At 73.2% G+C, this 110,462-nt stretch carries 103 protein-coding genes (1 of these 103 running past the window's edge); 44 read left to right on the forward strand and 59 right to left on the reverse strand.

The window, feature by feature from the left end:
- On the reverse strand, nucleotides 1–840 hold the 5' portion of the coding sequence (locus tag ACFY0I_RS16365; protein ID WP_388895512.1) for a menaquinone biosynthetic enzyme MqnA/MqnD family protein. The gene continues 24 nt to the left of window position 1, outside the view; 840 of the gene's 864 nt are visible here — the first part of the coding sequence; it begins with the start codon at nucleotides 838–840; its stop codon lies off the left edge, out of view.
- Between the two features lie 237 nt (nucleotides 841–1,077).
- On the opposite strand from ACFY0I_RS16365, the gene ACFY0I_RS16370 reads away from it, so the two are divergent.
- Nucleotides 1,078–1,281 (forward strand): cold-shock protein, encoded by a 204-nt coding sequence (locus tag ACFY0I_RS16370; RefSeq protein WP_015610594.1) that lies wholly within the window; start codon nucleotides 1,078–1,080, stop codon nucleotides 1,279–1,281.
- A 187-nt stretch (nucleotides 1,282–1,468) separates the two neighbouring features.
- Here ACFY0I_RS16370 and ACFY0I_RS16375 read toward each other — a convergent pair whose 3' ends face one another.
- Nucleotides 1,469–3,238 carry a lytic transglycosylase domain-containing protein gene (locus ACFY0I_RS16375; protein WP_388895515.1) on the reverse strand — a complete coding sequence of 590 codons (1,770 nt, stop codon included), beginning with the start codon at nucleotides 3,236–3,238 and terminating at the stop codon, nucleotides 1,469–1,471.
- A gap of 398 nt (nucleotides 3,239–3,636) precedes the next feature.
- On the opposite strand from ACFY0I_RS16375, the gene ACFY0I_RS16380 reads away from it, so the two are divergent.
- Nucleotides 3,637–4,419, forward strand: coding sequence for an SDR family oxidoreductase (locus ACFY0I_RS16380; protein ID WP_388895518.1), 783 nt, complete (start codon nucleotides 3,637–3,639; stop codon nucleotides 4,417–4,419).
- Between the two features lie 40 nt (nucleotides 4,420–4,459).
- Nucleotides 4,460–7,051 carry a bifunctional FO biosynthesis protein CofGH gene (locus tag ACFY0I_RS16385; protein ID WP_388895521.1) on the forward strand — a complete coding sequence of 864 codons (2,592 nt, stop codon included), beginning with the start codon at nucleotides 4,460–4,462 and terminating at the stop codon, nucleotides 7,049–7,051.
- Nucleotides 7,052–7,170: 119 nt separating this feature from the next.
- On the opposite strand, the gene ACFY0I_RS16390 is transcribed toward ACFY0I_RS16385, so the two are convergent.
- Entirely contained in the window at nucleotides 7,171–8,256 is a 1,086-nt protein-coding gene (locus ACFY0I_RS16390) for a tyrosine-protein phosphatase (RefSeq protein WP_388895524.1), read from the reverse strand.
- A 457-nt stretch (nucleotides 8,257–8,713) separates the two neighbouring features.
- On the opposite strand from ACFY0I_RS16390, the gene ACFY0I_RS16395 reads away from it, so the two are divergent.
- Nucleotides 8,714–9,826 carry an ADP-ribosylglycohydrolase family protein gene (locus ACFY0I_RS16395; protein WP_388895526.1) on the forward strand — a complete coding sequence of 371 codons (1,113 nt, stop codon included), beginning with the start codon at nucleotides 8,714–8,716 and terminating at the stop codon, nucleotides 9,824–9,826.
- Nucleotides 9,827–9,923: 97 nt separating this feature from the next.
- Here the strand turns inward: ACFY0I_RS16395 and ACFY0I_RS16400 are convergent, their stop codons facing one another.
- A complete protein-coding gene (locus tag ACFY0I_RS16400; RefSeq protein WP_388895529.1) occupies nucleotides 9,924–10,664 on the reverse strand; it encodes a hypothetical protein in 741 nt (246 codons plus the stop codon).
- 93 nt (nucleotides 10,665–10,757) lie between these two features.
- Here ACFY0I_RS16400 and ACFY0I_RS16405 point away from each other — a divergent pair, with 93 nt between their 5' ends.
- The 3 genes from ACFY0I_RS16405 to ACFY0I_RS16415 all read left to right on the forward strand — a co-directional run bounded on the left by ACFY0I_RS16405 (nucleotide 10,758) and on the right by ACFY0I_RS16415 (nucleotide 12,581).
- A complete protein-coding gene (locus ACFY0I_RS16405) occupies nucleotides 10,758–11,618 on the forward strand; it encodes a TIGR03619 family F420-dependent LLM class oxidoreductase (protein WP_388895532.1) in 861 nt (286 codons plus the stop codon).
- A 104-nt stretch (nucleotides 11,619–11,722) separates the two neighbouring features.
- On the forward strand, nucleotides 11,723–12,187 hold the full coding sequence (locus ACFY0I_RS16410; protein WP_388895535.1) for a hypothetical protein: 465 nt from the start codon (nucleotides 11,723–11,725) through the stop codon (nucleotides 12,185–12,187).
- A 148-nt stretch (nucleotides 12,188–12,335) separates the two neighbouring features.
- Nucleotides 12,336–12,581, forward strand: a complete 246-nt coding sequence (locus ACFY0I_RS16415; RefSeq protein WP_388895538.1) for a hypothetical protein — start codon at nucleotides 12,336–12,338, stop codon at nucleotides 12,579–12,581.
- A 94-nt stretch (nucleotides 12,582–12,675) separates the two neighbouring features.
- Here ACFY0I_RS16415 and ACFY0I_RS16420 read toward each other — a convergent pair whose 3' ends face one another.
- Both ACFY0I_RS16420 and ACFY0I_RS16425 read right to left on the reverse strand, forming a co-directional pair.
- Nucleotides 12,676–12,840: a hypothetical protein gene (locus ACFY0I_RS16420; RefSeq protein WP_388895541.1), complete on the reverse strand. Its 165-nt coding sequence runs from the start codon at nucleotides 12,838–12,840 to the stop codon at nucleotides 12,676–12,678.
- Nucleotides 12,841–13,003: 163 nt separating this feature from the next.
- Entirely contained in the window at nucleotides 13,004–13,342 is a 339-nt protein-coding gene (locus ACFY0I_RS16425; protein ID WP_388895544.1) for a hypothetical protein, read from the reverse strand.
- 1,261 nt (nucleotides 13,343–14,603) lie between these two features.
- On the opposite strand from ACFY0I_RS16425, the gene ACFY0I_RS16430 reads away from it, so the two are divergent.
- Together ACFY0I_RS16430 and ACFY0I_RS16435 are read left to right on the forward strand one after the other, a co-directional pair.
- Nucleotides 14,604–14,975, forward strand: a complete 372-nt coding sequence (locus tag ACFY0I_RS16430; RefSeq protein WP_388895547.1) for a VOC family protein — start codon at nucleotides 14,604–14,606, stop codon at nucleotides 14,973–14,975.
- A 107-nt stretch (nucleotides 14,976–15,082) separates the two neighbouring features.
- Nucleotides 15,083–15,481 carry a VOC family protein gene (locus ACFY0I_RS16435; RefSeq protein ID WP_388895550.1) on the forward strand — a complete coding sequence of 133 codons (399 nt, stop codon included), beginning with the start codon at nucleotides 15,083–15,085 and terminating at the stop codon, nucleotides 15,479–15,481.
- Nucleotides 15,482–15,551: 70 nt separating this feature from the next.
- Here the strand turns inward: ACFY0I_RS16435 and ACFY0I_RS16440 are convergent, their stop codons facing one another.
- Entirely contained in the window at nucleotides 15,552–15,833 is a 282-nt protein-coding gene (locus tag ACFY0I_RS16440) for a hypothetical protein (RefSeq protein WP_388895552.1), read from the reverse strand.
- Between the two features lie 206 nt (nucleotides 15,834–16,039).
- Nucleotides 16,040–17,599 (reverse strand): APC family permease, encoded by a 1,560-nt coding sequence (locus ACFY0I_RS16445; protein ID WP_388895555.1) that lies wholly within the window; start codon nucleotides 17,597–17,599, stop codon nucleotides 16,040–16,042.
- 271 nt (nucleotides 17,600–17,870) lie between these two features.
- Here ACFY0I_RS16445 and ACFY0I_RS16450 point away from each other — a divergent pair, with 271 nt between their 5' ends.
- Nucleotides 17,871–18,968: a DNA alkylation repair protein gene (locus ACFY0I_RS16450; protein WP_388895557.1), complete on the forward strand. Its 1,098-nt coding sequence runs from the start codon at nucleotides 17,871–17,873 to the stop codon at nucleotides 18,966–18,968.
- Here ACFY0I_RS16450 and ACFY0I_RS16455 read toward each other — a convergent pair.
- From ACFY0I_RS16455 to ACFY0I_RS16505, 11 genes are all read right to left on the reverse strand, one after another.
- Nucleotides 18,910–20,142, reverse strand: coding sequence for an HTTM domain-containing protein (locus ACFY0I_RS16455; RefSeq protein WP_388895560.1), 1,233 nt, complete (start codon nucleotides 20,140–20,142; stop codon nucleotides 18,910–18,912). The genes ACFY0I_RS16450 and ACFY0I_RS16455 overlap by 59 nt on opposite strands.
- Nucleotides 20,139–20,726 carry a DUF5819 family protein gene (locus tag ACFY0I_RS16460; protein ID WP_388895563.1) on the reverse strand — a complete coding sequence of 196 codons (588 nt, stop codon included), beginning with the start codon at nucleotides 20,724–20,726 and terminating at the stop codon, nucleotides 20,139–20,141. Before ACFY0I_RS16460 ends, ACFY0I_RS16455 begins: the two co-directional genes overlap by 4 nt.
- Nucleotides 20,727–20,876: 150 nt before the next feature.
- Complete coding sequence (locus ACFY0I_RS16465) at nucleotides 20,877–21,695, reverse strand: hypothetical protein (protein ID WP_388895566.1); 819 nt, start codon at nucleotides 21,693–21,695, stop codon at nucleotides 20,877–20,879.
- 263 nt (nucleotides 21,696–21,958) lie between these two features.
- Complete coding sequence (locus tag ACFY0I_RS16470; RefSeq protein ID WP_388895569.1) at nucleotides 21,959–23,464, reverse strand: aldehyde dehydrogenase family protein; 1,506 nt, start codon at nucleotides 23,462–23,464, stop codon at nucleotides 21,959–21,961.
- Nucleotides 23,461–25,200, reverse strand: coding sequence for an amidohydrolase family protein (locus ACFY0I_RS16475; RefSeq protein WP_388895572.1), 1,740 nt, complete (start codon nucleotides 25,198–25,200; stop codon nucleotides 23,461–23,463). The genes ACFY0I_RS16470 and ACFY0I_RS16475 overlap by 4 nt, the downstream gene beginning before the upstream one ends.
- Before the next feature lie 211 nt (nucleotides 25,201–25,411).
- On the reverse strand, nucleotides 25,412–26,539 hold the full coding sequence (locus ACFY0I_RS16480) for an LLM class flavin-dependent oxidoreductase (RefSeq protein ID WP_388895575.1): 1,128 nt from the start codon (nucleotides 26,537–26,539) through the stop codon (nucleotides 25,412–25,414).
- Between the two features lie 115 nt (nucleotides 26,540–26,654).
- On the reverse strand, nucleotides 26,655–27,440 hold the full coding sequence (locus ACFY0I_RS16485) for an SDR family NAD(P)-dependent oxidoreductase (RefSeq protein ID WP_388895578.1): 786 nt from the start codon (nucleotides 27,438–27,440) through the stop codon (nucleotides 26,655–26,657).
- Nucleotides 27,441–27,450: 10 nt separating this feature from the next.
- Complete coding sequence (locus ACFY0I_RS16490; RefSeq protein WP_388895581.1) at nucleotides 27,451–28,398, reverse strand: LLM class F420-dependent oxidoreductase; 948 nt, start codon at nucleotides 28,396–28,398, stop codon at nucleotides 27,451–27,453.
- Between the two features lie 337 nt (nucleotides 28,399–28,735).
- Entirely contained in the window at nucleotides 28,736–29,551 is an 816-nt protein-coding gene (locus tag ACFY0I_RS16495; RefSeq protein ID WP_388895584.1) for a hypothetical protein, read from the reverse strand.
- Nucleotides 29,552–29,577: 26 nt separating this feature from the next.
- Nucleotides 29,578–30,846, reverse strand: coding sequence for a sensor histidine kinase (locus ACFY0I_RS16500; RefSeq protein ID WP_388895587.1), 1,269 nt, complete (start codon nucleotides 30,844–30,846; stop codon nucleotides 29,578–29,580).
- Nucleotides 30,843–31,508, reverse strand: a complete 666-nt coding sequence (locus ACFY0I_RS16505) for a response regulator transcription factor (protein WP_388895590.1) — start codon at nucleotides 31,506–31,508, stop codon at nucleotides 30,843–30,845. Before ACFY0I_RS16505 ends, ACFY0I_RS16500 begins: the two co-directional genes overlap by 4 nt.
- A 90-nt stretch (nucleotides 31,509–31,598) precedes the next feature.
- On the opposite strand from ACFY0I_RS16505, the gene ACFY0I_RS16510 reads away from it, so the two are divergent.
- The 5 genes from ACFY0I_RS16510 to ACFY0I_RS16530 all read left to right on the forward strand — a co-directional run bounded on the left by ACFY0I_RS16510 (nucleotide 31,599) and on the right by ACFY0I_RS16530 (nucleotide 35,740).
- Nucleotides 31,599–32,114 carry a hypothetical protein gene (locus ACFY0I_RS16510; protein ID WP_388895592.1) on the forward strand — a complete coding sequence of 172 codons (516 nt, stop codon included), beginning with the start codon at nucleotides 31,599–31,601 and terminating at the stop codon, nucleotides 32,112–32,114.
- Nucleotides 32,099–33,241 (forward strand): peptidoglycan-binding protein, encoded by a 1,143-nt coding sequence (locus ACFY0I_RS16515; protein WP_388895595.1) that lies wholly within the window; start codon nucleotides 32,099–32,101, stop codon nucleotides 33,239–33,241. The genes ACFY0I_RS16510 and ACFY0I_RS16515 overlap by 16 nt, the downstream gene beginning before the upstream one ends.
- A gap of 20 nt (nucleotides 33,242–33,261) precedes the next feature.
- Entirely contained in the window at nucleotides 33,262–33,996 is a 735-nt protein-coding gene (locus ACFY0I_RS16520; RefSeq protein WP_388896220.1) for an ABC transporter ATP-binding protein, read from the forward strand.
- A complete protein-coding gene (locus ACFY0I_RS16525) occupies nucleotides 33,996–35,222 on the forward strand; it encodes an ABC transporter permease (protein ID WP_388895598.1) in 1,227 nt (408 codons plus the stop codon). Before ACFY0I_RS16520 ends, ACFY0I_RS16525 begins: the two co-directional genes overlap by 1 nt.
- Nucleotides 35,223–35,299: 77 nt before the next feature.
- Nucleotides 35,300–35,740 (forward strand): NUDIX domain-containing protein, encoded by a 441-nt coding sequence (locus tag ACFY0I_RS16530; RefSeq protein WP_388895600.1) that lies wholly within the window; start codon nucleotides 35,300–35,302, stop codon nucleotides 35,738–35,740.
- A gap of 112 nt (nucleotides 35,741–35,852) precedes the next feature.
- Here ACFY0I_RS16530 and ACFY0I_RS16535 read toward each other — a convergent pair whose 3' ends face one another.
- From ACFY0I_RS16535 to ACFY0I_RS16550, 4 genes are all read right to left on the reverse strand, one after another.
- On the reverse strand, nucleotides 35,853–36,701 hold the full coding sequence (locus ACFY0I_RS16535) for a trypsin-like serine peptidase (RefSeq protein ID WP_388895603.1): 849 nt from the start codon (nucleotides 36,699–36,701) through the stop codon (nucleotides 35,853–35,855).
- Between the two features lie 161 nt (nucleotides 36,702–36,862).
- The gene (locus tag ACFY0I_RS16540) at nucleotides 36,863–37,279 is read right to left on the reverse strand and encodes a PIN domain nuclease (protein WP_388895606.1); all 417 of its coding nucleotides are present in this window, start codon (nucleotides 37,277–37,279) and stop codon (nucleotides 36,863–36,865) included.
- Nucleotides 37,276–37,518 (reverse strand): type II toxin-antitoxin system VapB family antitoxin, encoded by a 243-nt coding sequence (locus tag ACFY0I_RS16545; protein ID WP_388895609.1) that lies wholly within the window; start codon nucleotides 37,516–37,518, stop codon nucleotides 37,276–37,278. The genes ACFY0I_RS16540 and ACFY0I_RS16545 overlap by 4 nt, the downstream gene beginning before the upstream one ends.
- A gap of 115 nt (nucleotides 37,519–37,633) precedes the next feature.
- Nucleotides 37,634–38,860: an amidohydrolase family protein gene (locus ACFY0I_RS16550; protein ID WP_388895612.1), complete on the reverse strand. Its 1,227-nt coding sequence runs from the start codon at nucleotides 38,858–38,860 to the stop codon at nucleotides 37,634–37,636.
- Nucleotides 38,861–38,991: 131 nt separating this feature from the next.
- Between ACFY0I_RS16550 and ACFY0I_RS16555 the strand changes: the two genes are divergently transcribed.
- The 3 genes from ACFY0I_RS16555 (at nucleotide 38,992) to ACFY0I_RS16565 (ending at nucleotide 43,544) form a co-directional block, all read left to right on the forward strand.
- On the forward strand, nucleotides 38,992–42,168 hold the full coding sequence (locus ACFY0I_RS16555; protein WP_388895614.1) for a BTAD domain-containing putative transcriptional regulator: 3,177 nt from the start codon (nucleotides 38,992–38,994) through the stop codon (nucleotides 42,166–42,168).
- Nucleotides 42,169–42,352: 184 nt separating this feature from the next.
- Nucleotides 42,353–42,547, forward strand: a complete 195-nt coding sequence (locus ACFY0I_RS16560; protein WP_388895617.1) for a hypothetical protein — start codon at nucleotides 42,353–42,355, stop codon at nucleotides 42,545–42,547.
- 259 nt (nucleotides 42,548–42,806) lie between these two features.
- Nucleotides 42,807–43,544: a class I SAM-dependent DNA methyltransferase gene (locus ACFY0I_RS16565; RefSeq protein WP_388895620.1), complete on the forward strand. Its 738-nt coding sequence runs from the start codon at nucleotides 42,807–42,809 to the stop codon at nucleotides 43,542–43,544.
- On the opposite strand, the gene ACFY0I_RS16570 is transcribed toward ACFY0I_RS16565, so the two are convergent.
- Both ACFY0I_RS16570 and ACFY0I_RS16575 read right to left on the reverse strand, forming a co-directional pair.
- Nucleotides 43,545–45,488, reverse strand: coding sequence for an exo-alpha-sialidase (locus tag ACFY0I_RS16570; RefSeq protein ID WP_388895623.1), 1,944 nt, complete (start codon nucleotides 45,486–45,488; stop codon nucleotides 43,545–43,547).
- A gap of 35 nt (nucleotides 45,489–45,523) precedes the next feature.
- Entirely contained in the window at nucleotides 45,524–47,293 is a 1,770-nt protein-coding gene (locus tag ACFY0I_RS16575) for a FadD3 family acyl-CoA ligase (protein WP_388895625.1), read from the reverse strand.
- Between the two features lie 95 nt (nucleotides 47,294–47,388).
- On the opposite strand from ACFY0I_RS16575, the gene ACFY0I_RS16580 reads away from it, so the two are divergent.
- The 3 genes from ACFY0I_RS16580 to ACFY0I_RS16590 are packed head-to-tail and all read left to right on the forward strand — an operon-like array spanning nucleotide 47,389 to nucleotide 49,771.
- On the forward strand, nucleotides 47,389–48,540 hold the full coding sequence (locus ACFY0I_RS16580; RefSeq protein WP_388895628.1) for a lipid-transfer protein: 1,152 nt from the start codon (nucleotides 47,389–47,391) through the stop codon (nucleotides 48,538–48,540).
- Between the two features lie 11 nt (nucleotides 48,541–48,551).
- Nucleotides 48,552–48,998, forward strand: a complete 447-nt coding sequence (locus ACFY0I_RS16585; protein WP_388895631.1) for a Zn-ribbon domain-containing OB-fold protein — start codon at nucleotides 48,552–48,554, stop codon at nucleotides 48,996–48,998.
- Complete coding sequence (locus ACFY0I_RS16590) at nucleotides 48,995–49,771, forward strand: enoyl-CoA hydratase/isomerase family protein (protein WP_388895634.1); 777 nt, start codon at nucleotides 48,995–48,997, stop codon at nucleotides 49,769–49,771. The genes ACFY0I_RS16585 and ACFY0I_RS16590 overlap by 4 nt, the downstream gene beginning before the upstream one ends.
- Here the strand turns inward: ACFY0I_RS16590 and ACFY0I_RS16595 are convergent, their stop codons facing one another.
- Nucleotides 49,772–50,389 carry a hypothetical protein gene (locus ACFY0I_RS16595; RefSeq protein WP_388895637.1) on the reverse strand — a complete coding sequence of 206 codons (618 nt, stop codon included), beginning with the start codon at nucleotides 50,387–50,389 and terminating at the stop codon, nucleotides 49,772–49,774. It lies immediately after the preceding gene.
- 280 nt (nucleotides 50,390–50,669) lie between these two features.
- Here ACFY0I_RS16595 and ACFY0I_RS16600 point away from each other — a divergent pair, with 280 nt between their 5' ends.
- Nucleotides 50,670–51,113 carry an SRPBCC family protein gene (locus ACFY0I_RS16600; protein WP_388895639.1) on the forward strand — a complete coding sequence of 148 codons (444 nt, stop codon included), beginning with the start codon at nucleotides 50,670–50,672 and terminating at the stop codon, nucleotides 51,111–51,113.
- 105 nt (nucleotides 51,114–51,218) lie between these two features.
- Nucleotides 51,219–51,920 carry a hypothetical protein gene (locus ACFY0I_RS16605; RefSeq protein WP_388895641.1) on the forward strand — a complete coding sequence of 234 codons (702 nt, stop codon included), beginning with the start codon at nucleotides 51,219–51,221 and terminating at the stop codon, nucleotides 51,918–51,920.
- Between the two features lie 92 nt (nucleotides 51,921–52,012).
- On the opposite strand, the gene ACFY0I_RS16610 is transcribed toward ACFY0I_RS16605, so the two are convergent.
- The 3 genes from ACFY0I_RS16610 to ACFY0I_RS16620 form a co-directional block, all read right to left on the reverse strand.
- Nucleotides 52,013–52,510 (reverse strand): peptidylprolyl isomerase, encoded by a 498-nt coding sequence (locus ACFY0I_RS16610; RefSeq protein WP_281208754.1) that lies wholly within the window; start codon nucleotides 52,508–52,510, stop codon nucleotides 52,013–52,015.
- A 69-nt stretch (nucleotides 52,511–52,579) separates the two neighbouring features.
- Nucleotides 52,580–55,003, reverse strand: a complete 2,424-nt coding sequence (locus ACFY0I_RS16615; RefSeq protein ID WP_388895643.1) for a PQQ-binding-like beta-propeller repeat protein — start codon at nucleotides 55,001–55,003, stop codon at nucleotides 52,580–52,582.
- Between the two features lie 229 nt (nucleotides 55,004–55,232).
- Nucleotides 55,233–56,060, reverse strand: a complete 828-nt coding sequence (locus ACFY0I_RS16620) for a VOC family protein (RefSeq protein WP_388895646.1) — start codon at nucleotides 56,058–56,060, stop codon at nucleotides 55,233–55,235.
- 350 nt (nucleotides 56,061–56,410) lie between these two features.
- Here ACFY0I_RS16620 and ACFY0I_RS16625 point away from each other — a divergent pair, with 350 nt between their 5' ends.
- A complete protein-coding gene (locus tag ACFY0I_RS16625; protein ID WP_281208757.1) occupies nucleotides 56,411–57,058 on the forward strand; it encodes a TetR family transcriptional regulator in 648 nt (215 codons plus the stop codon).
- Nucleotides 57,059–57,302: 244 nt separating this feature from the next.
- Here ACFY0I_RS16625 and ACFY0I_RS16630 read toward each other — a convergent pair whose 3' ends face one another.
- From ACFY0I_RS16630 to ACFY0I_RS16640, 3 genes are all read right to left on the reverse strand, one after another.
- Nucleotides 57,303–57,788 carry a nitroreductase family deazaflavin-dependent oxidoreductase gene (locus ACFY0I_RS16630; RefSeq protein WP_388895649.1) on the reverse strand — a complete coding sequence of 162 codons (486 nt, stop codon included), beginning with the start codon at nucleotides 57,786–57,788 and terminating at the stop codon, nucleotides 57,303–57,305.
- Nucleotides 57,788–59,032 carry an acyl-CoA dehydrogenase family protein gene (locus ACFY0I_RS16635; RefSeq protein WP_388895652.1) on the reverse strand — a complete coding sequence of 415 codons (1,245 nt, stop codon included), beginning with the start codon at nucleotides 59,030–59,032 and terminating at the stop codon, nucleotides 57,788–57,790. The genes ACFY0I_RS16630 and ACFY0I_RS16635 overlap by 1 nt, the downstream gene beginning before the upstream one ends.
- A gap of 186 nt (nucleotides 59,033–59,218) precedes the next feature.
- The gene (locus ACFY0I_RS16640) at nucleotides 59,219–59,476 is read right to left on the reverse strand and encodes a hypothetical protein (protein WP_388895655.1); all 258 of its coding nucleotides are present in this window, start codon (nucleotides 59,474–59,476) and stop codon (nucleotides 59,219–59,221) included.
- 140 nt (nucleotides 59,477–59,616) lie between these two features.
- Between ACFY0I_RS16640 and ACFY0I_RS16645 the strand changes: the two genes are divergently transcribed.
- From ACFY0I_RS16645 to ACFY0I_RS16655, 3 genes are all read left to right on the forward strand, one after another.
- Nucleotides 59,617–60,822, forward strand: coding sequence for an acetyl-CoA acetyltransferase (locus tag ACFY0I_RS16645; RefSeq protein WP_388895657.1), 1,206 nt, complete (start codon nucleotides 59,617–59,619; stop codon nucleotides 60,820–60,822).
- A 1,066-nt stretch (nucleotides 60,823–61,888) separates the two neighbouring features.
- On the forward strand, nucleotides 61,889–62,551 hold the full coding sequence (locus tag ACFY0I_RS16650; protein ID WP_388895660.1) for a pyridoxal 5'-phosphate synthase: 663 nt from the start codon (nucleotides 61,889–61,891) through the stop codon (nucleotides 62,549–62,551).
- 62 nt (nucleotides 62,552–62,613) lie between these two features.
- Nucleotides 62,614–64,002, forward strand: a complete 1,389-nt coding sequence (locus tag ACFY0I_RS16655) for a hypothetical protein (protein WP_388895663.1) — start codon at nucleotides 62,614–62,616, stop codon at nucleotides 64,000–64,002.
- Here ACFY0I_RS16655 and ACFY0I_RS16660 read toward each other — a convergent pair.
- The 3 genes from ACFY0I_RS16660 to ACFY0I_RS16670 all read right to left on the reverse strand — a co-directional run bounded on the left by ACFY0I_RS16660 (nucleotide 63,978) and on the right by ACFY0I_RS16670 (nucleotide 65,842).
- Nucleotides 63,978–64,445: a Zn-ribbon domain-containing OB-fold protein gene (locus ACFY0I_RS16660; protein ID WP_388896223.1), complete on the reverse strand. Its 468-nt coding sequence runs from the start codon at nucleotides 64,443–64,445 to the stop codon at nucleotides 63,978–63,980. The genes ACFY0I_RS16655 and ACFY0I_RS16660 overlap by 25 nt on opposite strands.
- An 80-nt stretch (nucleotides 64,446–64,525) precedes the next feature.
- Nucleotides 64,526–64,978 (reverse strand): DoxX family protein, encoded by a 453-nt coding sequence (locus ACFY0I_RS16665; protein ID WP_388895665.1) that lies wholly within the window; start codon nucleotides 64,976–64,978, stop codon nucleotides 64,526–64,528.
- 87 nt (nucleotides 64,979–65,065) lie between these two features.
- Entirely contained in the window at nucleotides 65,066–65,842 is a 777-nt protein-coding gene (locus ACFY0I_RS16670) for a maleate cis-trans isomerase (protein ID WP_388895668.1), read from the reverse strand.
- Nucleotides 65,843–66,418: 576 nt separating this feature from the next.
- Here ACFY0I_RS16670 and ACFY0I_RS16675 point away from each other — a divergent pair.
- The 3 genes from ACFY0I_RS16675 (at nucleotide 66,419) to ACFY0I_RS16685 (ending at nucleotide 71,345) form a co-directional block, all read left to right on the forward strand.
- Complete coding sequence (locus ACFY0I_RS16675) at nucleotides 66,419–67,582, forward strand: flavin-containing monooxygenase (RefSeq protein WP_388895671.1); 1,164 nt, start codon at nucleotides 66,419–66,421, stop codon at nucleotides 67,580–67,582.
- A 181-nt stretch (nucleotides 67,583–67,763) separates the two neighbouring features.
- Nucleotides 67,764–69,998: an acetate--CoA ligase family protein gene (locus ACFY0I_RS16680; protein WP_388895673.1), complete on the forward strand. Its 2,235-nt coding sequence runs from the start codon at nucleotides 67,764–67,766 to the stop codon at nucleotides 69,996–69,998.
- 540 nt (nucleotides 69,999–70,538) lie between these two features.
- Complete coding sequence (locus ACFY0I_RS16685) at nucleotides 70,539–71,345, forward strand: enoyl-CoA hydratase/isomerase family protein (RefSeq protein ID WP_388895676.1); 807 nt, start codon at nucleotides 70,539–70,541, stop codon at nucleotides 71,343–71,345.
- Nucleotides 71,346–71,478: 133 nt separating this feature from the next.
- Here ACFY0I_RS16685 and ACFY0I_RS16690 read toward each other — a convergent pair whose 3' ends face one another.
- Both ACFY0I_RS16690 and ACFY0I_RS16695 read right to left on the reverse strand, forming a co-directional pair.
- A complete protein-coding gene (locus tag ACFY0I_RS16690) occupies nucleotides 71,479–72,261 on the reverse strand; it encodes a VOC family protein (RefSeq protein ID WP_388895680.1) in 783 nt (260 codons plus the stop codon).
- A 103-nt stretch (nucleotides 72,262–72,364) separates the two neighbouring features.
- Nucleotides 72,365–73,345, reverse strand: a complete 981-nt coding sequence (locus ACFY0I_RS16695; RefSeq protein WP_388895683.1) for a hypothetical protein — start codon at nucleotides 73,343–73,345, stop codon at nucleotides 72,365–72,367.
- A 171-nt stretch (nucleotides 73,346–73,516) separates the two neighbouring features.
- On the opposite strand from ACFY0I_RS16695, the gene ACFY0I_RS16700 reads away from it, so the two are divergent.
- Complete coding sequence (locus ACFY0I_RS16700; protein WP_388895686.1) at nucleotides 73,517–74,137, forward strand: flavin reductase family protein; 621 nt, start codon at nucleotides 73,517–73,519, stop codon at nucleotides 74,135–74,137.
- A 106-nt stretch (nucleotides 74,138–74,243) separates the two neighbouring features.
- Here ACFY0I_RS16700 and ACFY0I_RS16705 read toward each other — a convergent pair whose 3' ends face one another.
- The 3 genes from ACFY0I_RS16705 to ACFY0I_RS16715 form a co-directional block, all read right to left on the reverse strand.
- Nucleotides 74,244–75,311, reverse strand: coding sequence for a Zn-dependent alcohol dehydrogenase (locus ACFY0I_RS16705; RefSeq protein ID WP_388895689.1), 1,068 nt, complete (start codon nucleotides 75,309–75,311; stop codon nucleotides 74,244–74,246).
- Nucleotides 75,308–76,507 carry an acyl-CoA dehydrogenase family protein gene (locus tag ACFY0I_RS16710; protein WP_388895692.1) on the reverse strand — a complete coding sequence of 400 codons (1,200 nt, stop codon included), beginning with the start codon at nucleotides 76,505–76,507 and terminating at the stop codon, nucleotides 75,308–75,310. Before ACFY0I_RS16710 ends, ACFY0I_RS16705 begins: the two co-directional genes overlap by 4 nt.
- 146 nt (nucleotides 76,508–76,653) lie before the next feature.
- Entirely contained in the window at nucleotides 76,654–77,565 is a 912-nt protein-coding gene (locus ACFY0I_RS16715; protein ID WP_388895695.1) for an SDR family NAD(P)-dependent oxidoreductase, read from the reverse strand.
- 108 nt (nucleotides 77,566–77,673) lie between these two features.
- Here ACFY0I_RS16715 and ACFY0I_RS16720 point away from each other — a divergent pair, with 108 nt between their 5' ends.
- The 3 genes from ACFY0I_RS16720 to ACFY0I_RS16730 all read left to right on the forward strand — a co-directional run bounded on the left by ACFY0I_RS16720 (nucleotide 77,674) and on the right by ACFY0I_RS16730 (nucleotide 81,025).
- Nucleotides 77,674–78,600: a cyclase family protein gene (locus ACFY0I_RS16720; protein ID WP_388895698.1), complete on the forward strand. Its 927-nt coding sequence runs from the start codon at nucleotides 77,674–77,676 to the stop codon at nucleotides 78,598–78,600.
- A 312-nt stretch (nucleotides 78,601–78,912) separates the two neighbouring features.
- Nucleotides 78,913–79,470 carry a hypothetical protein gene (locus ACFY0I_RS16725; protein WP_388895701.1) on the forward strand — a complete coding sequence of 186 codons (558 nt, stop codon included), beginning with the start codon at nucleotides 78,913–78,915 and terminating at the stop codon, nucleotides 79,468–79,470.
- A gap of 133 nt (nucleotides 79,471–79,603) precedes the next feature.
- A complete protein-coding gene (locus ACFY0I_RS16730) occupies nucleotides 79,604–81,025 on the forward strand; it encodes a pentapeptide repeat-containing protein (protein ID WP_388895704.1) in 1,422 nt (473 codons plus the stop codon).
- Nucleotides 81,026–81,285: 260 nt separating this feature from the next.
- Here the strand turns inward: ACFY0I_RS16730 and ACFY0I_RS16735 are convergent, their stop codons facing one another.
- From ACFY0I_RS16735 to ACFY0I_RS16750, 4 genes are all read right to left on the reverse strand, one after another.
- On the reverse strand, nucleotides 81,286–81,735 hold the full coding sequence (locus ACFY0I_RS16735) for an ATP-binding protein (protein WP_388895707.1): 450 nt from the start codon (nucleotides 81,733–81,735) through the stop codon (nucleotides 81,286–81,288).
- Nucleotides 81,736–82,080: 345 nt separating this feature from the next.
- Nucleotides 82,081–83,007: an acyl-CoA dehydrogenase family protein gene (locus ACFY0I_RS16740; RefSeq protein WP_388895710.1), complete on the reverse strand. Its 927-nt coding sequence runs from the start codon at nucleotides 83,005–83,007 to the stop codon at nucleotides 82,081–82,083.
- 6 nt (nucleotides 83,008–83,013) lie between these two features.
- Nucleotides 83,014–84,168, reverse strand: a complete 1,155-nt coding sequence (locus tag ACFY0I_RS16745) for an acyl-CoA dehydrogenase (RefSeq protein WP_388895712.1) — start codon at nucleotides 84,166–84,168, stop codon at nucleotides 83,014–83,016.
- On the reverse strand, nucleotides 84,168–85,385 hold the full coding sequence (locus ACFY0I_RS16750) for an amidohydrolase family protein (protein WP_388895715.1): 1,218 nt from the start codon (nucleotides 85,383–85,385) through the stop codon (nucleotides 84,168–84,170). Before ACFY0I_RS16750 ends, ACFY0I_RS16745 begins: the two co-directional genes overlap by 1 nt.
- Nucleotides 85,386–85,524: 139 nt before the next feature.
- Here ACFY0I_RS16750 and ACFY0I_RS16755 point away from each other — a divergent pair, with 139 nt between their 5' ends.
- Nucleotides 85,525–87,072 carry an AMP-binding protein gene (locus ACFY0I_RS16755; protein WP_388895718.1) on the forward strand — a complete coding sequence of 516 codons (1,548 nt, stop codon included), beginning with the start codon at nucleotides 85,525–85,527 and terminating at the stop codon, nucleotides 87,070–87,072.
- A gap of 90 nt (nucleotides 87,073–87,162) precedes the next feature.
- On the opposite strand, the gene ACFY0I_RS16760 is transcribed toward ACFY0I_RS16755, so the two are convergent.
- Nucleotides 87,163–87,678, reverse strand: coding sequence for an EF-hand domain-containing protein (locus tag ACFY0I_RS16760; RefSeq protein ID WP_388895721.1), 516 nt, complete (start codon nucleotides 87,676–87,678; stop codon nucleotides 87,163–87,165).
- A gap of 295 nt (nucleotides 87,679–87,973) precedes the next feature.
- On the opposite strand from ACFY0I_RS16760, the gene ACFY0I_RS16765 reads away from it, so the two are divergent.
- Both ACFY0I_RS16765 and ACFY0I_RS16770 read left to right on the forward strand, forming a co-directional pair.
- Nucleotides 87,974–88,552, forward strand: coding sequence for a sigma-70 family RNA polymerase sigma factor (locus ACFY0I_RS16765; RefSeq protein ID WP_388895724.1), 579 nt, complete (start codon nucleotides 87,974–87,976; stop codon nucleotides 88,550–88,552).
- Nucleotides 88,549–89,808, forward strand: a complete 1,260-nt coding sequence (locus ACFY0I_RS16770) for a maleylpyruvate isomerase N-terminal domain-containing protein (RefSeq protein ID WP_388895726.1) — start codon at nucleotides 88,549–88,551, stop codon at nucleotides 89,806–89,808. Before ACFY0I_RS16765 ends, ACFY0I_RS16770 begins: the two co-directional genes overlap by 4 nt.
- A gap of 126 nt (nucleotides 89,809–89,934) precedes the next feature.
- On the opposite strand, the gene purU is transcribed toward ACFY0I_RS16770, so the two are convergent.
- Both purU and ACFY0I_RS16780 read right to left on the reverse strand, forming a co-directional pair.
- A complete protein-coding gene (gene purU, locus ACFY0I_RS16775) occupies nucleotides 89,935–90,807 on the reverse strand; it encodes a formyltetrahydrofolate deformylase (protein ID WP_388895729.1) in 873 nt (290 codons plus the stop codon).
- Between the two features lie 14 nt (nucleotides 90,808–90,821).
- Nucleotides 90,822–91,268 carry a hypothetical protein gene (locus ACFY0I_RS16780; protein WP_388896226.1) on the reverse strand — a complete coding sequence of 149 codons (447 nt, stop codon included), beginning with the start codon at nucleotides 91,266–91,268 and terminating at the stop codon, nucleotides 90,822–90,824.
- Between the two features lie 185 nt (nucleotides 91,269–91,453).
- Between ACFY0I_RS16780 and ACFY0I_RS16785 the strand changes: the two genes are divergently transcribed.
- Complete coding sequence (locus ACFY0I_RS16785; RefSeq protein WP_388895732.1) at nucleotides 91,454–92,812, forward strand: ABC transporter substrate-binding protein; 1,359 nt, start codon at nucleotides 91,454–91,456, stop codon at nucleotides 92,810–92,812.
- Between the two features lie 20 nt (nucleotides 92,813–92,832).
- Here ACFY0I_RS16785 and ACFY0I_RS16790 read toward each other — a convergent pair whose 3' ends face one another.
- The 3 genes from ACFY0I_RS16790 to ACFY0I_RS16800 form a co-directional block, all read right to left on the reverse strand.
- On the reverse strand, nucleotides 92,833–93,183 hold the full coding sequence (locus ACFY0I_RS16790; protein ID WP_388895734.1) for a hypothetical protein: 351 nt from the start codon (nucleotides 93,181–93,183) through the stop codon (nucleotides 92,833–92,835).
- Nucleotides 93,184–93,269: 86 nt separating this feature from the next.
- Nucleotides 93,270–95,000 (reverse strand): hypothetical protein, encoded by a 1,731-nt coding sequence (locus ACFY0I_RS16795; RefSeq protein WP_388895737.1) that lies wholly within the window; start codon nucleotides 94,998–95,000, stop codon nucleotides 93,270–93,272.
- Between the two features lie 82 nt (nucleotides 95,001–95,082).
- Complete coding sequence (locus ACFY0I_RS16800; protein ID WP_388895739.1) at nucleotides 95,083–96,465, reverse strand: transcriptional regulator; 1,383 nt, start codon at nucleotides 96,463–96,465, stop codon at nucleotides 95,083–95,085.
- Nucleotides 96,466–96,679: 214 nt separating this feature from the next.
- On the opposite strand from ACFY0I_RS16800, the gene ACFY0I_RS16805 reads away from it, so the two are divergent.
- The 3 genes from ACFY0I_RS16805 (at nucleotide 96,680) to ACFY0I_RS16815 (ending at nucleotide 99,949) form a co-directional block, all read left to right on the forward strand.
- Nucleotides 96,680–97,366, forward strand: coding sequence for a bifunctional DNA primase/polymerase (locus ACFY0I_RS16805; protein WP_388895742.1), 687 nt, complete (start codon nucleotides 96,680–96,682; stop codon nucleotides 97,364–97,366).
- 121 nt (nucleotides 97,367–97,487) lie between these two features.
- Complete coding sequence (locus tag ACFY0I_RS16810) at nucleotides 97,488–98,315, forward strand: ABC transporter ATP-binding protein (protein ID WP_388895745.1); 828 nt, start codon at nucleotides 97,488–97,490, stop codon at nucleotides 98,313–98,315.
- Nucleotides 98,312–99,949, forward strand: a complete 1,638-nt coding sequence (locus ACFY0I_RS16815; protein ID WP_388895747.1) for a transporter — start codon at nucleotides 98,312–98,314, stop codon at nucleotides 99,947–99,949. Before ACFY0I_RS16810 ends, ACFY0I_RS16815 begins: the two co-directional genes overlap by 4 nt.
- 265 nt (nucleotides 99,950–100,214) lie before the next feature.
- Here ACFY0I_RS16815 and ACFY0I_RS16820 read toward each other — a convergent pair whose 3' ends face one another.
- The 3 genes from ACFY0I_RS16820 to ACFY0I_RS16830 all read right to left on the reverse strand — a co-directional run bounded on the left by ACFY0I_RS16820 (nucleotide 100,215) and on the right by ACFY0I_RS16830 (nucleotide 101,316).
- On the reverse strand, nucleotides 100,215–100,466 hold the full coding sequence (locus ACFY0I_RS16820; RefSeq protein WP_388895750.1) for a hypothetical protein: 252 nt from the start codon (nucleotides 100,464–100,466) through the stop codon (nucleotides 100,215–100,217).
- Between the two features lie 217 nt (nucleotides 100,467–100,683).
- Nucleotides 100,684–100,812 (reverse strand): hypothetical protein, encoded by a 129-nt coding sequence (locus ACFY0I_RS16825; RefSeq protein ID WP_383993804.1) that lies wholly within the window; start codon nucleotides 100,810–100,812, stop codon nucleotides 100,684–100,686.
- Nucleotides 100,813–100,956: 144 nt separating this feature from the next.
- The gene (locus ACFY0I_RS16830) at nucleotides 100,957–101,316 is read right to left on the reverse strand and encodes a hypothetical protein (protein WP_388895753.1); all 360 of its coding nucleotides are present in this window, start codon (nucleotides 101,314–101,316) and stop codon (nucleotides 100,957–100,959) included.
- 154 nt (nucleotides 101,317–101,470) lie between these two features.
- Here ACFY0I_RS16830 and ACFY0I_RS16835 point away from each other — a divergent pair, with 154 nt between their 5' ends.
- Nucleotides 101,471–102,469, forward strand: a complete 999-nt coding sequence (locus tag ACFY0I_RS16835) for a LuxR C-terminal-related transcriptional regulator (protein ID WP_388895755.1) — start codon at nucleotides 101,471–101,473, stop codon at nucleotides 102,467–102,469.
- Nucleotides 102,470–102,533: 64 nt separating this feature from the next.
- Here the strand turns inward: ACFY0I_RS16835 and ACFY0I_RS16840 are convergent, their stop codons facing one another.
- From ACFY0I_RS16840 to ACFY0I_RS16850, 3 genes are all read right to left on the reverse strand, one after another.
- The gene (locus ACFY0I_RS16840; protein WP_388895758.1) at nucleotides 102,534–102,887 is read right to left on the reverse strand and encodes an antibiotic biosynthesis monooxygenase family protein; all 354 of its coding nucleotides are present in this window, start codon (nucleotides 102,885–102,887) and stop codon (nucleotides 102,534–102,536) included.
- Between the two features lie 187 nt (nucleotides 102,888–103,074).
- Complete coding sequence (locus ACFY0I_RS16845) at nucleotides 103,075–103,947, reverse strand: alpha/beta fold hydrolase (protein WP_388895761.1); 873 nt, start codon at nucleotides 103,945–103,947, stop codon at nucleotides 103,075–103,077.
- Between the two features lie 276 nt (nucleotides 103,948–104,223).
- On the reverse strand, nucleotides 104,224–104,916 hold the full coding sequence (locus tag ACFY0I_RS16850) for a metal-dependent transcriptional regulator (protein ID WP_388895764.1): 693 nt from the start codon (nucleotides 104,914–104,916) through the stop codon (nucleotides 104,224–104,226).
- 231 nt (nucleotides 104,917–105,147) lie between these two features.
- On the opposite strand from ACFY0I_RS16850, the gene ACFY0I_RS16855 reads away from it, so the two are divergent.
- A complete protein-coding gene (locus ACFY0I_RS16855; protein WP_388895767.1) occupies nucleotides 105,148–105,903 on the forward strand; it encodes an SIS domain-containing protein in 756 nt (251 codons plus the stop codon).
- A 117-nt stretch (nucleotides 105,904–106,020) separates the two neighbouring features.
- A complete protein-coding gene (locus tag ACFY0I_RS16860) occupies nucleotides 106,021–107,265 on the forward strand; it encodes a serine hydrolase domain-containing protein (protein ID WP_388895769.1) in 1,245 nt (414 codons plus the stop codon).
- 46 nt (nucleotides 107,266–107,311) lie between these two features.
- Here ACFY0I_RS16860 and ACFY0I_RS16865 read toward each other — a convergent pair whose 3' ends face one another.
- The 3 genes from ACFY0I_RS16865 to pdxH form a co-directional block, all read right to left on the reverse strand.
- Complete coding sequence (locus ACFY0I_RS16865; protein WP_388896228.1) at nucleotides 107,312–108,592, reverse strand: PAS domain-containing protein; 1,281 nt, start codon at nucleotides 108,590–108,592, stop codon at nucleotides 107,312–107,314.
- A 221-nt stretch (nucleotides 108,593–108,813) separates the two neighbouring features.
- Nucleotides 108,814–109,419 carry a PH domain-containing protein gene (locus tag ACFY0I_RS16870; RefSeq protein WP_388895772.1) on the reverse strand — a complete coding sequence of 202 codons (606 nt, stop codon included), beginning with the start codon at nucleotides 109,417–109,419 and terminating at the stop codon, nucleotides 108,814–108,816.
- A gap of 413 nt (nucleotides 109,420–109,832) precedes the next feature.
- A complete protein-coding gene (gene pdxH / locus ACFY0I_RS16875; protein WP_388896231.1) occupies nucleotides 109,833–110,456 on the reverse strand; it encodes a pyridoxamine 5'-phosphate oxidase in 624 nt (207 codons plus the stop codon).
- Nucleotides 110,457–110,462: the final 6 nt, after the last annotated feature.

A 110,462-nucleotide genomic window follows, 5' to 3' on the forward strand; every position in this document is an offset into this window, starting at 1 on the left:
CAGGAGCTCCACGGCGACATCCGAGGAGTACCCGGTCGTGGGGCCCGTACGGCGCGCGAATTCACGTACGCCGGCCAGTTGTTCCGGGCCGAAACGGAAGTCGAGCGTGGTGAAGTAGCGCTCCAGCAGCTCGGCGTCGAAGGCCTCCCAGCGGGCGGCCTGCTTGGCGACCTTGGCCACCTCCGCCAGGGAGACGTCCCGGGAGGCGAGGAAGGCCTCGTGGACCTTGGCGACGACCTCCGGCTCGCGGGCCAGGTAGTCCTTGCGGGCGGCCCAGACGGCGAAGACGAACGGCAGTCCGGTCCAGTCCTTCCACATCTGCCCGAGGTCGTGGACGGCCAGCCCCAGCCGGGGCGCGTCGTGCAGCGAGGCGCGCAGCGCGGCGTCCCCGATCAGCACGGCCGCGTCGGCCTCCTGCATCATCACGCCCAGGTCAGGGGGGCAGGAGTAGTAGTCGGGCCGGACGCCGTACTGCTCGGCGAGGAGCAGTTGGGCGAGTCGTACGGAGGTCCTGGAGGTCGATCCGAGGGCGACCCGGGCGCCGTCGAGCCGCTCCAACGGGACCTGCGAAACGATCACGCAGGACATGACGGGGCCGTCGCAGCCGACCGCCAGGTCGGGGAAGGCGACGAGCTCGTCCGCGTTGCGGAGGTACTCGACGAGGGTGATGGGCGCGATGTCGAGCTCACCCCGCACGAGGCGCTCGCTGAGTTTCTCGGGGGTGTCCTTGGTCAGCTCCAGGTCCAGCAGCGTGCCGGTTCGGGCCAGTCCCCAGTAGAGGGGCAGGCAGTTCAGGAACTGGATGTGGCCGACGCGGGGCCGGCTGCGGTAGACGTCCACATCGCGAGACTAGCCCCCGGCTTCCCGTCAGCGATCGCGCGGGTCTCAAACGTCCGGGTGACGTGATCTTTCCCTCTGGTCTCCGCCGCAGGGTGCGTGCTAGGCTCGACGCAAGTTGCAGTTTGGTTTCCCTTGCAGTACGAGGCCTGCGGAGAATGTGACCCGCAGGCTTTTGTAGTTTTCAGACTTCTTAGCAGGTTCTGGAGCAGGGCGACCCTTTGGCCCATAGGAGGGCTCATGGCTACCGGAACCGTGAAGTGGTTCAACGCTGAAAAGGGCTTCGGCTTCATCGCCCAGGACGGCGGCGGCCCGGATGTCTTCGTCCACTACTCCGCGATCAACGCCTCTGGCTTCCGCTCCCTGGAGGAGAACCAGCAGGTGACCTTCGACGTCACGCAGGGTCCGAAGGGCCCGCAGGCGGAGAACGTTATCCCGGCCTAGTCGCCTGGCCGACCGGATCGCGGTTGGATTAAGCAGTACCCAAGGAGCCCTGCCTCCTCCGTGCGAGCGGAGGTGGCGGGGCTCCTGCCTTTGCCCCGGCCGACGGGGCGGGGCGAAAGGCCGCCGGCCGGTCACCGTTCCCACGGTGACCGGCCGGCGGCCTTCTGTGCGTTCGGGCGCGCCCGGATCAGGCCTTGGGGGCCGTGCCGGAGGTCACCGGGGCGGGGTTGGTGCCCGTCGCCGGCGGGGTCTGCGGCGGGGTCTGCGGTGTGGTCTCCGCCTTGGCGACGATCTTGATCTCCAGGATCAGGAAGGTCTTCTCGGGGGTGATCAGGCGCAGGTGGTAGGTGCCCGGGGCCACGTCCGTGGTGACGAGGTCCGGCAGGACGGTCTTGCCGTCGGCGCCGGTCCTGGGCAGCTCCAGGGTGAACAGCTTCTTGCCGGCCTCGCCCGCGAAGTACGGGCCCGTCGCCTTCTCCGGGTCGACCGGGACCCAGACGCCCGCTTCCTTCGTGACCAGGCCCGCGGTGAGCTGCGTACCGGCGACGGGCTTGTCCCCGACGGTGGTGAGGAACTGCACGCCCTTCACGGCGGTGCCGGTCACGACCTGGACCGGGGCCGTGCCGCCGACGCGGGACAGCACGAGGGGCTTGGCGGTGACCTTGCCGTCCAGGGCCAGGGTCAGCTGGGTCTTGGCGTCGTAGGCCGTCACGCGGAGGGTGAAGGTGCCCGCCTTCGGACCCGCCGTCAGCTTCGGGGCGGTGGCGATGCCCTGGTCGTCCGTGCGGACGACCACGCTGGACTCGTTCAGCGGGGAGAAGCGGGTGCCGCCGGTGGTGTCCGCCTCGACGGCGATGACGACGGCCTGGCCCACGGCCGGCTTGCCGTCACCGAGCAGCGCCTTGAACCGGGTGCCCTCGCCGAAGACGCTCCCGGTCTCGGCCTCCAGCTTCGCCTCGCCCGCCTTCTCCAGCTTGGCGAGCGTGGCCGGCGCCGGGGTCGGCTTCGTCGGTTCGGTCGGCTTCGTCGGCTCGGTCGGCTTCGTCGGCTCGGTGGGCTTCGTCGGAGTCGTGGGCGTCGTGGGCGTGGTCGGCGTCGTGGGCCCGGTGGGGGTCGTCGGCGTCGTCGGGAACGTGGGCCGCGGGGTGGGCAGCGTGCCCGTCACCGGCAGGGTCGGGTAGTTCCCGGCGGGCGGGTTCGGTACCCCGGCGGCGCCGTTCTGGTACTGCCGCATGTAGCCGAGGACGTTGTTCACGTACTCGCGGGAGTTGTTGTAGCTGAGGATCGCCTTGTCGAGCTTGGCCGGGTCCGAGAGGTCCCGGTCGCCCGCGCACAGGTAGAGGCCCGCGCCCAGCGCCGCGTCGTAGATGTTGTTCGCGTCGCGCTTGCCGTCGGCGTTGCCGTCGGCCTTCCAGTCCTTCCAGGTGGACGGGATGAACTGCATCGGGCCGAAGGCGCGGTCGTACTCGGTGTCCGCGTCCCACTCGCCCTGATCGGTGTCCCTGATCGACGCGAAGCCGTTGCCGTCGAGGCGCGGGCCGCGGATCGGCTTCTCCGTGGACCCGTCGGACTTGAGCCCGTAGCCGGAGGCGTGCACGGACTCGATGCGGCCGATGCCCGCGAGCAGTTCCCACGGCAGCTTGCAGTTGGGCAGGGCGGCGCCGACCGACACCGCGGCGCGCTGGTAGGCGTCGAGGGCGGTCGCGGGTATGCCGCCGGCCCCCTCGGGAGCGTTCGCCCCGGGCGGCGGCGTCGGATCGGCGAGGGCGGGCGGCAGGTCGAGCCGCGCGTCACCACGATCGGTGGCCTGCGGGCTGTCCGGCGTCGGTTCGGACTCCCCCGCGCCTGCGGTCGACGGATTGGTCACGACCGCGGCGGTGGTCAGGCTGGCCGCGAGGGCGGCCGTGCACAGGACCTTGCGCGAGGTGTTGACTACATGACGGTGAAGCGGCTTCACAGTGCGGCGATCCCCCCAAGACGGCCGGCCATGGGTAGCGGCCGGTCGAGCCGTGATTCTTCTGTCTATCAGGTATTCCGACGCGACTCGCCGTCACCCCGGTAGATATGACGCACCATTCGTCTCACCTTCACCGCCCTGTGGCCCAGGACGTCCAGAGCGAGCCGCCCTGAGCCGCCCGGCCGGCCCTGCGGGACGCACCATCCCTGCCGGTAACGCCCCGATGCCCCGTTCCGGCACGGCTGGAGCCCCTTTGACCCGCTTGCCGGGCCGCGGCCGACGGCCGGTACGGGCGGCGCCCCCGGACCGCCGGCGCCCCGCGTCGGCGCACCTTCCCATCCACGCCCCCGCACCCTACCCTGACGGCCCGTCAGATCGAGCCGTCAGGGAGCGCCGCCATGCTGTTGCGAGGGAAGACCGTCATCGTCTCCGGCGTCGGGGCCGGGCTCGGCCACCAAGTGGCCGCGGCCGTCGTGCGCGACGGCGGGAACGCCGTGCTGGGAGCGAGGACCGAGGCGAACCTGGCCAAGTCCGCAGCCGAGATCGACCCCGACGGACGGCACACCGCCCTCCTGCCCACCGACATCACCGACGAGGCGCAGTGCGAGGCGCTCGTCGCGCTGGCCCGCCGGCGCTTCGGCGGCGTGGACGCCGTGGTGCACGTCGCCGCCTGGGACTCGTACTTCGGGGGCCTGGCGGACGCCGACTTCGGCACCTGGCAGCAGATCCTCGACGTGAACCTCCTCGGCACCCTGCGGATGACCCGGGCCTGCCTGCCCGCGCTGAAGGAGAACGGCGGTTCCGTCGTCATCATCGGCACCCAGTCCGCCGTCGCCGCGCCCAACGAGGTGCAGCAGGCCGCGTACGCCGCGTCCAAGGGCGCGCTGACCTCCGCGATGTACTCGATGGCCCGCGAGCTCGGCCCGCACCGGATCCGGGTCAACACCGTACTTCCCGGCTGGATGTGGGGACCGCCCGTCCAGGCGTTCGTCACCTTCACCGCCCACACCGAAGGGGTTCCCGAGGCCGAGGTCCACGCGCGGCTCACCGAGCGGATGGCGCTGCCCGACCTGGCCACCGACGGGGACGTCGCCGACGCCGCCGCGTTCCTGGCCTCCGACCGGGCCCGGGCGATAACCGGCCAGTCACTGCTGGTCAACGCCGGTGAACTGATGCGATGACGCCCTTCGTGCATCTACCACCGGATCGTATGCTCGCCCCATGACCACTCCGAGTGACGCTCCGACCGACAACGCGATGCGGCGCGCGCTGCGGCGGGCCCGCGACGGCGTCGCGCTGGACGCGACCGAGGCAGCCGTACTCCTGCGGGCGCGCGGCGAGGCCCTGAAGGACCTCGCCGGCTCCGCCGCCCGGGTCCGGGACGCCGGGCTCGCGGCCGCCGGCCGGCCCGGCGTCATCACGTACTCGCGCAAGGTGTTCATCCCCCTCACCCGCCTCTGCCGCGACAAGTGCCACTACTGCACCTTCGTCACCGTGCCCGGCAAGCTCCGCCGCGCCGGCCACGGCATGTACCTGTCGCCCGACGAGGTCCTCGACATCGCCCGCCAAGGCGCGGCGATGGGCTGCAAGGAAGCCCTCTTCACGCTCGGCGACCGCCCCGAGGACCGCTGGCCCGAGGCCCGCGAGTGGCTCGACGCGCACGGCTACGACGACACCCTCGCCTACGTGCGCGCGATGGCGATCCGGGTCCTGGAGGAGACGGGCCTGCTGCCCCACCTCAATCCCGGCGTCATGACCTGGTCCGAGCTCCAGCGCCTCAAGCCCGTCGCCCCGTCGATGGGCATGATGCTGGAGACCACCGCCGGTCGGCTGTGGTCCGAGCCCGGCGGCCCGCACCACGGCTCCCCCGACAAGGACCCGGCCGTGCGGCTGCGGGTCCTTGAGGACGCCGGCCGCTCCAACGTCCCCTTCACCACCGGTGTCCTGATCGGCATCGGGGAGACGTACGAGGAGCGTGCCGAGGCCTTCTTCGAGCTGCGCCGGATCCAGCGCAGCTACCAGGGCCTCCAGGAGGTCATCGTCCAGAACTTCCGCGCCAAGCCGGACACCGCGATGCGCGGCATGCCCGACGCGGAGCTGGAGGAGCTGGCCGCCGCCATCGCCGTCGCCCGGCACATCCTGGGCCCCGGCGCCCGCATCCAGGCCCCGCCGAACCTGGTGGACGCCGAGTACGCGCTGCTCATCGGCGCGGGCATCGACGACTGGGGCGGGGTGTCCCCCCTGACCCCCGACCACGTGAACCCCGAGCGGCCCTGGCCGCACATCGAGGAACTGGCCGCCCGGACGGCCGCCGCCGGCTTCGAGCTCCGCGAACGCCTCACCATCTACCCGGAGTTCCTGCGGCGCGGCGAGCCCTGGCTGGACCCCCGGCTGCTGCCGCACGTCCGCGCCCTGGCCGATCCGGACACGGGCATGGCGAACGAGTCCGCGAAGGTCGAGGGGCGCCCCTGGCAGGAGCCCGACGAGGGCTTCGCCGCGTACGGGCGCACCGACCTGCACGCCACCATCGACACCGAGGGCCGCACCGGCGACCGCCGCGAGGACTTCGACCACGTCTACGGCGACTGGGACGCGCTGCGCGAGGCCGCCGCCCCCGGCATGGTGCCCGAGCGCATCGACACCGACGTACGGGCCGCGCTCGCGCAGGCCGCCGACGACCCCACCGCGCTGACCGACGCGCAGGCCCTGGCCCTGCTGCACGCGGACGGCCCCGCCCTGGACGCCCTGTGCCGGGTCGCGGACGACCTGCGCAAGTCGGTGGTGGGCGAGGAGGTCACGTACGTCGTCACCCGGAACATCAACTTCACCAACGTCTGTTACACCGGCTGCCGTTTCTGCGCCTTCGCGCAGCGCCGCACGGACGCCGACGCCTACACCCTGTCCCTGGACCAGGTCGCCGACCGCGCCGCCCAGGCGTGGGACGTGGGCGCGGTCGAGGTGTGCATGCAGGGCGGCATCCACCCCGACCTGCCCGGTACCGCCTACTTCGACATCGCGCGCGCGGTGAAGGAACGCGTCCCCGGCATGCACGTGCACGCCTTCTCCCCGATGGAGGTGGAGAACGGCGCCACCCGCACGGGCATGTCCGTACGGGACTGGCTGACGGCCGCCAAGGAGGCCGGGCTGGACTCCATCCCGGGCACGGCGGCGGAGATCCTGGACGACGAGGTCCGCTGGGTCCTCACCAAGGGCAAGCTGCCGACGGCCGACTGGATCGACGTCATCTCCACGGCGCACGAGCTGGGCATCCGCTCCTCCTCCACGATGATGTACGGCCACGTCGACCAGCCCCGGCACTGGCTCGGCCACTTCCGGACGCTGGTGCGGATCCAGCAGGCGGCCCTGTCCAAGGGCGTGGAGGGCTTCACCGAGTTCGTGACGCTGCCCTTCATCCACACCAACGCACCCGTCTACCTGGCCGGCATCGCCCGGCCCGGCCCGACCGTCCGCGACAACCGGGCGGTCACGGCGATGGCCCGGCTGCTGCTCCACCCGCACATCACCAACATCCAGACGAGTTGGGTGAAGCTGGGCGCGGACGGCGCGGCCGAGATGCTCCGCTCCGGCGCCAACGACCTGGGCGGGACGCTGATGGAGGAGACCATCTCCCGGATGGCCGGATCCGGTTACGGCTCGTACAAGTCGGTCCGGGACCTGATCGCCGTCGCGGAGGCGGCGGGCCGGCCGGCGAAGGCCCGTACGACCCTCTACGGGGAGGTGCCGCAGGAGCGGCAGGACGCGGCCCGCGCCTCGGACGGCCACCTGCCGGACCTGCTGCCGGTACTGGACTGACAGGTCGTACGGGCTGAGCGGTCGTACGGGCTGACCGGTCGTACGGGCTGACCGGTCGTACGCGTGAAGGAGCCCGGCCGTGGCCGGCCGGGCTCCGTTCGCGTGCCCGCCGGGCGGGATCAGCCGATGAGAAGGTCCTCGCGGAGCTCACGGAGCTCGCGGGAGTCGATGCCGAGGCCGTCCTTCAGGTAGCGGTCGAAGGTGCCGTACTTCGCCTTGACCTCGTCGTAGCCCGCGTTCAGGTACTCGGGGCGGACGTCGAGGAGCGGCTTGTAGACGGCGGCCTGCTGGGGCGGCAGGTGGGAGAGGATCGCGTCGTTGGCGGCCTTGCGGTAGTCGTTGCTGGCCAGGTAGTCGGCCTCGACGGTCGCGCGGGGGACGCCGAGGGCGGTCAGCAGCGCGGCGTTCGCCCAGCCCGTACGGTCCTTGCCGGCGGTGCAGTGGAAGAGGACGGAGCGGCTGCGGTCGTTCCGGATGCCCTCGAAGACCTGGGTGTAGGCCTTCTTGCCGCCCTCCGCGCCGACCATGTTCCGCTCGGCGTCGATCATGGCCTTGACGGCCTCGTCGGGGGTCCGGGGCAGGGCCTGGAAGGAGCCGGAGCCGGCGAAGACGTCCGCGACGACGTACGTGGCGCCGGCCGGGACCTTGTCGGCGTCCTTGGTGCGCTCGTCCTCCATGCGCAGGTCGAAGACGGTCTTCACGCGCAGCCGCTGGAGCTTGGCGAGGTCGTTGGCGGTGAGCTTGTTGAGGGCGTCGGAGCGGTAGATCTCGCCCATCCTGACCCACTGGCCGTTGGTGGTGCGGTAGCCGCCCGCGTCACGGAAGTTGGCGGTGCCCTCCAGCGCGATCAGACGGTCGGCGAGGCGCAGGCCCTGGCCGCGCTCCGGCTTGAAGTCGAACCACTGGCGGTCCGCGGCGGGCAGGCCCTCGACCACGGCCCGACCCTGGGCGCCGCCCTTGGCGACGACCTTGCCGTTCGCCTTGATCTCGACGCGCTTGGTGCCCTTGGCGTTCCACTTCAGGGTGAACGAGCCGTTGCCGGAGGCGGTGACGGTGGCCTCGGTGAAGGGGATGTCGGAACGGCCGCCGTGGTGGCCGTTGTTCCAGGGGAGGTCCCAGCCGGAGGCCGAGGCGGAGGGGATCACGACCAGGGAGGCGGTGAGCGCGGAGGCGACGACGGTCGCGGCGAGGAGTGCCTTCTTCATGCCCCGAGGCTGTGGGCCGTCGGAGAACGCCGCGTGAACGAGGCGTGGCCGGAAACAGCCGCCCCGAAGGCGAGTGGCAAAACGTGCCAGATGATGGGGTGACGGCTGGAACTGTTCGCATTCCGGCCGTTCTCCGGTCACTTAAGGGCGTCGCGACGGACTCCTTCCGGATTTGACCGAACCTGTCCACTACAGTCACGCCAAAGCCTGGGGGGCAACAACCATGGACACTGCCATGTCAAGAACTGCGGCATCGGCGCCTGCGGGGGCGGCGCCGGAGCCCACGACGACCGACAACGGCACGGAGGCGGCACCGGGCGCCCCGGGCGCACCGGGGACGTCCACCGCGCCGGGGACGTCCACCGCGCCGGGCTCATCGGGCGCAACGGGCGCATCAAGCGCATCGGCGGGGACCCCGCCCGTCGCCGCGGGCCCGGGGCCCGCCACGTCCGCCGCGGTGGCCACCGCCCTGTGGGGCCGCACCGAACAGCAGGACTTCCGCAGCCGGGTGCGCGGCACCCTCCTCGGCACCGCCATCGGCGACGCCCTCGGCGCACCCGTCGCCGGCCTCTCCCTGAGCGGCATCCGCGAGACCCACGGCTTGGCCGGCCTGACCGAACCGGCCCCCGCCCACGGCCGCCGAGGCACCGTCACCGCCTCCACGCAGCTCACCCTGTTCACCGTCGACGGCCTGATCCGGGCCCACGTACGCCGCGACACCGGCGGCTGGCACCCGCCGACCGACGTCCACCGCGCCTACCTGCGCTGGGCCGCCACCCAGCACGACTGGGGCCCGGACGAACGGCGCAAGGACAACGGCTGGCTCGCCGGCGAGGAATGGCTCTACGCCCGCCGCGGCCCGGACCGCGCCTGCCTCACCGGCTTCGCCGACGACGTCCTCGGCACCCTGGAACAGCCGAAGAACCCCACCGCGCGCGACGCCGCCGCGACCGTCCGCTCCGCCCCCTTCGGCCTGCTCGTCGGCTGGGAACCCGCCCTCGTCCTGCAACTCGCCGTCGAATGCGCCACCCAGAGCCACGGCCACCCCACCGCGTACCTCTCCGCCGGCGCCCTCGCCGTCATCGTCCACGGCCTGACCCGCGGCGAAACCCTCGACGCCGCCATCCAGCGGGCCCTCGGCCTGCTCGGCACCCGCCCCGGGCACCAGCCGGTGACCGACGCCCTGCAACGGGCCGTCGCCGCCGTCACCCTCCAGGCACCGAGCCCCAAGGCCGTCGAATCCCTCTCCCCGGGCGACGGCCGTGACGCCGAGGACGCCCTCGCCGTCGCCGTGTACTGCGCCCTCGTCGCCGAGGACGTCCCGCACGGGCTGCGCCTGGCCGTCAACCACGGCGGCGACTCCACCGCCACCGGCGCCCTGTGCGGAGCCCTGCTCGGCGCCCTCCACGGCGAGACGGCCCTGCCGCCCGCCTGGCTCGCCGACCTGGAGGGCCGCGCCACGATCCTGGAACTCGCCGACGACTTCGCCCTCGAAATGACCCAGGGCCCGGCCCTCCACGGCCCCTCGGCCTCCGCCCCGGGCTGGCTGGCCCGCTACCCGCGCGCCTGACGGGTCCACGGGCGGGGGTCGCCCTTACCCCGGTGCGGGTCGGGCGCCGCACGCCGCCGACCGCCCGCGCCGCCCCGCCCCGTCCTGCTCCGGCGACCTACGCCACGCGGGGGCGGATCCACAACGCCCGTGCGTACGCGTACGGTTCGCCGTCCGGGGCGGCCAGGGCGGTACCCACCTCGCACTTGCGCCCGTCCACGCCGAGCAGCCAGGCGTACGAGATCAGCCCCTCCCCCGTCACCGGCACGGGCCGCAGCAGCCGGGCCGTCAGCGAGGCCGTGACGGCGCCCCCGGGACCGTCCGCGAGCAGCCGGCCGGCCGCGTTGCCCGGGCAGTCCAGCGCGCCCCACACCAGCTCGGTCGGCAACGTCCCGTCCGGCGAGACGAGTTCGGGGCCCGGCGTCCAGGCCGCGGCGACGAGGTCCCGGCCCGGCACCCGCCCGCAGTGCAGCCGCAGCCCCGTCGCCGGGGTCCGGCCGAGACCGCAGCCGAAGCAGTCGACCTGCTCGTCCGGCGGGTCCGCCCGATAGGCGTCGGCGGCCTTCACGGCCTCCGCCAGGGCGGGCGCCGCGGGAAGCTCCCCGACCGGCGCCGCGACCGCCGCGGCGGCGGCGAGCAGCACCCCGTCCCCGTCCAGCAGGGACACCCCGTCGGGACCCGGCCCGGGCCGCACGGGCGTCCCCGTCGGCACGGGCCGCCGGAAGTCCACCCGTACCGCCCCGCCCCCGGCCGGGGCCGGCATCCGCGCGGCCAGCAGCCCGGCCACGTAGCCGCCGAACGCCACCCCCGGGTATCCGTGCAACGCCTCCGGCACCGTGATCGTCTCCGCGTCCTTCACGCCATCCACCTCTCCATGCCGTCGTGTGGGCCTGCCGGCCTCGTCCGCGAGGCCTTACCGTGTCCCTCCCACGTCTCGGAGGTGCACGCGCCCATGCGGATCGCCACGACCATCTTCCTCACCGACCTGACCATCTCCCCCACCCGCCTGGCCCGTTCCCTCGAAGAGCGCGGCTTCTCCGGCCTGTACCTCCCCGAGCACACCCACATCCCCGTCAGCCGCGCCACGCCCGCCCCGATGGGCGGCGACCTGCCCGAGCAGTACGGACGCACCCTCGACCCGTTCGTCGCCCTCGGCCAGGCCGCGGCCGTCACCGAACGGCTGCACCTCGGCACCGGCATCACCCTCGTCGCCCAACACGACCCGATCGGCCTCGCCAAGCAGGTGGCCACCCTCGACCACCTCAGCGGCGGCCGCGTCACCCTGGGCATCGGCTACGGCTGGAACGTCGAGGAGGCCGCCGACCACGGGGTCGACTGGCCCACCCGCCGCGAACGCGTCCGCGACCACATGGCCCTGATGCGCGCCCTGTGGGCCCCGCGACCGACCGCCCACGAGGGCCCGTACGGCTCCGTCCGGGCGAGCTCCGCCCACCCCAAGCCGGTCCAGGCCCCGCGTGAACTCGGCGCCGGAAAGCCCCTGTACGGGCCTCGGACCCTGATCGGCGGGTCGGCCGGCCCGAAGCTGTTCTCGGCGATCGTCGACCACTCCGACGGCTGGCTCCCCATCGGCGGCCGCGGCCTGACCGAGTCCCTGCCGGTCCTGCGGCAGGCCTGGGAGGCGGCGGGCCGCGACCCCAAGACCCTCCAGGTGGTCCCGTACGCGGTCCAGCCCAGCCCGGGCAAGCTGGCCCACTACGCCGAGCTGGGCATCGAGGAGGTCGTCCTCCAACTCCCGTCGGCGCGCGAGGCGGAGATCCTCCGCACCCTGGACGGCTTCGCCCCATACCTGTGACACGCCGCCCCCGGCGCGGTTCCGACCGTCCCCCGAACGGCTGGTAGTTTGGCGCGTTCCGCCGATCGACTCCGTTCAACTCGCCTTATCTGGGGGACTCACCCGTGCTCGACCACCTGCGCCTCTCCGCCGTCGCCGTCACCGCCGCGGTGGCCGTCCTGACCCTTACCGGCTGCGGCAGCGAGGACTCCCCGGCCGCCGACAAGCCCTCCGGCGGCGTCTCGTCGACCCCGGCGCCCGGCACCCCGGCGCCGGGCGGCGACACCAAGGGCGGCAGCCTGGAGGGCGGCTGGATCGCCATGTCCAACCCGGGCAAGGGCGTCATCCTGACCGTCAAGGGCCAGATCGCGTTCGTCGTCGAGGCCGCCACCGGCCTCACCTGTGAGGGCACCACCAACGGCAAGACCATCGACCTGAAGTGCCCGGCCGGCGCCCAACGCTCGAAGGGCAAGGTCGACTCCGTGGACGCCAGCACCCTGAAGGTCACCTGGGAGGGCGCGGCCGGCACCGACACCTTCCAGAAGAGCGAGCCGGGCAAGCTCCCGTCCCTCCCCGCCCTCCCGAAGTAGCCGCCGGGGGTTGGTGGGGGGCGGCCGTAGTGGGGCCGCAATGGCCGCCAGTGCGGGCCTCGGACGTGACCGGGCGGGCCTCGGACGTGACCGGGCGGGTCCGGCGACGAATCGGACCCGCCCTCCGACGACACCGACCGGGGGGATCATGCCGGGGCAGCACAGACGCAGGGAACGGGCCCGTCGGCGGACCGAGGCGTGGAGCGCCGCGCACACGGCGGGCCGCTGGAACCACGTCTTCTCGACGGAGGATCCCGCAGAACTGCGCACCTACCTCGACGCACTCACCCGGTCCGGCGCCGCCCGCGCCGAGGACGTCCGCGTGGACCACCCGTGCGGGCGCCTGATCCACGCGACGCGGTACGAGGTCAGTGTGTGGACACCCGAGCCGTAGCGGCGCGGTCGTACCCGACCGGCCGCACGGCGGGGGCCGACCCCTTTGAGGGGCCGGCCCCCGCCGCACGAAGTGGGGGTGATCCCGCCTGGCGTCAGCTTCCGCTGCGACGGAACCCACGACGCGGCGCCGGCACGGTATTCAAACGCCGCGCGCCTGCGTTGCGGGGCAGCGGATTGCGCTTCACGGGCGCGGCAGGAGCAGCCGCCAGGAGCGCGATGAGAGCAACGACCGCGAGGAGGATGAGCGCGGTAGCCATGGTCATCTCCTTCTCTTTCGCCGGGTACTGAGTGCACGTCACTACCAAGTGTTACCGGATGGGGACACCTTAAACACGAGGGGTAGTCGAGGGCTGCTGCACCGGCTGTCGCTCGACCATCAAATACCGCACGGTGATCGGTTGTTGCGCAGGTCAGGTCAGGTCAGGGAGGCGGCACCGGACCGGGCGGCGACACACCGAAGGCGGGACGCCAAAAACGCCCGCCGGGCAGAGCCTGACGGGCGCCGAGGAAGTAGTCGGCGTCACGCTCGAACCGGACACCCGGCACGACACGCCGCACATACGCCCATATCCCGGGCGCCACGCGGTACTCACCCGCGACCATCCACGGATCGTCACCCAGCACGAAGAGGTGCCTGATCGCCAGGAACTGCCCGCGCGAGAGGCAAACGGACTCCACCAGCTCCTCGTCGGCGCCACCGAAGCCGGTCAGATCCCAGGCCAGGTTGTAGCCGTCGGCGAATGGATAGTCGCTGCTCACCGCCTCAAGCTAGGCGCCCCCCAAGCCCACCCGCACCTGCTTTTCGGGCGGTGGGGGTGGGGGTGGGGGGTAGGGCTCGGCAGGGTCGGTGCTGCTGGGCGGGGTCGGGGGTGGTCGGGGTGCCCGTGATCCGGATCAGGGAGGGTTTGGTGGTTTCCCGCCGGTCTCATCGTCTCTCCGCGTCGGGCCGGTCCCTCAAGGGCGCTCCCTTCGGTCGCGTCGCTTCGCGATGGCCTTCGGCCACCCTTGACCGACCGACCCGCCACGAAAATCCGAAGACCGACGGGAACCCCCCAAAAGAACGGTCACGGGGGACGGATGAGCAGGAGCGGGTCCCTCAGTGACGAGGCGAGGGGCCGGGCGCCGGCCGACAGGGCATACGGGCACGTCACAGCACCTCTCCACACCCGGCAGACGACCAAAGGCCCCTACCCGCTCGTCAGGACGACGACATCAACCGGGATTGCGGGTAGCCGGGAAAGCGCATCGGATCGCTACGAACTTCGCTCGGCTCAGCGACTGACCACCGGCCGTGGCTGGACATAAGCCGCACCAGCCAAGTTCATGGCCGAGGCCGTCTCGGCGACTGACCACCGGCCGTGGTCCGACCAGCAGATCGCCAGACGGGCGCCTGGTTTGTGTCGTCGAGTGGCAGGCGCACGCCGTGGGCCACCACGGACGGTAGGGGCGGCTTATGTCCGGCCACGGACGGTCGTCGGACGCTTGACCGAGCGACGGGACACGGCGAACCGGCGCGTGTCCCCGCCTCCCTGCACTCCAGGTTGATGTCGTCGTCCTGACGGGCGGGTAGGGCCCTTGGCCTCGCCCGTGACCCGGCCGTAGGCCCTCCGGGCGTGCCCGTATGCCCTGCCGGCCGACGCACGGTCCCTCGTCTCGTCACTGAGGGAGCTGCTCCTGCTCCTCTGACCCGTGACCGTTCTTTTGGGGGGTTCCCGTCGGTCTTCGGCTTTCCGGGACGTGCCGGTCGGTCAAGGGTGGCCGAAGGCCATCGCGAAGCGACGCGACGACGAAGGAGGAGCGCCCTTGAGGGACCGGTACGGCACGGGGAGACGATGAGACCGGCGGGAAACCACCAAACCCACCCTGATCCGGATCAACGAGATCCCGCCCCCACCGGAACCCCGACCCGGCGTCCGAAACCCCGACCACCCGCACCCCGACGCCCCCGACCCCGCCACACCGCCCCCGCCCCCGCCAAAGTCGGTGGACACCCGTGCCGACGTGATCGATAGTGCCGCCCATGGCCTCACTCGTGCGACACATCACCATCGACTGTTCCGACGCCTACAGCCTGGCGCAGTTCTGGGCGGCGGCCCTTGACGGGGCGATTTCCGACGAGGACTTTCCCGGCGATCCCGAGGCGTTGGTCACCGCCGACGGGGCGGCGCTCCTGTTCGTGACGGTGCCCGATGCCAAGGCGGTGAAGAACCGCGTGCACCTCGACCTCCAGCCGCAGGACCGGTCCCGGGACGAGGAGGTGGAGCGGATCGCCGCCCTGGGGGCGACGGTCGTCGGTGACCGGCGGAACGCGGACGGGACGGGCTGGGTGACCATGGCCGACCCCGAGGGGAACGAGTTCTGCGTCGAGCGCAGCGTCGGCGAGCGGGGGTAGCTCCCGGCGGTGGGGAGGACCGCGTCCCACGTGGCGTCGGGCTCGGCCACCTGACACATCCCGGGCCGATTCCACCGCCTCCGGCGGGGGAGCCGTAGCCTCCCGGGATGATCGATTCACGGACCCACATCCGCGTCGCGCGGCCGTCCCTCGACCTGGAGGCCGCCGAGCGGTTCTACGTCGACGGGCTCGGGCTCGACGTTCTCTGGCGCACCTCGGGGCAGGTTCCGGGGGAGCACGATCTGGTGATGGTCGGGCCGACCGGGGGCGGCTGGCACTTCGAGCTGACCCTGGATCCCCGGAGCCCGCTCGCGCCCGCGCCCACCGTGGACGACCTGTTCGTCGTCTACCTCGGGCAGGCTCCCGACGAGGCCCTGGTGCGGCGTCTGATCGACTGCGGCGGGACCCGGGTGGCCTCCCACAACCCGTACTGGGACGAGTACGGAGTCACGGTCGCTGACCCCGACGGGTACCGGCTGGTGCTCTGCTCGCGCACCTGGGGCTGAGCCGCCCGCCCCCCGCCGCCGACCCGGCCGCCTTGCTCCGGGTCGGCGTCGGCGCCTCGGGCTGTCGGGGTCAGTTCACGCTCGGGGCCTTGGGGAGGCCTGCGGACAGGGCGCCGCCCGCGCCGGCGAGGGAGGCCTCGGTGGCCTTGGAGGCGGAGCCGGCGGCCTGGGAGGTCACGGCGACGGCGGTCTTGGTGTCCTGGACGGCCTGTCCCGGGTGGTCGACGATGTCGGTGACGCGCTGTGTGATCGGGGGCGCCTCGACCGGCGACTCGTCGGCGTGCGCGGCGACGGGGGTGAGTGCGAGGGCGGCGCCGCCGGTGAGGACCAGGGCGGTAAGGGTGCGCTTCATGGCATTCATGCCCCGCCCAACGACCCCGCCGCGCCCCGGGTCACTGCGACGTCGACCGGAACCCCCCGCGGCGTCAACGGGAGTCCCCGCCCCTGGGCACCGCCCCGCCGCCGGGCGCCGAACGCCCGCGGCCCCGCATCGGGGAGGAACCGGTGCGGGGCCGTGGGGATGACACGGAACGGGCGGGAGGGGGTACGGGCCGCAGGTCAGTCCTCGACCACCAGGGCCGGGGTGGACTTCGTGAGGATCTCGCCGCGGAAGAAGGCGGGGCTGCGGCGTTCGGTGACGATCATGATGACCAGGCCCAGGGCGAGCAGTCCGACGCCGATGACGAAGACGCTGCCGACGCCGAGGACGGTGGAACCGGATCCGTACGACGGGTTCCACATGTCGATCAGGGTCTTGAAGAAGACCGTGGCGAGGAGCAGGCCGCCGAGGACCGGGAAGACGCCCTTGAAGAACAGGTCGCGGGCGGAGCGGCGCAGGTCGCCGCGGAAGTACCAGGCGCAGGCGAAGGCCGTCAGCGAGTAGTAGAAGCAGATCATCAGGCCGAGCGCGAAGATCGTGTCGGTGAGGACGTTCTCGCTGACCAGGGTCATCACGGTGTAGAAGACGCCGGTCGCGATGCCCGCCATGACGGTGGCGCGGCCCGGGGTCTTGAACCGCTCGTGGACCTTGGCGTAGGAGGGCGGCAGCGCCTCGTACGTGGACATGGCGAGGACCGTGCGGGCCACGGGGATGAAGGTGGTCTGGAGCGACGCCGTCGCCGAGGCCAGGACCGCGACGAAGAGCAGGATGCCGAGCATCGGGCCCATGACGGGGCCGGCGAGGGCGGCGAAGACGTTGTCGGAGGTGTCCGGGTTGCCGAGGCCGAGGCCGGTGGTGCCGGAGCCGACGGCCATCTGGGCGGCGACGCCGGTGGCCAGGTAGGAGCCGACGAGGACGACCATCGCGATGAGCGAGGCGCGGCCCGGGGTCTTGGCGGAGCCGGTGGTCTCCTCGTTGGTCGCCAGGCAGGCGTCCCAGCCCCAGTACATGAAGATCGAGAGCGAGAGTCCGGCGGTGAAGGCCGCCATGGACTCGACCGCGAAGGGGTTCATCCAGGACCAGGAGAAGTCCAGGCCGGTGTCGAAGGTGCCGGCCGAGGCCTTCTGGAAGGCCATCGCGACGAAGATGGCGAGGACGGCGAGCTGGAGGCCGACCAGGGTGTACTGGACGCCCTTGGTGGCGGTCATCCCGCGGTAGCTGATGGCGGTCGCGGCGGCGATGAGGGTGAGGCAGGTGACGATGTGGACGAGCTTGTTGTCGTCCAGGGCAGCGATCGACTCGTTGCCGGTGATCTCCCCGGCCAGGAGCCAGAAGTACGAGGTGGCGACGCCGGCGAGGTTGGAGAGGACGATGATCGTGGCGATCACCAGGCCCCAGCCGCACATCCAGCCGATGCGGGGGCCGAAGGCCTTGACCGTCCAGGTGAAGGAGGTGCCGCAGTCCGGCATGGCCTTGTTGAGCTCGCGGTACGCGAAGGCGACCAGCAGCATCGGCAGGAAACCGGCGAGGAAGATCGCCGGCATCTGCATGCCGACCTCACCGGCGGTGGAGCCGAGGGTCGAGGTCAGGCAGTAGACGGGGGCGACGGTGGAGATGCCGATGACGGCGCTTCCCACCAGGCCGACGGACCCCTTGCCGAGGCCCTTGCCGCGAACGTCGCCCTCGGCGACGCCGCTTACCGTGTCTCCGACCCGAGGCCGAACGTCCAGCTGTGTCATGAGTCAGGACGTTAGACGCTGCGGTTTCCTCATTCGGAAGACTTAAGTCCAGTACTTCACAGGGCTAAATCCCTTGGAATCCCGAGATCTGGACTGTTCACACTCCCGCAATACAAGGTTCACTCAGGCATCTAATCGTGCTTCGGAAGGCTCTGAGCCGAACCTTCCGGAATGCGGAAACCGCAGCCATGCCCGATTTGCCCCATTCAAAACTTTCCCGTGCAAATTTTCGGGCCGCCGCCACCAAGGCCCCTACCGCCACAATGGCCCCATGCCCACAGCCGACGAGCTCCTCAGCGCGGATACCGTCAGTAACCTGGCGCGAACGCTCGCCCGAGCGGCCCGCGCACCGCGCAGCCCCGCCCTGCTCACCTGCGCCGGAGCCCTCGACGGCCTCGGCTACGGGGCGCGCGTCGCGGCCGTGCGTGACGCCGTCCTCGCCGACCTGCCGGACGAGTGGCCCACCTTCGAGGCCGTCGTCCGGACGGCCCTGGAGGACCCCGGGTTCGCGGGCTGGATGACCTTCCCCGTCAACGAGGCCGTCGCCGTGCGGGGGCTGGCGGCCTTCGAGCCCGGCCTCGCCCTGCTCCGCGACCTCACCCCCCGCCTCACCGCCGAATCCGCCGTGCGGCCCTTCCTGCGCGCCGACCCCGACCGCGCGCTGGCCGTCGTACGGACGTGGACGGACGACCCCGACGCGCACGTCCGCCGGCTCGCCAGTGAGGGCACGCGGCCCCGGCTGCCCTGGGCCCCGCAGCTGCCGGCGTTCGTCGCGGACCCGCGTCCGGCCGTCCCCGTACTGGACGCCCTCCACCGCGACCCGTCCGCGTACGTGCGCCGGTCCGTCTCCAACCACCTCAACGACATCAGCCGCGACCACCCCGAGCTCGCCGTCGAGACCGCCGCCGCGTGGCGGGAGGATCCCGCCGGGACGACGGACCGCGTCGTACGACACGGGCTGCGCACCCTGATCAAGGCCGGCCACCCCGGCGCGCTGGCCCTGCTGGGACACTCCCCCGACGTCGCCGTCACCGTCCGCGGGCCGGTCGTCGCCACCCCGCTGGTATCCGTCGGCGAGTACCTCGTCTTCGGGTACGAGGTCACCCACACCGGCCCGCTCCCGGCCGAGCTGGTCATCGACTACGTGATCCACCACGTCAAGGCGAACGGCGCCCGCACCCCGAAGGTCTTCAAGCTCACCACCCGCGCCCTGGCCCCCGGCGAGAGCCTCTCCGGCACCCGGCGGCACTCCTTCAAACCGATCACCACCCGCCGCTACCACCCCGGCGAGCACCTGGTGCAGCTCCAGGTCAACGGTCGGGTCCGGGGCGAGGCGGGGTTCTCGCTGGACGTCCCGGGCGGGCCCTGACCACGCGCGTCACGCCGTCGCCCAGCCTGCGCAGCAAGGCGGTCGGCAGGAAGAGCATGTCCGCCGCGACCATCGCCAGGGCGAAGTACGGCAGGCCGAGCAGGATCCCGATGCCCGCGTGCATGGACATCATGATCAGGACCATCACGGTCCGCAGCCGACTGTTGAAGAGGGTGAAGGGGAAGGCGACCTCGACGATCACCGTGCCGTACGTCAGCAGCAGGACGATCACGCCGCTGCTCGCGACGGCGTGGGACAGGGCGGGCCACGGGGTGACGTTGCCGAGGTGCAGGACGTAGTGGAGCGCCGTGCCGTCCTGCCAGAAGGAGCCCTGGATCTTGTACCAGCCGGAGGCCGCGTAGATCAGGCAGACCTGGGCGGCGATCACGAACATCGCGCCCGCGTGCACCACGTTCCCGACCATGTCCATCACGGTGCGGGGCTCGCCGGGCGCGTAGCGGCGCACCAACCACCACGCCGACTGGGCGAGGACGAAGCCCCACAGCAGCAGCGCCCAGCCCGCGCTCAGCAGGCCCAGTGCGGTGACCACGGCGAGCACGGCGGTCCCGCACGCCCACAACGCGATGCCGGTGGTGTCCCGGCCCTCGCTCCGGCCGGCCTTCAGGGCGCGCGCCGCGCGCCGGGCGTCCAGTGACCAGACGCGGCCGCAGCGGGTGAGCACCAGGTAGATCGCCATGACGTGGACGACGTTGTCGCCGCCGTTGCCCACGAAGGGGCTGCGGTTCTGCAGCGCCAGCACGCCGAGCATGAAGAGCAGCGAGGCGGTGCGGGTCCGCCAGCCGAGGAGCATCATCACGGCCGCGGCGATGGCGGCCACGTAGACGATCTCGAACCACAGCCGGCCGTCGTTCCACATGAGGACGGAGAAGGCGTGCGTGGTGGTGTTCCACTCCTGGGCCATCCCCCAGCTCCAGGCGCTGTCCGTGCCGAAGAGCTCGTTGCGGTACACCCACTCGCGCAGCAGCAGGACGAGCCAGGTGAACGCGAAGCCGATCCTGACGACGGCCGCCTGGTACGGGGCGACGGCGCCGACGGTGACGCGCTCGAGCCCCCGCCGGGCAACGGCGCGGATGCCGCGCGGCGCCGGGGTCGGCGCAGGCCGCGGCGGTGGTTCGGAGGCGCGGCCGGTGGTGACGGGCGAGTACGTGGTCACTTGAGGTCCTCCGCCTCGACGGTCCACCACGGCTGGACCAGGTAGGCGGTCCGGGTGTCGACCTCCAGGCCGCTCCCCCGGGGTGCCGCGACCGGTGTGACGGCCGAGCGCAGCTGGACGAGCCGGATGGTGCCGCCGTCGACCCGCGGTTCCAGACGGTCGACGGCGAGGCGCAGCAGGAGCCGCTGCGTCAGGCTCCCGAACTCGCCGGTCGGCAGACCCTCGTCGTCGAGCGAGTAGATGTAGTTGGTCCAGGCGAGACGGAGTTCGTTCTGGTGTGCCTCGCTGGGGAAGGGGTTGTGCAGGATGCCCTTTTCGTCGAGCGCGGTGAGGTCCGTCCATCCGGTTTCGACGACGGCGCCCGCGCCGCCGTCGCGGTCGGGCATCAGGACTTTCGCGCGGGCCTGCACGTGAATGTTCGCCGATTGCGGGTTGGGGGCGAACAGCTGCCATTCCTGGGTGAATTCGGGGGCGACGTACTTGTTGATGAGCGTGGCGTGCTGTCGAGAAAGAGCGTTCGACGGTGCGTTGTTGAGGAAGAGCATCGTCAAGTGAACGACGGCCAGGGCCACTACGCCCGCCACCGCGAGCACGATCACGGCCAGTGATACGCGTGAAAGACCGAACGGCCCGTCCGGCCTGCCCACTTCATCCAGCGACGATCCGGTGGGCCGGCCCGCGCCTTCCGGAGTGTCTCCGGTCGGCGCGTGCCCGCCGCGCCCCGTCCGCATGCGCTACCCCACGTTGCCCTGGACGTTGCCCTGGGCTCCGCCGCCGGGCGCGTTGCCCTGCACGTTGCCCTGGGCATTGCCCTGGGCTCCGCCACCCTCGGCCTTGCCCTGCACGTTGCCCTGCACGTTGCCCTGGGCACCGCCGCCGGGCGCGTTGCCCTGCACGTTGCCCTGGGCATTGCCCTGAGCCCCGCCACCCTCGGCCTTGCCCTGCACGTTGCCCTGCACGTTGCCCTGAGCACCGCCGCCGGGCGCGTTGCCCTGCACGTTGCCCTGGGCATTGCCCTGGGCGTTGCCCTGGGCATTGCCCTGGGCGTTGCCCTGGACGTTGCCCTGCGCGTTGCCCTGGACATTGCCCTGGACGTTCCCCTGCGCGTTGCCCTGGACGTTCCCCTGCGTATTGCCTTGGACGTTCCCCTGCGTATTGCCCTGGGCTCCTCCGCCCTGGGCCTTGCCCTGGACGTTGCCCTGGACATTGCCCTGGGCTCCGCCGCCGGTCTTGCCCGCCACCTTCTTGCAGTTGACGAACGCGAAGTTCTGGCCCTCCTGCCCCGCGAGGACGGTGTAGTCGGCGTTCTTCTGCGTGCGGTTGACCGAGAAGGACCCTCCCACGATGTTCAAGGACTGGGTGGTGTTGCCGTCGTTGAGTTTCCGGGGAGCCGTGAAGCCCTCACCGGTGATGGTGACGCCGTTCGCCGATGGCGTGACCGTGCAACTCGCGGCGGGCACCGCTTGGGCGGTCTGCGCGAAGGCGAGACCGCCGGACAGAGCGAGTGAGGACGCGACGAGCGAGATCGCAGCGCGTCTGGTGGACACATGCATGAGGTGCTCCCATCAGGGACTGGCGGGAGGGACGGGTCGCCGGACGCCGTCTCCGCTCGTCGCCCGGGCACAGACTTGCCGAGGCGCACAGAGCTGCGGCCCGGGGCGGACGCGAATGCGAACGCTTCCCCGAACCCCCGGTCATCGCTGCGTTCCGGCGGCAACCTGAAGGCCGGACGGCCCCGCCCTTCCCATGCTCCCCCTCCCCACCCGGGGTGTCGACCGGGGGCACGCTCATGCGGACGGCCCCCGGTCGGCGGGCCTCAGCCGGGCCAGACGATCGACTGGACCTCGCTGTAGGCGTGCAGGGCGTACGAGCCCACGTCCCGGCCCACGCCCGACTGCTTGAAGCCGCCGAACGGCGCCTCCATGTTCCGGCCGATCGTGTTGATGCCGACGCCGCCCGCCCGGAGCCGCCCCGCCACCCGGAAGGCGCGCGCCGAGTCCCCGGACCAGACGTAGGACAGCAGCCCGAAATCGCTGTCGTTGGCCAGCGCGACGGCCTCGTCCTCGCCGCCGTCGAAGGGGACGACCACCACGACCGGGCCGAAGATCTCCTCCCGCACCACGCGCATGTCGTTCGTGCAGTCCACCAGCAGGGTCGGCGCCACCCAGAAGCCCCGGCCGGCCCCCACCACGGGGCGTTCCCCGCCGTGGACGATCCGGGCCCCTTCCTTGCGGCCGAGTTCGACGTACGACTCCACCCGGTCGCGGTGCGCCGCCGAGATCACGGGGCCGACGACCGTGCCGCGCTCGGCCGGGTCGCCGACCTTCATGAAGGCCAGGTAGCCGGTCAACTTCTCCACGAGCTGCGCGTACACCGACCGGTGCACGATCACCCGGGTCGGGGCGGTGCAGATCTGCCCGCTGTAGAAGGAGAAGGTGGTGCCGATGCCCATGACGGCGGAGTCCAGGTCGGCGTCGTCCAGGACGATCGCCGCGCCCTTGCCGCCGAGCTCCATCAGCTGCCGTTTCATCGTCCGGCCGCACACCTCGGCGATGCGCTGCCCGACGGCGGTGGAGCCGGTGAAGGAGACCATGTCCACGTCCGGGGAGTCCACGGCGGCCTCGCCGACCTCCACCGACGTGCCGCAGACCACGTTGACGACGCCGGCGGGGACCCCGGCCTCGTGGAGCGCCTCGGCCATCTTGAACACGGACAGCGGGTCCTGCGGCGCCGGCTTCACCACGACGGTGTTCCCCATGGCCAGGGCCGGGGCGACCTTGCCCGCCGGGTTCGCCCAGGGGTTGTTGTACGAAGTGACGCAGGTGACGACCCCGACGGGCCGGCGGACCTCCAGGGCGCCCAGGATGGCCGCCCTCCCCATCGGTCCGGCCTCGGTGACCTGCGGCGGCAGCGCCTTCTCGACGGGTTCCAGGGCGCCCCGGGCGTACCGCCGGAACCGTGACACCCCGACGCCGACCTGCATGCCGCGGGCGATGCCGGTGGGCGCCCCGGTCTCGGACTGCGCGAGGGCCGCCCAGGGTTCGTACTCCCGCTGCATGATGTCGGCGGCCCGGTCGAGGATGGCCGCCCGCGCCTCGGGCGTCGTACGGGACCAGGCGCCGAAGGCCTCCGCCGCCGCGCGCGTGGCCTCCGCGACCTGGGCGCGGCCGGCCTCGGGCGCGAGGCCGACGACGGATTCGTCCGCCGGGTTGATGACCTCGTAGTGCCCGCCGGCGGGCTCGACCCAGTCGCCGCCGATGTAGAGCCGCTGGGGCGTCCGGTCCGGGGCGCCGGACGGGGTGGCGCGGGGCGTCGTGCTCATCGGGTGCTCACCGTCCTGGTGTGCCGGCCCGAACGGAGCACGGTGCCGGGGACGGCGCCCGTCACCGCGTCGTCGCGGATGGTCTCCACGCCGTTGACGCGTACGGAGACGATGCCGATGGCCCGCGCGTCCAGGCGCGGGCTGTCCCCCGGCAGGTCGTGCACGAGCGTGGCCGGTCCGGCCTCGATGCGTTCGGGGTCGAACAGCACCAGGTCGGCGTGCCAGCCCTCGGCGACGCGACCGCGTTCGCGCAGCCCGAAGAGTTGGGCGGGGTCGTCGGTGAGCATCTTGACGGCCTGTTCCAGCGGAACGAGCTTGCGGCCGCGCAGGCAGTCCCCGAGGAAACGGGTCGTGTACGGGGCGCCGCACATCCGGTCCAGGTGGGCGCCGGCGTCCGAGCCGCCGAGCATGACGTCCTCGTGCTGCCAGGTTTCGGCGCGCAGGGTCCAGCTGGCCGGGTCGTTGTCGGTGGGCATCGGCCACAGGACGGTGCGCAGGTCGTCGTTGGCGCAGATCTCGACGAGGCAGTGGAAGGCGTCCAGGCCCCGTTCGGCGGCGATGTCGTTGACGACGCGGCCGGAGAGGCCCTCGTTCTCCTTGCTGTACGTGTCACCGATGACGTAGCGGCCGAAGTTGGCGAGGCGCCGGAAGACGCCGGCCTCCTTGCTGTCGGCGCGGCGCAGCATCTCGGCGCGTACGTCGGCGTCGCGGAGCTTCGCGATCCGTTCGGGGACGGGCAGCCCGAGGACGTCGCCCCAGCCGGGGATGAGGTTCAGGGCGCAGAAGGTGCCGAGCGACATGTTCATCGGGGTGAGGATCGGCATGGTGAGCGCGACGATGCGGCCGCCGGCCTTGCGGGCGCGGGCGCTGGGGATGAGCTGGCGGGGGACGCGTTCGGGGACGGAGGCGTCGATGGTCAGGACGTTCCAGTTGAGGGGCCTGCCGGCGGCCGCGCTCATGTCGACGAAGAGGTCGATCTCCTCGTCGGAGAACTGGTCGAGGCAGCCCGCGACGATGGCTTCGAGCTGGGTGCCTTCGTGGTCGGCGACGGCGCGGGAGAGCGCGAGGAGTTCGGCGGGTCCGGCGTGCCGGGAGGCGACGGGGGCGCCGGCGCCGTCGGAGTGCGTGGAGGACTGGGTGGTGGACAGACCCCAGGCGCCGGCGTTCATGGCGTCGTGGAAGAGGTCGAGCATCTGCTGGAGTTGCTCGGGGGTGGGCTGTCCGCCGACGGCGTCGGCTCCCATGACGTGCCGGCGCAGGGCGCAGTGGCCGACCATGAAGCCGGCGTTGACGGCGATGCGGCCTTCGAGGGCGTCGAGGTACTCGCCGAAGGTGGACCAGGTCCAGTCGACGCCTTCTTCGAGGGCCTTGAGGGCCATGCCCTCGACCTTGCTCATCATGCGGCGGGTGTAGTCGGCGTCCTCGGGGCGGTCCGGGTTGAGGGGCGCCAGGGTGAAGCCGCAGTTGCCGCCGGCGACGGTGGTGACGCCGTGGTTCATGGAGGGCGTGGCGTACGGGTCCCAGAACAGTTGGGCGTCGTAGTGGGTGTGCGGGTCGATGAAGCCGGGGGTCAGGACGAGGCCGGTCGCGTCCTCGGTGGTGCGGGCCTCTTCGGTGAGGGTGCCGGGGGCGCCGATGGCGGCGATCCGGCCGTCCCGTATGCCGACGTCGGCGACGTGCGCGGGGGCGCCGGTGCCGTCCACGACGGTGGCGCCCTTGATCAGGTGGTCGAGCATGGCGTCCCTTCAGCGGGTGCGGTGTGGTCGCGGAGCGCGCCGCCGGCGCCGGGGTGCGCGTGGCGCGCTGCCGCCCCCGGCGGGGTGCGGCGTGCGCGCCGCTGCCCCGGCCGGAGGTCGCCGGGCCGGCCGCGGCCCCGTGGCGACCTCCGGCCGGGGCCGGTGCGGGGCGGCGGTCCGGGAAGACGCCGCCCCCGTGCGGTGGGTGCCGTCAGGAGCCGGCGGCCTCGCGGAAGCGGGTGGTGCGGTGGATCGGGTCGGTGTCGATCTCGGGGATGACGTGTTCGCCGAGGAGCTTGATGGTGTTCATCGTGTCCTCGTACGAGACCCCGGTCGGCAGGCCGAAGGACAACTGGTCGGCGCCGGCCTGTTCCCAGCGCTTGCACTGCTGGAGGACCTCGGAGGGGTCTCCGCAGATCATGAGTTCCTCGGCGATGAGCAGCTCGATGATCTCCGCGTTGTACTCGGGGAGCAGCTCGGGCCACTGCGGTATCGCCTCGGGCCGCGGGAAGGTGTCGTGGTAGCGGAAGACCAGCGACTGGAAGCGGTTCATGTTCGCGTTGACGGCGATCTCGACGGCCTTGTCGTGGGTCTCGGCGCAGATCGCGGTGGAGGTGACCATGACGTTGTCGTTGACGAAGGCGCCGATGGCCTTCGCCTCCTGGATGGCCGTCTTGTACTGCTCCAGCACCCACTCCATGTCGGAGACCTTCTGGACGCTGAAGCCGAGGACGCCGAGGCCCTTCTTCGCCGCCATGGCGTACGAGGAGGGGGAGCCGGCGGCGTACCACATGGCCGGGTGGGCCTTGCCGTACGGCTTGGGGAAGATCTTGCGCGGCGGCAGCGACCAGTGCTTGCCCTGGAACCCCTCGTACTCCTCCTGGAGGAACATCTTGGGGAATTCCGCGATGGTCTCCTCCCAGATCTCCTTGGTGCCGTTCATGTCCTCGATGCCGGGCAGGAAGCCGAGGATCTCGTGGCTGCCGGCACCGCGGCCGGTGCCGAACTCGAAGCGGCCCTTGGAGAGGTGGTCGAGCATGGCGACCTTCTCGGCGACCTTCACCGGGTGGTTCACCGGGGCGAGGGGGTTGAAGATGCCGGAGCCGAGGTGGATGCGCTCGGTGGCGTGCGCGAGGTAGCCGAGGAACACCTCGTTCGCGGAGAGGTGGGAGTACTCCTCCAGGAAGTGGTGTTCCGAGGCCCAGGCGTACTTGAAGCCCGACTTGTCGGCCTGGATGACGTACTCGGTCTCCTCGATCAGCGCCTTGTGCTCTGCCTCGGGGTCGACCCTGGACCGTGACTCGGCCACGTATCCCTGCACGAAGAGCCCGAATTCCAAGGGGGTTCACCGTCCTTTGATTTCTGACGCTGCGTCAGATTCGATGTCCCGACTGTTCCACCGCCGGGGCGTGAGCGTCAATACCTGACGCTCCATCAGATGCGCTGGGGAGGGGCTAGAGGATGCTGACGCCCGCCATCCAGCCGCCGTCGATGACGAAGGGCTGGCCGGTGATGTACGAGGAGTCCTCGCCGGTCAGGAACAGCGCCAGCCGGGCCACCTCCTCCGGCCGCCCCACCCGACCCAGCGGCACGACCCGCTTGTACAGCTCGGCCATCGCGTCCCTGGCCTCGTCCGTGATCCCGGCCGGGTCCAGCAGGCCCGGATTGGCCATCGGGGTGTCCACCGCGCCCGGGCACATGGCGTTCACCCGTATCCCCTTGGCCGCCAGCTCCAGCGCCGCCACCCGGGTCAGGCCGAGGATCGCCGCCTTGGTCGCCGCGTACGTGCCGACGTACGCCATGCCCGTCAGGCCCGTGTACGAGGAGGTGTTGACGATGGTCCCGCCGCCGGCCGCCTCGATCTCCGGGGCGACCGTCTTGATGCCGAGGAAGGCCCCGACCTGATTGACCTGGACGACCTGCTGGAACTCCTCCAACGGGGTCGCCGTCAGCTCGTTGAACCGCAGGATGCCCGCGTTGTTGACCAGGCCGCTCACCGGCCCGAACGCCTCCTTCGCGGCGGCGATCGCCGCCGCCCAGTCCTCCTCGCGGCTCACGTCCAACCGGACGTAGCGCGCCCGGTCCTCCCCGATCTCCTTGGCGACGGCCGCCCCCTGCTCGTCGAGCACGTCGCCCAGCAGCACCCTGGCGCCCTCGGCGGCGAAGAGCCGCGCCTCCTGCTCGCCCTGCCCGCGCGCCGCACCGGTGATGATGACGACGCGCCCGTCCAGCTTGCCCATGCGTGTGCCCCTAGTCGTTGAGGAGCGGGGCCACCTCGGCCCCGAAAGCGGTGATCTGGTCCACGAGTTCGTCCCGGTCGCGGCTGCGGAAACGCACCTGGATCTGGTCCACGCCGAGGGCCGCGTACGCGCGGAGGGACTCCGCGAGCGCCTCCGCCTTGCCGGTGAGGGCCCGCCGGCCGGTGTCCCAGCCGGGCTCGCCGACGTAGAGCGCCTCGGTGATCGCGCCGATCTCCAGGGGGCCGCTCACCCCGGCCGCCTCACGCAGTTCGCGGATCCGGGCGACCTGTGCCGGGATCTTCTCCCTCGGGTCCCCCTGCGGGAGCCAGCCGTCGCCTCGCACGGCCGCCCGGCGCACCGCGGCGGGCGAGGAGCCGCCGATCCACACGGGGATCCGGGCCTGGGCGGGCCGGGGCAACTGGCCGAGGTCGCGGAAGGAGAACCGCTCGCCCTCGAACTCCGGGTACTCCTCGGGGCCCAGGGCGGCGCGCAGGGCGTCCAAGGTCTCGTCGAGCACCGCGCCGCGGCGCTCGAAGTCGACGCCGAGGACCTCGAACTCCTCCTGAACGTGACCGGCCCCGACCCCGAGGATCAACCGGCCCCCGCTGAGGTGGTCGAGCGTCGCGTACTGCTTGGCGGTGACCAGCGGGTGGCGCAGGCCGACGATCGCTACGTGGCTCAGCAGCCGCACCCGCTCGGTGATCCCGGCGAGGAAGGCCAAGGTGGCCACCGGGTCGTACCAGATGGTGCTCATGGGGCCGGCGAGGCGCCGCGGGATGGCCACGTGGTCACAGGTGGCCACGTACCCGAAGCCGGACCGGTCCGCGGCGCGGGCCACCTCGGCGAGGTCGACCGCGCCGGCGGAGGCCTCCCAGGGTTCGGCGTAGATGGTGCTCTGCGACTGGATCGGGAGCTGCATCCCGTACACCAGCCGGCCTTCCGGAAACACGCGTGTCATGCCGGACCCGCCTCGCCTTCGTCTGCCGGTCGTCCGCCGGTCGTCCGCCCCGACGCGCTGTCGACCCGGACGGCGAAGCGCACGGCGGAGCGCGCCGGCGGAGCGCGCCGTCGGCGCGCCCGGGGGCTGCGGGGCCATCGTCGTAGCTGACGGTCCGTCAGGCAAGAGGGGCGGCGGGGGCGCGGTGGAGGCGGGGGTGCCCGCGGGGGTGTCCGCGTCCGGGGTGCGCGGGCTCGGCGCGGCGGCGGGTCGGGGCGGGCGCGGAGCGGGGACGGAGCGGAAAACGGACGGGCCGGGTGCGTCGTCGCGCGACGACGCACCCGGCCCGTCCCTCCGCTCAGAAGCCCTCGGGGCCCATGGCGATGACCGGCTTCGCCGCCGGGTCAAGGGTCGTGAGGAGGGTCTGCATCGCGTCCTTCGGGATGCCGACGCAACCCTGCGAGGGGCCGTCGTGGTCCACGTGCAGCCAGATGTTGCCGCCCTTGCCCTCGCCGTCCGGCTTCTCCGGATCCAGCGGGGACACCCCCTGCTTGCGGTTGAAGTCGATCGCCACGACGTAGTCGAAGGAACCCGCCAGGGACTCGCCGTTCACACCCCGGCCCGACGCGACGAACGCGGCGTCCCGGTCGTACGGCAGCCGGGTGCCGGGCGGGGCGGCCAGCAGGCCGCCCGCGTCGGTGAGGGAGAACACGCCCTGCGGGGACGTCAGGTCCCCGTAGGAGCGCTCCGTGGACCAGCCCTTGGCGCCGTTGCGGCCCGCCCACTGCGCGGACCGCGTCCAGTCCGCACCCGGCGCGGGCCGCGTGTACAGGGCGACGGCCGACTCCGAGGAGTCCTTGGCCTTGCCCGTCACCAGCACCAGCTGCCGGGAGTCCGCCGGGATCCGGGCGCGGGTGTCCGCGCTGATGCCGGTCAGCCCCTGGAAGGGGTCGGTCCGCTGCACGGTGCGCGCCGCCCGGTCGGCGGTCTGCGGGCGCGCGTCCGAGCGGGTCTGCGGGGCAGGCGCGCCGGGCGGCTCGTGCAGCGCGTACAGCCAACCGGCGCCGAAGGCCAACAGTCCCAGGAACGCGGCAACGGTGACGGCCCGTTGCGGTCGGCCTGCGGCGGACGAGCGCGTACGGGTGCGGGAGCGGGCTCGGGCGTGCTTGCTCATTGAACCGACCGTACATCAGGTGATCTTCAGACCCGCCGAACGCCCGGCCTCCCGGGCCCCGGTGCCACCGGAAAGCGGACCCGTACCGTCAACCCGCCGTCGGGCTCCGGATTCGCCTCCGCGAGCAGCTCCGCGCCGTGCGCCCGCGCGATCGAGGCGACGATCGACAGGCCCAGACCGGCGCCCTCACCAGCGGTATGGCGCCGTTCGGCCCGCCGCCGAAAGGGCTCCAACAGCCGCGGCACGTCCGCCGCCGCGATCTGCGGACCGGTGTTCGACACCGTCAACACCCCGGCGGCGGAGGTCGCCACGGCCACCCGGCCGCCCGCCCGGTTGTGACGTACGGCATTCGCCAACAGGTTCCGCACCAGGTGCCCGAGCAACGCCCCGTCCCCGCTCACGGTGAGCGGCGCGAGGTCCCGCACGACGGTCGGGGCGGCGTCCGCCGCCTCCCCCGGCGCGGCGGCCGACCCGCCGGACGGGAAGGCCGCGGCCAGTTCCGTGTCCGCCAGCGCCGCCAGGTCCACCGGTTCCACCGATTCCAGGCCCTCCTCGGAGACCGCCAGCAGCAGCAGCGACTCGATCAGGTGCTCGCTGGAATCCGCCACCGCGATGAGCCGCTCCCGGATCCGGGCCACCTTCTGCGGCCCGGGATCCCCCGCCAGGCCGATCTCGGCGGCAGCCCGCTGCACCGCGACCGGCGTACGCAGCTCGTGCGCCGCGTTCGCGGCGAACCGGCGCTGCGCCGTGACCAGGCCCTCCATCCGGTCGAGCATCCCGTCGAAGGTGTCCGCCAGCCGCTTCAGCTCACCCGGCGGCCCCCGCAGGGCGATCCGCTCGTGCAGGTTCGCCCCCGACAGCCGACGCGCCTTCTCGGTGATCACCCCGACGGGGCGCAGCACCCGGCCCGCCATCCACCAGGCCAACCACACCGACAGCACCGCGAACAGCGCCAGCGCGATGAGGGACACCACCGTCAGCTCGTGCAGCGCGGCCTGTTCGGCGGCGCGGGACACGTTCTTCGTCGCCGCCCACCGCGCGAGCTGCGCCTCGGTCGGGGCGACGCCGGGCGGCAGCTTCTGGGCCGGTACGAAGGCCGTCCCGTCCGGGAGGGGATCCCCGGCGCGGACCGGTACCCCGGGCATCACGGTGGTGACGGCGCCGTTGACCCGCGAACCGAGCCCCTTGCGCAGCAGTACGTTGACCAGCGCGACCAGTCCGCCGCCCGCGAGCACCAGCAGCGTGCCGTAGAGCGCGGTGAGACGGGCGCGCTCGGAATGGAGCACCGCTCTCATCGCGGACCGGTGATCCGGTAGCCCGCGCCCGGGACCGTCTCGATCAGCGGCGGCTCGCCCAGCTTGGCGCGCAGTTTGCTGAGGGTGACCCGGACCGCGTTCGTGCTGTAGGCCGTGCCCTCCTCCCACACCCGCTCGATCAGGTCGTCGCTGCTCAGCACGGCGCCCTCGGCGCGCAGCAGCGCCTCCAGCACCGCGAACTCCTTGCGCGAGAGCGCCAGCCGGTGCCCGTCGCGGCCGGCGGAACGGCGGGCCGTGTCCAGGGCGATCCCGGCCCGCTCCAGGACCGGCGGCAGCGCGGGCCGCGCGCGCCGGCCGAGCGCCAGGACCCGGGCGAGGAGTTCGTCGTAGGCGAACGGTTTGGTGAGGTAGTCGTCGGCGCCGAGACCGAGGCCCTCCACCCGGTCGCGGACGGTCCCGGAGGCGGTGAGCATCAGCACCCGTGTCAGCAGCCGTTCGCGCACCACCTGCCGGCAGACCTCGTCGCCGTGCAGCCCCGGCAGGTCGCGGTCCAGGACGAGGACGTCGTAGTCCCCCAGCCGCAGGCGGTTCAGCGCCTCCAGGCCGTCGGCCGCCTCGTCGACGGCCAGCGCGTCACGACGCAGCCCCTCGGCGATCATCTCCCGGAGGAACGCCTCGTCCTCCACCACCAGAACTCGCATGGCGTCCTCTCTACAGGAGGAGAACATTTCGCCGTTGTAAGCGGACTGCGAGAAGGAAGCGAAATCCCCTTTTCCCGCACGCTCGGGCCCATGAAGCGATCCCTGACCATGACCACGGCCGCCGCGCTGACCGGCCTGACCCTCTTCGTCACCGCCTGCACGAACGGCGGCACGTCCGGCGGGAGCGACGGCAAGGACGGCGACGGCAAGGGCAGCTCCGCGAGCGGCGGCGGCGGGAAGACCAACAGCGGGGCCGACGCGGACGCGGCCGTGAAGATGCGCCAGTGCCTGCGCGAGCACGGCATCGACGCGCCCGACCCCGAGCCGGGCCAGAACCCGAACGGCATGACGGTCGGCGGCGGCGCGGACCCGCAGAAGATGGAAGAGGCCATGAAGGCCTGCGGGATGAACGCCCCCGGCGCCGGCAAGGAGCCCACGCAGGAGGAGAAGGACAAGGAACTGCGCTGGATCCAGTGCATGCGCAAGAACGGCGTGGACCTCAAGGACCCCGAGTACCTGTCCGGCGGGATGAAGACGGGCATCGAGATCCCCAAGGGACAGGAGAAGGCCTTCGAGGAGGCCCAGAAGAAGTGCGAAGCGGCCTGATGGCCCGGCGCGGCAGGTGGCTGATGGGCACCCTGGCGGTCGTCCTGGCCGTCTCGGGCGGCGGGTACGCCGTCCTCGCCCAGCCCCCGCGGGACGGCGAACGACAGGAACGCGCCGACGGCCTCCCGCCGGCCACGGCGCCGGTGCAGCGCGGCGACCTCAGCGCGGGCCTCCAGGTGGACGGCACCCTCGGCTACGCGCAGGAACGCAAGCTGAGCGCCCCCGGTCCGGGCGTGTTGACCTGGACCTCCCCGGAGGGCTCGGCGGTCGAGCGGGACGCGAGGCTGTACGAGATCAACGGGAAGCCCGTGCGGCTGATGTACGGGGCCACGCCCATGTACCGGCCGCTGAAGGCGGGCGACAAGGGCGACGACGTCAAACAGCTCAAGCGGAACCTGATGGCCCTCGGCTGGGGCACCGGTCTCGACGCCTCGGACGGCACCTTCACCACGGGGACGACGGCTGCGGTGAAGCGCTGGCAGAAGGCCCACAAGGTGCCGGAGACGGGTGAGGTCGCCAAGGAGGACATCGCCTTCGCGAGCGGCCCCCAGCGCATCAAGCGGAACGACTCGGCCGTCGGCGACGAGCCCGGACCGGGCAAGCCGGTGCTGACCGTGACCGGGACCGAGCGGATCGCCCGCCTCCAACTGGACGCGGCGAAGGCGGAAGCGGCGCGGATCGGCGACAAGGTGACCGTACGGCTGCCCGGCGGCTCCAGTGCCACCGGAAGGATCGACGCCGTCGGCGGCACGGCCGGCGCCGACGACCCGAACGGCGGCTCGGGCGGCGGCGGTGGCGGGGGCGGGGGCGGCGGGGGTGGTGCGGGCGGCGGCGACAAGAAGGCCAAGGTCGAGGTGAGCGTCACCTTCGACAGCCCCGGCGACGTCAAGGGCCCCGACCAGTCCCCCGTGTCGGTGCGGCTCACCGGCGAGACCCGCAAGGGCGTCCTGTCCGTACCGGTCAACGCGCTGCTGGCGCTGCCCGGCGGAGGCTTCGGCGTCCAGGTCGTCGAGGACGGCCGGACCCGCGACGTCAAGGTCGAGCTCGGCATGTTCGGCAACGGCCGCGTCGAGGTGACCGGCGACGCCCTCAAGGAGGGCATGCGGGTGGGGGTGCCGAAGCTGTGACGGAACCGATCACCGAGGCGATCCGGGCCGACGGGGCCGACCGCATCAGGGCCCCCCACGCACACCCCGTCGTCGAACTGGCCGGGGTGACCAAGGAGTACCCCGGCGGGGTCACCGCCCTGCGCGGCATCGACCTGACCGTCATGAACGGGGAACTCCTCGCCCTCGTCGGCCCGTCCGGCTCGGGCAAGTCCACCCTGCTGCACATCGTGGGCACCCTGGACCGGCCCACCGCCGGCCACGTCGCCATCGCCGGTCACGACGTCGCGGCCCTGTCCGACCGGGCCCTGTCGGCGCTGCGCTCGCGCCACGTCGGGTTCGTCTTCCAGTCCTTCCACCTCGTACCGGGCCTCAGCGCCCTCGCGAACGTCGCCGAGGGCCTGCTCTACTCCGGGCTCTCCCGCGCCGAACGCGGCCGCCGCGCGGCCGCCGCCCTGGAGCGGGTCGGCCTCGGCGACCGTACGGACCACCGGCCGCACGAACTGTCCGGCGGGCAGAAGCAGCGCGTGGCCATCGCCCGGGCGGTGGCGGGCCGGCCCGACCTGCTGCTCGCCGACGAACCGACCGGCGCCCTGGACACGGCGTCCGGCCGGTCGGTGATGGAGCTGCTGCGCGAACTGAACGAGGACGGGGCCACCATCGCCGTGATCACCCACGACAACGAGATCGCGGCGAGCCTGCCCCGCCAGGTCCGCATCCGGGACGGCGAGATCGTCGCCGACCTGTGGAACCCGTCCGGGACGGAGGCCGCCTGATGGGCTCCCGTACGAGGAACCGAGCGGGCCGGCGCGCCCGGCTCACCCCGCCCCGGCTCACCCCGCGGGACGTCCTGCACACGGGCTCGGCGGGGCTGCGCTCACGGCCCATGCGGGTGTTCCTGTCGGCGCTCGGCATCGCGATCGGCATCGCGACGATGATCGCCGTGGTCGGGATCTCCTCGTCCAGCCAGGCCAAGCTGCTGCGCGAACTCGACAAGCTCGGGACGAACATGCTCGTCGCGACCCCGGGACAGGGCATGTTCACGGGTCAGGACACCACCCTCCCCCAGGACGCCCCCGCCATGATCGGCCGCATCGACGGGGTCCTGTCGGTCGGGACGACCGGTGACGTGGCGCAGTCCGTCCGTCGGTCGGAGAACATCCCGGCCGGCGAAACGGGCGGGATCGCGGTCAAGGCCGCCAAGGACGACCTGCTCGGCACCCTGCGGGCCCGCACGGGGAGCGGCGCCTGGCTGAACGGCGCCACCGGCCGCTACCCGGCGGTGGTCCTCGGACACGTCTCGGCGCAGCGGCTGGGCATCACCGCGCCGGGGCAGCAGGTCTTCATCGGCGGCCGGTACTTCACGGTGACCGGCATCCTGGAACCGGTGCCGCTCGCCCCGGAGATCGAACGCGCGGCCCTGGTCGGCTGGACGGCGGCGGAGGAACTCCTCGGCTTCGACGGCAACCCGACGGCGGTGTACGAACGTTCGGCGGACGACCGGGTGGCGGAGGTCCGCGACCTCATCGCCCGAACGGCGAACCCGAAGACCCCGAGCGCGGTCTCGGTGACCGACCCGTCGGCCGCGCTCCAGGCGAAGGCCGCCACCGAGGGCGCCTTCAGCACCCTCCTGCTCGGCCTGGGCGGCATCGCCCTCCTGGTGGGCGGGGTCGGGGTGGCCAACACCATGATCATCTCGGTGTTGGAACGCCGGCACGAGATCGGCCTGCGCCGCTCGCTCGGCGCCACGAAGGGACAGATCCGGATCCAGTTCGTCACCGAATCCCTCCTCCTGTCCGGGCTCGGAGGCCTCGCGGGCATCGCCCTGGGCGGGGCCGCCACGGCCGTCTACGCCCGAGCGGGCGACCTCCCCTGGGTGGTCCCCCTCTGGGCCGTGACGGGCGGCTTCGCCGCCACCCTGGCGATCGGCACCCTGGCCGGCCTCTACCCCGCGGTCCGCGCGGCCCGCCTCTCCCCGACGCTGGCGCTCCAGGCGGGGTAGGGGGGCGGGGGCGGGCACCGGCGCCCGCCCCCGCACACCCCTCCCTCCTCCCGAGCCCCCGCCCTTACGCTGAAGCGATGAGAACTCCACGTCGGGCAGCCCGCATTGTCGTTCTCTCCCCGAGCGGATCCGTGTTCCTGTTCCGGGAGAACAACATCGAGGTCGGCATCCACTGGCTGCCGCCGGGCGGGGGGATCGAGCCGGGCGAGACGCCCGAGGAGTGCGTGCGGCGCGAGTTGCGCGAGGAGACCGGGTGGACCGATCTGGAGCCGCAGCGGCTGCTGTGCACCTGGGAGCACGACTTCACCCACCAGGGCGTGCCGGTCCGCCAGCACGAGTACGTGTACGTCACCACCGGCCCGACCCGCGAACCCGTGCTCGAAGCCCCCGACATCCACTGGCAGTGGGTCTCCCCGGAGCGTCTGGCCGGCCTGGGCGAGCCCCTCTGGCCGCCGCTGCTGCCGAACCTGCTCTCCGGCCGGACCCTGGAGCCCGTCCACCTCGGCCTGTTGGCCTGAGCGGCGGCGCCGTCGCGCGCGCCCGGCCGACCCGACCCGCGCCGCGCCGGTGGGCGCCGCACCGAGCCCGGCCCGGCTCCCGGCTCCCGGCTCCCGGCAGGCGTCGCCCGGGTCAGCCGCTCGTGGTGGCCTTCTTGTACAGCTGGGCGGCGTAGTCGCCCAGGACGGTGCTGGTCGAGACGTCGTCGGTGTCGCCGCCCGTCAGAATCCCGATGATCTTGCTGTCGCGGCTGATCCAGGCGCTGCCGCTCGTGCCGCCCGGGAAGTCGGCGCAGTCGAAGCGCTGTTCCGTCGGGCTCAGTCGGACGGTGGTCGACGTGCAGGTACGCGGCACCTTGCGGTCGGACGGATAGCCCGTCACCGTGACTTCCTCGCCGGCGCGGCCGGAGGCGTCCAGGGCGGCGGCGCCGGTGACGTCCTCGATGGAGCGGCCCTTCTCGTCGGGGGCGAGGCGGGCGAAGGCGAGGTCGTAGTCGTCGTTCGTGTCCTCGGCCCAGCGGTCGTCCTCGAAGACCTCTTCGATCTTCCACGTGCCGTACGGAGCAACGCCGTTCGCGTACGCGGGTGCGAAGACGGCTCCGCCGGCGCTGTCGCGCTGCTTGCCCGCGAGGAGGCAGTGTCCGGCGGTGACGATCAGGTTCCTGCCGGGGCTCCGGACCACGGTCGCGGTGCAGAAGTGTTGGCCGTCCAGGCCGCCGGTGAACAGGGCGCCGGTGTAGGCGGCGGGGCCACCGGGCTGCGGGGTCACGGCGGGCGGCAGCTGGTCCGACAGCAACGGTTTCGATGCTTGCGATCGCGACGGTCCGGTCGGGGTCCCCGAAGGCGCACCCGAGGGCGTGGCCGCCTTGGCCCGCGCGGGCGCGGCCGCTTCGGGTGGTGGCGCCAACTCGGCCACCGCCGCGGAGGCGCCCAGCGCCGCCAAGGCGCACAGCACCGCAGTCACCACGGTCCTCTTGTCCACCGCCACGATCCCTCCCCGCTTTGCCCCGGCGAAGCATGCCCCGGGGGCGGCCCGAGGTGCAAGATCGGAGGTGGCCGGCCGGCGCGTTCCCGTCGTCGGGGCCGGAACGGCCGCCCCACGACGGGCCGGCACCCGGCCGCCGACCGACACCCCCGAGGGGGTCAGTCCGCCGTGCCGGCGGGGACGACCCAGCGCATCGGCTGGCCGGTGACCGCGGCGATCATGTCGAAGTCGCCGTCGTAGTGGAGGACGGTGGCTCCGTGGAGCTCGGCAGTCGCCGCGATGATCAAGTCGGCGACGGACAGCGCCCGCCAGGTCCCCGCGTCCATGAGCAGGGCCTGGACCGCGACGGCACGGTCCCAGGCCTCGTCATACGTGGCGAGCCAGTCGAATCCGCGCAGCTCCTCGCGGATCTCCCGGGCCTCGTTCGGACTCCTGACGCTGTGCAACACCTCCAGCTCGATCGCACCGCACAGCGCCAGGAGACCCGAGGTGTGCAAGGGGTCGAGAACCGCTCGCACCACCGGCTTGGGGTAGCGGGCCAAGGCGGACTTGTCGATGAGGAAACGTGCGCTCATGCCGCCTTGTCCTGCTCGACCTGGGGGGAAGGTGCGGGCGGAACCGCGGGCTGGTCCACCGGACCCGTCAGGTCCGGCAGCCGGCCTTCCGCGAGACGGGCAAAGAAGGACTCGCGCTTGCGGCGCTTGACCGCGTCCTCCAGGGCCGCGTTCACCGTGGCGACCTTCGTCTTCGTGCCGAAGATCTTCGCGGCCTCCGCCAGCAGGTCGTCGTTGACGTCGATCACGGTTCTGGCCATGGGGAACCTCTTCCGTCAGGGGCGGGCCGGACCGACCACGCTTAAACGATATCAAGATCTACGTCAAGAGATATCGTTTCTGCGGCCCGGCCGGCCCGCCCCTCCCCCGAGCCCGCTACGCCCCCGGACCCGCCCACAGCCCGTCCGGGGTCAGCCCCAGCAGGTCGATCGCGTTGCCGCGGACGATGCGGTCCACCACGTCCGGGTCCAGGTGGCCCATCTGGGCTTCGCCGACCTCGCGGGACTTGGGCCAGGTGGAGTCCGAGTGGGGGTAGTCGGTCTCGTAGAGGACGTTGCCGACGCCGATGGAGTCCAGGTTCTTCAGGCCGAACGCGTCGTCGAAGAAGCAGCCGTAGACGTGCTCGGCGAACAGCTCCGACGGCGGGCGCAGGACCTTGTCCGCGACCCCGCCCCAGCCGCGGTTCTCCTCCCAGACCACGTTCGCGCGCTCCAGGATGTAGGGGATCCATCCGATCTGCCCCTCGGCGTACATGATCCTGAGGTTGGGGAAGCGTTCGAACTTGCCGCTCATCAGCCAGTCGACCATCGAGAAGCAGCAGTTGGCGAAGGTGATGGTGGATCCGACGGCCGGCGGGGCGTCCGCCGAGGTGGACGGCATCCGCGACGAGGAGCCGATGTGCATGGCGATGACCGTGCCGGTCTCGTTGCACGCCTCCAGGAACGGGTCCCAGTCGTCGGTGTGGACGGACGGCAGGCCCAGGTGCGGGGGTATCTCGGAGAAGGCGACGGCGCGCACGCCGCGGGCCGCGTTGCGGCGGACCTCGGCGGCGGCGAGGCGTGCGTCCCACAGCGGGACGAGGGTCAGCGGGATCAGTCGGCCCCGGGCTTCGGGGCCGCACCACTCCTCCACCATCCAGTCGTTGTAGGCCCGTACCCCGAGCAGGCCGAGCTCGCGGTCCTTGGCCTCGGTGAAGGTCTGGCCGCAGAAGCGGGGGAAGGTCGGGAAGCAGAGGGCGGACTGGACGTGATTGACGTCCATGTCCGCGAGGCGTTCGGGAACCGAGAAGGAGCCCGGGCGCATCTGGTCGTAGGTGATGACTTCCAGCTTGATCTCGTCACGGTCGTACCCGACGGCGGTGTCGAGGCGGGTGAGCGGCCGGTGCAGATCCTCGTACACCCACCAGTCGCCGACGGGTCCGTCGTCACCGGGGGCGCCCATGACGGGGGCGAACTTGCCGCCCAGGAAGGTCATTTCCTTCAGGGGGGCGCGGACGATCCGGGGGCCGATGTCGCGGTACTTGGACGGGAGCCTGTCCCGCCAGACGTGCGGGGGCTCCACCGTGTGGTCGTCCACCGAGATGATCTTCGGGAAGGTCTCCATGCCTCCCACCGTAGCGCTGATCTGACGAACCGTCAGCTAGTTGGCGGCGGATCGGTCCTCTGCGGACTGACGTGTACGCGCAAGACAGGGCAGACTGGCCCTCAAACGACGGAAGGCAGGGGGGACGACCGATGGACGGCATACCGGCCATCCCGCACCAGCGGAACCACCCCGAGGCAGCCCGGACGACCTCCGGCCCGGTCGGCCCCGCGCCGTCCGCCTCCACCTCCACCCCCTCCCCCATCCCCGTCCCCTTCGTCGCCCCCTCCCGCGAACCCTCCCGCGAAGCCGCCGCAGCCCGCGGAGCCGCCCCCGAACCCGTCTCCGGCGACGACCGGTTCGCCGTCCTCGGGCCCGTCCGGGCCTGGCGCGGCGGGGAGGCGCTGCCCTCCGGAAGCCCCCAGCAGCGCGCCCTGCTCGCCGCCCTGCTGCTGCGCGACGGCCGCACGGCCACCGCGCCCGAGCTGATCGACGCCATCTGGGGCGAGGACCCGCCCCAGCAGGCCCTCGCCACCATCCGCACCTACGCCTCCCGGCTGCGCAAGGTCCTCGACCCCGGGCTGCTCGTCACCGACGCCGGTGGCTACGCGATCCGGCTGCGCCACCCCGAGGCCCTCGACCTCGGGATCGCCCGCGGCCTCGCCGCCGACGCCGACCGGGCCCGCTGCGCCGGGGACCGGACCCTGGCCCTGACCCTGCTCGGCCGCGCCCTGGACCTGTGGGACGGAGAACCCCTCGCCGGGGTCCCGGGCCCGCACGCCGAGACCGAGCGGACCCGGCTCGCCGAATGGCGCCTCCAGCTGCTGGAGGCCCGACTCGACCTGGACCTGGAGGTCGGCCACCACGCCGAGGCCGTCTCCGAGCTCACCGCCCTCACCGCCGCGCACCCCCTGCGGGAGCGGCTGCGCGAGCTGCTGATGCTCGCCCTGTACCGCAGCGGCCGGCAGGCCGAGGCCCTGGCCGTCTACGCCGACACCCGCCGGCTGCTCTCCGACGAACTCGGCGTCGACCCCCGCCCCGAGCTCGCCGCCCTCCAGCAGCGGATCCTGCGCGCCGACACCGAGCTGGCCCGCGCCGAGGACCCGGCGCCGGCCGCCGCCCCCGTCGCCGTACGCCCGGCGCAACTGCCGGCCACCGTGCCGGACTTCACCGGTCGGGCGGCCTTCGTCAGCGAGCTCGGGCACATCCTCGCCGGGGCCGGGGGCGAGGTCATGGCCGTCTCCGCGCTGGCCGGCATAGGGGGGGTCGGCAAGACCACCCTCGCCGTGCACGTCGCCCACGCCGCCCGGCCGTACTTCCCCGACGGCCAGCTCTACATCGACCTCCAGGGCACCGACCCCCGCCCCGTCGAACCCGAAGCCGTCCTCGGCTGCTTCCTGCGCTCGCTCGGCGCCCCCGACAGCTCCATCCCCGACTCCCCCGCCGAACGGGCCGCGCTCTACCGCTCCCTCCTCGACGGGCGCCGCGTCCTCGTCCTGCTCGACAACGCCCGCGACGCCGCCCAGGTCCGCCCGCTGCTGCCGGGCACCGCCGGCTGCGCCACCCTCGTCACCAGCCGGGTCCGCATGTCGGGGCTCGCCGGGGCGCACCTCGTCGACCTCGACGTGATGAGCCCCGACGAGGCGTTACAGCTGTTCACCCGGATCGTGGGCGGCGAACGGGTGGGCGCCGAACGGCAGGCCGCCCTCGACGTCGTCTGCGCCTGCGGTTTCCTGCCGCTCGCCATCCGCATCGCCGCCTCCCGGCTCGCCGCCCGCCGCACGTGGACCGTCTCCGTCCTCGCCGCCAAGCTCGCCGACGAGCGCCGCCGGCTCGACGAACTCCAGGCCGGGGACCTGGCCGTCAAGGCCACCTTCGAGTTGGGCTACGGCCAGCTCGAACCCGCCCAGCAGCGCGCCTTCCGCCTCCTCGGCCTCGCCGACGGCCCGGACATCTCCCTGCGCGCCGCCGCCGCCGTCCTCGACCTGCCCGAGCACGACACCGAGGACCTCCTGGAAGCCCTCGTCGACTGCTCCCTGCTGGAGTCGGCCGCGCCCGGCCGCTACCGCTTCCACGACCTCGTACGCCTCTACGCGCGTGCCTGCGCCGACCGTGACGAGCAGTCCCCGACCGCACCGGACGACGCCCTCGACCGGCTCCTGGACTTCTACCTGGCCACCGCCTCCCGGGTGTACGCGCTGGAGCGCCCCGGCGACCGGCTCCCGGCCCACCTGTCCGCGACCCGTCACCCCGGCCTGGTCCTGGCCGAACCGCGCGCCGCCCTGGACTGGCTGTTCGCCGAGGCCGGCCCGCTGCTGGCCTGCGTGCGCCAGGCCGCCGTACGCGCCGGCGCGCAGGCCGAAGGCGGGCGGCCGGAGCCCGGCCGGACCGAAGGCGGGCCGGCGGACGCGGCGCGGGCACACGGCCGGCGCACCGACGCCCTGCGCCGGGCCGTGGACCTGCTGTGGGCGGCCAAGGACCTCGCCGAGTCGGGTGCCAACTCCAAGCAGTACGAGTCCGCCGCCCTGACCCTGCGCGAGGCCGCGCGAACGGCCGGGGACCCGCGGGCCGAGGGCCGCGCCCGCACCACCCTGACCATGGTCCACCTGTTCACGGGCCGGTTCGCGGAGGCCGACGACGAGGCCCGGCAAGCCATGGACCTGGCCCGCGAGGCCGGGGACCCGCTGCCGAGCTGCTGGGCGCCCAACGACCGCGGGATCATCGCGCTCTACCAGGGCCGGTACGCGGACGGCGAGCGCTACCTGCTGGAGGCCATCGAGAACTTCCGGGCCGACGGCAACCGCATCGGCGAGGCCAGCGCCCTGTGCAACCTCTCCCGCATCCACGTCGGGCTGGGCCGGCTGTCCAGCGCGATCGACCTCGCGCAGCAGGGCATCGCCGTCTACGACCGGATGGGCCTGACCCTGCGCCTGGCCAACGGCCGCTACGCGCTGGGCATCGCGCTCACCCAGGCGGGCCGGCTCACCGAGGCCCTGTCGCAGCTCGGCGAGGCCCTGTCGCTGTTCCACGAGAACCGGCAGCCGTTGTGGGCGGGCGTGACCCATTTCCGGCTCGCCGAAGCCCACTTGGCGGCGCAGCGGCCCACGCTGGCGGCCAAACACGCCGAGCAGGCCATCGCCCTGCGCGGGATCGGCGGGGAGTGGCGCCGGGCGACGGTGCTGACCGTCCTGGGGAAGGCGCTGCGCTCCCTCGGCCAGGCCGATCGGGCGCGGGCCTGCTGGCGGGACGCGGAGACCGTCTTCGCTCAGCTGGGGTCCGCCGAACTGGCCGAAGTACGGGCCCTGCTGGCGACGGAGGTCGCCGCCTGACCGGCGCCCACCTGGTCTTTCGCCGGATGGACGCGGCGTTCATCGTTCGTTTATCGCCGCCCGGCACGATGGGTTCATCGACCCGGAGCACCGGGGGGAGCACCCGGGTCGACGTTGGAGGACCACCCGTTCGGCGGCCACGGGGGAATCGCCGAACGGGCCCGACCCACCATCAGGAGACCCGATGACGACGAACGAGAACGCTTCGCCGCTCGACGATGACATCAGACCGCTCGACAACCACGCCTCGGGCATCGGCAGCAAGCCGCCGGCCCCGCCGGTGGAACCGCCGGCGCAGCAGCCGCCCGACACCACGGGCGAGGCCGGCGGCGAGGAGATCGTGACGCTGGACAACCACGCGTCCGGCACACGCCCGTAGCGGCGACGCACGGGGCACGACCGCACGACGTACGGGGGACGTACGGGGGACGTGCGGAGCAACCCCACGGGGGACGTGGGGGACGTACGGGGGAAAACGTACGGGGGCTCAATACGGGGGAACGGCGGCCGCGGTGGCCTGGAGGGGGACCACCGCGGTCGCCGCACACCCGTGTCGGGGCACCGGCCGCCCGCGGAGCCGCACCGACCCCGGACCGCCACGCCGTGGCCCCCGCGCGGACACGCCCTAAGGTGGGGGCGTGTTCACCTCACAGGGCCCGAGCCTGGGCGAACTGGCCGTGCAGGCCCTCTCCTCCGTCGAGCGCGGCTACGACCTCCTCGCGCCGAAGTTCGACGCGACCCCGTTCCGCACCCCCGACCGGATGCTCGACGCCGTCGAGGAGACGCTGGCCCAGCACGAGGGCTCCTTCGGCTCCGGGCTGGACATCTGCTGCGGCACAGGCGCCGGACTGCCCATGCTGCGCCGGCTGTGCCGGGACCGGGTCACGGGCATCGACCTCAGCGCGGGCATGCTGGCGGAGGCCGCGCGGGCGCACCCCGAGGGGGTGGACCTCGTACGGGCCGACGCGCTGGCGCCGCCGCGCTCGCTCGACGACTCCTACGACCTCGCGGTGAGCTTCGGCGCCTTCGGCCACTTCCTGCCGGCCGAGCGGCCCGCCCTGTTCGCCGGCGTGCACCGCGCCCTGCGCCCCGGCGGTCTCTTCGCCTTCCCGATCGGCGCCCCGATCCCGCCGAGCTCCCCGGCGTGGTGGGCGGTCGCCGGCTTCGACGCGGTGATGCGGGTGCGCAACGCCGTGTGGCGGCCACCGTTCGTCATGTACTACCGCACGTTCCCGTTCGGCCCGGTCCGCGCCGACCTGACGGCGGCGGGCTTCGGCGTGGGGACGGTCCCGCTGGAGCACTTCGGGCGGCGGCCGGACGGCACCCCGCGCTGGCGCCTGGTGCTGGCCCGGCGTGCCGGGACACCGGCCGGCTGATCAGCCGATCCGGTCGAAGGTCAGCCGCACCCGTTCCTGGTCGCTGACGTCGCTGCCGGTGCGCAGCCGGGCCCGGTCGTTGTCGGACAGGGCCCGTCCGTAGATCCGTACGTCGTCCAGGGCTCCCGCGTAGAAGGCCTTCTGGTCGGGCTGCGTGCCGAGGTGGATGGTGAAGGCGCCGGTGGGGCGGAAATCGAGCCGGCCGGGGGGTTGTTCGATGACCGCGGGGGCGTCGTCGTCGACGGACAGCTGGAGCCGGCCGCCTTCGCGCTGGAACACGACGTGGTGCCAGGCGTCGTCGTCGACGGCGTCGCGGGATGCCACGGTGACGGGTCCGGCGCCGCCGTTGAGGGTGCCTTCGAGGCGGCCGGTCGCCGGATCGGCCTCGATGCGGAACTGCTTGGCGTCGGGGCCCTGGCCGTAGCCCCACACGAGGGGCTGTCGGGCGCCGCTGTCCCGGTCCTGGCCGCGGGTCTTGTACTTGACCCAGGCGGCGACGGCGAAGTCACCTTCGCCCAGACGGAGTTCGTCGGGGCAGTCGATCAGGCGCAGGAAGTCGTCCTTGCCGTCGAAGCGCATGCTCTTCCCGCCGTCGGGCCGGTTCCCGAGGCGGGGGCCGCCGTGCACGACGGCGTGGTTGCGGTACGGGCCGGCGTCGGGCGTGAGGCGCGGGGTGAGGTCCTCGCCGGCGGCGGCCAGCGCCCGCGGGGTGAAGGCGGTGAACTTGACGTAGCCGTGCGGAGTGCCGTTGGCGGTCTCGTAGAGCATGCCGATCTCGCCGGTGGGCAGCACCGCCATGTCGGAGTAGCCGGCGCGTTCGCGCAGGACGACGGCCCCGTCGGTGGACCAGGTGCGGCCCTGGTCGGTGGAGGTGCGTACGGCCAGCGTCCAGCGGTCGGAGAACTCGGCGCCGGGCCGACTGGGCACCGACAACAGCAAAGGTCCGCCCGGTAGTTGGAGGAGCGAGCCGGAGGCGGGCGGGGCGGTGAGGCCGGCGACGGGGATGAAGCCGGGGGCCGGGAACTCGGGTGCGGAGGCGTCGTCGACGAGCGCGGACACGCGGTGGTCCGAGGTGCCGCAGGTGGCGGTGGAACGGGCGTTGACGTAGATCCGGCCGTCTGGGAGCTGCGTCAGGGCGGGTTCGTTGGGTGCGGGCGTGCCCTCCGGGGCGCCCCAGCGGGCGCCGGGAAGCCAGCTGAGGCCGCCGTCGTCGCTGTAGAGGAGCTGGGCGCCGGACTCGTTGGACTCGGTGCGGTAGTCGGCGCTGACGACCATGCGGCCGGGCCGGTCGGGTGCGGTGGGGGTGAGCTGGATGCCGTGGCCGGGTCCGACGGAGATCCAGGCCCAGTCGGGGGCTTTGAGGTGGGGCTGCGGATGGGGGTCGGCGCTCCAGCTCGCGCCGTCGTCGGAACTGTGGGCCAGGCGCAGTTCGCGGGGGCCGCGGACGCGGGTGCCGGTGTCGTCGTACGCCCAGGCGCTGTAGGCGTGCAGCAGGGAGATCCGGCCGGAGGCGGAGTCCACGACCGGGACGGGGTTGCCGTAGGCGCCGGGGTCACCCGCGCCGCGGACGACCTCCATGGGCCCCCAGGTGCGGCCGTGGTCGGTGGAGCGCTTCAGGACGAGGTCGATGTCGCCGATGTCGTCGCAGCCGGCGGTGCGGGCCTCGGCGATGGCGAGCAGCGCACCGCCCTTGGTGGTGGTGAGGGTGGGGATCCGGTAGCAGTCGTAGCCCTCGGTGAAGGCGCTGAACGGCGCGGAGAGCGCGGCCGTCAGGCCGTTCCCGCGCCGTCCGGCGGGGCCGTCGCCGGCGTCCCCGCCCGGCGGGTCGGCGGGCAGGAGGACGACGGCCAGGGCGGCCAGGGCCACGGCCGCCGCCGCGGCTCCGATCGCGATCCGGACGCGGGACGCGAGGAGGAACCGTACGGCTGTTTGGTGCGAGCTCACCCGTGCAGGCTAACGCGGGTGGCCGGCGGGTCCGGTCAGACGTGTTGCGGGCGCGCTCTGAGCTGGGCCTTCAGCACCTTCCCGCCGGCGTTGCGCGGGAGTTCGGTGACGAACTCCACGGCCCGGGGGACCTTGTAGTTGGCCATCTCCCGGCGGGACCAGGCGATGAGGTCCTCGGAGGTGAGCGTGGAGCCGGGCCGGCGGACGGCGTACGCCTTGCCGACCTCGCCGAGCCGGGCGTCGGGAATGCCGATCACGGCGATGTCGGCGATGTCGGGGTGCAGGCCGAGGAGTTGCTCGATCTCGGCGGGGTAGGCGTTGAACCCGCCGACGATGAACATGTCCTTGATGCGGTCGGTGATGCGCAGGTTGCCCTCGGCGTCCAGCACCCCGACGTCCCCGGTGCGCAGCCAGCCCTCGGGGGTGATGGCGCGGGCGGTGCCCTGCGGATCCTCGAAGTAGCCGCGCATGACGTGGTGGCCGCGCACCCACACCTCGCCGGCCGTGCCCACCGGTTCGGGGTCCCCGCCCGGTCCGACGATCCGCAGTTCGGTGCCGGGGATGGCCCGGCCCGAGGTGGCGGAGACGATGTCGGGCCGGTCGCCGCGACGGCACATGGTGACGATGCCGCTGGCCTCGGAGAGTCCGTAGGCGGTCAGGACGGTGGCGATGCGCAGTTCGGCGCGCAGCCGCTCGACGAGCTGGAGCGGGACGACGGCCGCGCCGGTGACGACCAGCCGCAGGGCGGACAGGTCGTGCTGCTCGCGCTGCGGGTGGTCGAGCAGGGACTGGTGGAGGGTGGGCGGGCCGGGGAGCACGGAGATCCGCTCGGCGGCGACGTTGGCGAGGACGGTGTCCACGTTGAACACGGGTTGGGGGACCATCGTGGCGCCGCGCATCAGGCAGGCGATGATCCCGGCCTTGTAGCCGAAGGTGTGGAAGAACGGGTTCACGATGAGGTAGCGGTCGCCCTCGCGCAGTCCGGCGAGCTCGCTCCACACGTCGTAGCAGCGCAGGGTCTGGGCGTGGGTGATGACGGCGCCCTTGGGGCTGCCGGTGGTACCGGAGGTGAAGATGATGTCGGAGGGGGTGTCGGGGCGCAGGGAGGCCGCCCGCTCGCGGACCCGGGCTTCGGGCACGGCGTCGCCGGCGGTGAGGAATTCCTTCCAGGTGCGGAAGGACGCGGGCGCGTCCTCGGCGAGGACGACGACCTGTTCCAGGTGGGGCAGTCCGGGCAGCGGCCCGGTGCCGGGGCCTTCGGCGGCGGCGCGGCGCAGGGAGGCCACGTAGGAGGTGCCGAGGAAGGTGCCGGTGACGAAGAGCAGGCGGGCCCGGCTGCGCTCCAGGACCCAGGCCGCTTCGGCGCCCTTGAAGCGGGTGTTGAGCGGGACGAGGACGGCGCCGGCGGAGACGGCCCCGAGGGCGGAGACGATCCACTCCAGGGTGTTGGGCGCCCAGACGGCGACCCGGTCGCCGGGTTCGATCCCGGCCGCGAGGCAGGCGGCGGCGGCGCGTTCGACGCGGTCGCCGAGCTGGGCGTAGCTGATCCGCACACGGCCGTCGACGACGGCCTCGCGGTCGGCGTACCGGCCGGCGGCGTCGCGCACGAGCCCCGCGACACTGCCCCAGCGCAGGTCACCGCGGCCGTAGAGGCCGTCGGAGGATCCGGCCGCGGAAGCACCGCCCGGGCCGGTTCGGGCGCCCGGCACCGAACCGGCCCCGCCCCGGGGCCCGCCTTCGGCCCGGCCCTCGACCCCGCCGTCGGAACCGTTCGCGCCCATGACCTCGTGTCCGCCCTCGACCATCGCCCGCCCCTCCTCGCGACCCCATAGCTGACTATCCGTCAGATTAGCTGTAGCCTTCGCGGCTGTCAGTACTGGCGCACCCCCCGGAGGTGGCGATGGCGGCAACGCTCAAGGACGCTACGGCAATCGTCGGCATCGGCCAGACCGCCTTTGCCAAACAACTGCCGAGCACCGAAAAGGAACTGGCCTGCCGGGCCATCCTGGCCGCGCTCGACGACGCCGGCATAGCCCCCGGCGAGGTCGACGCGTTCGCCTCCTACACCATGGAGGAGACCGACGAGGTCGAGGTCGCCAAGGCCATCGGCGCCGGCGACGTCACCTTCTTCTCCAAGGTCGGCTACGGCGGCGGCGGCTCCTGCGCCACCGTCGGACACCTCGCCGCCGCGGTCGCCACCGGCCAGGCGAGCGTCGGCGTCGCCTGGCGCTCCCGCAAGCGCGGCTCCGGCCCCCGCCCCTGGAAGAACACCGCCGTCCAACTGCCCACCCCCGGCCAGTGGACCCGCCCCTTCGGGCTGCTGCGCCCGGCCGACGAGATCGGCATGCTGGCCCGGCGCTACATGCACGAGTACGGCGCCACCCGCGAGCACCTCTTCAACGTCGCGATGGCCTGCCGCAACCGGGCCAACGAGAACCCGGCCGCCATGATGTACGAGCGCCCGCTGACCCGCGAGATGTACATGACCTCCCGCATGATCAGCGACCCGCTCTGCCTCTTCGACAACTGCCTGGAGACCGACGGCGCCCTGGCCTGCGTGATCGTCTCCGCCGAACGCGCCCGGGACTGCCGCCACAAGCCCGTCCACATCCACTCCGTCGCCCAGGGCCTGCCCGCCCAGCACCACGGGATGGTCAACTACTGGAACGACGACCCGCTGACCGGCCCCGCCTGGACCGCCGCCCGACACCTGTGGAAGCAGGCCGACTTCGGCCCGCAGGACGTGGACGTCGCCCAGATCTACGACGCCTTCACCCCGCTGATCCCGCTCTCCCTGGAGGGCTACGGCTTCTGCGGGCGCGGCGAGGGCGCCGCCTTCACCGAGGGCGGCGCCCTGGAGATGGGCGGCCGGCTGCCCATCAACACCGGCGGCGGCGGCCTCTCCGAGGCCTACGTCCACGGCTTCAACCTCATCAACGAGGGCGTCAAGCAACTGCGCGGGATCTCCACCGCCCAGGTACCGGACGCCGCGACCTGCCTGGTGACCGCCGGCGAGGGCGTTCCCACGTCCGCGGTCCTGCTGCGAGCCTGAGGAGCACCGCCATGACCGCCACCGACGAAGCACTGCTGCTCCCCGTCCCCGACGAGGACGGCGCCCCCTTCTGGGAGTACGCCGCCCGCGGCGAACTCCGCGTCCAGGCCTGCGCCGCCTGCGGCCGGCTGCGCTTCCCGCCGCGCCCCTGCTGCCCGCACTGCCAGTCCTTCGACAGCGAGTGGCGCCCGATGAGCGGACGCGGCCGGATCTGGTCCTGGGTACGACCGCACCCGCCGCTGCTGCCCGCGTACGCCGCGCAGGCCCCGTACAACGTCATCCTCGTCGAGCTGGTCGAGGATCCGCTGATCCGGCTGGCCGGGAACCTGGTGACCTCCGCCGACGCGCCCCTCGACTCCGTGGACCCGGCGCGGCTGCGCATCGGGGCCCGCGTCCAGGTCGCGTTCACGCGGACGGGCGGGATGAGCGTGCCCCGCTGGATCCTGGAGAAGCCGTGACGCCCCGGGTCGAGCGGGACGGGGATTTCGGGGTCGCGGTCGTCACCCTCGACCGGGAGCACCGCCACAACGCCGTCGACCTGGAGACCGCGGCGGCGCTGACGGCGCTGTGGCGGGAGTTCCGCCACGACGAGAAGGTCCGGGCGGTGGTGCTGACCGGCGCGGGCACCGCCGCGTTCTGCACCGGCATCGACCGCTCCGCCGAGGTGGCGCAGCCGGCGTCCCCCTACTCGGTCGACGATCCGCTGCTCGCGATCGGTCCCAAGACCTGCGACCTGTGGAAACCCGTGGTCGCCGCCGTCAACGGGATGGCCTGCGGCGGCGCGTTCTACCTGCTCGGCGAATCGGAGTTCGTCGTCTCCTCCACCACCGCCACCTACTTCGACCCGCACACCTCGTACGGGATGGTCAGCGCCTACGAGGCCGTCTACATGGCGCAGCGGATGCCCTTCGGTGAGGTCGCCCGGATGTCCCTGATGGGCACGGCGGAACGGCTCTCCGCGCGGCGGGCCTACGAGATCGGCCTGGTCTCGGAGCTCGCGGAGCCCGAGGAACTGCTCGGGGCGGCCCTGCGGTCGGCGCGGACCCTGGCCGGGTACCCGACGGAGGCCGTACAGGGCACCGTACGGGCCCTGTGGTCGGCGAAGCGGGCCGCGCTCCAGCAGGCCCTGGACCAGGCCCCGGCCCTGATCGGCCTGGGCAACCTGCCGCCGGAGCGGCAGGCGGAACTCTTCGGGGCCCGGCGGCCCGGAGCGGAGTTCCGCCTGCGCTGATCAGCTGCGGGGGCGCGTTTTGGTGGGCTTGGTGGGTTTCGTGGGCGGCTTGGTGCGGCGCTTGGAGCCGTCCTCCTCGTCCGCGTCGGTGGCGGTGGGCGAGGGGGAGGGGGAAGCGGACGACGGAACCTCGACCACCGAGGTGATCCGGCAGTCCTTCACCTCGGCGGCCCGCTGCGCGGCGACCAGGGCGATCACCAGGGTGCCGGTCCGGCGGGCCTCCAGGGTCACGGTGGCGCGGGCCGTCTCGACGAGCGCGCCGGCGGCGCCCTCACGGTTCAAGGTCACCTCGAAGGTGGCCGCTCGGTCCAGCCGGGAGGTCACCTCGACGGTGCTGGACGGCTTGCCCGCGCCGACGCAGGTCGTCACCACGGCCGTCGCCGGGGCGCCGACCGGGGACGGCGAGGCCGTCGGGCTGCTCTCGCCACCGCTGCCGCCGCCGCTGTGGGTCTTCTTGCTCTTGGACTTGCTCTTGGAACTGGAGCAGCCGCCCCCGCTCTTGCTCTTGCCGCTGCTTCCGCTGCCGCTGCCACCGCTCGACGAGAACCCCGTGAGTGCCAGGACGACCGCCACGAGTACCGCGGCGAGCCTGATGCGGCTGCCTCTTCCGGTCACCATGTCGCGAACCCCTCCCTGTAGGACGGCGCGACGCTACCAGCCGCCGCGGCGCGCGGGCGGGCCCGCACCGACCCGCGACAGGCCGCCCGACGTATCGGCATTCGCCACCCCGCGGCCGGAACGCCCCCCTCCGCTCTCTCCGCCACCAGCGAAGATGTCCCCGCAGCCGGCCCCTGACCGGGGAATCCGTGGTTGCATCCCCGGACCGAACCCGGCGGCCGGCCGCAATTCCCCGCGTCCCTTCGGTGAGCACCGACCCACCACGAGGAGCACGGCACCAGTGCGCACCATCGCCACCGAGATCGTCATCGACGCGACGCCCGAAGAAGTCTGGGCGACCCTGACCGACCTGCCCCGCTACTGCACCTGGAACCCGTTCATCCGCCAGGCGTTGGGCGAGACCGTGCCGGGCGCGCGGCTGGATCTGACGATGTACTCGCGGGCCGGGAAGCCGACGGTCTTCCACCCGACCGTCCTCGTCGTCAACCCGGCCGTCGAGTTCCGTTGGAAGGGCCGGTTCCTCGTCCGCGGCCTGTTCGACGGCGAGCACTACTTCCGGCTGTCCGAGGGCCCCGCCCGCACCACGCGCCTGGAGCACGGCATGCGGTTCGGCGGCCTGCTGGTGTCCTTCCTCGGCAAGTTCCTCGCGGACACCGCCCGCAACCTCACCGCGATGAACGACGCCCTGCGCACCCGCGTCGAAACGGCCCGTACGAAGTCCTGACCCGGGCCCCCCGAACCCCCGGCCCCCGCCCGCCCCGTCCGGCGTGCGGGGGCCGGGACCCGGCAGTAGCGTTGCCGATCACGACGTCTACCCGGAAGGCCGGGCATGATCCGCAACGTCCTCGGTTCGCTGATGGGTCTGGCCGGCGCGGCAGCCGCCCTGTGGAGCCCGTACCGCGCCTGGTACGAAAGCCGACGCGGCCGCGACTACCGCGTCGAGGAGCTGTTCGCGGGCTCCGGCATCACCCCCGACGGGGCCGCGCTGCTGGGCTCGCTCATGCTGCCCTTCCTGTGCGCCGCCCTCCTCGCACTGGCCGCGACCGTGCTGCGCTCGCGGCTGCTGATGGCGCTCGCCGGGATCGTGGTCCTCGGCTTCGCGGTGCTGTGGATGGTCCGCCAGGGCCAGGCGGCTGGCAGCCTGTCGGTCGGCGGCGACGGTCAGGGGCTCGGCCCCGGCGTCGCCACCGCCTTCGCCGGCGGCGCGCTCATCCTGCTCGGCGCGTTCGTCATGCGCGGCCGACCCCGCCGCGACCGGCGCCCGCTGCCCCGCGACGCCGGTGCGCCCGGCGCCGTCACGGGCTGGGAGGACCGGCCGGTCACCCCGCAGACCGAACCCTGGCACCCGGACGACCGCCCCCGGCGCGACACGGGACCGCAGGACGCCCCACCGCAGGCCCCTGGTCCCCCGTACCCCGGCCGGGACCCCCGCCCTGAGGACCCGCGTCCGCAGTACCCCGGCCAGGACCAGGACCCCGGCCCGTACGGGGCCGGCCCGCAGGATCCGGGCCCGCGGGACCCGCGCGCGTAGGACGCCCCCGAACCCCCGCCCCCACCGGCCCCGAAAACGGCGGCGGCCCCGAACCCCCACGAAGGGGGCGGGGCCGACCGGCACGGGGTGGGTCAGGCGGCGTCGACGACGCCGGAGGCCGCGATCTCGACCTTGGCCTTGGGGGCGCCGGACTGGGAGCCCAGGGCCTCGATCTGGTCGACGAGCTCCTTGCCCTCGACGACCTCGCCGAAGACGACGTGCTTGCCGTCGAGCCAGGAGGTGACGACGGTGGTGACGAAGAACTGCGAGCCGTTGGTGTTGCGGCCGGCGTTCGCCATCGACAGCAGGTACGGGCGGTCGTGCTTCAGGTCGAAGTTCTCGTCGGCGAACTTCTCGCCGAAGATGCTCTTGCCGCCGGTGCCGTTGTGGTTGGTGAAGTCACCGCCCTGGAGCATGAACTGCGGGATGATGCGGTGGAAGCCGGAGCCCGCGTAGCCGTAGCCGTTCTGGCCGGTGGCCAGCTCGCGGAAGTTCCGCGCGGTCTCCGGAACCACCTTGTCGAACAGCTCGAAGACGATGCGGCCCGCGGGCTTGTCGTTGATGTTGATGTCGAAGTAAACGTTGCTCATGGGGTCCATCCTGTCACTCCCGGTGCCGTGAGGCAGCTGGAGGGGCCGGAGCCCCGCCTTCCGTGCAGGTCATCCGCCCGTACGGGTGCCCGTGCCCTTGGCCGCGTCCAGGGCGTAGACGCACCGGTCCTTGCTGCACGCGTACACCACTCCCGCCTCCGCGACCGGGGCGCCCGTGATCTCCCCGCCGGTGGCGAGCTTCCAGCGGAGCTGGCCGCCCGCCGCGTCCAGGGTGTACAGGCAGTGGTCGGCCGAACCGAAGTGGACCCGGCCGTCCGAGACCGCTGGGGCACCGGTGATCTCGCCGCCCGCCGCGAACCGCCACTTCGGGGTGCCGGTGACCGCGTCGAGCGTGTACAGGGCGCTGCCGGCGCCCAGGTGGACGTTGCCGTTGGCCACGATGACCGCGTCCCCCGAGGGGCGCGGCTCCGTGGCGATGCGCCAGCGGTCCTTGCCGGTGGCCGCGTCCAGGGCGTAGACGGTGCCCAGGTAGTCGGCGAGGTAGACGCCGCCCCCGGTGACCGCGGCGCCCGGCGCGAACGCCGGAGGCGCCAGGAAGACGGCCGGGGCCTCGAAGTGCCAGCGGACCCGGCCCGAGGCCCGGTCCACCGACAGGACGCGGGTCCCCGCGGCGACGTACACGTTGCCGTCGGGGGCGGGCGTGACGCGGACCGGGACGTTGCCGCAGGACGCCGCGTCGCCGACCGGGTACGACCAGGCCTCCTGGCCGGAGCGGGCGTCCAGCGCCCGCAGCCGGGCGTCCTGCCACACGTAGACGGTGCCCTCGTGCAGGACGGGGGCGGCCTCCGGGGTCTCGAAGTCGCTCTGGGCGCCGGTCAGTTCCCACAGCTTCTGGCCGTTGGACGCCTCCCAGCCCTGGACGCCGCCACCGCGCGTGGCGGTGATCACGGTGCCCCGGTCGGCGCGCAGCGCGTACACCCAGGCCTCGGTGGACAGCCGCCACCGCTCGGCGCCGTCGGAGGCGTCGAGCGCGTACAGGGAGGGCCCGTCGGAGGCGTGGATGCGCCCGTCGGAGACCGCCATGGACCAGGCGACGTCCCGCGTCTTGAACTGGCGCCGGCCGCTGCCGACGTCCAGCGCGTGCACCTCGAAGGAGGTGACGTACAGCAGGTCACCGGCGACGGTGGGGGTGCCCCAGACCTCGTTGGACATGCGGAAGCGCCACGGCCGCCAACGGCCGCTGTCCGGGGACGGACCGGGCGCCGGAACGGTCCCCACGGAGGACGCGGCGGACCCGGACGGCCCCGGGATGACCCCGGAGGGGGCCGGCGAGCCGTGGGGCGGGCGGACCCAGTCCGTCGCCGAGTGCGCGCCCGCGTACCCGACCGGAGCCGCCGCGGTCGCCCGCGGGCCGGGCCCGATCGGCACCGGGGAGGCGCCCAGACGTACGGGGTCGCCGGGCGCGGCCGGCACCGGGGGCCGGTCCGGGCGCGGCGGGGCGGCCTGCCCCGTCCGCGGGTCCACCCACGGGTCGGCGGCGCCGCGCGGCCGGCGGTGCGTGGCCGCGCCGGAGGCGGGCCCGGCGGCCGGACCGCGGGCCGGGCCGCGCGCGGGGACGACGGGCGCGGGCGGCGTACGGTGCCCCGCGCGCCGGGCCTCGATCATCGCGACGGCCCGCTCGGGCAGCCACGCGGACGCGGTGCCGCTCTCGTCGCCGCCCTCGAAGAGGTGCGGGGCGAGCTGCGCCTGGAGGTCGGCGGGGGTGGGCCGCTGGGTGGCGTCCATCTGCATGCAGGACTCGATGAGCGGTCGCAGCTCCTCGGGCAGCCCCTCCAGGTTGGGGCCCTCGCGCAGCAGCATGAACACCGTCTCGACCGGGTTCGCCCCGTGGTACGGGGGATGCCCGGTCGCGGCGAAGACGAGGGTCGAGCCGAGCGAGAAGACGTCGCTGGCGCCCTTGACGCTCCGCGAGTCCTTCGCCTGCTCCGGCGACATGTACGCGGGCGTGCCGACGGCGACGTTCGTCATGGTCAGACGGGTGTTGGAGACCCCGCTCGCGATGCCGAAGTCGATCACGCGCGGGCCGTCCTCGACGACCAGGACGTTGGACGGCTTCAAGTCGCGGTGGACCAGGCCCGCGCCGTGGATGGACTGGAGCGCCTCCGCGATGCCGGCGGCGAGCCAGCGCACGGCCTGCGCGGGCATCGGCCCGCACTCGTTGACGATCTCCTCCAGCGAGGGCGCCGGCACGTACGCGGTCGCCAACCACGGCACCGCGGCCCGCGGATCGGCGTCGACGACGGCCGCCGTGTAGAAACCGGACACCGCGCGCGCGGCCTCGACCTCGCGCGTGAAGCGCACCCGGAACAACTGGTCCTCGGCGAGCTCGGTGCGCACCGTCTTGATCGCGACGCGCCGTCCGGACGCCGACCGCGCGAGATAGACCAGCCCCATGCCGCCGGCGCCGAGCCGTCCCAGCACCTCGAAGGGGCCGATCCGTCTCGGGTCGTGCTGCGTCAGCTGCTCCACCACTCGCCTCCACACCTCCCCGTACGGGTCCCCGCCGGACCCGTTCTTCCCTACCCGCACGCACCGGTACGCAGGAACACGCATCAGCACGCGCACCGGCACGGTGGTCTGCCCGTGCGGCGTCCCTCGCGGGACCGCGCCCCGCCCGCGGGCACCGGCCCGCCGGGGCGGCGTCCCACTCCGTGCAGCGTCTCACCCCGGCACTGCCAGGGGTCGCGCAACCTCGATTCTGTCAGGCCCGCGCCTGGTCCGGCCCCGGCTCCGGGTGGGCTTTCACACGTGGCTCCGAAAGGAGGGCGAAGACGGCCCCCTGATTGTCGGCGACGACGGCGATCCGGCCGTACGGCGTGTCGAAGGGATCGGCGGTGACCCGACCTCCGAGCCGCTGCACGGTCGCGACGCTCTGGTCGCAGTCCGGGACGGCGAAGTAGACGAGGAAGTGGGCGGGCATGATCTCCGGGAAGGCGTCGGTGATCGGGCTGCGCCCCAGGACGGCGGTGTCGGTGCCGGGGGTGCTCCCGGGCGGCGACCAGACGCGGTACTCGTCGCCGGTCCCGGGGTCGTCCTGGTCCTGCGCCACGTAGCCGAAGACGTGGGCGTAGAACACGTCCACGGCGTCGCGGGCCCGGGTGTACACCTCGGACCAGCAGTACGTGTAGGGCTCCTGCTGGGCGTCGAATCCGTGGTGGGTGCCCGGCTGCCACAGCCCGAAGACGGCGCCGCCGGGGTCGGCGGCCATCGCGGCGGTCCCGTACGGGCCCACGGGCTGCGGGTCCATGACCAGCTGGCCGCCGGCGGCGCGGATGCGGGCGGCGCAGGCGTAGGCGTCGGAGGTGTACAGGTACACGCCCCACACGGTGGGCATCCGGCCGTCGGGCTTGGGGGCGAGGGCGGCGACGTTGCGGCCGCGGCTGTAGGCCTGGGTGTAGTGGCCGTACGCGGCCCCCGCGCTGTCCCCGAAGGTCCAGCCGAAGAGCTCACCGTAGAAGCGCTTGCCCGCTTCGACGTCGGGGAGCGAGGCGTCGACCCAGCAGGGCGAGCCTTCCGCGAATGCGGCCATGAGCCGGGTCCTTCCGTTGCGCGGGGTCGTGCGGGGAGCCTGGCGTTCGGTGGCTTTTGTTACGGTTTACGACCTCCGTGGAGATCGAGGCGTTCCACACCTCTCCGCAATGATCCGCCCGAAAAGTTGTCCACAGCCTGTTCATAAGACTATTCGGGGGATATCCCACGGTACGGCCCGGGTCGTCCCCGCACCGGAGCCGGACCGCCCCCGCGCGGGACCCGCCCGCGCCCGGCCGGATTCCGCCCCCGCGAACCGCGCGCGGGCGCTCCCGCGCAGGCCGGGGGCCCCGTCACCCCATTTGCAGGCGGCCGAATAGCGCGCCCATCCCCCCTCGGTAAGCTGACGGCATGACAGGACAAGTACGCACCGTCGACGGGCGTGTCGCCGGCCGGCGCGGCCAGGCGACGCGGCAGAAGCTGCTCGACTGCCTCAGCGAGATGCTCAGCTCCTCGCCGTACCGCGACGTCAAGGTGATCGACGTCGCGCGCAAGGCCGGCACCTCCCCCGCGACCTTCTACCAGTACTTCCCGGACGTCGAAGGCGCCGTCCTGGAGATCGCCGAGGAAATGGCCACGGAGGGCGCCCAGTTGACGGCGCTCGTCGAGGGCCGCAACTGGGTCGGCAAGGCCGGCTGGGCCGCCGCCGAGGAACTCGTCGAAGGGTTCCTGGAGTTCTGGCGGCGCAACGACGCGATCCTGAGGGTCGTCGACCTCGGCGCGGCCGAGGGCGACAAGCGGTTCTACAAGATCCGCATGAAGATCCTGAACTCCGTCACCAACTCCCTCACGGAGTCGATGAAGGAGCTCCAGGCCAAGGGCAAGGTCGACAAGGACCTCAGCCCGGCGGCGATGGCCGGATCGCTGGTGGCGATGCTCGCCGCGGTCGCCTCGCACCAGAAGGGCTTCCAGACCTGGGGCGTCAAGCAGGCCGAGCTCAAGCCGAACCTGGCCCTGCTCGTCCACCTCGGCATCACCGGCAAGAAGCCCACCAAGTAGCGGCGGAACCTCCCGGGAACCGCCGGGGGCCCACCCGGGGGTCCGCCACTCCTCGACCCGTCGCGCCGAAGCAGGCGCCCCGACCCGCTCTTGCGCACCGCTCTTCCGACCGTCCCGCCCGAGTTGCCCACCGACCCGCCCGGCCCGGGCGCGCGTTCCCGGCCCTACCTACGCGACCCACCGCCCCCGACCCGCTCCACCTCCACCGGGGCCGCCCTTCCCGACCCGTACCGCCGGCGCTCCGTCAGCGCCGCTCCAGACGGAACAGCCTGATCTCGCGGTCGATGCGCGCCTGGTACGTCGCGTACGGCGGCCAGAACTTCAGGACCGCCTGCCACGCCGCCGCGCGCTCCGCCCCCTCCAGCAGCCGGGCCCGTACGGCGACGTCCCGCCCCTGCCAGTTCACGTCCGCGTCCGGATGCTTGAGCAGGTTCCCGGTCCAGGCCGGGTGGCCGGGGCGGCCGAAGTTGGAACCGATCAACAACCAGCTCGTCCCCCCGTCCTCCGGCATGCACGCGAGCGGCGTGGTGCGCGGTTCGCCGCTCTTCGCGCCCTTCGCGGTGAGGATCACCCCCGGCAGCATCCGCGCGCTGAGCAGCACCTTGCCGCGGGTCAGCCGGTGCACCGCCTTGTCCATCGCGGGAATGAAGTGCGGCGCGATCCTGGCGAACAGCATGGTCGAGGAGACCTTCTGCATCAGCTTCACGCCGACGCCCTGAGCCACTGCCATCAGACGGCCGCCTTCTCCGGTTCGGTGGGGGTGGTGGGGGTGATCGGGTGGGTGGGGGTTCGATCGGGTGGCGCGAACAGGCCCGAGGTGTGCGCCGCGTGCGCCCGCAGTCGGTGGACCGGGCCGAAGAGCAGTTCGTCGGCGGCCGCCCGCTTGAAGTACAGGTGGGCGTCGTGCTCCCAGGTGAAGCCGATCCCGCCGTGCAGCTGGATGCCCTCGCCCGCCGTCACCCGCAGCGCCTCCAGGGCCTGCGCGAGGGCCAGCGGGCCCTGTTCCGGGTCCCAGGCCGCGTAGTAGGCGGCGGAACGGGCCGCCTGGACCCGTACGTACAGGTCCGCGAGCCGGTGCTTGACGGCCTGGAAGGACCCGACGGCCCTGCCGAACTGCTCGCGCCGGCGTACGTAGTCCACCGTGCGGGCCAGCGCCCGGTCCGCCGCCCCGACCGCCTCGGCGGCCAGGACGGTGGCGGCGGTGCGCCCCGTCGCGGCGAGCGCGGACAGGACGCCGCCCTCCCCGTCCGCGTCCCCGAGCAGCTCGGCGGGCACGTCGCGCAGCTGGATCCGGCCCTGCGGCCGGGTCTCGTCGAGGGTGGTCTGCCGGGACCGTACGAGGCCGGGCGCGTCCTCCCGTACGAGGAACAGCAGGGTCCGACCACGGGCGAACCCGCCGGTGTGCGCCGCGACCAGGAGCAGGCCCGCGCTGTGGCCGTCCAGGACCTGGGCGACCTCCCCGTAGAGCCGCCACCCGCCGGGGGCGCCGGCGGTGTCGGCACGGGCCTGCACCCCGCCGGCCCGGCCACCACCGGCCCACTCGCCGGGGGCGTTGTCGCCGGTCAGCGCGAGGGCGGTGGCCAGCGCGGGGCCCGGTACCGCGAGTGCGGCGCTCAGCTCGCCGGAGGCCAGCGCGGGCAGTAACGCGGAGCGCTGGGCGGCGGTGCCGAGGGCGGTGAGCAGGGGTGCGGCCAGCACGGCGGTCGCCAGCAGCGGGGACGGCAGCAGCGCCCGGCCGGTCTCCTCGCAGGCGAGCGCCAGGTCGGCGGGCGTGCACCCGACGCCCCCGTACTCCTCGGCGACGGCGATGCCCGGCAGACCGAGCTGCCGGGCGAGCTGCTGCCACAGCTCGCGGTCGTGTCCGGCGGCGGTGCGGGCGGCGGCCTTGACCTCGTCCGGACCGCAGCGTTTGCCCAGGATCTCGCGCAGGGTGCGGCGCATCTCGTCCTGCTCCGCGGTGAAGGCGGCGTCCATCGTCGGGCTCCTCCCCGTATCTGACGGGCCGTCATGTTAGGGCGACGACGCCGAGATGCACAGGGGCGGGTGACGCGGGGTTCAGGAGGGGGCGGGGTGGGGTGGGCGTGGGGGCGGGGACGGAGGGCGGGGACGGGGGGCGGGGACCCGGGGGGCGGGGACCCGGGGGGCGCTCGGCCGCGCGGGTCAGCCGCGGCCCCGCCGCCGGACCGCCTCGGCGCCGGCGAGGAGAACACAGCCGACGAAGGTCATGAGCGCGTAGCCGAGGACCTCGTGACCGGCGGGAATGAGGTGGCGCGTGAAGCCCAGGAAGCGGATGAAACCGAACCACTCGTGCAGCAGACCCGAGGCGCCCGCCACGAGGAGCGCACCGCCGGGAACACCCAGCACCCCGGACCAGCCGCCCGAAGAGGCCGAGGAGGCCGGGGAAGGTGAGGAAGTCATGCGCCAACCGTAGGCACCCCGGGCACCACCCGCGTCAGCCGTAGGTCGCGGGCGGGCGCGACGAAAGAGAACAGACGGGGTGGGGCGGGGCGCGCGACGGCGTCTAGCGTCTGACGTACCGTCAGATATACCGTCACCTCATGCCTGGACCGTCTGGATCACCCCGACTCCACTCCTCCCCCACGCCCCGCCGCCGGGTCGCGGTCGTCGGCGTCGCCCTCTCCGACTGCGGCCGTGTCGACGGCCCGACCCCGTACGCCCTCCACGCCCAGGCCGCCCGCAGGGCGCTGGCCGACTCCGGCCTGGACCGCTCCGTCATCGACGGCTTCGCCTCCGCCGGCCTCGGCACCCTCGCCCCGGTCGAGGTCGCCGAGTACCTCGGTCTGCGCCCCACCTGGGTCGACTCCACCTCCGTCGGCGGCTCCACCTGGGAGGTCATGGCCGCCCACGCGGCGGACGCCATCGCCGCCGGACACGCCAACGCCGTGCTCCTCGTGTACGGATCCACCGCCCGCGCCGACATCAAGGCCCGCCGCCGCACCGCGAACCTCTCCTTCGGGGCCCGCGGCCCCCTCCAGTTCGAGGTCCCGTACGGGCACACGCTGATCTCCAAGTACGCGATGGCCGCCCGGCGCCACATGCACGAGTACGGGACCACCCTGGAACAGCTCGCCTCCGTCGCCGTCCAGGCCCGCGCGAACGCCGCGACCAACCCCGACGCGATGTTCCGCACCCCGCTGACCGTGGACGACGTCCTGTCGTCCGAGATGATCGCGGACCCCTTCACGAAGCTGAACTGCTGCATCCGCTCGGACGGCGGCTGCGCCGTGCTCCTGGCCGCCGAGGACTACGTACCGGACACCGCGAAGGCCCCCGTCTGGGTGCTGGGCGCCGGCACCTCCGTCTCGCACACGACCATGTCCGAGTGGGAGGACTTCACCGTCTCCCCGGCAGCCGTCTCGGGCCGTCTCGCCTTCGAACGCGCGGGCCTCACCCCGGCCGACGTGGACCTCGCCGAGATCTACGACGCCTTCACCTACATGACCCTGGTGACCTTGGAGGACCTCGGCTTCTGCGCCAAGGGCGAAGGCGGAGCCTTCGTCGAGAAGGGCCGCCTGCTCCGGGAGGGCGACCTCCCGGTCAACACGGACGGCGGCGGCCTGTCGGCCTGCCACCCGGGCATGCGCGGCCTGTTCCTTCTGGTCGAAGCGGTACGCCAACTGCGAGGCGAATCCGGCCCCGGCCAAGTCCGCAGACGGGACGGCCACCTCCCGGAGGTAGCCCTCGCCTCGGGCACAGGAGGCTGGTTCTGCTCCTCGGGAACGGTGATCCTGGGGCGGGGGTGAGGGGGGCGGGATCTCGTTGATCCGGATCAGGGTGGGTTTGGTGGTTTCCCGCCGGTCTCATCGTCTCCCCGTGCCGTACCGGTCCCTCAAGGGCGCTCCCTTCGGTCGCGTCGCTTCGCGATGGCCTTCGGCCACCCTTGACCGACCGGCACGTCCCGGAAAGCCGAAGACCGACGGGAACCCCCCAAAAGAACGGTCACGGGTCAGAGGAGCAGGAGCGGGTCCCTCAGTGACGAGACGAGGGACCGTACGTCGGCCGGCAGGGCATGCGGGCACGTCACAGCCCCTCTCCACACCCGACAGACGACCAAGGGCCCCTACCCGCCCGTCAGGACGACGACATCAACCTGGAGTGCAGGGAGGCGGGGACACGCGCCGGTTCGCCGTGTCCCCTCGCCCGGTCAAGCGTCCGACGACCGTCCGTGGCCGGACATAAGCCGCCCCTACCGTCCGTGGTGGCCCACGGCGTGCGCCTGCCACTCGACGACACAAACCAGGCGCCCGTCTGGCGATCTGGCGGTCGGACCACGGACGGTGGTCAGTCGCCGAGACGGCATCGGCCACGCACCGGGCTGGTGCGGCCTATGTCCAGCCACGGCCGGTGGTCAGTCGCTGAGCCGAGCGAAGTTCGTAGCGATCCGACGCGCTTTCCCGCCCACCCGCAATCCCGGTTGATGTCGTCGTCCTGACGGGCAGGTAGTGGCCCTTGGCCGCGCCCGTGGCCCGGCCGCAGGCCCTCCGGCGTCCCCGTATGCCCTGTCGGCCGACGCCCGGCCCCTCGCCTCATCGCCGGCTGACCCGCTCCTCTCGTCTCTGCCCCGTGACCGTTCTTTTGGGGGGTTCCCGTCGGTCTTCGGATTTTCGTGGCGGGTCGGTCGGTCAAGGGTGGCCGAAGGCCATCGCGAAGCGACGCGACCGAAGGGAGCGCCCTTGAGGGACCGGCCCGCCACGAAGAGACGATGAGACCGGCGGGAAACCACCAAACCCTCCCCGATCCGGATCACGGGCACCCCGCCGCACCCCGACCCCGCCCGGCAGCACCGGCGCAGCCCCTAGCCTGGGGGCCATGACCAGCGACTTCCACGAGACCCTGCACTCCCTGCGGGTGTGGGACACCCCGCTTCCCCGCTTCGACGCCGAGGCCGCGCCGGACGAGCCCCTGCCCCTGTTCCGGGACTGGTTCGTCGGGGCCGCGCGGGCGGGGCAGCCCGAGCCGCACACGATGAGCCTGGCCACGGTGGACGCCGACGGGCGGCCCGACGTACGGACGCTGATGCTGCACGAGGCGGACGACCGGGGCTGGCACTTCGCGTCGCACGTCACCAGTGCCAAGGGGGTTCAGCTGGCCGCCCACCCGGAGGCCGCCCTCGGCTTCTACTGGCCGCTGGTGGGCCGGCAGGTCCGCGTCCGGGGGCGGGTCACGGCGTGCGGGCCCGAGGAGAGCCGGGCGGACCTGGCGGTCCGCTCGCGCGGGGCGCTGGCCGCCGCGCTCACCGGGCGGCAGAGCGAAGTACTCGACTCGACGGCCGAGTTGGCGCGGGTCTCGGCGGAGGCCTGGGAGCGGGCCGGTACGGATCCGGACGCGCCCGCGCCGACCTGGACCCGGTACGTCCTGGCCCCGGCGGAGGTGGAGTTCTTCCAGGGCGACGCCGCCCGCCGTCACACCCGCCTGCGCTACCGGCGGGCCGCCGACGGTACGGGCTGGGTACGCGAACTGCTCTGGCCCTGACCCCTCCCCCACCCCCACCCCCCGGGCGACGGCGTCCGCGTCCCCGCCTCTAGCCTCGGCGCGTGAGCGCCTCCCCCCGCAACACCCCCGCCCTCGACCCCGCCGACCTGGACCGCCGCACCCGGCTGCATGCCGGCTGCGTGCCGCCCGACCTGGTCGAGTACCTCCTGGACCACGGGCACGCCGACACGGTGCGGGAGTTGGCGCTGGACGGTGAGTGGTTCTGTGCCCGGGCCCTGGCCCGCACCCTCGCCGCCGACGGGCAGCGGGAGGAGGCGCGGGACCTGCTGGCCCCGTACGTCGCGACGGGCTGGTGGACGGCCGTCGCGGAGGCCGCCGGGCTGCTCGGCGCGTGGGGTCGCGTCGAGGAGGCCCTGGACCTGGTTCGCCCCCACGCGGAGGCCGGGGAGCGCTCCGCGCTGAGGGAGTTCGCGCTGCTGCTGGCCCGCGCCGGCCGGGCCGGGGAGGCGTACGAGCTGCTGCGTCCCCACGTGACGGACCCGCTGCTCGCGGGAGCACTGGTGGAGGTGACCGCCGGGCTGGGCCGGGACGACGAGGTGGCGGACCTGCTGGCGGCCCGCCTCGAACCAGGGCTCGCCTGCGGGCGTTGCGGCAGTCCGCGGTGCGGTGCCCGGTACGTCGAGCCGCACGACGCGGTGGCGTTGACGGCGGCGGTCCGGGAGCGGCAGGGCCGGGCCGACGAGGCGGTGGCGTTGTTGCGCGCGCACGGGCCGGGGGCGGGGACGGTCAACGGCCGGGATCCGCTGGCCGGGCTGCTGGCCCGGCTGGGTCGGACGGCGGAGCTGCGGGCGTACGCGGCGCAGGACCCCGGCGGGAACGCGGAGCGGTTGCTCGCGGAGTTGCTGGAGGAGCGCGGGGACGTGGCGGGTGCGGTCGGGGTGTACCTGGCGTCGGCGGCCGGTTCCTCGTACGCGGCGATCCGGCTGGCGGAGCTGCTCGCCCGGCACGGGCGGGGCGACGAGGCGATCGACGTGCTGGCGGCGCTGCCCGCCGCGCGGGGCGGGCACGAGGACTGGGTCCTGGACGCGCTGTGCGCGCTGTACGTCGCCCGGGGCCGAGCCGAGGAGGGGCTGGCCCGCTTCGCGGGCATCGTGGATCCGCCCGGCTGCGAGGAGTGGGACCTGCTGCGGATGCGCGCCGCGCTCCTCGCGGCCTGTGGCCGCGTGGACCAGGCGGTGGCGGAGCTCCGCGCGCACCCGGAGGGCGGCAGTACGTACGCGGCGGAGGTGGTGGCCGGACTGCTGGCCGGTGCCGGGCGGCCGGAGGAGGCCGTGGCCGCCCTGGACCCGGGCGCCCCGGACCTCCGCAAGCCCCTCGCGGAGCTGCTCATGGGGTTGGGCCGCGTCGGGGAGGCCGTGGCGGTGCTCCGGCAGCCGCTGCCGACCGCCCAGCACGCGCCCACGGCCTACAGCGACGCCCCGCCCTGGTGACCGGCGCCGTCACCCGCGCCGCCACCGGCACCACCCCCGCCCCCACCCCCGCCCACCGGCTCGAAGACCGGTACCCGTACGTCTTCGGTCGCCTCCCGGAAGGTGACGCGCAGCGGCATCCCGATGCGGAGGTCTTCGTGCGCGCAGGCGACGACCTCGGTCATCATCCGGGGGCCCTCGGCGAGGTCGACGACGGCGGCCACGTACGGGACGCGGGTGCCGAAGGGCGGCAGGTCGTTGCGGTGGATCACGGACCAGGTGTAAAGGGTGGCGCTCCCGCTCGCCTCCCGCCAGGTGACGCGGTCCTCACCGGCCCAGCAGAAGGGGCAGAACTCGCGCGGGTAGTGGTGGTGGCGTCCGCAGTCGGCGCAGTGGCGGAGCAACAGACGGCCGTCGGCGGCGGCGTCCCAGTAGGGCCGGGTGAAGTCGTCCGCCTCGGGCAGGTCGTGACGGACGGCGGCGCGGGCGGCGCCGCCCGCGGAAGCGGTACCGGAGACGGCACCGGAAGCGGTACCGGAGGTGTTCACAGGAAGAGTCCGATCGAGGCGTCGAGGGACCAGGCCTGCCAGCTCATGGCGAACAGTGCGACGAGCGAGATCAGCGCCATCATCGCGTTCTGCCCCTGCTCGGCCCAGTCGTGGATCATCAGCACCAGGTACAGCAGGTTCAGCAGCAGCCCGCCCACGAGCGCCACGGGGGTCAGGAAGCCGAGCACCAGGCCAAGTCCCAGGGCGAGTTCGGCGTAGACGACCACGTACGCCATGAGTCGCGGGCGGGGCTGGACGACCTTCGCGAAGCCGCTCCCGACGAACGCCCAGCGGTGCTTGCCGGCGACGTCGGCGGCCCAGGCGATGCCGGTGCCGCGTTCGAACCAGCCCTTCTTGTCCTTGTGCCGCCAGCTCTCCAGCCACCACAGCCCGAGGCCTATCCGCAGCACGGCGAGCCATTCGGCCCCGCTGAGCCAGATGGTCTGCATCGGCAGCCCTCCACCCCTCACCCACACGATCTGACGGTACGTCAGTTCAGCGGATCGGGGCGAATCCCGCAAGGCCCCGGGAGCCGGTCACGTCCCCGAGCCCCCGAAAAGCCGCCCGTACCCGGTGACACCCTCGGCGGAAGCGCCCGCCGCGCGCAGGGCGGCCCACAACAGGACCTGGTTGGCGGTCAGGACCGGCCGGCCGAGGGTGGCCTCCAGGGCCTCGATCACCCCGACGGAACGGAATCCGTTGCCGCCGATCACGACCGCGTCGGCCGCGTCGGGCAGCCGCGTGGCCACCCAGTCGTGCAGGGACTTCGGCCGGACCACGCGCTGCTCGCCGGGGAGCCCGCACGGGGCGGCGTACGGGACCTCGAACCCGGCCTCCTCGTAGTAGCCGCGCCCCAGGTCGTTCAGGGTGGCGTCGAACCACGGCGGGTCGACGAGGCCGATCCGTTCGGCCCCCAGGACGCGCAGCGCCTCGACGACGGCGGCGCAGGTGGCGACGACCGGCAGCCCGTGGGCCCGCTCCCCGAGCCGGGCCAGCATGTGCGCCTCGCCGCGCGCCCCGATGACGTACGCGGAGCTGGTGAAGGCGTAGGCGATCACGGCGACGGGCGCGGCGGCGAGGAGTTCGGCGGCGGCGTCCACGTGCGGGGGTTCGGCGAAGGCCCGGACGGGGCCGAGCGGGATGGCGGAGCCCGTCACCCCGCCCCCGCCCATGGCGGCGAACGGCACCCGTGCGGCGTGCAGGCCCACCTCGGGCGGGGCCATGGCGCGCAGCTCCGATTCGGGGCCGACGTCGGCGTGGGGGGTGAGGATTCCGAGGCGGACGCGAACGTCCCACCCGTCGGGCTGCCACATCAGGTACTCACCTGCTCCTCTCCGGGACGGGGTCACCACGGGGCCACCACGGCGCACCGCAAGCCTCCGCAGGACCGCACGGGACCCCACGGGATCGCACGGGACCCCACTGTGACAGCGGGTCGCCCGCCCGGCGCGGGGCAACGCCGACCGGTCGGGCACGGTGGAGCCATGCGACACCGGGTGGCCGAACCCGTAGGCGAAGCTCCGGCCCCGGCCTCCCCCTCGAACTGCTGACGGGCCGGCAGGCCCTTGTCGCCGCTCCGCACCCTGCCGGCCGACCCGGATCCGATCACCGCGGCGTGGTACGCGGACGCGGACGATCGCCGGGCGGATCCGCGCGTGGGCCCGGGCCTGCTGGGTGGGCCGGGAACCTCACCTCGAACACCCGGCTCCCCGCCGGGGACGTGGACGTGCCGGCCGAGCTCGTCGAGCCCGTACCGCGCCACCGACAGCGCCCGCCCCCTCCACACGTTCACGACCTACGGGACAAACCATCCGGCCGTGATCGTTCCGCAATCGATTCACTCCTTGTCCGAGACCCATCAACTCTGAGTGTCGATACGATCACCCGTCATGCCCGAGCAGCCCGACATGAACACCCAGCCCCGCCCCGTGTACGTGATCGGCGCCGGTCCCGGCGGCCTCGCCGTCGCCGCCGCGCTCCGCGCGCGCGGCGTGCGCGCCGTCGTCGTGGAGAAGTCCGACGCGGTCGGGGCCTCCTGGCGGGGCCACTACGAGCGGCTGCGCCTGCACACCACCCGGCGCCTGTCCGCCCTGCCCGGGCTGGCGGTGCCGCGTCGGTTCGGGCGGTGGGTCGCGCGGGCGGACGTGGTGCGGTACCTGGAGAAGTACGCCGAGTTCCACGAACTGGAACTGGTCACCGGGGTCGAGGTGAACCGGATCGAGCGGGCCGCCGACGGGGACGGCTGGACCCTCCACGCGAGCGGCGGGCGGCTGCTGGCGGCCCGGGCGGTCGTCGTGGCGACCGGCTTCAACCACACCCCGGCGCTGCCCGACTGGCCGGGCGTCGACTCGTACACCGGGGAGCTGCTGCACGCCGCCGCGTACCGCGAGCCGAAGCCGTACGCGGGCCGGGACGTACTGGTCGTCGGCATCGGGAACACGGGCGCCGAGATAGCCGTGGACCTGGCCGACGGCGGGGCGTCCCGGGTGCGGCTCGCGGTGCGGACCGCACCGCACATCCTGCGGCGCTCCACGGCGGGCTGGCCGGCCCAGCGCACGGGGATCCTCGTACGCAGGCTGCCCGTACGGCTCGTGGACCGGCTCGGGGCGCTCGTCACGCGGCTCTCCGTGCCGGACCTGTCGGCGTACGGGCTGCCGCGTCCCACCACCGGCCTGTACAGCAGGGTCCGGGAGGGGGCGATCCCGGTGCAGGACGTCGGCCTGATCGACGCGGTGCGCGGCGGTCGGGTCGAGCCGGTGGCGGCGGTCGCCTCCTTCGACGGCGCCGAGGTGGTGCTGGCCGACGGTTCGCGGATCACCCCGGACGCGGTGGTCGCGGCGACGGGCTACCGGCGGGCCCTGGAGGACCTGGTCGGGCACCTCGACGTCCTCGACGGGCGCGGGCGGCCACTCGTACGCGGCGGGCGCAGCCCGCAGAGCGCCCCCGGCCTGTACTTCACCGGCTACACGAACCCGATCAGCGGCATGCTGCGCGAACTGGCCCTGGACGCCGAGAAGATCGCGAAGGCACTGACCCGCCGCAAGCGCCGGTAGGCCGAAACCGCTCTGGACCGTCCTCGAACGGATCTGCCACCGTTCAGGCACACACCACCTCCACCACCTTTCCTGCGCATCCCTGTTCCTGACGGCGCGTCAGTTCAGTAATCTGACTACGCGTCAGCTATGGATTTCTTCGAAGTTCATCGAGGTTCATCGAGCAGGAGCGGGCGGAACGATGCTTGGATCTACTCACGGCACCCTCACCACCGACTTCCGCGCACGAGTCGAGGCCTGCGGGGAGACCCCCAGGACGGCCGTCCACTCCACGGCCGCGCCCTCCTCCGAGGACGCGATCGCCCTGGACGTCAGCGGACGGCCCCTGCACTCCGATGTGCCCGACCTGGACCGGTTCTTCCGGCCCGAGTCCGTGGCCGTCATCGGCGCCTCCGATGCCGACGGCAGACCCAACACCGGCATCACCCGCCAACTGCTCGCCTGGGCGGAGCGCGTCGGAGCCCGGGTGTACCCCGTGCACCCGACCCGTACGAGCGTGTTCGGCCTGCCCTGCCTTTCCGCCGTCGCCGACCTGCCCGAACAGGTCGACCTGGCCGTGATCCTCGTCGCCGACCCGCTGCCCGTCGTCGAGGAACTGGCCGAGGCCAAGGTCAGGTTCGCCGTCGCCTTCGCCTCCGGCTTCGCGGAGACCGGCGAGGCCGGCGCCGCCGCCCAGGCGCGGCTCGCCGCCGCCGTACGGCGCTCCGGGCTGCGCCTCCTCGGCCCGAACACCAACCTCAACGCCTTCGAGGAGTTCCGCCAGGACCTCGACGGGCCGGCGATCGCCCTCATCACCCAGTCCGGGCACCAGGGCCGGCCCGTCTACACCCTCCAGGAGCTCGGCATCCGGCTCTCCCACTGGGCTCCCACCGGCAACGAGGCCGACCTGGAGACCGCCGACTTCATCTCCTACCTCGCCGAACAGCCCGAGGTCGGGGCCATCGCCTGCTACGTGGAGGGCCTCAAGGACGGCCGTTCCTTCCTCCTCGCCGCCGACCGGGCCGCCCGCAACGGGGTCCCCGTCGTCGCCGTCAAGGTCGGCCGCACCGAGACCGGCGCCCGGATGGCCGCCTCGCACACCGGCAAGCTGACCGGCGCCGACACCGTCGTGGACGCCGCCATGCGGCAGTTCGGGGTCATCCGCGTCGACGGACTCGACGAACTCCAGGACACCGCCGCCCTCCTCGCCCGGGCCCGCAAACCCCGGGCCGACGGCGTCGTCGTCTACTCCATCTCCGGCGGCACCGGCGCCCACTTCTCCGACCTGGCCACCGAAGCGGGCCTCACCCTCCCCACCCTCTCCGAGGCCAAACAGGCCGAACTCCACCAGTGGATCCCGCCGTACCTCGGCGTCTCCAACCCCGTCGACAACGGCGGCCACCCCGTCGGCGACTGGCGCGGCCGCAAGATCATCGACGCGATCCTGGCGGACCCGTCCGTCGGCGTCCTGATCTGTCCCATCACCGGCCCCTTCCCCCCGATGAGCGACAAGCTCGCGCAGGACCTGGTGGACGCCGCCGAACGGACCGACAAGCTCATCTGCGTGATCTGGGGCTCCCCGGTCGGCACCGAGGAGGCCTACCGCACCACCCTCCTCGGCTCCTCCCGCGTGGCCACCTTCCGCACCTTCGGCAACTGCATCACCGCCGTCCGCGCCTACCTCGGCCACCACCGCTTCACCGCGTCCTACCGCTCCCCCTTCGACGAGGCACCCCGCACGCCCTCCCCCTCGTACCGCAAGGCCCAGGCCCTGATGCGGCCCGGCCAGCAGCTCAGCGAACACTCCGCCAAGCAGCTCCTGCGCGCGTACGGCATCCGCGTACCGCGCGAGCAACTGGTCACGAGCGCCGCGGCGGCCGTCCGGGCCGCCGGCCTCGTCGGCTACCCGGTCGTCATGAAGGCCTCCGGCCCCCAGCTCGCCCACAAGACCGAACTCGGCCTGGTCAAGGTCGCCCTCACCTCGGCGAGCCAGATCCGCGACGCCTATCGCGAACTCACCGACATAGCCCGCTACGAGAACATTCCCCTGGACGGCATCCTCGTCTGCCAGATGGTCGAACGCGGCGTCGAGATGGTCGTCGGCGTCACCCAGGACGACCTCTTCGGCCCGACCGTCACCGTCGGACTCGGCGGGGTCCTGGTCGAGGTCCTGCGGGACGCGGCGGTCCGCGTGCCGCCGTTCGGCGAGGACCAGGCCCGCACGATGCTCACCGAACTGCGCGGCCATCCCCTGCTGGAGGGCGTACGCGGCGCACCGCCGGCCGATGTCGACGCGCTCGTGGAAGTCATCCTCCGCGTCCAGCGGATGGCCCTCGAACTCGGCGACGAACTCTCCGAACTGGACATCAACCCCCTGATGGTCCTCCCCCGAGGCCAAGGCGCGGTGGCCCTGGACGCCCTGGCCATCTGCCGCTGACCTGGCCGGTCGTTCACGGGACCACTGCCCGACGCAACCGGACGCCCGGCGTGGACCCGTTCCCGTGGCTCCGCCCCGGACCCCGCGCCTCACACGCCGGCGAGGCTGAATTCAGCCGAGCCCCCGCCCGACCGAGGCCAAACGCCGGCGCGGCTGGACTCGGCGGGTCCGAGCCCGACCGAGGCCAAACGCCGGCGCGGCTGGACTCGGCGGGTCCGAGCCCGGGTCGGTGGTCGGGGGCGGCGAGCTGAATTCCAGCGGGCGCGCCCCGGTCGGGGTCGGGGGTGGGGTGGGGGGTTGGCCGGGGCTGAAACGTGATGTGTTGGCGCGCGATGCCCTTCGCAAACCAAACCCGGATCAGGCGCCATAAATCATGCCCGCCCCGGCCAACCCCCCGCCCCGCCCCCGGCCCCGACCCACCCGCAGCCACCACCCCCGCCGCCCCCGACCACCCACCCGACCCACCACACCGCACCGCACCAACCCCGGCCCGGACCCCGGCCCCAGCCCCCACCCCACCCCCCTCCACAGGAGGCACCGATGACCGTCACCCCCTCGGACGAGATCCGGCACAGGATCGAGAACAGCGTCTCCTGGATCACCCTCAACCGCCCCGAAGCCATGAACGCCCTCACCTGGGACCAGCGCGAACGCGTCATCACCCTGCTCGCCGACGCCTCCGCCGACCCCGCGGTCCGGGCGGTCGTCGTCACCGCCACCGGCAAGGGCTTCTGCGCCGGCGCCGACCTCCGCAGCAACAGCCGAACCGCCGGAGGCGACCGGATCGCCGGCGACGTCTCCCGCATGATCCGCCTCGGCGCCCAACGCCTCATCACCGCAGTCCTGGACTGCGAGAAACCCGTCATCGCCGCGGTCAACGGCACGGCCGCCGGCATCGGCGCCCACCTCGCCCTCGCCTGCGACCTCGTCATCGCCGCCGAACAGGCCCGCTTCATCGAGGTGTTCGTCCGCCGTGGCCTCGTCCCCGACGGCGGCGGCGCCTACCTCCTGCCCCGCCTCCTCGGCCCGCAGAAGGCGAAGGAGCTCCTCTTCTTCGGCGACGCCGTCACCGCCGAGGACGCAGCCCGCCTCGGCCTGGTCAACAAGGTGGTGCCGGCCGACGAACTCCAGGAGACGGCCCGCGCCTGGGCGGAGCGCCTCGCCCAGGGCCCCACCCGCGCCCTCGCCCTCACGAAGCAGCTGGTCAACGCCTCCCTGGACAGTGACCGGGCGACCGCACTCGCCGCCGAGGCCACCGCCCAGGAACTCAACATGACCACCGCCGACGCGAACGAGGGCGTGGCGAGCTTCGTGGAGCGCCGCACCCCCAAGTACCTGGGCCGCTGACCGGCGAAAGGATGGCGCCACCGGGCCCCTCAGCACCACCCGAGACCGCCACCCCCCGAGCCACTCGACCCACCCGGGCCACTCGGGGCCTCCGGCCCACCGGCCCACCCGACCCCCCGGCGGCAACCCCCCGTCATCCCCGCGGATCGGGCTTCAGCAGCGCGAACTCCGCCCCCGCCGGGTCGGCGACCCAGCCGATCCGACCGACCCCGGCGATGTCCTCGGCCGGCATGAGCACCGCCCCGCCCGCTCCCACGGCCGCCGCGGCAACCGCGTCGACGTCCGGGACGTTGAAGTACGGCACCCAGCGCGGGATCCGCCCGCCCTCGTCACCCAGCGGAGCGACCCCGCCGAAGGAGCCGTCCTGCTGCTCCCCGTCGGCGATGGACAGCACCCGGTACGTCATTCCGGGCATCGCCATCTCGGAGTGCCGCCACCCGAACACCCCGGCGTAGAAGCCGAGGGCCGCGACCGGGTCCGGTACGTGCAGCTCCGCCCACACCAGGCTCTTCTCGGCGGAGGTGAGCTCGAGCCCGCCCGTCCTCCCGGGCTGCCAGCACGCGAACTCCGCGCCCTGCGGGTCGGTGAAGTGGGCGAGCCATCCCTCGCCCATGACGTCGCCGGGTTCCATCCGCACCACCCCGCCACCCGCCCGCACGGCCTCGGCGGTGGCCCGGATGTCGGAGGTCATGAAGTGGACCATCCACGCGGACCTCGCCCCCTCCTCGGTGAGCGGGCCCAGCGCGGCGACGGTCTTCCCGTCCACCTGGAAGAAGCCGTACCCGCCCGCCTCCGGCCCGGCGGAGGCGAAGTCCCACCCGAGCACCGCCCCGTAGAACGCGGCGGCCGCCGCGGTGTCGGGGCTGCCGAGGTCGAGCCAGTTGGGCGAGCCGGTACGGAAGTCGGTGCCGAGCATGGGTTCCTCCCTGAGGACGGACGTACGGCGCTACACGGTCCCGGGCCACGATGCCCCCGCCCGCCGGAGCGATCCCGCACGAGCTGCTCCGCACGCCCCCGGTTCACCCGGACGCCCGAGCCCCGCCCCCGCGCCCCACCGCGTCCCCGACCCCGTCCCCGACCCCGTCCCGCCGGAGAACCTTCAGCAGGCCGTCGTCCGTGCCCCCGAACCACGTGAACAGTTCGGGCCGCTCCGTCGTGCCCGCGATCCGCCAGTCGAGGACGGACCCCGCGCAGGACCGCATGTCGAGCCAGACCCCGTCCCGGTGGGCCGGCGCGGCCGGCGCCCAGGCGTTCGCCGCGGCCTCCGGGTCGAAGCTCCACGTCCCGGCGCCCGAGCAGCGCGCCACCCCTCCGTCGCGATCCATCACGGGCAGCGCTTCGGCGCTCATCGTCCCGTCCCGGTGGAGCGTCAGGCGGGCGCCCGCGTCCCCGGTCCACGTCCCGGCGTACTCCGATGCCGCGAGGCGGGGCGGACGGTATTCCGGCAGCAGCCCGGCGGTGTCGGCGGCGTACCCGCCGCCGAGCAGCAGCAGGCCCGCACCCGTCACGCCCGCGACCCGGCCGACCACGGCCCCCGGGCGGACGTCGCGCCGGCGGGCGTACCGGGCGGCGGCGACGGGGAGCAGCCCGGTGGCCGCGACCCACGCCCAGGTCGGTCCGAAGGGCAGGTCGTGGCGCCACGAGCCGGCGGCCGCCCACAGCGCCGCGAGACCGGCGGTCAGCAGGACGGCCCAGGCGTCGCCGGGTACCCGGCCGAGCCGGCCCAGGGCGTGCGCGGGACCCGCCACGGGCAGGACGAACAGGGCCGCGTGCAGGAGTCCGAGCACGGGCAGCAGTACGGGGGCGATGACGACGAGCCACATCAGGACCGCGGCCCCGAACGCCCCCTCGCCCTGTCCCTGGTCGTACGGGTCCGACAGGCCCGCCAGCACGAAGGCCCCGACGAACAGCAGCAGGAGCTGGCCCGCCGACGTCGCGGCCGCCGCGGGGAGCTCCCTGCCCCGGACCGTCGACGGTCGGACCGTTCCGTCGTGTCCCATGCCCCTGCCCCCACAACTTTTTTGAACAAGTTCAATCGCGTGATGCCCGCACCCTACCCCCCCCTCCGCACCACGCCCCACCGGACCCCTCCCCCGCACCGCGGCGACCCCGGCACCGCGCCCGCACGACCCTTCCCATCTGACGGACCGTCAGGTTCAATCGAGGATGTGATGGGACACGCAGGGATGGCGGCCACCGTCGTCCGATACCTCAGGTCAGCCGGCGCCCCCGCATCCGCGGCTCCGGAGTCCGTCGACGCGCTGCCCCGGCCCGCCCTGCGGGCCGTCGGCCGGGACGAGCGCGCGCCCGTGGGTCCCGCCGAGTTCCGGGCCGTACTGGGCCGGTTCGCCAGCGGCGTCACGGTCATCACCGCGCCGCCCGGCGAGGGCGAGGACGGCCCGGCGGGCTTCGCCTGCCAGTCCTTCGCCTCGCTCTCCCTCGACCCGCCCCTGGTCACCTTCATGGTGGCCCGCACGTCCACCACCTGGCCGCGGATCGCCCGCGCCGGGGTGTTCTGCGTCAACATCCTGGGCGCCGAACAGGGCGCGCTGTGCCGGGGGTTCGCCGTCAGCGGCGCCGACAAGTTCGCCGGGGTCGGACACCGGCCTGCGCCCGTCACCGGCTCGCCGCAGCTCGACGACGTGCCCGCCTGGATCGACTGCCGGATCCAGGCCGTCCACACGGGCGGGGACCACCTCATCGTCGTCGGCCGCGTCGCGGCCATGGGCGCCGAGGGCGAGGGCGACCCGCTCCTCTTCCACCAGGGCCGCTTCGGCCGCTTCACCCCCTGACGGACGACCCCGCCGAACCCCGCGCGCCTGACGCGCCTGACGCGCGAAAGCGCCGAGCCCCGGCCCCGCGTCCCCACCGGGGCGCGGGGCCGGGCCGGGCCCGCGCTCAGAAGGTGAGCACCCCCCGCGCCACCCGCCCGTGGTGGGCGTCGTCGGCCGCCTTGGCGAAGTCCTCGATCGGGTAGACCTCCGTCACCAGCTCGTCGAGCAGCAGTCGGCCCTGCCGGTACAGCTCGGCGTACAGCGCGATGTCGCGCTGGGGGCGGGAGGAGCCGTACCGACAGCCCATGATCGTCTTGTCGAGGTACATGGACGAGACGAGGAACGACGCCTCCTCCTTGAACCCCGGCACCCCGAGCAGGATCGCCTGCCCGTGCCGGTCCAGGAGGTCGACGGCCTGCCGGATCAGCTTGACGTTGCCCACGCACTCGAAGGCGTGGTCCGCGCCCGTCGGCAGGATCTCGCGGACGGCGGCCGAGGAGTCCCGGGCGGCCGACGCGTCGATGAAGTGGGTGGCCCCGAACTGCCGGGCCACCGCCTCCTTCGCCGGGTTCGCGTCGACGGCGACGATCGTCGTCGCCCCGGCTATCCGGGCGCCCTGGAGGACGTTCAGCCCGATCCCGCCGGTGCCGATGACGAGGACGCTCTCGCCCCGGTCGACCTTCGCCCGGTTCAGCACCGCCCCGACGCCCGTGAGCACCCCGCAACCGATGAGCGCCGCCGAGGTCAGCGGCACGTCCCGGGGGATCTTCACGGCCTGTACGGCCTTGACGATCGTCCGCTCCGCGAACGCCGAGTTGGAGGCGAACTGGAACAGCGGCTTCCCGCCCCGGCTGAAGGGCTGACCGGGCATCCCGATCGCCTTGCGGCACATCGTCGGGCGCCCCCGGTCGCAGTCCGCGCACGCCCCGCAGTTCGCGAGCGTGGACAGCGAGACGTGGTCGCCCGGCGCCACGTGCGCGACGCCCGCGCCGACCGCCTCGACCATCCCGGCGCCCTCGTGCCCGAGCACCACCGGCGGCGGGAACGGGATCGTCCCGTCGATCACCGACAGGTCGCTGTGACACAGCCCGGCCGCCTTGACGGCGACGAGCACCTCCCCCGGGCCCGGGTCGCGGATCTCCAGATCGTCGACCACCTGGGCCTGCTTGCCGTCGAACACGACGCCTCTCACCTGGGCTCCTTAGGCAGGCCGAGCACCCGCTCGGCGATGATGTTCCGCTGGATCTCGTCCGAGCCGCCGTAGATCGTGTCGGCCCGGGTGAAAAGGAAGAGCCGCTGCCCCTCGTCGAGTCCCCGCTCGTACGGGACTCCGGGCGCCCAGGGTCCCGGCCCGGCCGTCGCCGCCGCCCCCCGGACCTCGACCGCCAGCTCGCCGAGCCGCCGGTGCCAGCCGGCCCACAGCAGCTTGGCCACGCTCGGCGCCCCCGGATCACCGGCGGAGCCGAGGGTGCGCAGCGCGTTCCAGCGCATGGTGCGCAGCTCGGCCCACTGCCGTACGAGGCGTTCGCGCAGGGCCGGGTCCGGGGCGCCGGCGGCGAGGTGATCGGCCAGGACGCGCTCCAGTTCGGCGGCGAAGCCGATCTGCTGGACGAGGGTGGAGACGCCCCGTTCCAGGGCGAGCAGGCCCATGGCGACGGTCCAGCCGTTGCCCTCCCCGCCGACGGTTTCGGCGGCGACCGCCCCGTCGAAGAAGACCTCGTTGAACTCGGCGGTGCCGGACATCTGCCGGATGGGTCGGACCTCGATCCGGCCCGGCTGGTCCATGGGCACCAGCAGGAACGACAGGCCCCGGTGCCGGCGCGAGCCGGCCTCGGTGCGGGCGAGGACGAAGCACCAGTCGGCGTCCTGGGCGAGGGAGGTCCAGATCTTCTGCCCGGTGACGCGCGGCAGCCCGTCCGCGGGGTCGCGTACGGCGACGGTACGGACGCCCGCCAGGTCCGATCCGGCGTCCGGTTCGCTGTAGCCCTGGCACCACAGCTCCTCGCCGCGGGCGATGCCGGGCAGGAACCGGGCCTGCTGCTCGGGGGTGCCGTAGGCGATCAGGGTCGGCGCGAGGAGGTTCTCCCCGATGTGGCCGACCCGGCCGGGTGCGCGCAGCGCCGCGTACTCCTCCGCCCAGACGACCTGCCCGGTGAGGGAGAGCCGCTGTTGCCCGTACGCGCCGGCGGGAACGTCCCAGCCCTGGCCGATCCAGCCGCCGCGGCCCAACTCCCGCTCCCAGTCGCGCCGCTGCCGAGTCCCCTCGTGCTCGCTGCCCGGCCCGCCGAGGCCGCGCAGGTCCGCGTACGGTCCGGCGAGGCGGGCGGTGAGCCAGGTCCGGGCGCGGTCGCGCAGCTCCTCGTCCCCGGCTCCGAGGCTGAAGTCCATGCGGTCTCCCTGTCAGGCGTCGGCGGGACGGCGATCAGTCGTGCAGCGGCCGGGGGGCGGCCCCGCGGCCCCCGGGCCGGGCCGGCGCGGCCCTTCGCGTCCCGGCCCGACCGGCGCCCGCCGCCCGCCCCTTGCCGGGCCACGGGTCACGCATTGGGCCGGTCCTTGGCGGCGGCGGCCCGGGCCATCGCCTCCAGCTGCGCGAGCATCGGCATCGGGTCGGTGCCGACGGTCCCGGGCAGGAAGTCGGCGATCTTCTCCGGGGTCCAGGAGCCTTCGGCGTACCCGGCGCGCAGTTCGCGCGGCTGGGCCCAGACGGCGATCTTCGGGCCGGCGATCGTGTACACCTGCCCGGTGATGTTCTCGGCGCGGGCCCGGTCGCTGAGCAGGTAGGTGACGAGGGCGGCGACGTCCTCGGGCTCGCCGATCTCCTTGAGCTCCATGGGGACGTTGGCGGACATCCGGGTGCGGGCGACGGGGGCGACGGCGTTGGCGGTGACCCCGTACTTGTTGAGGCCGAGGGCGGCGCTGCGGACGAGGGAGATGATCCCGCCCTTGGCCGCGCTGTAGTTGGCCTGGGCGACGGAGCCCTGGTGGTTGCCGCTGGTGAAGCCGATGAGCGTGCCGGTGCCCTGCTTGCGCATGACGGCGGAGGCGGCGCGGAAGACGGTGAAGGTGCCCTTGAGGTGGGTGGCGACGACCGGGTCCCATTCCTCCTCGGACATGTTGAAGAGCATGCGTTCGCGCAGGATGCCGGCGACGCAGACGACCCCGTCGATCCGCCCGTATTGGGCGAGCGCCGTGTCGATGATGCGCTGCCCGCCCGCCATGGTGGAGATGTCGTCGGCCACCGCGACGGCCTCCCCGCCCGCGGCGGTGATCTCCTTCACCACCGATGCGGCGACCTCGCTGGTCGGCTCCCCGCCCTCGATGCCGACGCCGTAGTCGTTGACGACGACCCTGGCGCCCTCGGCGGCCGCCGCGAGCGCCACGGCCCGCCCGATGCCCCGGCCCGCGCCGGTGACGGCGACCACCTTGCCTGCCAAGAAGTTCCCCATGCCGGCCCCTTCCCGCGATTTCTGACGGACCGTTAGATTCTAGGGGCAGCCCGACGCACCAGCACAAGACCCGGTCGCCCCCACCTTCACCAGGAGCTGATGAGGCCCATGTCCCTGCCCCCCGAGTTCCACGACATCGCCAAGCGCGTCAACAACTGGGGCCGTTGGGGCGCCGACGACGAGATCGGCACCTTGAACCTGATCACCGACCCGGTCGTCCGCGCCGCCGCCGCCGGCGTCCGCAGGGGCCGCCGGGTCCCGCTCGCCCTCCCGCTGAAGGAGGACGGCGTACAGGTCGGCATGATCCCGGGCCGGATCAACCCGCTGCACACGATGGTGCAGATCAACCAGGAGATCTTCGGGCCCGGGACGGTGGCGTGCAGCGACGACGCCGTGACGATGGGACTCCAGGCGGCCACCCATTGGGACGCGCTGACGCACGTCTCGCACTCGGGGAAGATCTACAACGGCCGCCCGGCCTCCTCCGTCACCGCGCACTCCCGCGCCGCGTTCAGCGGCATCGACAAGGCCCGGCACATCGTCTCGCGGGGCGTCCTGCTGGACGTGGCCCGCGCCAAGGGCGTGGACCGGCTGGAGGGCGGCCACGCGGTGACCCCCGAGGACCTGGCCGAGGCGGAGGAGTTCGGCGGGGTCACGGTCCGCGCCGGCGACATCGTCCTCGTCCGCACCGGCCAGATCCAGGTCTACCTGGCGGGCGACAAGCACGGCTACGGCTTCCCCTCACCCGGCCTGTCCGTCCGCACCCCGCAGTGGTTCCACGCCCGGGACGTGGCGGCCGTCGCCAACGACACCCTGACCTTCGAGATCTTCCCGCCGGAGATCGACAACCTGTGGCTGCCGGTGCACGCCCTGGACCTGGTCGAGATGGGCATGCACCAGGGCCAGAACTGGAACCTGGAGGAGTTGTCCACAGCCTGTGCGGAAGAGGCCCGCTACTCCTTCCTCCTCTCGGCCATGCCGGAACCCTTCGTGGGCGGCACGGGCACCCCGGTGGCCCCGATCGCCCTCTTCTGACCCGACGCCGCGCGCGGTCCGCACCCTTCGCGCCACCACCGCGGCGGCGGGACCGTGGGGACGGCCGGCGGGGCGGGGATCCCGGGCCGAGCAAGGGGCCGGGGGCGGTACCCGCGGGTTCGTGCGGGGAGCGGAGGGGCGACGGGCGGGGCTGCTGGGGCCCGGGGACCCCTGAGGTATGCCCACAACAGCCGCACAGCGGCTGATTTCGCCCTTCTCGCCCCCTGGTGACCTTCGAAAGGATGGTCATGCGTCTCCGGGCCGCCGTCACGAGCGGTGGCTTCCCGGACGCCGAATCAGAGGGGTTCCACCATGTCACCGCGCAAGATCCTGGCGATGATGACCGCGACCGCGGCCCTGATCGCAGGCCCCGTCCTGACCGCCCACGCCTCCGACGCCACCGCCACCACCGACTCGACGTCCGCACGGTCCGCATACGCCGGGCAGGCCCGCGACGCGGGGCTGAGCGCCCCGCAGGCGGCCCGACTCCAGCAGCGGGTCGACGCCGTCCTCGCGAAGGACCCGGCGGCCCGCCAGGTCTCCGCGAACCGGATGACCACCGCCGGCGGCGCCCTGACCCTCGCCGCCCCCGGCCAGGGCGAGGCCCGCGACCTGGCCTCCCCGGACACCGCGCTCGCCTGTGGGCACGGCCACCTGTGCATCACGGACGGCCAGGGCAACAACTACGACTTCTACCGCTGCGGCTACTACGACTTCTGGGGCATCGGCGACGGCACGTTCCACAACAACCAGACCTCGGGCACCCGGGCCCGGTTCTACAACGACAACGGCAGCGAACGCTGGTCGAACGTGGCCAAGTCCACCGGCACCGCCTCCTGGACCCCCGTCTACCACATCCGCCCCTGCTGACCCGCTCCTGACGCCCCCCAGGTGCCCCCGGCCCCCACCCCCCGGGTCGGGGGCACCGCCCGGCCCGCACACAGTGCCCCGATCGCCGATTGGCATCATGGGCCGGGGCGCGGAGAAGGGGGCGGGGCCGGACATGCGTGGTCAGGCGTACGGGTTCGTGACCGCCGCCCGGCCCGCGCCGGCGGACCTGCTGCGGGTCCTCGGCGAAGCCTTCGGGGTGGGCGGGCAGGGGGTGGACGTCGGGCCCGCGCACGAGGCCGGGGACCGGACCCCGGCGGCCCTCGTCACCTGCGGGTACGAGTACTTCGCCCGGGGCGACCCGGCCCGCGCCCTCCACGTGTACGCCGCCCCCGCCCTCACCGCGCCACCGACCCCCGAGGCCCTCGGACGGGCTTTGGCCCTGGGGTTGGGGACGACCGTGCGCCCGGCCGGGGGCCCGCCCCCGATCGGGCGCTTCCCCACCCCCACCGGCGGCGCCACCCCCGCCCGGAGCGGGGAGCCCGAAGCCGGGGAGTTCGGGGAGGGTGGCGGGGGCGGCTGCCGCGTGCCGGCCACCCGGGCGGGGGTGGAGGCGTTCCCGCACGCCCCGGTGCGCGGGCTCCCCGAGGTCGTGCGGCACCTGCCGCTCGCCCCCGCCGGCACCGCCCCGCGGCTGTGGCCGTGGGCGGACCTGATCTGCCGCATGGAGGCCGACTGGCCGCCCGCGCGCTGGTACCGGCTCGACATGTACCGGGACGACCTGACGGCCCGGGACGACCTGGCCGATCTCGAAGGGGACCCCGAACCGGCGGCGCTCGACGCCCGCTTCCGAGCCATGACGGTGGACGACGGCGGCGCGGAGATCGGCACGCCGACCAGGACCGAGCAGGACACCGCCTCCGGCCCGACCACCGCCGCCCGGTACCGGCGGCCCGCCGTGCTGCCGTGGCGGGTGCTGCCGCCCGCCGACCCGGAGGGCGCGCACCGGCTGTGGGAGTGGGTGCGGGCCGGCTTCCCGACCGCGGCCGACCTGACGGACCTCGACCTCGGCGGGGCGGTCCTGTCCGGCGCCGACTTCTCGGGGACCCTGTTCACCGGCACCCGCCTCGCCGGCGCCCGCCTCGTCGGGACGGACTTCCACCGCTGCGACCTCCAGGGAGCCGACCTCACCGGCGCCGACGCCACCGGCCCCTGCTTCGTACGGGCCGTCCTCGACGGCGCCGACCTGCGCGGGGCGGTCCTCGACGGCGCCGACCTCGTGCGCGCGGAGCTCTACGGGGCCGACGCCCGCGGCGCGAGCCTGCGCGGCGCCCGCGTCCTGGGGGCCGCGCTGCTCGACACCGACCTGCGCGGGGCCGACCTCGGCGGGGCGGAGCTGCGGGAGAACCCCTTCGAGGTGGTCCTGGACGACCTCACCCGCGTGGCGGGGCTGACGGGGACGGTGTTCGGCCCGGCCACCCTGACCGCGCCGGACGGCACCCGCCGTTCCCTCGCCGGGTCCGCGCTGGAGGAATGGATCCGGGCCCGCGGTGGCGACGTACAGGTCATCGCGCCGCGCGGCCGACCGAGCGCCTGACCGATCGGCGTCGGAACCGAGGCCGAGACCGAGGGTGAGGGCTCGGACGAACCCCCCGCCCGCCCCCGACGCCCGACCCGCACGACCCGACCCCATCCCAAGACCAGCGGGTGGCGGCGTGTGTCCGTGCACACCCCGAGCGCGGCACGGCAGCCGCCACCCCGCGACCCGCACTCGTCAAGGCAGGGCCCTTGGCGTCCCCTCGCGACGAATCGCTCACCACAAGGGTGATCAACAGGTGACAATCCGTCAACACCTCGTTAGAGGTACACGCGCGGTTCCCGGCGGCGGGCAAAGTTTTCGTCGGGCGCGGTCCCGCTCGGCTCGGCCCGGTCGATCTCGCACCAGATGCGCTTGCCCGCGCCCTCGCGCTGCCAGCCCCACCGGTCGGCGAGCCCGTCGACGAGTTCCAGGCCGCGTCCGCCCGTGTCGTCCCCGGCGGCCTGCCGGGGGGCCGGCGCCCGATCGCTCGCGTCGGCGACCTCGACCCGCACCCCCGGCCCGCCGAACAGCATCCGCAGCACGGCCGGACAGCCCGTGTGCACGACCGCGTTCGTGACCAGCTCGGAGATCAGCAGGATCAAGGTCTCGGCGAGCGGCTCGTCGTCCCCCACGCCGCATCCCGCCAACCGGGACCGCGCCCATCGGCGCGCCCGCCCGACCTCGGCGGGGTCCGGTCCTACCTCCAGCTGTACCTGAAGCACCTGCACCGCTCACACCATCCGAACCGGCGGACACTTCGCCTCGCGACAGGATGGGATCACGGAATGTGATCCCCGTGCTGTGCAGCATGGTTGACATACAGTCACCACAACAAGCGCTTCGGGCATATTCCAGCGCGAAAGAGTAGGCGTGGTGCATACTGTGCGACGCTCGCGCCGCTCAACCGCTCGCATTCGTGGGAGCGTACCGGAGCCCACCCCCGCCTTCGGCCCGGATCGGGCTGGGCCCAGGACACAAACCGATATCAACTCTCTGTAATCGGACATGCGTCCCGCCCCGTTCCTCCCGTGCCCCGCGGTCACAGCGAGCGACCGCCACACCCTCCTACCCCGCTACGGGACGGCCGAGTCCAGCAGTTCCGCGGCCAGCAGTTCCTCCGCCTCCCCCGCCGTGCGCCACTGCTCCGCGCGCACCCAGGCCCGCTTCAGGTGGAGGTGGACGTCCGCCTCCCAGGTGAAGCCCATGCCGCCGTGCACCTGGAGGCAGTCCCGGGCGTTGGCCACGGCCGCCGCGTCCGCGAGGAGCTTGGCGGCGGCGATCTCGCCGGGGCCCTCGGCCCGGGACGCCGTCACCGCCGCCGCGTACACGGCCGTACGGGCCAGCTCGGCGCGGACCAGCATGCCCGCGCACAGGTGTTTGACGGCTTGGAAGGCGCCGATCGGCCTGCCGAACTGCTCGCGCTCGCCCGCGTACCGCACGGCCAGCTCCAGCGTCCGCAGCGCGCTGCCGAGCTGGAGGGCCGCCGTGAGCAGGGCTCCCGCGTCCCGGTACGGGGCGAGGTCCTCGGCCGGGGCGCCGGCGCCGGGCCGGGCCCGGTGCAAGGGGGTCAGCGGGTCCGCCGAGCGGACCGGTTCGCCGGGGGGCGGCGACGGGACGCCGAGGACGGCGTCGGCCTCCGCCAGGTGGCTGATCAGGTCGCCGCCCAGGTCGAAGGCGGTGACGACGGTGGTGCCCGCGGCGGCCCCGGGTACGGTCGCGGCCGCCAGGTGGGTGGCGACCAGCGGGCCGGGCAGCAGCGCGCGGCCGGCCTCCTCGAACAGGAGCACCGCCTCGGGGAGGCCGAGGCCGACCCCGCCGTCCGCCTCGGGCAGGCGCAGCGCGAAGAAGCCGGCCTCGCCGAGCTCCCGCCACAGGTTCCGATCGAGGGCGGCGCCGGTGTCGAGTGAGGCCCGCAGCGCCTCGCGTCCGTAGCGCCGGGCGAGGAGGTCGCGCAGGGTCGCCTTGAGGTCCCGTTGGTCCTCGGTCGGCTGGAAGTCCACGGCCGTTCACGGTCCCTTCGGGAGGCCGAGGATCCGCTCGGCGACGATGTTGCGCTGGATCTGCGAGGTGCCCGCCGCGATCGTGTACGAGAGGGACGAGAGCCGGTCCAGCACCCATTCCTCGTCGAGCGCGAGGGAGTCGGGTCCGAGGACCTGCGCGGCGGCCTCGTAGAGCTCCTGGCGGGCGTGCGAGTAGGCGAGTTTGAAGACGCTGCCGCCGGTGCCGGGGACGCCGCCGGAGCGCTGCGCCTCGCCGACGTTCCACTGGGTGAGCCGCCACAGGGCGCCGAACTCGCCGTGGAGCCGGCCGAGGGTGCGGCGCAGGACGGGGTCGTCCCAGCGTCCGTTGGCCTTGGCGGTGCGGGCGAGGTGGGCGAGGGTGCGGCGGCAGGCGACGACCTCGCCGACGAAGGCCGTGCCGCGTTCGAAGGACAGGGTGACCATGGTGACGCGCCAGCCGTCGTTCTCGGCGCCGACCCGGTTGCCGACGGGGACGCGGACCTCGTCGAGGAAGACCTCCGCGAACTCCGTCGATCCGGCGAGGGTGCGCAGCGGGCGGACGCTCACACCGGGTGCGTCCATCGGCATGGCGAGCCAGCTGATCCCGCGGTGTTTGGGGGCCCGCGGGTCGGTGCGGACGAGGAGTTCGCACCAGTCGGCGACCTCGGCGTGGGAGGTCCAGATCTTGGAGCCGGTGACGACGTACTCGTCGCCGTCGCGGACGGCCCGGGTGCGCAGGGCGGCGAGGTCGGATCCGGCGTCCGGTTCGCTGAAGCCCTGGCACCAGACCTCGTCCCCGCGCAGGACGGGCGGCAGCCAGCGGGCGCGTTGTTCGGGTGTGCCCTCGGCGGCGATGGTCGGGCCGGCGTGGAGGAGCCCGACGAAGTTGGCGCCGACGTAGGGGGCGCCGGCGCGTTCGGTCTCCTCCAGGAAGATCAGGTGCTGGGTGGGGGTGGCGCCGCGGCCGCCGGCGTCGACGGGCCAGTGCAGGCCCGCCCAGCCGGCGTCGTACAGGCGGCGCTGCCAGCCCAGGTCGTAGGCGCGTCGGGCGGGCCAGTCGTCCGGGGAGGGTTTGGCGGGGAGTTCGGGCAGGGTCTTGCCGAGCCATTCGCGCAGGCGGGCCCGGAAGTCCTGTTCCTCGTCGGTGTGGGACAGGTCCATCAGCGGCCCTGGCCGGTCCGGTCGAGGTCCAGGGGCAGGCCGAGCATCCGGATGGCGTTGCCGCGCATCAGCTTGTAGACGGTCTCGTCGTCGAGCCCCCGGACGTGGTCGAGGGCGACCTCCTTGGTGTGCGGGAAGGTCGAGTCGACGTGCGGGTAATCGGTCTCGAAGGTGGCGTTGTCGCGACCGACGACGTCGAGCGAGGCGATGCCGTGCTTGTCGCGGAAGAAGCAGCAGTAGATCTGCCGGTAGTAGTACGTGGACGGCGGCTCGGGGATGAGGTCCTTGACCCCGCCCCAGGCGCGGTGTTCGCGCCAGACGTCGTCGGCGCGTTCCAGGGCGTACGGGATCCAGCCCATCTGGCCTTCGCTGTAGGCGAGTTTGAGGGTGGGGAACTTGACGAGGACGCCGCTGAAGAGGAAGTCCATCATCGAGGCCATGGCGTTGTTGAAGCTGAGGGAGGCCTGGACGGCGGGCGGTGCGTCGGGGGAGGCGGCGGGCATCTGGGACGAGGACCCGATGTGCATGTTGACGACGGTGCCGGTGTCCTGGCAGGCGGCGAAGAAGGGGTCCCAGTAGCCGGAGTGGATGGACGGCAGTCCCAGGTGGGTGGGGATCTCGGAGAAGGTGACGGCGCGCACCCCGCGGGCGGCGTTGCGGTGGATCTCGGCGACGGCGAGGTCGATGTCCCAGAGCGGGATGATGCACAGCGGGATGAGCCGGCCGCCGCTGTCGCCGCACCATTCCTCGACCATCCAGTCGTTGTAGGCGCGCACGCAGGCGAGGGCGACCTCCTTGTCGTGGGCCTCGGCGAAGGTCTGGCCGCAGAAGCGGGGGAAGGTGGGGAAGCAGAGGGAGGCCTCGACGTGGTTGAGGTCCATGTCGGCGAGCCGGGCCTTGGGGTCCCAGCAGCCGCGGCGCATCTCCTCGCGGGTGATGCCCTCCAGGGTCATGTCGTCGCGGTCGAAGCCGACGGCGGCGATGTTGCGCTTGTACGGGAACTTGAGGTCCTCGTAGATCCACCAGTCGGTCGGGGGGCCGTCGGGGTCCATGGTGATGACGTACTTGCCGCCCGTGTAATGGAGTTCGCCGATGCCGGCGGTCAGCGGCCGGGGGCCGCGGTCGCGGTACTTGGCGGGCAGCCAGACGTCGAAGAGGTGGGCGGGTTCGATCACGTGGTCGTCGACGCTGATGATCCGAGGCAGTTCCAGTTCCATAACCGTCTCCCCAATCGCCCAATCTGATGGATCGTCAGAAACAAGCTAGCCCCGCCGGCTCTGGACCGGCAAGCGTCGGCGCCCTACGCTCTGCGCCAGATCTGACTATCCGTCAGAAATTTACCGAGGGAGGTCCGGGATGACGGACACCGCGACGGAACTGAGCCGGTCCCGGACCCTGTGGGAGCTGGTCGCCCGCCGGGCCGCGCTCACCCCCGACGGCCCGGTGCTCATCGAGGCCGCCGACCGACCCGCCGACGACCGCACGCTCACCTTCGGCGCCCTGCGCGAGCGCTCCGAACGCGTCGCCGCGGGCCTGTACGCCATGGGCGTGCGGCCCGGCACGGTCGTCGCCTGGCAGTTGCCCACCCGCATCGAGACGGTGCTGCTCTCGCTCGCCCTGGCCCGGCTCGGCGCCGTCCAGTCGCCCGTCATCCCCTTCTACCGGGACCGCGAGGTCGGCTTCGCCCTGCGCGAGTCCGAGGCCGCGTTCTTCGCCGTCCCCGGCACCTGGCGCGGCTTCGACCACACCGCGATGGCGGCCCGGCTCGGCGCGCGCGGGGTCTTCGACGCCTACCGGGGCCTCCCGGACGGCGACCCGGCCGTGCTGCCCCCGCCGCCCGGCGACGGCACCTCCGTACGCTGGATCTACTGGACCTCGGGGACCACCTCCGACCCCAAGGGCGTCCTGCACACCGACCGCTCCCTGATCGCAGGCGGCTCCTGCCTCGCGGACGCGCTGCGCCCGACCCCCGACGACGTCGGCTCGATGGCCTTCCCGTTCGCGCACATAGCGGGCCCCGACTACACGGTGATGCTGCTGCTGTACGGGTTCCCGGCGGTGCTCTTCGAGAAGTTCGCGATGCCGGACGCCCTGGACGGCTACCGCCGCCACCGGGTCACCGTCGCGGGCGGCTCCACCGCCTTCTACTCCATGTTCCTCACCGAGCAGCGCAAGAACCCCGGGACGAAGCTCATCCCGAGCCTGCGGCTGCTCGCGGGCGGCGGCGCGCCCAAGCCCCCCGAGATCTACCACGCGGTGGTCCGCGAACTGGGCTGCCGGCTCACCCACGGCTACGGCATGACCGAAGTCCCCATGATCACCATGGGGACGCCCGACGACACCCCGGAGAACCTCGCCACCACCGAGGGCCGCCCCCCGGCGGGCATGTCCATCCGCATCACCACCCCGGCCGGCGACCCGTTGCCCACCGGCACGGACGGCGAGGTGCGCCTGCGCGGCGAGGCCGTCTGCCAGGGCTACCTGGGCCGCTCCGACACCGACGGGGTCTTCGACGCCGACGGCTACCTGATCACCGGCGACCTCGGGCATCTGACCGCCGACGGCCACCTCGTCCTCACCGGCCGCAGCAAGGACGTGATCATCCGCAAGGGGGAGAACATCTCGGCGAAGGAGATCGAGGACCTCCTGCACGCGCTGCCGGCCGTCGGTGACGTCGCCGTCATCGGCCTGCCCGACCCCGAACGCGGCGAACGCGTCTGCGCCGTCGTCGAACAGCCGCCGGGCGCGGCCCCGTTGACCCTGCCCCAGCTGACCGCGTACCTGCGCGCGCAGGGGCTGGCCCCGCACAAACTGCCCGAGCAGCTGGAACTGACCGACGCGCTCCCCCGCAACGACGCCCTGCGCAAGGTCCTGAAGTACAAACTGCGCGAGCGCTTCGCCTGACCCTCCGGGAGCCGCAGGCCGGTCCCCGCCGCCCGGACGCGGCGGGGCGCGGCGCGGCGACGTGCCGCGCCGGGTGGGGCGCGGACCGGACTACGCGTCCGGGTCGACCCCGCAGTAGCCCGCGAACGCCGCCAGGATCTCGTCCTCGGAGATCCGGCCGTCGCCGTCCGCGTCCAGCACCGCCGCGACCTGGTCGGCCAGTTCGGTCGGGGTGCCCAGGACGCGCAGGACCCGGGTCGCCGCCGCCGGCGTCGCGCCCGCGCCGTCCTCGTCGGCGACGGCGATCACCGCGGCGAGGAACGGCCGGGCGATCTCCGCGAACCGGTCCGGGCTGTCCCGCAGCCGCTTCGCGGCGCCGGTGACGAACTCCTCGCGGGACACCCGCTGGTCGCCGTCCACATCGGCGATCCCGGCCATGCCCTGCCAGAACGCCTCGGCTCCGTTGAACACGGCCTGGCCCTTGTCCGACCGTGCGGTGGTGCCGAATTCGGCCAGTACCGCCCTCGCGGCCGTACTGAAGTCCTCCCGGTCGATATAGCCGGACCCGTCCTGGTCGAAGGTGGCGAATCGGGCGGCGATCTTGCGCTCGTATTCTGCGCTGTCCATAGTCGGCGTTCCGCCTTCACGTGTGCGATGGGGTGCAGTTCAAGACAAGGCAGGAGCGTAAGCCCTCAGTGGCCCGAGCGTTAAGCGAAGCGGTCAAGCAGGTGGCCGCATCGAACCCGCGCACGGGGAGCGCGACGGGGCGCGTATGCGTGTGCCATCGCGGGGTAGGTGTCACGCCGTCACCGCCACGGGCGTAGCACGGGGCCCACCCTTCCAGGGCGAGCTTCCGCCAAAACAGGCGCGTTCCGTCAGGTGCGGACTACATTCGACGGGTCGACACACGGCAGGGGGCACCATGGCGAAGGACGTTCCACCGCGCTGGGACCGACGCATGCAGCAGCGCCTCGCCCGCGGTGAGGCGGCGGCGCTCGGCGAGCTGTACGACCGGTTCGCCTCGCTCGTGCACAGCCTGGCGCACCGGGTGCTGGGCGACGAGAAGGCGGCCGACCGGATCACCCGCGAGGTCTTCGGGTACATCTGGGAGAACCCGGACGCCTACGACCCGAAGCAGGGCTCCATGCGGTCCTGGGTCGCCCGGATCACCCAGGGCCAGGCGGTGGCCCGATTGCGCCAGGCCGAACTGGGCCGCGGTTCGCGGGAGGAGCTGGAGCAGAAGGTACGCAGCGCCAACGCGGCGGCCCGCGCCGACTACATCGTCACGTCCATGCCCGCCCCACTGCGGGCCGCCCTGGAGCTGGCCTACTTCAAGCGCCGCGACTACCGGCAGGCCGCCGCCGACCTGCAGATCAGCGAGGACGAGGCGCGGCGTCGGCTGCGCCTGGGCCTCCAGCTGCTGTCGACCGCCAACGTCCTCCCCCGCGAGGACCCCGCCCCGCCCGGATACGGCCCACGCGAATACGGAACGCCCCGATGACCGGCCCCTCCGAAGAGACCCCCGACGACGCGTACGAGCGCCCGGCGGGCGGTTCGGCGCGGATACCCGGTCCGCGGGCGGCGGGTGACGACCTCCGTCCGCCGCACCCGCTGCCGTCGCCCGCGGACGGCGCCCCGCCCGTTCCCGTCCCGGCGCCGCCCTCGCACGGCGTGCTGAAGTCCCTGCTCGGGGCGTGGGCGCTCGCCGCGTGTTCCGCCGAGGAGACGCAGGCCGTGGAGGACCACCTCACGGAGTGCGCGCCCTGTGCCGAGGAGGCGCTGCGGCTGCGGGACGCGGTCGGGCTGCTGCACCCCGAGGAGAGCCTGGACCTCAAGCCGCTGCTGCGCTCGCGGGTGCTGGAGGACTGCCTGGGCAAGCGCCCGGCGCGGATCCCGGTGCCGGTGTGGGCGAACCCGTACGACACCGAGACGGCGCGGCTCGACGCGCTGCTGCGGGACTTCGGCGATTCCGAGTGGCACACCCCGGTGCGGCTGAAGTGGTTCGAGGAGGAGCAGCGCCGCTCCCGCCGCACCACGGTGGCGGGTGTGATCGGTCACCTGCTGACGGTGGACGGGCTCGTCGCGACCGCGCTCGGCCTCGACGATCCACTGGGGCCGCAGGCGCCGCCGGGCGACCCCACGCGCCGTACCGAGCACTTCTGGAGCTCCTCCCCGTACCCGACCACCCGCCAGGTCCGCGAGCCGTGGCGGGAGCAGGGGCACACCCTGGTTCGTACGGTGTCCTTCGCGGGTCGGGGCGTGGCCGAACTGGGCGTGGACTACGGCGGGTTCGCCCTGCCGTTGGGGGACGCGTTCCTGGAGCGGGCCTTCGAGTGCTGGGTGCACGCCTGGGACATCGCGGAGGCGGTGGACTATCCGTACGAGCCCCCGTCGGGCCCGGACCTGCACCGGATGATCGACCTCGCGGCGCGGCTGCTGCCGGGCGCGCTGGCGGGGCGGCGCCGATCGGGGTTGGCGGCCCCGGCGCGCGGACTGGTCGCGGCGGGAGCGCCGGGGCGGACCCTGCACCTGGAGATCGAGGGTGCGGGCGGCGGTGGCTGGGACATCGCCCTGGACTCGCCGGCGGCGAAGCCCTCGCGGGAGCACACCGTGGCCGAGGTGGCGTTGGACGGCCTGGAGTTCTGCCGGCTCGCCGCCGGTCACATCTCGCCGGAGGAGGCCGCGGCGGGCCAGACCGGCGACCGCGAGGCCATCCGCGACGTGCTGTTCGCCGCCGCTTCGCTCAGCCGCCTGTAGGCGCGGCGGCGCCCCCGGCCGGGCCGGCCGGGGGCGGGGTGTAGCGCGTCATACGTGGCGCGTCATACGTCACGCGTCGTTGCGGCTCGGGCTCGGGCCCGGCTCGGGCTCGGGCTCAGGCTCAGCTCAGGCGAAGACGACCGTGCGCGAGCCGTTCAGCAGCACCCGGTGTTCGCTGTGCCACTTCACGGCGCGGGCCAGCGCCTGGCACTCGACGTCGCGGCCGATGGCGACGAGCTGGTCGGGGGTCACCTCGTGGCCGACGCGCTCGACCTCCTGCTCGATGATCGGGCCCTCGTCGAGGTCGGCCGTCACGTAGTGGGCGGTCGCACCGATCAGCTTCACACCGCGCACGTGCGCCTGGTGGTACGGCTTGGCGCCCTTGAAGCTCGGCAGGAACGAGTGGTGGATGTTGATGATCCGCCCGCTCAGTTCCTTGCAGAGGGTGTCCGACAGCACCTGCATGTAGCGGGCGAGGACGACCAGCTCGACTTCCTTCTCCCGGACGAGCTCCAGCAGCCGCGCCTCGGCGGCAGCCTTCGTGTCCTTGGTCACCGGGATGTGGACGAACGGCACGTCGTACGAGCCGACGAGCTCCGCGAAGTCGGTGTGGTTCGAGACGACCGCGGCGATCTCCACCGGGAGCGCGCCGATGCTCGACCGGAACAGCAGGTCGTTCAGGCAGTGGCCGAACTTCGAAACCATCAGCACGATCTTCATGCGCTCGTCGGAGCGGTGGATCTGCCACTCCATCCGGAAGGACTCGCCGATCGCGGCGAAGCTCGCGCGCAGCTTGTCGACCGTCAGCCCCGGCTCGGACTCGAAGTGCACCCGCATGAAGAAGAGGCCGGTCTCCCGGTCGCCGAACTGCTGGCTGTCCACGATGTTGCAGCCGGTCATGAAGAGGTAACTCGACACGGCGTGGACGATGCCCTGCTTGTCGGGGCAGGACACGGTCAGGACGTACTGGGGCTGCGCCTCGGGCTGCGGATCGCTCATGACCGCATAGCCTTTCACACCGCGCGGGTGAGGCTCCTCAGAACTTCCACGGAGCTGGGCCGGGCGTCCGGATCCTCCCCGTCCGCCGACGCCATCCGTACGTGGGCCTGCCGGGCGGCCCGTACGGCCTCGGGCCACGCGGGGTGCTGGAGGTAGGCGGAGACGGGAGCGTCCGGTCCGACCTGGTGCAGGATCCGCAGCACCCGCAGCACGGCGAGGTCGACCGCGGCCGCCTCCTGGGCATCGCGGAAGATCGTGCCGACGTACTTGTCGGCGGACCAGCTGTCGAGCCAGGTGTCCTCGACGAGCCGGTACACGGCGTCGGTGACGTCGCCGTACCCTGCGGCACCGGCCAGCCAGACCTCTTCCTGGAACAGCGGGTCGGAGAGCATGTGCAGCGCCGAGCGCACGTTGCTGCGCCAGCGCCACCACGGCATGTCGTTGAGGGGCATGCCGCCCATGGTGGAGGAGCGGCCGCCGCGGCGGGAAGAGTTCTTCGAACCTTGGGCGAATGTCACGCTTTCGATCGTACGTTCACCGTGAACGCGATCTTGAGGCGCCCGCACCCGGCAATTCACCTCGGCGTCACCGGATGTTATGTACACCTCAGCGTTCAGTTCCCCGTGGAGCGGAATGGTCGGTGGACATGACCAGTCGGCGAAGCTCAACCCCCCTCTCCCGCACCCTGCTTGCGGCGACGATGGGTGCGTGTCTCACCACCGCGTGCGGAGTGGTTCCGGGGGGCTCGGGCGGATCCGGGGACACCATCACGGTCATGACCTTCGCCCCGATGGACACCAAAGCCACCAACATGCCCGGAATGCCCGGCATGGCCAAGGCGTACGAGAGCTGGATCAACGCCAACAGCGGCATCAACGGCCGCAAACTGCGCGTACTGACCTGCAACGAGAAGAACACCCCGACCGGCGCCGCCGACTGCGCCCGCAAGGCGATCTCCGAGAAGGCCGTGGCCGTCGTCGGTTCCTACAGCCAGCACGGACGCGCCTTCATGGCCCCGCTGGAGGCCGAGGGCATCCCCTTCATCGGCGGCTACGGCGTCTCCGCCGAGGAGTTCCAGAGCACCCTGTCCTACCCCGTCAACGGCGGCCAGCCGGTCCTGCTGGCCGGCGCCGGGCACCAGCTGGGCAAGGCTTGCGCGCAGGTGTCCCTGGTCCGGCCCGACACCCTCGCCGGGGACACCATGCCGGTGCTGCTCAACGCCGGCCTGAAGGCCAACAGGATGGCCGAGGCCTCCGACATCCGGGCCGCCGAGGACTCCGCCGACCTCACGCCGCAGGCCCGCGAAGCCCTGAACGGCTCGGCCGCGCCGGCTCCGTCGGCCGCGCCGTCGGGCACTCCGACCACGAAGGACCCCAAGGACGGAAAGGACGGAAAGGACGGGAAGGAGGCCAAGGACAACAAGCAGTGCGTGACGGCGGTCCTGGGCGAGCGCACCGAGACCTTCTTCGACGCGTTCCGCCGCATCGACGGCCAGCACCGCAACCCGCAGATCTCCTCCGTCCTGGGCAGCGTCAGCCAGGCCCTGGTGGACCGTACCGGCGGCAAGGAGAGCCCCTTCGAGGGCGCGTACCTCACCAGCTGGTACCCGGTGTCCACGGACCCGCTGTGGGCGCCGATGCGCAAGGTGATCTCCGAGCAGGCCTTCGGCGACGACAGCGTGGACCCCGACGACAGCGGGGCGCAGACCACCTGGATCGCGTACACCGTCCTGAACGAGGTCGTGAAGCGCTTCGACGGCGACGAGGCGATCACGGCGCGCAAGGTGGCCCGGGCCCTGAACCAGTCCGAGAGCGTCCCGACCGGCGGCCTGACCCCCGACCTGAGCTGGCGCTACCAGGACATGCGGGCCGTCGCCGGGTTCCCCCGCCTGGTCAACGGCCGGGTCACCTTCCAGATCGTCCAGTCGGGCCGGCTCGTCGCCCAACCCGGCGAACAGTCCCAGGACATGACCCCGACCCTCGAAAGCGCCCCCCGCTCGACGTGACGCGCGGGCGGCGGAGCCGGTCAGCTCCCGTACTTGCCCGCGGGACGCCGGTGCGCGGGCGGCACCTCGGTGCCGTCGGGGAAGGTGACGGTGGCGAAGCAGGAGCAGACCCAGACCTGGACGCACTCGGGCTCGTAGTACGTCTCGAAAGGCCGGTCGCTCCACGATCCGTACGACGTCACGATGACGGTCTCGCCGGGAGAGAGCCAGTAGTCCTGCCCGAAGGGCTCCAGCCACAGCTCAAGGAGTTCCGTCCCGCCGTTCTGGAGCAGCATCGGGACGGGGTTGCCCAGCGTGCGGATGTTCTCATCGCTGAAGTCCCCGTCGAGCCGGTCCATGTTCGCGCGCAGCGGTGCCGTGATCGTCGCCATGCTCGGCACCGCCCCCGCCGCGTCCGGATCCTCCGGTTGTCGTGTCGACGAGCCGCCGAACAGTCGCTCCCACACGGCCCGACGGGTCACAGCTGGGACTTGTCGCGTTGGGTGAGGCCGTACTTGGCGGCGATGCGGTTCCACAGGACCGCCGCCGACTCCTTGGATTTCGTCGCCTCGCCGCTGGAGCGGTTGCCGTCGGCGGCGTTGTCGGTGGAGGCGGCCTTGCCGTCCTTGCAGCCCTTCTCGTTCTTGTCGCCCTTGTCGCCCTTGTTGTCGCGACCGCCCGCGTCCTCGGCGACGTCGTCGGCCCAGTCCGCGTAGCTGTTGTCGGCGTCCGCCGAGGCCTTCCAGGCCTTGTTGAGGGAAGCCGTGAGCCTCGCGTGGTCCGGGAGCTTGTCCACCTTGAGTTCCTGGAGCCGGGTGACGAGTCCGTCGCGCTGACGGGCCGCGTCGCGCAGGTCCAGGGACGCCTGGTCGAGGTTCTTGCACACCTTGATGTCCTCGACGGCCTTGATCACCGCGGCGCGACTGTCGTTGCTGTCGGCGAGCAGCTTGTCGAGTTGGACGGCCTGCGGACGAGCGGGGTCGACCGGTGCCTCGCCGGCCGCGGAGGCGGACGCGCCGGTCGACGCGGGCGCCTCGACCGCGCCCGGGTCGTTGTTCTGGGCCTTGCCGTCGCCGAGCAGCGCACCGACGCCGAGCCCGGCCACGGCCAGTCCGACGACCGCGGCGGCGATGACCGCCGGCGGAATCCGGTTCGGGGCCGGCGGGGGCGGCGGCGGGGGCGCGTACTGCTGCTGCTGTTGCCGCGGCGGCTGCCCGGGGTGGGGGCGGCCCGGGGCGAACTGCTGCGCGGCGGCCGGGGGCGGAGCGGCCCCGCGGCGCGGCACGGGTCGGGCCACCGGCTCCCGGACGGGCGGCAGCTGCTGGGTGTGCCCCGCCGTGTCGGCGTCACCGCGGAACAGCCCGTCGAAGCCCTCGGCCGCGTTGGGCGCGGGGCCCGGCGGCACGGGCGGGATCATCTGGGTCGCGTCGTCGGCGCCCTGCGCGGGGACGGGCGGGATGAACTGCGTCGCGTCCTCGCCGCCACCCTGAGCGGGGACGGGCGGGATCATCCGGGTCGCGTCGTCGGCGCCCTGCGCGGGGACGGGCGGGATGAACTGCGTCGCGGCGTCGCCACCACCCTGGGCCGGGACCGGAGGAATGAACTGCGTCGCGTCCTCGCCCGGGTGGGCCGGGACCGGAGCGATGTACTGGGTGACCGCGTCCGGCAGCGGCGGGTAGCCGTAGCCGTGCGGGCTGCCCGGGCCCTCGAAGCCGGGGCCGAGGACGTGCCCCTGCGGCGGCTGGTCGTACGCCGGCTGCCCGGGCTGCGGCGGCTGCGGCTCGTAGGCCGGCTGCCCGTACGGCGGGGACGGGTACTCCTGCGGCGCGTGCCGGCCCGGCTGCCCGTACCCGGCGCCGTCCGGGCCGTAGCCCTCGGGCTGCGGGTAGGCGTACGCGGGCGGCCCCCACGGCTCCCCGGCCTGCGGCGCCTGCTCGGCGTACGCCTGCTGCTGCTCGGGCCGGGCCGGCTCACCGGGGTACTGCTGCTCCGGGTAGGGCTGCCCGGCGTCCGCCGGCCCCGCGTACCGCTGCTGCTCCGGGTACTGCTGACCCCCGTAGGCCTGCCCCGGGTACGCCGACTGCGCGTACCCCTGCTCCGGGTACGCCTGATCCGGACCTGCCTGCTCCGGGTAGCCCGGAGTGGCCTCCGGGCCTGCCGGACGCGACGTCCCGGGCTCGGGGACGCCCCCTTGTCCGCTCTGCGTCACCGGGACTCCTTCTGCCTTCTCCGACGTCTCCCGCAACTACGGCAACCGTCGGGTCACGCTACCCGGTCCCTCCGCGGACATGTCAGGCCGGCTGAACCTCCAGCCGCGCCGCGAACTCCCGAACGGCCGCTTCCTCCCGGTACGGCTCCAACCGCACCCGGAAGTCATCCAGGTACTCCGCTCCCCGGCGCGAGCGCAGCGTCTCCAGCAGCTCGACCGCCTTCGTCGCCGTCCGGCAGGCCTGCTCGACCTCCCGCTGCTGGACCTGCGCGGCCGCCAGCAGCAACAGTCCGATCGCCCGCCGGCGGGCCTTCGTCGCGGGCAGCGCCCGCAGCGCCTCCTCCGCGCGCCGGCCCGCCGCGTCGGCCTGCCCGAGGTCCCGGTGGCAGTGCGCCAGCTCGTCCGCCAGGTACGCGTGCTCGAAGTGCCGGATCCACACCGGGTCGTCCCCCGACTCCGGCTCCGCCCGCTCCAGCGCCGTGATCGCCCGCCCGGACAGCACCGCCGTCGACCGGGCGTCGCCCAGCAGCGCGTGCCCGCGCGCCTCGGCGGCGTAGAACATGGCCTCCACCCGCGGGGTGACCTGCCCCCGCGTGCCCTCCTGCGCGGCCCGCGCCAGCTGGGCGATCTCCCGCGGGTTGCCCAGCTCGGCGGCGAGGTGGCTCATCGACGCGGCGAGGACGTAACCCCCGTACGCCCGGTCGCCCGCCGCCTGCGCCAGCCGCAGCGCCTGGATGTAGTAGCGCTGCGCCAGACCCGGCTGCCCGGTGTCCACGGCCATGTACCCGGCGAGTTCGGTGAGCCGGGCCACGGCCGCGAACAGCGCCCGCCCGACCGGCTCCCGGTAGGAACCACCGATCAGCCCGGACACCACCGAGTTCAGGTAGTGCACCACCACGGGCCGTACGTGGCCGCTGCCGAAGCGGTGGTCGAGCTCGGTCAGGGCCTGCGTCGTGGCCCTGACCGCCTCCACGTCGGACATCCCGACCCGGGCCCCGCCGCTGCGGGCGACCTGCGGGTCGGCGCCGGTGATCAGCCAGTCGCGACTCGGCTCCACCAGCGCGGACGCCGCCACGCTCGACCCCGACAGGAAGTCGCGGCGTCCCACGTCGCTGCGCCACAGCTCGCAGACCTGCTCGATGGCGCCGACGACGGTCGGGGAGAACTGCAGTCCGACGCCGGAGGCGAGGTTCTTGCCGTTGGCCATGCCGATCTCGTCGATGGTGACGGTCCGGCCGAGTTTGCGGCCCAACGCCTCCGCGATGATGCCCGGAGCCCGGCCGCGCGGCTGCTGGCCGCGCAGCCAACGGGCCACGGAGGTCTTGTCGTAGCGCAGGTCGAGGCCGTGTTCGGCCCCGCACATGTTGACGCGCCGGGCGAGCCCGGCGTTCGAGCACCCGGCTTCCTGGATGAGCGCCTGCAGCCGTTCGTTCGGCTGGCGGGCCACGAGAGGCCTGGCTGCCATGAAAACCCCCTGAAGCCGCGGGTGATCGTTGGAATGATCACTTCCCGCCTGATGTGCGGAGAATCTTCCCCTCCGCGGCTCGTGGCTACCCAGCGACCGCGCCCCAGCCTCCTACGCGCCCCCGCCCGTGCACCGATGCGCCCCGTATGCAGGATCGATGCACCGTCCACCGGCCGGTTTACGCCCGTAACCAGCCGTGACCCGGGGAGTTGTGATGAGCGTGGAAGAGACCATCGGAGTCACGGAGACCGCGCCCATCCCCCAGCAGCGTGGCGATCAGCTGCTCGACCATGCCGTGCGGTACGTGGAGGAACGGCACTGGGACGTCTTCGCCGGCACCTGGCTGGAGCACGGCGACGGCCGGGAACTGTGCTCCTGCGGAGCGACGGACTGCCCCGCGCCCGGCGCGCACCCGGCGGTGAAGGACTGGGCGGCCCAGGCGTCGGGCAGCGCGGTGGGAGTCCGGCGGATCTGGGCGAAGCACCCCGCGGCCTCGATCCTGTTGCCGACCGGACGGACCTTCGACGTACTGGACGTCCCGGACTCCGCCGGCTTCCTCGCCCTGGCCCGCCTGGAGCGGATGCAGCGCACCCTCGGGCCGGTCACCCTGACCCCCGACCACCGCATGCTGTTCTTCGTACTGCCGGGCGCCGGCGCGAAGATGGCGGACCTGGTGCGCAAGCTGGGCTGGCTGCCGCACGCCATCGACCTGGCGGCGCGCGGCGAGGGCGACTGGGTGGCCGCGCCGCCCACCCGTCTCGGCGGCAGGGGGCCGGTGCAGTGGGCCCGCAAGCCCACCCCCGCGAACCGGTGGCTGCCCGACACCGAGGAACTGATCGACGCCCTCGCGTACGCCTGCGGCAGCGAGGCCGCCGCGGCCCGGGGCCGTCGGGGCGCCTGAGGGTCCGCGCGTCCCGGCCCGGGACGGCTCCAAGTTCATGACATAAGTAACTGCTCACGCCCTCGACCCGCTCCTATGGTGAAGAAAGTACGACCACGGGGAACGGACGAGAGGCAGGCGCATGCCGGACCAGGGTTATGCGGCAGGCGGTACGGGCGGGGTGGACGGCGCGCGCACCGCGCCGACCGCCGCCGTACGCGTGGAGGGACTGTGGAAGCGGTTCGGTGAGCAGGTGGCCGTCGCGGGGATCGACCTGGAGCTGCCCGCCGGCCAGTTCATCGGTCTCGTCGGCCCGAACGGCGCGGGCAAGACGACGACGCTGTCGATGGTGACGGGGCTGCTGCGCCCCGACGCGGGCACGGTGCGGATCGTCGGGCACGACGTGTGGGCCGACCCCGTCGCGGTGAAGTCCCGTATCGGGGTCCTGCCGGAGGGACTGCGGCTCTTCGAGCGGCTCTCCGGGCGCGAACTCCTCGGCTACATGGGCCGGTTGCGGGGACTCCCGGGCGAGGAGACCGACAAGCGGGCGACGCAGTTGCTGGAGGTCCTGGACCTCGCGGGCGCGCAGCACAAGCTGGTCGTGGACTACTCGACGGGCATGCGCAAGAAGATCGGCCTCGCGGCCGCGCTGCTCCACAACCCCGAAGTCCTTTTCCTGGACGAACCGTTCGAGGGCGTCGACCCGGTGTCGGCGCAGACCATCCGGGGGGTGCTGGAGCGCTACACCGCCTCCGGCGCCACCGTCGTGTTCTCCTCGCACGTGATGGAGCTCGTCGAGTCGCTCTGCGACTGGGTGGCCGTCATGGCCGCCGGGCAGATCCGCGCCGCCGGCCCGCTGGCCGACGTACGGGGGTCCGCGCCGTCGCTGCAGGCCGCGTTCCTGGAGCTCGTCGGCGCCCGGGACCGGGCCGCGGGCGACTCCCTCGACTGGCTCGGCGGCGCCCGATGAGCACCGCCCCGGTCGTACGGGTCGCGCCGGCCGCCACGGCCGCCACGGACGTGTCACTGACACCGTTGTTCGTCCGCCTCAAGCTGTCGCTGATGCGCAACGGCCTGAAGGGTTCCTCGAAGCGCAAGGCCGCCTGGATCAGCAGCCTGGTCCTCGCCCTCGTCGTCGCCGGGTTCGTGACGCTGGGCCTGGCGATGCTGCGCGGCCACGCCCACGCGGGGACCGTCGTCGTGCTGTTGGCCGCGATCCTGGCGCTCGGCTGGGCGTTCATGCCGCTGTTCTTCCCCACCGGTGACGAGACCCTGGACCCGAGCCGGCTCGTGATGCTGCCGCTGCGCCCGCGACCCCTCGTACGGGCGCTCCTGGCGTCCTCGCTGGTCGGCATCGGGCCGCTGTTCACGCTGTGCCTGGCCGTCGGCTCGGTGGTGGCGGTGGCGCGCGGCGCGGCGGGGGTGGCGGCCGCTGTGGTGGCCGTCCCGCTGCTCGTCCTCGGCTGCGTGACGCTCGCCCGGGCCGTGGCGACGGCCAACGTACGGCTGCTGACCAGCCGCAAGGGCCGTGACCTCGCGCTGCTGAGCGGCCTGCTGATCGCGGTCGGGGCGCAGGTCGCCAACTTCGCCAGCCAGCGGCTTTTCGAGGCGGGCGGCCTGACCCGGCTGGAGCCCGTCGAGGCGGTCGTGCGGTGGCTGCCGCCAGCGTCGGCGGTCGGCATGGTCGACTCCGCGGCCGAGGGCGCCTACCTGGAGGCCGTCGGACAGTTCCTGGTCAGCGTCGCCGCCCTGGCCGGCCTGCTGTGGTTCTGGGAGCGGACCCTGACCAGGCTCATGGTCACCCCGGACGGCTCCAGCCTCGCGGCCTCGAAGCCCCGCAAGGAACCCGGCGCGGGCCGTACCCGCTCGCTGCTGCCCGACGACCGTACGGGCGCCACGATGCGGCGGACGCTGCGCTACGCCGTGCGGGACCCGAAGACGAAGTCGGCCTGGGTGACTGCGCTGGCGATCGGGCTGATCGTCCCGGTGGTCAACGCCCTCCAGGGCGCCGGTTCCGTCTACCTGGCCTGCTTCGGCGCGGGCATGCTCGGTGTCCAGATGTACAACCAGTTCGGGCAGGACACCTCCGCGTTCTGGATGGTCGCCCAGACCATCTCGACGCCGCACGACGCCTACCTCGAACTCCGGGCCCGGGCCGGGGCGCTGGCACTGGTCATCGTCCCGTACACGGTCCTCGTCACGGCCGTCACGGCCGCTCTGATCGGGGACTGGCCGGCCTTCCCGGCCGGGCTGGGCGTGTCCTTGGCGCTCGTCGGATCGATGCTGTGCACGGGCGCGCTGGCCTCGGCGCACTTCGCGTACTCGATCCCGTCGGACGGCGCCTTCAAGAACGTCGCCCCGGGCCAGGGCGGGCTCGCCTGGGCGGGCATCGGGCTCGGGCTGCTCGTCTCGGTGGTGATCTGCGCGCCGGTGATCGCCCTGACGGTGTTCCTGCACGTGGCCGACCACCACGACCTGACCTGGATCCTGCTGCCGCTGGGCATCGCCTGGGGCGCCCTGGCCACGTGGGCGGGACTGCGGCTGGCCGCCCCGGCGGTGTCGCGCAAGCTGCCCGAGATCCTGGTGGCGGTCAGCAAGGGCTGAGCCCCGTCCGGGACCGGCAACGGCCGACCCGGTCCGCACGCCGCGAGGGCCGGTCCCACTCCCGGGAGGGAGGGGGCCGGCCCTTCGCGTGCGTCGGGAGTCGGAGGCGCGGTGGCACGGGGCGGGGGGCACGGGGGCGCGGGGGCTCCGTGGCGGGGACGGCTGCCCTGCAGGCGCAGCTGTCGGGGCGACGGGCGGGACGCGCGGTGGCGCGGGTGGCGCGGGTGGGTGGAGCGGAGGTTCGGGGCGCCGGGGCTCGGGGCGATCACTCCCAGGCGGTGGTGTTCTTGCCCACCGGGGCCGTCTCCCAGGCGGTGGTGTTCTTGCCCACCGGGGCCGTCTCCCAGGCGGTGGTGTTCTTGCCCACCGGAGCCGTCTCCCAGGCGGTGGTGGCGGTGGTGACGCGGGTGTGTTCGGCGCCGGACGGGCCGGCCACGGTCACGGTCAGGGCCAGGGCGGCTGCGGCCAGGGCGGAGACGGAGGCGGTGCGGACGGCGATGGTGAGGAATCGGGACATGGCGAAGCTCCTGGGGTGGGTCGGGAAGTCCTGGGGGCACCGCGGGAGGCCGCGGGCGGGGGCCCTGGGTCGGGCCGGAGGGGATCGGGCGCATCGGGGCCGGGGCGACGGCTGTCCTGCGGGACCAGCGGTCGGGGCGGCGTACGGGAAGCCCTGGGGTGGTGCGGAATGCGGTGGTGACGCGTGCTGCCGCGAGGCGGTGGAGCCTCGGGCCGGGCTACTCCCAGGCGGTGGTGGCGGTGACGTGGGTGGTGGCGTCGGGGGCCTGGCCGACGAGGGCCGGGGTGAGGGCGGCGAGGGCGAGCGAGGTGACCGCGGCGGCCTTGACGATCGTGGTGCGCAGCATGGCGTGTCCTTTTCCCGAGCTGGAACGAGTGGGTGTTCCGGGCTGGCGTCCCGCGGTGACGCTTCCTCCGGTGTTACCGGCCGGGTGGTGTTCCCTGCCGGCGATCACTACTTTCGTCGCAGGTCAGGACGGGTGGAAGGGCTTTCAGGTGGACGGAAACGGTCCTGTCCCAATCCGTCCAGGCCGGCCGGAGGAGGACTGGAGGAGCTGCTCGTAGTACGGCGCCACGAGGGGGACGCCGACCCGGGTCACCCGCCACCCGCGCAGGGCCCGCACCTCGGCGAGGGCGCGCCGGCAGAGGTCCTCCGTGCGGCGTTCCGCCTCGGCGAGGCCGTCCGCGAGGACGTACAGGCCCACGACCGGGTCCGGCAGGGCGCCGGGGTGCGCCGAAACGTGCTCGACCAGCTCCTCGGCGCCGGGCAGGTGGCGAATGAACTCTGCTGTGGAAGCCGGGAGTTGCACCCCCGGAGCGGGCGCGCGGAGGGCCGCGTGGATCAGAAACATGGGATCGACCCTTCCGGAAGTGGAGGCCCGAACAAAGCATTGAAGGTGGACAGTTCGGTCCTTGGCCGGAAGTGTCCACGGACTGGTTTCGGCCGATCACTGCGTGCGATGATCTGCGAACTTGATCAATAGGGCACACACGGGGGGAACCGCTGTGCTAGCCACACTTGGCCTCGACTCGACTGCCGAGGCCGTCTACCGCACCATGCTCGCCTTTCCGCGCGAGGGGGTGAAAGCCCTCGGCGATCGCCTCGGCGTGCCCGAGGACGACGTCCGGCGCAGTCTCGACACGCTCAGCGAACTGGCCCTCATCCGGCCTTCGTACGAGCGGGCCGGCGAGCTGCGCGCGGTCACGCCCGAGGTGGGCATGGAAATCCTGATGGCCCGCCAGCAGACCGAGTTGGCCGCGCAACAGCTGCGCATCGAGGCCTCGCGGGCGGCGGCCGCCCAGCTCATCGCCGAGTTCGCGGACCTCAGCCCGAGCGCGGCGACGAGCCCGGGCGTCGAGCAGTTGGTGGGGCTGGACGAGATCCGGACCCGCATCAGCGGCTTGGCGCACGGGCTGCGGACCGAGCTGATGAGTTTCGCGCCGGGCGGCGGGCACCAGGCGCACACCCTGGAGGCGTCGAAGCCGAACGACCGGGCGCTGCTGGGGCGGGGGGTGCGGATGCGGTCGCTGTTCCAGGACAGCGTGCGCAACAGCCAGCCGACGGTGGCGTACGCGGCGTGGTTGAGCGAACTCGGCGGCGAGGTGCGGACCGCTCCCGATCTGCCGACCCGGCTCATGATCTTCGACCGTACGTCGGCGGTCATCCCGATCAGCAGCGAGGACAGTGCGGCGGGCGCGGTGATCCTCACCGGGCAGGGCACGCTGACGGCGCTGTGCGCGCTCTTCGAGAACGTGTGGGCGGGCGCGCAGCCGCTCGGCGGCTCGCAGGAGCGGGACGAGGGCGCGCTCAGCGCCCAGGAGAGCACCGTGATCCGGCTGCTGGCGCAGGGGCTGACGGACGAGGCCATCGCGAAACGGCTCGCGGTGTCCCCGCGGACGGCCCGGCGCCTGGCCAACGGCCTGATGGAACGCCTGGGGGCGGCCAGTCGCTTCGAGTTCGGCGTCCGCGCCGTCCAGCGCGGCTGGCTCCCCGGCACGTCGTAGCGAACGGGCGGAGCGGCGTGCGGCGTCGGCACGGTGTGTCCGGCGCCGCGGCGCCTCCGACGTCCTACTTCCGCCCCCGGGGGCCGACCTCGCGGACCACGCGGTAGGTGGGGGCGCCCGTCATGCGCGCTTCGGCGCGGCCCGCGAAGTGCTCCACCGCCTTGCCGATGGCCGCCATCCGGCCCTCGGTGTCGGAGGTCTCGACGAAGTTGCGGTAGTCCGCCTCGCTGTCCCAGTGGACGATGTTGTAGACGCGCGTGCCGTCCGTGCTCACGTGGAACCGCGCCGATCGGTACCCCGGGTGGAAGGCCACCCATTCGTCCTGGATCCCGGCGAAGACCTCCACGAATTCCTCCTGGGTCCCTGCCCCGTCGACGGTGTAGTCGATGATCGAGTAGAAGCCGGGGTCGGCGGTCACGGGCCCTCCTGAGGCGTGCGGGGTGCGGGCCGGGCAGCCGGCCCGCGGTGCGGGACGCTCCGGCCGCCACCGTGCACACGGTCAGGGCGGGCAGGCACCGGCCGGAGTCCCCTCAAGTCAACCCGGCCGCCCTCGTGGCCCGCTGGAGCGTCCCGGGCGGGGCCGTACGGCGGCCCGGGACGTCACCTCAGGGGGCGTCGGCGGTGACTCCCTCCAGGAAGGGTTCGACGGCCGCGCGCCAGGCGGCCGGCTGGTCGTAGTGGAGGTAGTGGCCGGCGTCCGGGATCTCGGCGTACTGGCCGGCCGGGAGGACGCGGACCATCTCCTGGGCCTCGGCGCGGCCCAGTTCGCCGTCCAGGCCGCGGACGACCAGGGTGGGGCAGCGGACCTGGGCCAGCTCCTCCCAGTGGGCGTCGTGCACCCAGGTCTCGCGGGCGGTCAGCATCTGGCGACGGGAGAACAGCGGGCGCCAGCCGTCCGGCGCCCGGTGCATGACCTCGGCGAAGAACGCGCCGCGGCCGGGGTCGGGCCGCTCCACGCGGGGATCGTCCTCGCCGAACCAGCGGCGGGCGGCGTCCTGCGTGGGGAACGGCAGCGGCCAGCGGCGGAACCATTCCTCCCATTCCTGCTGGGAGGCCTCGCCGAGGGCCGAGGCCCGCATGTCGCAGATGACCAGGGCCCGGACGAGCTCGGGGCGGCGCGCGGCGAGCTGCCAGGCGGTGAGGGCGCCCATGGAGTGGCCGACGAGGATCACGGGGGCGAGGCCGAGCTGGTCGACGGCCGCTTCGGCGTCGGCCACGAAGGCCTCCCGGCCCAGTGGGGTGGAGAAGGACCGGCCGGCCCCGGGGCGGGCGCTGTGGCCGTGTCCGCGCTGGTCCAGGGCGACGACGCGGTGGCGCTCGCCGAGCCAACGGGCGGTACCGGCCCAGTGCAGGGCGCGGCCCATCAGGCCGTGGAGTAACAGGACCGCCGGACGCAGGGGCTCCGCGGGCGGTTCGCGGAATTCCCAGGCGGCCAGGCGGACACCGTCGGCCCCCGTCACATCGATGCGCTGTACCACCGCAGATGCACCCCCTTCGATCCCGGCCAGACTATCGAACCCGCATTCGAAAACGGGCGTCTCGCCGACAACACCGCTCTTTCGAGTGACCTTGCTCAAGGATTGGCCGCCGCTGCCGATGGAGATCCTTTCAACAGGGAGGCGGGCCGCTCGGGGAAGACGGTCCGAAGGGGATGACCTTGAGAGCTCGGGGCTCCAGGTCAGCAAGGGGAGGATCGGTCCCGGCGCCGCGAGGCGCCGGGACCGCCCACTTCCCCCCGCTCTCCGCAGGGATCGTCAGCGCTTGGCCACGAACACGTGCGAGGCGGTCTCCTCGTCCAGCTCGGCGGCCTCGCCACCACTGCCGACGAGCACCCCGCCCGGGGATTCCGTCACGCTGACCACGGAGCCGGGCTGCACGCCCGCCCGCCGCAGCGTGTACATCAGCTGGGCGTCCGTCTGGATCGGCTCGCCGATCCGGCGGACGACCACCGTCTTGCCCTCGCTGCCCGGGTCCAGCTCGGCCAGGCTGACCATGCCGTCCTCCAGGAACGGATCGGCCTCGGCCTTCTCCCCCAGTTCCTCCAGGCCCGGGATCGGGTTCCCGTAGGGGGACTCGGTCGGGTGGCGCAGCAGCTCCAGTACGCGCCGCTCCACCGCCTCACTCATGACGTGCTCCCAGCGGCAGGCCTCGGCGTGCACCTGCTCCCACTCCAGGCCGATGACGTCGACGAGGAGGCACTCCGCGAGGCGGTGCTTGCGCATCACGCGGGTGGCGAGCTTGCGGCCCTCGTCGGTCAGTTCCAGGTGACGGTCGCTGGCCACCGACACCAGGCCGTCCCGCTCCATGCGCGCCACCGTCTGGCTGACCGTCGGGCCGCTCTGGTCGAGCCTCTCGGCGATCCGGGCGCGCATGGGGACCACGCCTTCCTCTTCCAGCTCGAGGATGGTGCGGAGATACATCTCCGTGGTATCGATCAGTCCGGACATTCGTGCCCCTCGGATTGCGTGCGCTGGCCCTGCCCCCAATTCTGACGCATCGGGCCGACAACCGTCCCGCACCGAGCGTCAAGGCATGTACGGGACATCTCGTGAGTCCCGCGGCGGGCCTTTCGTCCCCGGGATTGACGCTCGTATTGACACGCGCTTGGTCCAGACCGCACGGTGAGCGGCGGACACGGACGTACCCATCGCACCCCACCTTGGAAGGGCCTTCGGCGTATGAGCGAGAGCAAGCTGGCCGGGCAGTTCTTCGACGCCGCCATCGGCCTGCTGGAGCGGGTGCGCGACGAGGAGGCCTCGCGCGTCAACGAGGCCGGGATCGTCATCGCCGAGGCCGTCGCCTCGGGGAACCGGCTCTTCGCCTTCGGCGCGGGACACTCCTCGCTGCCCGCGCAGGACGTGGTCTACCGGGCCGGCGGACTCGCCCTGATGAACTTCCTCGCCGTACCCGGCACCGCCGGCATCGACGTCATGCCCGCCACCCTGGGCAGCGCGCTGGAGCGGGTCGACGGGCTCGCCGGGGCGGTGCTCGACAGCAGCCCGGCCTCCGACGGAGACGTCCTGGTGATCATCTCGCTGTCCGGGCGCAACGCGCTGCCGGTCGAGATGGCGATGAACGCCCGGGCGATCGGGCTCAAGGTCATCGGCGTGACCTCCGTGGCGTACGCGACGGGGACGCGCTCGCGGCACGTCTCGGGCACCTTCCTCAAGGACCACTGCGACATCGTGCTCGACAGCAAGATCGCGGTCGGGGACGCGGAACTGAGCCTCGACGGCATCGACGCCCCCTTCGCCCCCGCGTCCACCGTCGTGACCAGCGCGATCATGCAGGCGGTGATGGCGGCGGCGGCCGGGGAACTGGTCGCGCGCGGCATCGAGCCGCCGCTGCTGCGTTCGGGGAACGTGGACGGTGGCCACGAGTGGAACGGCCGCGTGATGCAGGAGTACGGCGACCGCATCTTCTTCCGCCACTGACGGACAGCGGCGCGCGGCCGGCCCCCGCCGACCGTGACCGGACGCGCCGCTTCCGGTCACCGCACTAGCATGGGGAGCACGTGCGCTCGGGGTCTCGGGGAGCTGAGGTGGCCGGGCATGTCCTTCACCCGTACGACGTTCGCGGCGCGGCGGGCCCTGCCCGCCTGCGCCACCGCGCTGCTGCTGCTCCTGACCGGCGCCGGGACGGCTCCCGCCGCGCCCCCGCAGGGGCCCGCGGTCAACGCCGCCGCGGCCGTTCCCGCTCGCGCGCCGTCGGATCCGGCGGGCGCCCTGGACGCCGGGACGGTGGCCCGCCTCGACACCGCGATCGCCGCCGTGATGGAGAAGGCCGGCATCCCGGGCGCGAGCGTCGGCCTGTGGGTCCCGGGGCGCGGCGCCTACGTCAGGTCCTTCGGGGTCGCGGACCGCAGGGACGGCGCCCCCCTGAAGCCCGACATGTACTCCCGGATCGGCAGCGTGACCAAGACGTTCACCGTCACCGGGGTGCTGCAACTCGTGGACCGGGGCCTGGTCGGCCTGGACGACCCGATCTCGCAGTACGTCGACGGGGTCCCGGGCGGCGAGCGCGTCACCGTGCGCCAACTCGCGGCCATGCGCAGCGGGCTCTACGACTACACCTCCGACCCGACGTTCCTCGACGCGCTGCGCGCCGACCCGCACCGCGCGTACGCGCCGCGGCAGTTGCTCGGGTACGCCTTCGCCCATCCGCCGAACTTCGCCCCGAACGCGAAGTGGGAGTACAGCAACACCAACACGGTGCTGCTGGGGCTGCTGGTGGAGAAGGTGTCGGGGAAGTCGCTGGCCGCCTACCTGGAGGAGCGGGTCTTCGCCCCGCTGGGGCTGGACTCCACCACGTTGCCGGCCGGCAGCGCCTTCCCGGACCCCCACCCCCAGGGGTACACGACGTTCAGCCCCGACGGCGCCGTCGTGGAGGCCACCGACTGGAACCCGTCCTGGGCGTGGGCGGCCGGAGCGATCGTCTCCGACCTGGAGGACCTGCGCGCCTGGGTCCCGGCGCTGGTGGACGGGCGGCTGTTGAAGCCGGCCACGCAGGCCGAGCGGCTGCGGACGGAACCCGTGGGGGTTCCCGGTGTCGGGTACGGGCTGGGGATCGCCCGCGTCGACGGCTGGCTCGGGCACAACGGCGAGCTGCCCGGGTACGAGACGATCGCCGCCGGGCTGCCGGGCAGCGGCGTCACCCTGGTGGTGCTGGTCAACTCCGACATCGACCGCGGCGGCTCGCTCAGCACCCTGATCGGGCGGGCCGTGACGCAGATCGTCACCCCCGAACACGTGTGGAACCTGCCCTCCCCCTCGCAGGTCGGCGAGAACCGGCGGTAGGGGCGGCGCCCCTGCGGCGGACGCCCCCGGGGACGGCGCGGCGCCGTCAGGGCGCCGCCGGGGCGCCCGACGCCAGGTCCAGGTCGGCAGCGACGCGGGCCGCGACCTCCTCCGCGTACAGGGCGTCCACGCGCTCGAAGGCCGGGCGGGAGGAGCCGCGCAGGAAGGTCAGCGCGCCCAGGGTCCGGCCGCGGCTGCGCAGCACCACGCACAGGGCGTGCGTCGCCCCGGCCGGCCAGTGCCGGGCCCGGGCCCAGTCCTCGTCCTGCGCGCCGCCGGGGGCGCCGGCGCGGACGGGGCCGATCCGGTCCAGGGCCTGGAGCGCCGGGTGGGAGCTCTCGTAGCGGACGGGGATGGCGCCCGGGCCCGGGAGCAGCAGGGCGAGGCCGGACGGGGACACGGCCGAGCGGACGAGCCGTCGCCCCCGCTCGGGGGCCTCGGGCCCGGGCGCCCCTTCCAGTACGTCGACCAGGGCGTGGTCGGCGAAGCCGGCCAGGGCGAAGTCGAGCCGGATGGCGGCGGCCTCGGCCGGGTCGGCGCACTCGGCGGCGGCCCGGCCGGCGCGGTGCAGCTGGTTGGAGCGGAACCGGAGCTGCCCGGTGTCCAGCTCGGCCTGCCGGGCCTCGGTGACGTCCTGGAACAGCCAGCCGACGCCGAGCGGTACGGGTTCCTCCGCCAGCGGTGAGGCCAGGCGCAGGAAGCCGCTGCGCCAGCACCGGCGCCGGACCCCTTCGGCGGTCCGTACGGAGACCCACAGTTCCAGGGGCGACGGCGGCGCCCCTTCGGCCAGTACGTGCTGGAGCGCGCCTTCCAGTTCCTCGACGCCCTGGACCAGGAGGTCCCCGAGGGGGCGGCCGAGGAGCGCGCCCCGGCCCGCCCCGAAGGCGCGGGCGGCGTGGGTGTTGACGACGGCCGGGCGCAGGTCGACGTCGACGAGGACGACGCCCCAGGAGGCGTCGTCCATGAGGGCCTCGCTGAGCGCGATGGAGCGTTCGAGGTCGATCTGGGCGTGGACCTCGCTGAAGGCGCAGTACACGCCGGCGGGTTTCCCGTCGGCGCCGGGGACGCCGGCGGACTGGGTGCGCACGAGGATCCGGCCGCCGTCCTTGGTCAGCAGCGCGAACTCGTGGACCTGACGCCCGGGCAGGTCCTGGGCGGACATGAGGCGCTCCCGGACGTCGTCCGCGTCGGCGGCGCGGGCGGCCCAGCCCGCGAAGCCCTTGCGGCCCACGGCCTCGGCGGCGGACCAGCCGAGGATCCGCTCCGCCTCCCGGTTCCAGTGGGTGAGCACGCCGTCGGAGTCGAACGCGCACAGGGCGGCGTCCATCCCGTCCAGCAGCGCTGCGAGCAGATCGTCGGCGGACTCACCACGACCGGAAGCACTCACCTGGCACCCCCTGCAGGTGTTCGCGTGTGCGGCACGTCGGATCATTCAACTGGAACGTGACGCAGGCCACACCCGGTTCCCGCATTCCTCCCGGAATGTCCTTCGCCACGCGCTTCGACACGCCCTTCGACGGGCCCCTCCGCGGGCCCCTCCACGGGCCCTCAGTCCGTGAGGACCAGGAAGACCATCCCGGCCGCGAGGAGCGCGCCGGCGGCCCCCCAGCCCCGCAGCGCGGCCGCCTCGCCGCGCTCCTCGCGCAGGGCCCGGCGCTCGATCCTGCGCCGGACCTCGGGGTCGGCCGCCCAGTCGGGGCCGCGGAGCTCCTGCCAGGCGGCCCGCATCACGGCGATCTCGCGGGTGACGTCGACGTGGTCGTCGTCGACGTGGACGAGCCGGACCCGGCGACCGGTCCGGTCGTGGGCGTACGAGAGGACCAGGGGCTGGTTCCGCCCCATGGCGGCGCCCGGATTCGGCGCGGCCCGGATGTCCTGGACGTCCGCCCAGGCCAGCCGGCGGGTTCCGGTGAGGCGGCGGACCCGGATCCCGTCCCGGTCGATGGTGGTCGAGCAGCGCCGGGAGGCCCGTACGAGCCAACCGAACAGGGCGAGGACCAGGGCGGCGATCAGCAGTTTCACGCCGGGAGCCACGTGTTCCATGGTCAGCACGGTCAGCAGCACGCAGGGCGTTCCGATCCCGACCGCGAGGTGGACGCCCGCGAGCCGCGCGGGCCGGACCCGGTAGTCGCGTGGCAGCAACCCTGCGCCCATGGCACCCCTCCCCCGCTGCGGGACGGCCAGTGTAGGAAGGAACTCCGGTGCCGGATAGGGGAGTTGCGACCGTTCCGGCGGGACCCGATAAATAAGTTGAGCGCCCTGCGCAGCGGATTTAGGCTCTGGAGTACACGAGAAGGGAGGTGGTTCCCGCAATGTACGGAAACCGGACGCGTGAGGTGGCTGCGGGCTAACGGCCCGTTGTCGCAACGCACCCAGTGCGGTGCCCGGCGTGGCCGCCAGGCGCCAATCCCAAGCAGTCACCCGACCCGCGGGCTCGCCGGTACGTCCGGCCGGCTCCTCTCACTGCAGGAGAGGAACCAGAGCCCGCGGGTCGCCTGCGTTCCCGGGCCCCCGGTCGCCCGAGCCTCCCGGGTCCTCCGCGTCTCCGGGACCTCCCGGGTCCCGCCCTACGGGCAGAGCCGCTCGATCCGCCACTTGTCGCCGTCCAGGGCGTAGCGCAGCCGGTCGTGCAGCCGGTTCTCGTGGCCGTTCCAGAACTCCACCGCGTCGGGCACCACCCGCACCCCGCCCCACTCCGGCGGCACCGGAACCTGCTCGCCCTCCGGGTAGCGCTCGGCCAGCTCCGCGTACCGGCGGTCCAGCTCCTCCCGGGAGCCGATCACCCGGGACTGCTCGCTCGCCCAGGCGCCCAGCTGGGAGCCGTGCGGTCGGGAACGGAAGTACGCGGCGGTCTCGTCGCGGCCGATGCGGGAGGCGGTGCCGGTGACGACGACCTGGCGGGCGATCGGGTGCCAGGGGAAGAGCAGCGAGACGTACGGGTTCGCGGCGAGCTCGACGCCCTTGCGGGAGCCGTAGTTCGTGAAGAAGACGAAGCCGCGTTCGTCGAACCGCTTCAGCAGCACCGTGCGGGTGCTGGGCCGTCCGTCGGGGGTCGCGGTGGCCACGACCATGGCGTTGGGCTCGAAGACGTGCGCGTCGGCCGCCTGCTGGAACCAGCGGGCGAACTGTTCCATCGGCCCGTCCGCGAGGCTCTCCTCCCGGACGATCTCGGAACGGTACTGCTTGCGCATGACGGC

The organism is Streptomyces sp. NPDC001568 (assembly GCF_042893755.1).
Lineage (GTDB): Bacteria > Actinomycetota > Actinomycetes > Streptomycetales > Streptomycetaceae > Streptomyces.

What these genes read in the sequence shown, in the direction of transcription:
- ACFY0I_RS16815 (WP_388895747.1), top strand. Translation starts at nt 98,312, where the DNA reads ATGAGCACCGCCCCGGTCGTACGGGTCGCGCCGGCCGCCACGGCCGCC.
- ACFY0I_RS16465 (WP_388895566.1), bottom strand. Translation starts at nt 21,695, where the DNA reads ATGCATGTGTCCACCAGACGCGCTGCGATCTCGCTCGTCGCGTCCTCA.
- ACFY0I_RS16645 (WP_388895657.1), top strand. Translation starts at nt 59,617, where the DNA reads ATGCCTGGACCGTCTGGATCACCCCGACTCCACTCCTCCCCCACGCCC.
- ACFY0I_RS16500 (WP_388895587.1), bottom strand. Translation starts at nt 30,846, where the DNA reads ATGAGAGCGGTGCTCCATTCCGAGCGCGCCCGTCTCACCGCGCTCTAC.
- ACFY0I_RS16475 (WP_388895572.1), bottom strand. Translation starts at nt 25,200, where the DNA reads ATGCTCGACCACCTGATCAAGGGCGCCACCGTCGTGGACGGCACCGGC.
- ACFY0I_RS16595 (WP_388895637.1), bottom strand. Translation starts at nt 50,389, where the DNA reads ATGGTGACCGGAAGAGGCAGCCGCATCAGGCTCGCCGCGGTACTCGTG.
- ACFY0I_RS16745 (WP_388895712.1), bottom strand. Translation starts at nt 84,168, where the DNA reads ATGGACCTGTCCCACACCGACGAGGAACAGGACTTCCGGGCCCGCCTG.
- ACFY0I_RS16730 (WP_388895704.1), top strand. Translation starts at nt 79,604, where the DNA reads ATGCGTGGTCAGGCGTACGGGTTCGTGACCGCCGCCCGGCCCGCGCCG.
- ACFY0I_RS16780 (WP_388896226.1), bottom strand. Translation starts at nt 91,268, where the DNA reads ATGGGCGGCATGCCCCTCAACGACATGCCGTGGTGGCGCTGGCGCAGC.
- ACFY0I_RS16560 (WP_388895617.1), top strand. Translation starts at nt 42,353, where the DNA reads ATGACGACGAACGAGAACGCTTCGCCGCTCGACGATGACATCAGACCG.
- ACFY0I_RS16445 (WP_388895555.1), bottom strand. Translation starts at nt 17,599, where the DNA reads ATGACACAGCTGGACGTTCGGCCTCGGGTCGGAGACACGGTAAGCGGC.
- pdxH (WP_388896231.1), bottom strand. Translation starts at nt 110,456, where the DNA reads ATGCGCAAGCAGTACCGTTCCGAGATCGTCCGGGAGGAGAGCCTCGCG.
- ACFY0I_RS16870 (WP_388895772.1), bottom strand. Translation starts at nt 109,419, where the DNA reads ATGGGCGCAGGGTTGCTGCCACGCGACTACCGGGTCCGGCCCGCGCGG.
- ACFY0I_RS16620 (WP_388895646.1), bottom strand. Translation starts at nt 56,060, where the DNA reads ATGGCCGCATTCGCGGAAGGCTCGCCCTGCTGGGTCGACGCCTCGCTC.
- ACFY0I_RS16430 (WP_388895547.1), top strand. Translation starts at nt 14,604, where the DNA reads ATGGCCTCACTCGTGCGACACATCACCATCGACTGTTCCGACGCCTAC.
- ACFY0I_RS16530 (WP_388895600.1), top strand. Translation starts at nt 35,300, where the DNA reads ATGAGAACTCCACGTCGGGCAGCCCGCATTGTCGTTCTCTCCCCGAGC.
- ACFY0I_RS16700 (WP_388895686.1), top strand. Translation starts at nt 73,517, where the DNA reads ATGGGACACGCAGGGATGGCGGCCACCGTCGTCCGATACCTCAGGTCA.
- ACFY0I_RS16505 (WP_388895590.1), bottom strand. Translation starts at nt 31,508, where the DNA reads ATGCGAGTTCTGGTGGTGGAGGACGAGGCGTTCCTCCGGGAGATGATC.
- ACFY0I_RS16610 (WP_281208754.1), bottom strand. Translation starts at nt 52,510, where the DNA reads ATGAGCAACGTTTACTTCGACATCAACATCAACGACAAGCCCGCGGGC.
- ACFY0I_RS16550 (WP_388895612.1), bottom strand. Translation starts at nt 38,860, where the DNA reads ATGGAGACCTTCCCGAAGATCATCTCGGTGGACGACCACACGGTGGAG.
- ACFY0I_RS16650 (WP_388895660.1), top strand. Translation starts at nt 61,889, where the DNA reads ATGACCAGCGACTTCCACGAGACCCTGCACTCCCTGCGGGTGTGGGAC.
- ACFY0I_RS16790 (WP_388895734.1), bottom strand. Translation starts at nt 93,183, where the DNA reads ATGGCGACGATCACGGCACCGCTGCGCGCGAACATGGACCGGCTCGAC.
- ACFY0I_RS16800 (WP_388895739.1), bottom strand. Translation starts at nt 96,465, where the DNA reads ATGGCAGCCAGGCCTCTCGTGGCCCGCCAGCCGAACGAACGGCTGCAG.
- ACFY0I_RS16580 (WP_388895628.1), top strand. Translation starts at nt 47,389, where the DNA reads ATGGCGGCAACGCTCAAGGACGCTACGGCAATCGTCGGCATCGGCCAG.
- ACFY0I_RS16855 (WP_388895767.1), top strand. Translation starts at nt 105,148, where the DNA reads ATGAGCGAGAGCAAGCTGGCCGGGCAGTTCTTCGACGCCGCCATCGGC.
- ACFY0I_RS16690 (WP_388895680.1), bottom strand. Translation starts at nt 72,261, where the DNA reads ATGCTCGGCACCGACTTCCGTACCGGCTCGCCCAACTGGCTCGACCTC.
- ACFY0I_RS16820 (WP_388895750.1), bottom strand. Translation starts at nt 100,466, where the DNA reads ATGTCCCGATTCCTCACCATCGCCGTCCGCACCGCCTCCGTCTCCGCC.
- ACFY0I_RS16755 (WP_388895718.1), top strand. Translation starts at nt 85,525, where the DNA reads ATGACGGACACCGCGACGGAACTGAGCCGGTCCCGGACCCTGTGGGAG.
- ACFY0I_RS16725 (WP_388895701.1), top strand. Translation starts at nt 78,913, where the DNA reads ATGTCACCGCGCAAGATCCTGGCGATGATGACCGCGACCGCGGCCCTG.
- ACFY0I_RS16490 (WP_388895581.1), bottom strand. Translation starts at nt 28,398, where the DNA reads ATGACACGCGTGTTTCCGGAAGGCCGGCTGGTGTACGGGATGCAGCTC.
- ACFY0I_RS16765 (WP_388895724.1), top strand. Translation starts at nt 87,974, where the DNA reads ATGGCGAAGGACGTTCCACCGCGCTGGGACCGACGCATGCAGCAGCGC.
- ACFY0I_RS16405 (WP_388895532.1), top strand. Translation starts at nt 10,758, where the DNA reads ATGCGGATCGCCACGACCATCTTCCTCACCGACCTGACCATCTCCCCC.
- ACFY0I_RS16415 (WP_388895538.1), top strand. Translation starts at nt 12,336, where the DNA reads ATGCCGGGGCAGCACAGACGCAGGGAACGGGCCCGTCGGCGGACCGAG.
- ACFY0I_RS16695 (WP_388895683.1), bottom strand. Translation starts at nt 73,345, where the DNA reads ATGGGACACGACGGAACGGTCCGACCGTCGACGGTCCGGGGCAGGGAG.
- ACFY0I_RS16380 (WP_388895518.1), top strand. Translation starts at nt 3,637, where the DNA reads ATGCTGTTGCGAGGGAAGACCGTCATCGTCTCCGGCGTCGGGGCCGGG.
- ACFY0I_RS16635 (WP_388895652.1), bottom strand. Translation starts at nt 59,032, where the DNA reads ATGGACGCCGCCTTCACCGCGGAGCAGGACGAGATGCGCCGCACCCTG.
- ACFY0I_RS16440 (WP_388895552.1), bottom strand. Translation starts at nt 15,833, where the DNA reads ATGAAGCGCACCCTTACCGCCCTGGTCCTCACCGGCGGCGCCGCCCTC.
- ACFY0I_RS16485 (WP_388895578.1), bottom strand. Translation starts at nt 27,440, where the DNA reads ATGGGCAAGCTGGACGGGCGCGTCGTCATCATCACCGGTGCGGCGCGC.
- ACFY0I_RS16710 (WP_388895692.1), bottom strand. Translation starts at nt 76,507, where the DNA reads ATGGACTTCAGCCTCGGAGCCGGGGACGAGGAGCTGCGCGACCGCGCC.
- ACFY0I_RS16470 (WP_388895569.1), bottom strand. Translation starts at nt 23,464, where the DNA reads ATGAGCACGACGCCCCGCGCCACCCCGTCCGGCGCCCCGGACCGGACG.
- ACFY0I_RS16685 (WP_388895676.1), top strand. Translation starts at nt 70,539, where the DNA reads ATGACCGTCACCCCCTCGGACGAGATCCGGCACAGGATCGAGAACAGC.
- ACFY0I_RS16630 (WP_388895649.1), bottom strand. Translation starts at nt 57,788, where the DNA reads ATGGCAGTGGCTCAGGGCGTCGGCGTGAAGCTGATGCAGAAGGTCTCC.
- ACFY0I_RS16715 (WP_388895695.1), bottom strand. Translation starts at nt 77,565, where the DNA reads ATGGGGAACTTCTTGGCAGGCAAGGTGGTCGCCGTCACCGGCGCGGGC.
- ACFY0I_RS16860 (WP_388895769.1), top strand. Translation starts at nt 106,021, where the DNA reads ATGTCCTTCACCCGTACGACGTTCGCGGCGCGGCGGGCCCTGCCCGCC.
- ACFY0I_RS16575 (WP_388895625.1), bottom strand. Translation starts at nt 47,293, where the DNA reads ATGGTCGAGGGCGGACACGAGGTCATGGGCGCGAACGGTTCCGACGGC.
- ACFY0I_RS16495 (WP_388895584.1), bottom strand. Translation starts at nt 29,551, where the DNA reads ATGAGCAAGCACGCCCGAGCCCGCTCCCGCACCCGTACGCGCTCGTCC.
- ACFY0I_RS16760 (WP_388895721.1), bottom strand. Translation starts at nt 87,678, where the DNA reads ATGGACAGCGCAGAATACGAGCGCAAGATCGCCGCCCGATTCGCCACC.
- ACFY0I_RS16540 (WP_388895606.1), bottom strand. Translation starts at nt 37,279, where the DNA reads ATGAGCGCACGTTTCCTCATCGACAAGTCCGCCTTGGCCCGCTACCCC.
- ACFY0I_RS16585 (WP_388895631.1), top strand. Translation starts at nt 48,552, where the DNA reads ATGACCGCCACCGACGAAGCACTGCTGCTCCCCGTCCCCGACGAGGAC.
- ACFY0I_RS16390 (WP_388895524.1), bottom strand. Translation starts at nt 8,256, where the DNA reads ATGAAGAAGGCACTCCTCGCCGCGACCGTCGTCGCCTCCGCGCTCACC.
- ACFY0I_RS16785 (WP_388895732.1), top strand. Translation starts at nt 91,454, where the DNA reads ATGACCAGTCGGCGAAGCTCAACCCCCCTCTCCCGCACCCTGCTTGCG.
- ACFY0I_RS16385 (WP_388895521.1), top strand. Translation starts at nt 4,460, where the DNA reads ATGACCACTCCGAGTGACGCTCCGACCGACAACGCGATGCGGCGCGCG.
- ACFY0I_RS16640 (WP_388895655.1), bottom strand. Translation starts at nt 59,476, where the DNA reads ATGACTTCCTCACCTTCCCCGGCCTCCTCGGCCTCTTCGGGCGGCTGG.
- ACFY0I_RS16810 (WP_388895745.1), top strand. Translation starts at nt 97,488, where the DNA reads ATGCCGGACCAGGGTTATGCGGCAGGCGGTACGGGCGGGGTGGACGGC.
- ACFY0I_RS16450 (WP_388895557.1), top strand. Translation starts at nt 17,871, where the DNA reads ATGCCCACAGCCGACGAGCTCCTCAGCGCGGATACCGTCAGTAACCTG.
- ACFY0I_RS16510 (WP_388895592.1), top strand. Translation starts at nt 31,599, where the DNA reads ATGAAGCGATCCCTGACCATGACCACGGCCGCCGCGCTGACCGGCCTG.
- ACFY0I_RS16865 (WP_388896228.1), bottom strand. Translation starts at nt 108,592, where the DNA reads ATGGACGCCGCCCTGTGCGCGTTCGACTCCGACGGCGTGCTCACCCAC.
- ACFY0I_RS16525 (WP_388895598.1), top strand. Translation starts at nt 33,996, where the DNA reads ATGGGCTCCCGTACGAGGAACCGAGCGGGCCGGCGCGCCCGGCTCACC.
- ACFY0I_RS16370 (WP_015610594.1), top strand. Translation starts at nt 1,078, where the DNA reads ATGGCTACCGGAACCGTGAAGTGGTTCAACGCTGAAAAGGGCTTCGGC.
- ACFY0I_RS16420 (WP_388895541.1), bottom strand. Translation starts at nt 12,840, where the DNA reads ATGGCTACCGCGCTCATCCTCCTCGCGGTCGTTGCTCTCATCGCGCTC.
- ACFY0I_RS16680 (WP_388895673.1), top strand. Translation starts at nt 67,764, where the DNA reads ATGCTTGGATCTACTCACGGCACCCTCACCACCGACTTCCGCGCACGA.
- ACFY0I_RS16555 (WP_388895614.1), top strand. Translation starts at nt 38,992, where the DNA reads ATGGACGGCATACCGGCCATCCCGCACCAGCGGAACCACCCCGAGGCA.
- ACFY0I_RS16850 (WP_388895764.1), bottom strand. Translation starts at nt 104,916, where the DNA reads ATGTCCGGACTGATCGATACCACGGAGATGTATCTCCGCACCATCCTC.
- ACFY0I_RS16805 (WP_388895742.1), top strand. Translation starts at nt 96,680, where the DNA reads ATGAGCGTGGAAGAGACCATCGGAGTCACGGAGACCGCGCCCATCCCC.
- ACFY0I_RS16770 (WP_388895726.1), top strand. Translation starts at nt 88,549, where the DNA reads ATGACCGGCCCCTCCGAAGAGACCCCCGACGACGCGTACGAGCGCCCG.
- ACFY0I_RS16625 (WP_281208757.1), top strand. Translation starts at nt 56,411, where the DNA reads ATGACAGGACAAGTACGCACCGTCGACGGGCGTGTCGCCGGCCGGCGC.
- ACFY0I_RS16545 (WP_388895609.1), bottom strand. Translation starts at nt 37,518, where the DNA reads ATGGCCAGAACCGTGATCGACGTCAACGACGACCTGCTGGCGGAGGCC.
- ACFY0I_RS16435 (WP_388895550.1), top strand. Translation starts at nt 15,083, where the DNA reads ATGATCGATTCACGGACCCACATCCGCGTCGCGCGGCCGTCCCTCGAC.
- ACFY0I_RS16665 (WP_388895665.1), bottom strand. Translation starts at nt 64,978, where the DNA reads ATGCAGACCATCTGGCTCAGCGGGGCCGAATGGCTCGCCGTGCTGCGG.
- purU (WP_388895729.1), bottom strand. Translation starts at nt 90,807, where the DNA reads ATGAGCGATCCGCAGCCCGAGGCGCAGCCCCAGTACGTCCTGACCGTG.
- ACFY0I_RS16605 (WP_388895641.1), top strand. Translation starts at nt 51,219, where the DNA reads ATGATCCGCAACGTCCTCGGTTCGCTGATGGGTCTGGCCGGCGCGGCA.
- ACFY0I_RS16825 (WP_383993804.1), bottom strand. Translation starts at nt 100,812, where the DNA reads ATGCTGCGCACCACGATCGTCAAGGCCGCCGCGGTCACCTCGCTCGCC.
- ACFY0I_RS16720 (WP_388895698.1), top strand. Translation starts at nt 77,674, where the DNA reads ATGTCCCTGCCCCCCGAGTTCCACGACATCGCCAAGCGCGTCAACAAC.
- ACFY0I_RS16830 (WP_388895753.1), bottom strand. Translation starts at nt 101,316, where the DNA reads ATGTTTCTGATCCACGCGGCCCTCCGCGCGCCCGCTCCGGGGGTGCAA.
- ACFY0I_RS16750 (WP_388895715.1), bottom strand. Translation starts at nt 85,385, where the DNA reads ATGGAACTGGAACTGCCTCGGATCATCAGCGTCGACGACCACGTGATC.
- ACFY0I_RS16675 (WP_388895671.1), top strand. Translation starts at nt 66,419, where the DNA reads ATGCCCGAGCAGCCCGACATGAACACCCAGCCCCGCCCCGTGTACGTG.
- ACFY0I_RS16670 (WP_388895668.1), bottom strand. Translation starts at nt 65,842, where the DNA reads ATGTGGCAGCCCGACGGGTGGGACGTTCGCGTCCGCCTCGGAATCCTC.